Origin of the sequence: Bacillus sp. UNC438CL73TsuS30, from assembly GCF_000482325.1 — a bacterium.
Taxonomy (GTDB): Bacteria; Bacillota; Bacilli; order Bacillales; family Cytobacillaceae; genus Neobacillus.
This window is the reverse complement of record NZ_KI535295.1, coordinates 581,088-696,430: the sequence shown is the minus strand read 5'-3', so window position 1 is coordinate 696,430 and position 115,343 is coordinate 581,088. Positions and strand designations below refer to the sequence as shown.

At 38.9% G+C, this 115,343-nt stretch carries 105 protein-coding genes and 2 pseudogenes (1 of these 107 only partly in view); 4 read left to right on the top strand and 103 right to left on the bottom strand.

Annotated features, from left to right (window positions below; all coding sequences use genetic code 11):
- Window positions 1–65: 65 nt before the first annotated feature.
- From tatC to M028_RS0117080, 18 genes and pseudogenes are all read right to left on the bottom strand, one after another.
- Window positions 66–803 carry a twin-arginine translocase subunit TatC gene (tatC, locus tag M028_RS0117165; RefSeq protein ID WP_026574954.1) on the bottom strand — a complete coding sequence of 246 codons (738 nt, stop codon included), beginning with the start codon at window positions 801–803 and terminating at the stop codon, window positions 66–68.
- 47 nt (window positions 804–850) lie between these two features.
- A complete protein-coding gene (locus M028_RS0117160; RefSeq protein ID WP_026574953.1) occupies window positions 851–2,038 on the bottom strand; it encodes an FtsW/RodA/SpoVE family cell cycle protein in 1,188 nt (395 codons plus the stop codon).
- 37 nt (window positions 2,039–2,075) lie between these two features.
- Complete coding sequence (locus M028_RS0117155; RefSeq protein ID WP_026574952.1) at window positions 2,076–2,726, bottom strand: DUF1232 domain-containing protein; 651 nt, start codon at window positions 2,724–2,726, stop codon at window positions 2,076–2,078.
- 108 nt (window positions 2,727–2,834) lie between these two features.
- The gene (gene ytaF, locus M028_RS0117150; RefSeq protein WP_026574951.1) at window positions 2,835–3,494 is read right to left on the bottom strand and encodes a sporulation membrane protein YtaF; all 660 of its coding nucleotides are present in this window, start codon (window positions 3,492–3,494) and stop codon (window positions 2,835–2,837) included.
- A gap of 231 nt (window positions 3,495–3,725) precedes the next feature.
- The gene (locus M028_RS0117145; protein ID WP_081810834.1) at window positions 3,726–5,120 is read right to left on the bottom strand and encodes an amino acid permease; all 1,395 of its coding nucleotides are present in this window, start codon (window positions 5,118–5,120) and stop codon (window positions 3,726–3,728) included.
- A gap of 226 nt (window positions 5,121–5,346) precedes the next feature.
- Window positions 5,347–7,071 carry a urocanate hydratase gene (gene hutU, locus M028_RS0117140; RefSeq protein ID WP_026574949.1) on the bottom strand — a complete coding sequence of 575 codons (1,725 nt, stop codon included), beginning with the start codon at window positions 7,069–7,071 and terminating at the stop codon, window positions 5,347–5,349.
- Between the two features lie 377 nt (window positions 7,072–7,448).
- Window positions 7,449–7,965: pseudogene (locus M028_RS30305) on the bottom strand (amino acid ABC transporter ATP-binding protein).
- A pseudogene (locus M028_RS30300) lies at window positions 7,962–8,343 on the bottom strand (amino acid ABC transporter permease); the annotation flags it as partial. The pseudogenes M028_RS30305 and M028_RS30300, both read right to left, overlap by 4 nt.
- Before the next feature lie 49 nt (window positions 8,344–8,392).
- Window positions 8,393–9,202: a basic amino acid ABC transporter substrate-binding protein gene (locus tag M028_RS0117125; protein WP_026574948.1), complete on the bottom strand. Its 810-nt coding sequence runs from the start codon at window positions 9,200–9,202 to the stop codon at window positions 8,393–8,395.
- Between the two features lie 329 nt (window positions 9,203–9,531).
- The gene (hutH, locus tag M028_RS0117120) at window positions 9,532–11,052 is read right to left on the bottom strand and encodes a histidine ammonia-lyase (RefSeq protein WP_026574947.1); all 1,521 of its coding nucleotides are present in this window, start codon (window positions 11,050–11,052) and stop codon (window positions 9,532–9,534) included.
- Between the two features lie 130 nt (window positions 11,053–11,182).
- Complete coding sequence (locus M028_RS0117115; protein ID WP_026574946.1) at window positions 11,183–12,349, bottom strand: M20/M25/M40 family metallo-hydrolase; 1,167 nt, start codon at window positions 12,347–12,349, stop codon at window positions 11,183–11,185.
- Between the two features lie 27 nt (window positions 12,350–12,376).
- A complete protein-coding gene (hutI, locus tag M028_RS0117110) occupies window positions 12,377–13,627 on the bottom strand; it encodes an imidazolonepropionase (protein ID WP_026574945.1) in 1,251 nt (416 codons plus the stop codon).
- 133 nt (window positions 13,628–13,760) lie between these two features.
- Complete coding sequence (gene hutU, locus M028_RS0117105) at window positions 13,761–15,482, bottom strand: urocanate hydratase (RefSeq protein WP_026574944.1); 1,722 nt, start codon at window positions 15,480–15,482, stop codon at window positions 13,761–13,763.
- Window positions 15,483–15,822: 340 nt separating this feature from the next.
- Window positions 15,823–16,524, bottom strand: a complete 702-nt coding sequence (locus M028_RS0117100; RefSeq protein WP_026574943.1) for an ABC transporter ATP-binding protein — start codon at window positions 16,522–16,524, stop codon at window positions 15,823–15,825.
- On the bottom strand, window positions 16,508–17,299 hold the full coding sequence (locus M028_RS0117095; RefSeq protein ID WP_026574942.1) for an ABC transporter ATP-binding protein: 792 nt from the start codon (window positions 17,297–17,299) through the stop codon (window positions 16,508–16,510). The genes M028_RS0117100 and M028_RS0117095 overlap by 17 nt, the downstream gene beginning before the upstream one ends.
- Window positions 17,289–18,236, bottom strand: a complete 948-nt coding sequence (locus tag M028_RS30295; protein ID WP_035424182.1) for a branched-chain amino acid ABC transporter permease — start codon at window positions 18,234–18,236, stop codon at window positions 17,289–17,291. The genes M028_RS0117095 and M028_RS30295 overlap by 11 nt, the downstream gene beginning before the upstream one ends.
- A 9-nt stretch (window positions 18,237–18,245) precedes the next feature.
- Window positions 18,246–19,127 carry a branched-chain amino acid ABC transporter permease gene (locus M028_RS0117085; RefSeq protein ID WP_026574941.1) on the bottom strand — a complete coding sequence of 294 codons (882 nt, stop codon included), beginning with the start codon at window positions 19,125–19,127 and terminating at the stop codon, window positions 18,246–18,248.
- Window positions 19,128–19,214: 87 nt separating this feature from the next.
- A complete protein-coding gene (locus tag M028_RS0117080) occupies window positions 19,215–20,366 on the bottom strand; it encodes an ABC transporter substrate-binding protein (RefSeq protein WP_026574940.1) in 1,152 nt (383 codons plus the stop codon).
- A gap of 340 nt (window positions 20,367–20,706) precedes the next feature.
- Between M028_RS0117080 and M028_RS30290 the strand changes: the two genes are divergently transcribed.
- Window positions 20,707–22,422: a sigma-54 interaction domain-containing protein gene (locus tag M028_RS30290; protein WP_051591081.1), complete on the top strand. Its 1,716-nt coding sequence runs from the start codon at window positions 20,707–20,709 to the stop codon at window positions 22,420–22,422.
- 65 nt (window positions 22,423–22,487) lie between these two features.
- On the opposite strand, the gene M028_RS0117070 is transcribed toward M028_RS30290, so the two are convergent.
- From M028_RS0117070 to gntK, 5 genes are all read right to left on the bottom strand, one after another.
- Complete coding sequence (locus M028_RS0117070) at window positions 22,488–23,372, bottom strand: FixH family protein (protein WP_026574939.1); 885 nt, start codon at window positions 23,370–23,372, stop codon at window positions 22,488–22,490.
- Window positions 23,373–23,577: 205 nt separating this feature from the next.
- Window positions 23,578–24,201 (bottom strand): cyclodeaminase/cyclohydrolase family protein, encoded by a 624-nt coding sequence (locus tag M028_RS0117065; RefSeq protein WP_026574938.1) that lies wholly within the window; start codon window positions 24,199–24,201, stop codon window positions 23,578–23,580.
- Window positions 24,202–24,257: 56 nt separating this feature from the next.
- Entirely contained in the window at window positions 24,258–25,112 is an 855-nt protein-coding gene (locus M028_RS0117060; protein WP_026574937.1) for a bifunctional 5,10-methylenetetrahydrofolate dehydrogenase/5,10-methenyltetrahydrofolate cyclohydrolase, read from the bottom strand.
- Between the two features lie 14 nt (window positions 25,113–25,126).
- The gene (locus tag M028_RS0117055) at window positions 25,127–26,797 is read right to left on the bottom strand and encodes a formate--tetrahydrofolate ligase (RefSeq protein WP_026574936.1); all 1,671 of its coding nucleotides are present in this window, start codon (window positions 26,795–26,797) and stop codon (window positions 25,127–25,129) included.
- 239 nt (window positions 26,798–27,036) lie between these two features.
- Window positions 27,037–28,575 carry a gluconokinase gene (gene gntK / locus M028_RS0117050; protein WP_026574935.1) on the bottom strand — a complete coding sequence of 513 codons (1,539 nt, stop codon included), beginning with the start codon at window positions 28,573–28,575 and terminating at the stop codon, window positions 27,037–27,039.
- A 208-nt stretch (window positions 28,576–28,783) separates the two neighbouring features.
- Here gntK and M028_RS30285 point away from each other — a divergent pair, with 208 nt between their 5' ends.
- Window positions 28,784–29,581: a MurR/RpiR family transcriptional regulator gene (locus M028_RS30285; protein ID WP_051591080.1), complete on the top strand. Its 798-nt coding sequence runs from the start codon at window positions 28,784–28,786 to the stop codon at window positions 29,579–29,581.
- 66 nt (window positions 29,582–29,647) lie between these two features.
- Here the strand turns inward: M028_RS30285 and M028_RS0117040 are convergent, their stop codons facing one another.
- Window positions 29,648–30,967, bottom strand: coding sequence for a GntT/GntP/DsdX family permease (locus M028_RS0117040; RefSeq protein WP_026574934.1), 1,320 nt, complete (start codon window positions 30,965–30,967; stop codon window positions 29,648–29,650).
- A gap of 230 nt (window positions 30,968–31,197) precedes the next feature.
- Window positions 31,198–31,782 (bottom strand): HutD/Ves family protein, encoded by a 585-nt coding sequence (locus M028_RS0117035; protein WP_026574933.1) that lies wholly within the window; start codon window positions 31,780–31,782, stop codon window positions 31,198–31,200.
- Window positions 31,783–31,911: 129 nt separating this feature from the next.
- Here M028_RS0117035 and M028_RS30280 point away from each other — a divergent pair, with 129 nt between their 5' ends.
- Window positions 31,912–32,973, top strand: a complete 1,062-nt coding sequence (locus M028_RS30280; RefSeq protein WP_051591079.1) for a potassium channel family protein — start codon at window positions 31,912–31,914, stop codon at window positions 32,971–32,973.
- Window positions 32,974–33,004: 31 nt separating this feature from the next.
- Here M028_RS30280 and M028_RS30275 read toward each other — a convergent pair whose 3' ends face one another.
- From M028_RS30275 to M028_RS0117010, 4 genes are all read right to left on the bottom strand, one after another.
- Window positions 33,005–33,292 carry a hypothetical protein gene (locus M028_RS30275; RefSeq protein ID WP_051591078.1) on the bottom strand — a complete coding sequence of 96 codons (288 nt, stop codon included), beginning with the start codon at window positions 33,290–33,292 and terminating at the stop codon, window positions 33,005–33,007.
- A 24-nt stretch (window positions 33,293–33,316) separates the two neighbouring features.
- Window positions 33,317–34,732, bottom strand: a complete 1,416-nt coding sequence (locus M028_RS0117020; RefSeq protein ID WP_026574932.1) for a radical SAM protein — start codon at window positions 34,730–34,732, stop codon at window positions 33,317–33,319.
- Window positions 34,725–35,468 carry a prolipoprotein diacylglyceryl transferase gene (locus M028_RS0117015; RefSeq protein ID WP_026574931.1) on the bottom strand — a complete coding sequence of 248 codons (744 nt, stop codon included), beginning with the start codon at window positions 35,466–35,468 and terminating at the stop codon, window positions 34,725–34,727. Before M028_RS0117015 ends, M028_RS0117020 begins: the two co-directional genes overlap by 8 nt.
- 111 nt (window positions 35,469–35,579) lie before the next feature.
- Window positions 35,580–36,230: a serine/threonine protein kinase gene (locus tag M028_RS0117010; RefSeq protein WP_026574930.1), complete on the bottom strand. Its 651-nt coding sequence runs from the start codon at window positions 36,228–36,230 to the stop codon at window positions 35,580–35,582.
- A 115-nt stretch (window positions 36,231–36,345) separates the two neighbouring features.
- On the opposite strand from M028_RS0117010, the gene M028_RS0117005 reads away from it, so the two are divergent.
- Complete coding sequence (locus M028_RS0117005; RefSeq protein ID WP_026574929.1) at window positions 36,346–36,903, top strand: GNAT family N-acetyltransferase; 558 nt, start codon at window positions 36,346–36,348, stop codon at window positions 36,901–36,903.
- Window positions 36,904–36,940: 37 nt separating this feature from the next.
- On the opposite strand, the gene M028_RS0117000 is transcribed toward M028_RS0117005, so the two are convergent.
- The 74 genes from M028_RS0117000 to ffh form a co-directional block, all read right to left on the bottom strand.
- The gene (locus tag M028_RS0117000; RefSeq protein WP_026574928.1) at window positions 36,941–37,132 is read right to left on the bottom strand and encodes a hypothetical protein; all 192 of its coding nucleotides are present in this window, start codon (window positions 37,130–37,132) and stop codon (window positions 36,941–36,943) included.
- A 58-nt stretch (window positions 37,133–37,190) separates the two neighbouring features.
- Window positions 37,191–37,559 (bottom strand): VOC family protein, encoded by a 369-nt coding sequence (locus M028_RS33630; protein ID WP_231510865.1) that lies wholly within the window; start codon window positions 37,557–37,559, stop codon window positions 37,191–37,193.
- An 806-nt stretch (window positions 37,560–38,365) separates the two neighbouring features.
- The gene (locus tag M028_RS0116990) at window positions 38,366–38,911 is read right to left on the bottom strand and encodes an outer spore coat protein CotE (protein ID WP_026574926.1); all 546 of its coding nucleotides are present in this window, start codon (window positions 38,909–38,911) and stop codon (window positions 38,366–38,368) included.
- A 246-nt stretch (window positions 38,912–39,157) separates the two neighbouring features.
- Window positions 39,158–39,613 (bottom strand): RicAFT regulatory complex protein RicA family protein, encoded by a 456-nt coding sequence (locus M028_RS0116985; RefSeq protein ID WP_026574925.1) that lies wholly within the window; start codon window positions 39,611–39,613, stop codon window positions 39,158–39,160.
- A gap of 1 nt (window position 39,614) precedes the next feature.
- On the bottom strand, window positions 39,615–41,159 hold the full coding sequence (gene miaB / locus M028_RS0116980) for a tRNA (N6-isopentenyl adenosine(37)-C2)-methylthiotransferase MiaB (protein ID WP_026574924.1): 1,545 nt from the start codon (window positions 41,157–41,159) through the stop codon (window positions 39,615–39,617).
- A gap of 394 nt (window positions 41,160–41,553) precedes the next feature.
- Window positions 41,554–42,420 carry a 2-oxoacid:ferredoxin oxidoreductase subunit beta gene (locus M028_RS0116975; RefSeq protein ID WP_026574923.1) on the bottom strand — a complete coding sequence of 289 codons (867 nt, stop codon included), beginning with the start codon at window positions 42,418–42,420 and terminating at the stop codon, window positions 41,554–41,556.
- A complete protein-coding gene (locus M028_RS0116970; RefSeq protein ID WP_026574922.1) occupies window positions 42,421–44,157 on the bottom strand; it encodes a 2-oxoacid:acceptor oxidoreductase subunit alpha in 1,737 nt (578 codons plus the stop codon). It abuts the gene before it with no gap.
- 444 nt (window positions 44,158–44,601) lie between these two features.
- Window positions 44,602–44,862, bottom strand: coding sequence for a stage V sporulation protein SpoVS (gene spoVS / locus M028_RS0116965; RefSeq protein WP_003211281.1), 261 nt, complete (start codon window positions 44,860–44,862; stop codon window positions 44,602–44,604).
- A gap of 165 nt (window positions 44,863–45,027) precedes the next feature.
- Entirely contained in the window at window positions 45,028–45,825 is a 798-nt protein-coding gene (locus tag M028_RS0116960) for a TIGR00282 family metallophosphoesterase (RefSeq protein ID WP_026574921.1), read from the bottom strand.
- Between the two features lie 103 nt (window positions 45,826–45,928).
- The gene (rny, locus tag M028_RS0116955) at window positions 45,929–47,488 is read right to left on the bottom strand and encodes a ribonuclease Y (RefSeq protein ID WP_026574920.1); all 1,560 of its coding nucleotides are present in this window, start codon (window positions 47,486–47,488) and stop codon (window positions 45,929–45,931) included.
- Window positions 47,489–47,806: 318 nt separating this feature from the next.
- Window positions 47,807–48,847 (bottom strand): recombinase RecA, encoded by a 1,041-nt coding sequence (gene recA, locus M028_RS0116950; RefSeq protein ID WP_026574919.1) that lies wholly within the window; start codon window positions 48,845–48,847, stop codon window positions 47,807–47,809.
- A gap of 521 nt (window positions 48,848–49,368) precedes the next feature.
- Window positions 49,369–50,619 (bottom strand): competence/damage-inducible protein A, encoded by a 1,251-nt coding sequence (locus M028_RS0116940; RefSeq protein ID WP_026574918.1) that lies wholly within the window; start codon window positions 50,617–50,619, stop codon window positions 49,369–49,371.
- A 16-nt stretch (window positions 50,620–50,635) separates the two neighbouring features.
- Window positions 50,636–51,214: a CDP-diacylglycerol--glycerol-3-phosphate 3-phosphatidyltransferase gene (gene pgsA / locus M028_RS0116935; RefSeq protein ID WP_026574917.1), complete on the bottom strand. Its 579-nt coding sequence runs from the start codon at window positions 51,212–51,214 to the stop codon at window positions 50,636–50,638.
- 96 nt (window positions 51,215–51,310) lie between these two features.
- A complete protein-coding gene (locus M028_RS0116930; protein WP_026574916.1) occupies window positions 51,311–52,216 on the bottom strand; it encodes a helix-turn-helix domain-containing protein in 906 nt (301 codons plus the stop codon).
- Between the two features lie 20 nt (window positions 52,217–52,236).
- Window positions 52,237–53,028: a DUF3388 domain-containing protein gene (locus M028_RS0116925; protein ID WP_026574915.1), complete on the bottom strand. Its 792-nt coding sequence runs from the start codon at window positions 53,026–53,028 to the stop codon at window positions 52,237–52,239.
- Between the two features lie 171 nt (window positions 53,029–53,199).
- Entirely contained in the window at window positions 53,200–53,457 is a 258-nt protein-coding gene (locus M028_RS0116920) for a DUF3243 domain-containing protein (RefSeq protein ID WP_026574914.1), read from the bottom strand.
- Window positions 53,458–53,535: 78 nt separating this feature from the next.
- Window positions 53,536–54,258: an elongation factor P 5-aminopentanone reductase gene (ymfI, locus tag M028_RS0116915; RefSeq protein ID WP_026574913.1), complete on the bottom strand. Its 723-nt coding sequence runs from the start codon at window positions 54,256–54,258 to the stop codon at window positions 53,536–53,538.
- Window positions 54,259–54,317: 59 nt separating this feature from the next.
- Entirely contained in the window at window positions 54,318–55,610 is a 1,293-nt protein-coding gene (yfmH, locus tag M028_RS0116910; protein WP_026574912.1) for an EF-P 5-aminopentanol modification-associated protein YfmH, read from the bottom strand.
- Window positions 55,610–56,890 (bottom strand): EF-P 5-aminopentanol modification-associated protein YfmF, encoded by a 1,281-nt coding sequence (gene yfmF, locus M028_RS0116905; RefSeq protein WP_026574911.1) that lies wholly within the window; start codon window positions 56,888–56,890, stop codon window positions 55,610–55,612. The genes yfmH and yfmF overlap by 1 nt, the downstream gene beginning before the upstream one ends.
- Window positions 56,891–57,071: 181 nt before the next feature.
- A complete protein-coding gene (locus tag M028_RS0116900) occupies window positions 57,072–58,031 on the bottom strand; it encodes an ABC transporter permease (protein WP_026574910.1) in 960 nt (319 codons plus the stop codon).
- A complete protein-coding gene (locus M028_RS0116895) occupies window positions 58,032–59,078 on the bottom strand; it encodes an ABC transporter permease (RefSeq protein ID WP_026574909.1) in 1,047 nt (348 codons plus the stop codon).
- Window positions 59,071–60,606, bottom strand: coding sequence for an ABC transporter ATP-binding protein (locus M028_RS0116890; protein WP_026574908.1), 1,536 nt, complete (start codon window positions 60,604–60,606; stop codon window positions 59,071–59,073). Before M028_RS0116890 ends, M028_RS0116895 begins: the two co-directional genes overlap by 8 nt.
- Window positions 60,607–60,810: 204 nt before the next feature.
- Entirely contained in the window at window positions 60,811–61,896 is a 1,086-nt protein-coding gene (locus M028_RS0116885; protein ID WP_026574907.1) for a BMP family lipoprotein, read from the bottom strand.
- 88 nt (window positions 61,897–61,984) lie between these two features.
- Entirely contained in the window at window positions 61,985–62,710 is a 726-nt protein-coding gene (locus tag M028_RS0116880; RefSeq protein ID WP_026574906.1) for a GntR family transcriptional regulator, read from the bottom strand.
- 304 nt (window positions 62,711–63,014) lie between these two features.
- Window positions 63,015–65,366 (bottom strand): FtsK/SpoIIIE family DNA translocase, encoded by a 2,352-nt coding sequence (locus tag M028_RS0116875; protein ID WP_026574905.1) that lies wholly within the window; start codon window positions 65,364–65,366, stop codon window positions 63,015–63,017.
- A gap of 127 nt (window positions 65,367–65,493) precedes the next feature.
- The gene (locus M028_RS0116870; RefSeq protein WP_026574904.1) at window positions 65,494–65,730 is read right to left on the bottom strand and encodes a YlzJ-like family protein; all 237 of its coding nucleotides are present in this window, start codon (window positions 65,728–65,730) and stop codon (window positions 65,494–65,496) included.
- The gene (locus M028_RS0116865; RefSeq protein ID WP_035424180.1) at window positions 65,727–66,488 is read right to left on the bottom strand and encodes a ClpP family protease; all 762 of its coding nucleotides are present in this window, start codon (window positions 66,486–66,488) and stop codon (window positions 65,727–65,729) included. The genes M028_RS0116870 and M028_RS0116865 overlap by 4 nt, the downstream gene beginning before the upstream one ends.
- 106 nt (window positions 66,489–66,594) lie before the next feature.
- Window positions 66,595–68,262 (bottom strand): ribonuclease J, encoded by a 1,668-nt coding sequence (locus tag M028_RS0116860; RefSeq protein ID WP_026574902.1) that lies wholly within the window; start codon window positions 68,260–68,262, stop codon window positions 66,595–66,597.
- 160 nt (window positions 68,263–68,422) lie between these two features.
- Complete coding sequence (gene dapA, locus M028_RS0116855) at window positions 68,423–69,292, bottom strand: 4-hydroxy-tetrahydrodipicolinate synthase (protein ID WP_026574901.1); 870 nt, start codon at window positions 69,290–69,292, stop codon at window positions 68,423–68,425.
- A 78-nt stretch (window positions 69,293–69,370) separates the two neighbouring features.
- Window positions 69,371–70,615 carry an aspartate kinase gene (gene dapG / locus M028_RS0116850; protein ID WP_026574900.1) on the bottom strand — a complete coding sequence of 415 codons (1,245 nt, stop codon included), beginning with the start codon at window positions 70,613–70,615 and terminating at the stop codon, window positions 69,371–69,373.
- 34 nt (window positions 70,616–70,649) lie between these two features.
- Window positions 70,650–71,705: an aspartate-semialdehyde dehydrogenase gene (gene asd, locus M028_RS0116845; RefSeq protein ID WP_026574899.1), complete on the bottom strand. Its 1,056-nt coding sequence runs from the start codon at window positions 71,703–71,705 to the stop codon at window positions 70,650–70,652.
- Window positions 71,706–71,875: 170 nt separating this feature from the next.
- Window positions 71,876–72,475: a dipicolinate synthase subunit B gene (locus tag M028_RS0116840; protein ID WP_026574898.1), complete on the bottom strand. Its 600-nt coding sequence runs from the start codon at window positions 72,473–72,475 to the stop codon at window positions 71,876–71,878.
- On the bottom strand, window positions 72,472–73,374 hold the full coding sequence (dpaA, locus tag M028_RS0116835; RefSeq protein ID WP_026574897.1) for a dipicolinic acid synthetase subunit A: 903 nt from the start codon (window positions 73,372–73,374) through the stop codon (window positions 72,472–72,474). The genes M028_RS0116840 and dpaA overlap by 4 nt, the downstream gene beginning before the upstream one ends.
- Before the next feature lie 170 nt (window positions 73,375–73,544).
- A complete protein-coding gene (locus M028_RS0116830; RefSeq protein ID WP_026574896.1) occupies window positions 73,545–73,793 on the bottom strand; it encodes a YlmC/YmxH family sporulation protein in 249 nt (82 codons plus the stop codon).
- 97 nt (window positions 73,794–73,890) lie between these two features.
- The gene (locus M028_RS0116825) at window positions 73,891–75,129 is read right to left on the bottom strand and encodes a M16 family metallopeptidase (protein ID WP_026574895.1); all 1,239 of its coding nucleotides are present in this window, start codon (window positions 75,127–75,129) and stop codon (window positions 73,891–73,893) included.
- 65 nt (window positions 75,130–75,194) lie between these two features.
- On the bottom strand, window positions 75,195–76,145 hold the full coding sequence (locus M028_RS0116820; protein WP_026574894.1) for a polysaccharide deacetylase family protein: 951 nt from the start codon (window positions 76,143–76,145) through the stop codon (window positions 75,195–75,197).
- A gap of 258 nt (window positions 76,146–76,403) precedes the next feature.
- Window positions 76,404–78,521, bottom strand: a complete 2,118-nt coding sequence (gene pnp, locus M028_RS0116815; RefSeq protein ID WP_026574893.1) for a polyribonucleotide nucleotidyltransferase — start codon at window positions 78,519–78,521, stop codon at window positions 76,404–76,406.
- 275 nt (window positions 78,522–78,796) lie between these two features.
- On the bottom strand, window positions 78,797–79,066 hold the full coding sequence (gene rpsO / locus M028_RS0116810; protein WP_026574892.1) for a 30S ribosomal protein S15: 270 nt from the start codon (window positions 79,064–79,066) through the stop codon (window positions 78,797–78,799).
- A gap of 134 nt (window positions 79,067–79,200) precedes the next feature.
- Window positions 79,201–80,187: a bifunctional riboflavin kinase/FAD synthetase gene (gene ribF / locus M028_RS30265; protein ID WP_051591077.1), complete on the bottom strand. Its 987-nt coding sequence runs from the start codon at window positions 80,185–80,187 to the stop codon at window positions 79,201–79,203.
- A 32-nt stretch (window positions 80,188–80,219) separates the two neighbouring features.
- On the bottom strand, window positions 80,220–81,140 hold the full coding sequence (truB, locus tag M028_RS0116800) for a tRNA pseudouridine(55) synthase TruB (protein ID WP_026574891.1): 921 nt from the start codon (window positions 81,138–81,140) through the stop codon (window positions 80,220–80,222).
- Between the two features lie 52 nt (window positions 81,141–81,192).
- Window positions 81,193–81,564 (bottom strand): 30S ribosome-binding factor RbfA, encoded by a 372-nt coding sequence (gene rbfA / locus M028_RS0116795; RefSeq protein ID WP_026574890.1) that lies wholly within the window; start codon window positions 81,562–81,564, stop codon window positions 81,193–81,195.
- 17 nt (window positions 81,565–81,581) lie between these two features.
- Entirely contained in the window at window positions 81,582–81,863 is a 282-nt protein-coding gene (locus tag M028_RS0116790) for a DUF503 domain-containing protein (protein ID WP_026574889.1), read from the bottom strand.
- The gene (gene infB, locus M028_RS0116785; protein ID WP_026574888.1) at window positions 81,860–84,133 is read right to left on the bottom strand and encodes a translation initiation factor IF-2; all 2,274 of its coding nucleotides are present in this window, start codon (window positions 84,131–84,133) and stop codon (window positions 81,860–81,862) included. Before infB ends, M028_RS0116790 begins: the two co-directional genes overlap by 4 nt.
- A 19-nt stretch (window positions 84,134–84,152) precedes the next feature.
- A complete protein-coding gene (locus M028_RS0116780; RefSeq protein WP_026574887.1) occupies window positions 84,153–84,455 on the bottom strand; it encodes a YlxQ family RNA-binding protein in 303 nt (100 codons plus the stop codon).
- Window positions 84,452–84,736 carry an RNase P modulator RnpM gene (gene rnpM, locus M028_RS0116775; RefSeq protein ID WP_026574886.1) on the bottom strand — a complete coding sequence of 95 codons (285 nt, stop codon included), beginning with the start codon at window positions 84,734–84,736 and terminating at the stop codon, window positions 84,452–84,454. The genes M028_RS0116780 and rnpM overlap by 4 nt, the downstream gene beginning before the upstream one ends.
- 19 nt (window positions 84,737–84,755) lie before the next feature.
- Complete coding sequence (nusA, locus tag M028_RS0116770; RefSeq protein WP_026574885.1) at window positions 84,756–85,880, bottom strand: transcription termination factor NusA; 1,125 nt, start codon at window positions 85,878–85,880, stop codon at window positions 84,756–84,758.
- Between the two features lie 38 nt (window positions 85,881–85,918).
- Entirely contained in the window at window positions 85,919–86,389 is a 471-nt protein-coding gene (rimP, locus tag M028_RS0116765) for a ribosome maturation factor RimP (protein ID WP_026574884.1), read from the bottom strand.
- A gap of 301 nt (window positions 86,390–86,690) precedes the next feature.
- On the bottom strand, window positions 86,691–91,013 hold the full coding sequence (locus M028_RS0116760) for a PolC-type DNA polymerase III (RefSeq protein ID WP_026574883.1): 4,323 nt from the start codon (window positions 91,011–91,013) through the stop codon (window positions 86,691–86,693).
- A gap of 154 nt (window positions 91,014–91,167) precedes the next feature.
- Complete coding sequence (gene rseP / locus M028_RS0116755; RefSeq protein ID WP_026574882.1) at window positions 91,168–92,427, bottom strand: RIP metalloprotease RseP; 1,260 nt, start codon at window positions 92,425–92,427, stop codon at window positions 91,168–91,170.
- A gap of 89 nt (window positions 92,428–92,516) precedes the next feature.
- Window positions 92,517–93,659, bottom strand: a complete 1,143-nt coding sequence (gene dxr / locus M028_RS0116750) for a 1-deoxy-D-xylulose-5-phosphate reductoisomerase (RefSeq protein ID WP_026574881.1) — start codon at window positions 93,657–93,659, stop codon at window positions 92,517–92,519.
- 29 nt (window positions 93,660–93,688) lie between these two features.
- Complete coding sequence (locus tag M028_RS0116745; protein WP_026574880.1) at window positions 93,689–94,486, bottom strand: phosphatidate cytidylyltransferase; 798 nt, start codon at window positions 94,484–94,486, stop codon at window positions 93,689–93,691.
- A gap of 24 nt (window positions 94,487–94,510) precedes the next feature.
- Window positions 94,511–95,287 carry an isoprenyl transferase gene (locus M028_RS0116740; protein WP_026574879.1) on the bottom strand — a complete coding sequence of 259 codons (777 nt, stop codon included), beginning with the start codon at window positions 95,285–95,287 and terminating at the stop codon, window positions 94,511–94,513.
- A gap of 271 nt (window positions 95,288–95,558) precedes the next feature.
- On the bottom strand, window positions 95,559–96,116 hold the full coding sequence (gene frr / locus M028_RS0116735; protein WP_026574878.1) for a ribosome recycling factor: 558 nt from the start codon (window positions 96,114–96,116) through the stop codon (window positions 95,559–95,561).
- Window positions 96,116–96,841 carry a UMP kinase gene (pyrH, locus tag M028_RS0116730; RefSeq protein ID WP_026574877.1) on the bottom strand — a complete coding sequence of 242 codons (726 nt, stop codon included), beginning with the start codon at window positions 96,839–96,841 and terminating at the stop codon, window positions 96,116–96,118. The genes frr and pyrH overlap by 1 nt, the downstream gene beginning before the upstream one ends.
- Before the next feature lie 86 nt (window positions 96,842–96,927).
- Window positions 96,928–97,812: a translation elongation factor Ts gene (tsf, locus tag M028_RS0116725; protein ID WP_026574876.1), complete on the bottom strand. Its 885-nt coding sequence runs from the start codon at window positions 97,810–97,812 to the stop codon at window positions 96,928–96,930.
- Between the two features lie 186 nt (window positions 97,813–97,998).
- A complete protein-coding gene (gene rpsB / locus M028_RS0116720; RefSeq protein WP_026574875.1) occupies window positions 97,999–98,703 on the bottom strand; it encodes a 30S ribosomal protein S2 in 705 nt (234 codons plus the stop codon).
- Window positions 98,704–98,921: 218 nt separating this feature from the next.
- Window positions 98,922–99,701 (bottom strand): GTP-sensing pleiotropic transcriptional regulator CodY, encoded by a 780-nt coding sequence (gene codY / locus M028_RS0116715; RefSeq protein ID WP_026574874.1) that lies wholly within the window; start codon window positions 99,699–99,701, stop codon window positions 98,922–98,924.
- Between the two features lie 115 nt (window positions 99,702–99,816).
- Window positions 99,817–101,223 carry an HslU--HslV peptidase ATPase subunit gene (gene hslU, locus M028_RS0116710; RefSeq protein ID WP_026574873.1) on the bottom strand — a complete coding sequence of 469 codons (1,407 nt, stop codon included), beginning with the start codon at window positions 101,221–101,223 and terminating at the stop codon, window positions 99,817–99,819.
- A 20-nt stretch (window positions 101,224–101,243) separates the two neighbouring features.
- The gene (gene hslV / locus M028_RS0116705) at window positions 101,244–101,786 is read right to left on the bottom strand and encodes an ATP-dependent protease subunit HslV (RefSeq protein WP_026574872.1); all 543 of its coding nucleotides are present in this window, start codon (window positions 101,784–101,786) and stop codon (window positions 101,244–101,246) included.
- A 260-nt stretch (window positions 101,787–102,046) separates the two neighbouring features.
- Complete coding sequence (gene trmFO / locus M028_RS0116700) at window positions 102,047–103,354, bottom strand: FADH(2)-oxidizing methylenetetrahydrofolate--tRNA-(uracil(54)-C(5))-methyltransferase TrmFO (protein ID WP_026574871.1); 1,308 nt, start codon at window positions 103,352–103,354, stop codon at window positions 102,047–102,049.
- Between the two features lie 169 nt (window positions 103,355–103,523).
- Window positions 103,524–105,602: a type I DNA topoisomerase gene (gene topA / locus M028_RS0116695; protein ID WP_026574870.1), complete on the bottom strand. Its 2,079-nt coding sequence runs from the start codon at window positions 105,600–105,602 to the stop codon at window positions 103,524–103,526.
- Between the two features lie 462 nt (window positions 105,603–106,064).
- Window positions 106,065–106,955 (bottom strand): DNA-processing protein DprA, encoded by an 891-nt coding sequence (gene dprA, locus M028_RS0116685; RefSeq protein ID WP_026574869.1) that lies wholly within the window; start codon window positions 106,953–106,955, stop codon window positions 106,065–106,067.
- A 149-nt stretch (window positions 106,956–107,104) separates the two neighbouring features.
- Window positions 107,105–108,007: a succinate--CoA ligase subunit alpha gene (gene sucD, locus M028_RS0116680; RefSeq protein ID WP_026574868.1), complete on the bottom strand. Its 903-nt coding sequence runs from the start codon at window positions 108,005–108,007 to the stop codon at window positions 107,105–107,107.
- Between the two features lie 23 nt (window positions 108,008–108,030).
- Window positions 108,031–109,191, bottom strand: coding sequence for an ADP-forming succinate--CoA ligase subunit beta (sucC, locus tag M028_RS0116675; RefSeq protein WP_026574867.1), 1,161 nt, complete (start codon window positions 109,189–109,191; stop codon window positions 108,031–108,033).
- A gap of 253 nt (window positions 109,192–109,444) precedes the next feature.
- Window positions 109,445–110,221, bottom strand: a complete 777-nt coding sequence (locus M028_RS0116670; RefSeq protein WP_026574866.1) for a ribonuclease HII — start codon at window positions 110,219–110,221, stop codon at window positions 109,445–109,447.
- Window positions 110,222–110,274: 53 nt separating this feature from the next.
- Window positions 110,275–111,147: a ribosome biogenesis GTPase YlqF gene (ylqF, locus tag M028_RS0116665; protein WP_026574865.1), complete on the bottom strand. Its 873-nt coding sequence runs from the start codon at window positions 111,145–111,147 to the stop codon at window positions 110,275–110,277.
- 23 nt (window positions 111,148–111,170) lie between these two features.
- Window positions 111,171–111,731 carry a signal peptidase I gene (gene lepB / locus M028_RS0116660; RefSeq protein WP_026574864.1) on the bottom strand — a complete coding sequence of 187 codons (561 nt, stop codon included), beginning with the start codon at window positions 111,729–111,731 and terminating at the stop codon, window positions 111,171–111,173.
- A gap of 181 nt (window positions 111,732–111,912) precedes the next feature.
- Window positions 111,913–112,257 (bottom strand): 50S ribosomal protein L19, encoded by a 345-nt coding sequence (gene rplS, locus M028_RS0116655; protein ID WP_026574863.1) that lies wholly within the window; start codon window positions 112,255–112,257, stop codon window positions 111,913–111,915.
- A 143-nt stretch (window positions 112,258–112,400) separates the two neighbouring features.
- Window positions 112,401–113,141, bottom strand: a complete 741-nt coding sequence (gene trmD, locus M028_RS0116650) for a tRNA (guanosine(37)-N1)-methyltransferase TrmD (RefSeq protein ID WP_197031445.1) — start codon at window positions 113,139–113,141, stop codon at window positions 112,401–112,403.
- Window positions 113,141–113,659: a ribosome maturation factor RimM gene (gene rimM / locus M028_RS0116645; RefSeq protein WP_026574861.1), complete on the bottom strand. Its 519-nt coding sequence runs from the start codon at window positions 113,657–113,659 to the stop codon at window positions 113,141–113,143. Before rimM ends, trmD begins: the two co-directional genes overlap by 1 nt.
- 14 nt (window positions 113,660–113,673) lie before the next feature.
- Entirely contained in the window at window positions 113,674–114,060 is a 387-nt protein-coding gene (locus M028_RS0116640) for a YlqD family protein (protein ID WP_026574860.1), read from the bottom strand.
- A 93-nt stretch (window positions 114,061–114,153) separates the two neighbouring features.
- Window positions 114,154–114,384: a KH domain-containing protein gene (locus M028_RS0116635; RefSeq protein WP_026574859.1), complete on the bottom strand. Its 231-nt coding sequence runs from the start codon at window positions 114,382–114,384 to the stop codon at window positions 114,154–114,156.
- A 10-nt stretch (window positions 114,385–114,394) separates the two neighbouring features.
- Window positions 114,395–114,667 (bottom strand): 30S ribosomal protein S16, encoded by a 273-nt coding sequence (rpsP, locus tag M028_RS0116630; protein ID WP_026574858.1) that lies wholly within the window; start codon window positions 114,665–114,667, stop codon window positions 114,395–114,397.
- An 88-nt stretch (window positions 114,668–114,755) separates the two neighbouring features.
- A protein-coding gene (gene ffh, locus M028_RS0116625; RefSeq protein ID WP_026574857.1) for a signal recognition particle protein crosses the window boundary here: on the bottom strand, window positions 114,756–115,343 show its final stretch. 765 nt of this gene lie beyond the right edge of the window; only the last 588 of its 1,353 coding nucleotides appear in the window; its start codon lies beyond the right edge, outside the window; it ends in the stop codon at window positions 114,756–114,758.

The window sequence follows — 115,343 nt, the reverse complement described above, 5'->3', positions numbered from 1 at the left end:
AAAACAGTTTAATTTAAGCAGAAAAAAATCACATGGCGTAACCACACCATGTGAATCCATCAAGATTATGAATTTTCAAAGTGCAAACCACTGTAACTTTTTTGCTTACGTTTATAAACCATGATTGATAACAGAATGCTTACCTCATATATAATAATAAGCGGTATTGCTACCGTAAGATGCGAGATAAACTCTGGCGGAGAAATCATAGAAGCAATAATGACTAAGATTAAATACGCATATTTTCTCATTTTTACAATTCTATATGGATTGACAATCCCCAAAGTTGTTAAAAACATTAGGACAAGAGGCAATTCAAAGGCAACACCGAATGGTAAAGTCATATTGATTAAAAAGCTAAAGTATTTTTCTGCTGTAAAAGAGGTAGTCATTAAACCGTTACCCAAACGGATTAGAAACCTCATGACGTTTGGAAAAATGAAAAAGTATCCAAAAGCCAAACCTCCGATAAATAGTAAAAATAAGGATGGAATATAGGCTAAAGCAACCTTTCTTTCTAAAGGTTTTAATGCCGGTTTAACAAATATCCAAATCTGCCATGCTGCAACAGGAATCGTTCCTGCAAATGCAACAACTGTTGCAAGATGAAAATAAATCATAATGATGTCACTTGGGCCTAAAACCATAAGTTTATATCCTATATTCCCCATAAAAAAAACGTAAACCTCTTTGGAATAAATGAGTCCAAACACAAGAAAAATCAGAAAGGCTCCAGCTGATATAATTAGTCTCTTACGTAATTCATCCAAATGCTCTACTAGGTTAAGATCCTTATCTGTCAAAATAAATCGCCTTCCTTAATTTTTTCGAAATAAAAGAACCCTCAAAATTAGGAAAATTCATTTCTCTTTGCAAACATATAAAATCCAAACGTTTTTCGTATTGATAATACAATGCCCATGATCATCATATTAGAGAATAAGGAACTTCCCCCGTAGGTCAAAAAAGGAAGAGAAATACCTTTAACAGGCATTAAACCGACAACCATGCCGATATTCTGAAAAATTTGGACAGCCATACTTAATACGATTCCTGCACAAAAATAAGTGCCAAAAATGTTCTCCGATGAATGCCCAATGATAATAATTTTATAGATTAGTAGAAAAAACAGCGTGATGACAATCGATGCGATAAAAAATCCACCTTCTTCAGCAACTGTAGCAAAAATAAAATCGGTATGTTTTTCAGGTATATATACAGTACCATGCATTATCCCTTTTCCGTAAAACTCCCCGCTTCCTACTGCCAAAAGAGATCTTTTCGTTTGATAAGCCTGATCACTATTTCCGGCCGGATCTAACCAACCAATTATCCTTTCCTGCTGATGGGGCTTTAGCAACGGAATTAATTGTTTATAAATCACATCCGGATAGTAGAGAAACAAATAAATAAGCACACCAATTATAATTACAGGGATAATCACAAAGAAAGCGATCAGCCTCTTATTTAAACCAGATAGATAAAGCATGCTTCCAATGGCAATAAAGTATAAAATAACCATTCCAGTATCCGGCTGTTGGTACACAAATAGTGAGGGCGGAATTGTAACCAACATGACTTTTCCAACAAGAGTAAGATCTGATTTCAATGTTCTGTTTAGAAACTTGGTATTATGTCTAGTGATCAATCTAGCAACTAAAAGGATCAAGGAAATTTTAAAATATTCGGATGGTTGAATAGAACCTAACACGGGGATGGTAAACCATCTTTTTGCCCCAAGGATTGAGTGGGCAATCGAGTTAGGCGAATATCGCAAGAATATGATAACTAAAAATAATGCAATATAGGATGGCCATGCTAATCTTTCAATCTGATCAATATCCAGCTTGGCAACTAGGAGTAATAATGTAAACCCGATAATATAGTTAATCCCCTGTTTTAGGGCAAAATTTTGTGCTCCGTACTGTCCAGTTTGCTGACTACTATATATAAATACTAAGCTCAATATAAAGAAAGCAATTAAGATTAAGAGGATTGTTCCATCTAATCTTTTTAAATAATTTGTATCTGTTTTCATTTTTTCACCATATTTTCTTTTTACAAACACTATTTCGTTATTTTTTCATTGATAGTAAATCCGATACAAGCTGTACGGCGACGGCATCATCTAAATAACCAATTGGAAAGATGTAATCCGGAATAACGTCAACTGGCATGATGAAATATAAAAGGGCACTACCTATAATAGCCAGATGGTGTGAAGAAGCCTTCTTCGTACAAAATTGTTCAAACATTATTTTTAGATAATTAATGAATGGGCCTATTCCCCCTAATTTTTGGAGTTTCTTCTCAAAGTTAGTTAGTATGGTTTCTTTTCCTTCTTCCGTTTGCGAGAAATGTTCGTATTTCTCTAATTGTTTTTCCACACTTTCAATTGTAAATTTTTTATTATACAAGTTGGAAGATTCTAGGATTTTCTCGATATTATTCACAGTTGCATTAAGATCATCTGAATAGCCATTTTCCGTCTTTTGTTCAATTGGATAACCAGCAGCACGAAATAAATCTGCAAACGGAACTCCAAGAGAGACCGCAAATTTATTTAAATGTTCAGGTGTGGGTTTTCGTTTACCATTAACAATACGTGAAATGGTGGCAGTGTCGATTTCCGTAATCTCGCTCAACTTCCTCATGGATAAGGACTGTTGTTTTAATAAATCTTTTAACACCAACCCAATTTTGCTATTTTTTTGATCTTCAGACATGTTCTACTCCCCCATTTTCATTACCCGTTACAGAAATACATAATAAAAATTATCTTTAATTCTATTAATTAATATAGCTAAGCATTGACAATACGTCAATTACAATTATTATTTTTGACAAAACAGAAATCCATTTTTAAAAAAAGCGGTTATCGCAATAATGATAATAATGATTCCGCTAATAATGGTACCAAATTGCCCCAATGTATAGGGACCAATCCGAACGGCGGATAATTTAAAACCTAACTTAACGCCTGCCCAAACACTAATTAAACTGCCAATTGCAGCTGTTAGAGAAATAGCATGGGGCGAAAATCCAAGTAAGCCTGCACCTAAGCCATTCGTAAGTGCGTTAGATGATAAAGCAACACCAAGAAGCATGGCTTCTCCCCAGCCAATTTCGCCCGATTGGTCCACGTCGGCTAATTCTGGATTTTTGATAACCGTTTTTATACTAGTGGATTGACCGTCATATCCTTCATAATCCTTTATTGCCACGTTCTTACGGGGTGCTGCTAACAAAATAATTCTAATTCCAATAATTGAAAGCAATAATCCTCCAATTATCACTGGAAAGATGCCAGGTAGAATACGCGAAACCCAAATTCCAAAAGTAATACCAGCAAGGCTCATAAGATAACAAATAATGGCCATTAAAATATTGGCTCCAATGCCTATTCGGATCTTTCGAACACCGTAAGAAATACCTATACCTAAATTATCTATGCTTGATGCTCCTGCAAATGCCAAAATGATTAGCCAAGACAATGTAAATCACTCCTAATTTTTTTACATTGTATTACGTTCATTGACTAAATTTGTATGTCCGTTTAAAATTCGTTGACAAAAAAACAACAGCTATATTAAACCCGAGGAATCAATGTCTGCAATACGAAAAAACTAAAAGATGGACAAAAATCTTTGCGATTGAAAATAATGAATGATTCCTTAAAAAGAACAAAAATAGGCCACAGTTCCAGGAACTGTGGCCTATTTTTGTTAGCTCTGAAATTCTTTGACATCAATCTTACATTCTTCCAAAGGAATAACCTTTGTTTTCTTAATAAATTTAAAGCCTAACCAAAATATGATAAACACAGGGATGCCTAGATAAGCGGCAATAACACCCAGCCAATCGATATGCCCCGAAGTGAACCCTTGATAGTCCTGAGCAATCAGTATCGCAAAACAAAGAACGAAGGCAAAAATCGGTCCGAAAGGATACCATTTTGCACGATAGGGAAGATCCTTAATCGAATATCCTTGCGCCACAAAGGCTTTCCGGAATCGGTAATGACTGGCTGCAATACCAAGCCAAAAAATAAATGTAGTCACCCCGACTGAGTTCATTAGCCATAGATAAATCGTTCCATCCCCGACAAATGAAGCTAAAAAGGCCAACATTCCGATAATCGTTGTCGCTACCAGCGCCGCAACAGGAACACCATTTTTGTTTACCTTGGCAAAAATACGCGGTGCTTGACCGTCTTGTGCCATCGCATACATGATTCTGCTTGTTACATAGAGGCATCCATTACCGGCTGATAATACAGAAGTCAAAATGACTGCATTCATAACGGAAGCGGCAAGTGCGAGCCCAGCCTTTTTGAAAACAATCGTAAATGGGCTGGCCATAACAGTTGAGTTTTGAAGACTATCATTCGTGTAGGGTACCAGAAACGAGATGATGAGAAGAGCTAAGATATAAAATAAAAGAATTCGCCAGAAAACACTTCGAATGGCTTTCGGAATCGTTTTTACAGGATTTTCACTTTCTCCTGCAGCCACCCCAATACATTCTGTCCCGGAGAAGGAGAATCCTGCAACAAGAAATATTCCTAGTGTTCCGAGGAAACCGCCAACAAATGGTGCATCGCCTGTGGTAAAATTCTTAAACCCAACTGGCTCATGACCGTTCATGATTCCGAAAATCATTAATGTTCCAACCACGATAAAGATAATAATCGTTGCCACTTTAATAAAAGAAAACCAATACTCTCCTTCACCAAAGCCCTTAACAGATAGAACATTTAAAAAGAAGAGAAAGGCTAAAAATAACCCGCTCCATAATAGGGATGGACTATCTGGAAACCAATATTTCATCAACAGTACTGAAGCTGAAAGTTCTGCTGCGAGTGTCATTGCCCAAGAAAGCCAGTAATTCCAGCCAAATGCAAATCCAAGGGCTGGATCGATGAACCTTGTAGCATAGGTACTAATCGATCCGCTTGTCGGCATAAATGTAGCCATTTCCCCCAGGCTGGTCATAATAAAATATACCATAATACCAATAATACCGTAGGCAACTAAAACACCACCCGGTCCAGCTGAGTGGATGGCCGGTCCACTTCCAAGAAAAACACCAGTTCCGATCGTCCCCCCAAGTGCAATCATTGAAATATGGCGTGTCTTTAATTTTTGTTGAAGATTTCCAGATGGTTCGTTTTGTTTGATATCAGAAGAATATTGCAGCTGTTGATTTTCCAAATGAAGGCCCCCTTAATATGAATAGAACATATATGAATAGATTAAAAACAGGACTAATGAGGAAACAGATAATTGATTATTTGAGAAAATGATGGCCGAGACCTGCAAAATTCTCCACCATCATTTAAAGGAATTAAGCCTTTACTTCTTCCTTCTCTAAATCTTTTGGACCAAATGTTGCTTTTGGTGACCACCATAATGGTACCTTGATGCTTTCATCGGTAAGTTTACCTTTTCCGTTGGCCACATCGCGGGCAATTTCATAGCCTGCCTGTGCATGGCGGATAACCCCAATACCAGAGTCAACGGTCATGGCAACTTCAAGTCTCATATCAGACTCTGCTGTTCCATCAGCGATCATTGTTACACCGGTATGAACAGCTTCACCCATAGAGTAGTTCGCTTGAAGAGCAATCAAATCACACATACCTACAGCGTTTAATAGGCCGTTCAATACTGGCCAGTCAGAGATTAAATCCCCGCCGTCTTTCATGTTTTCAGACTCAAATGTTGGGTTCACGATTGAACCAGAATCTAAGTTGTCACGAGAGAACGCAACTGGTCCGGCAAGTTCACCTTTACGAATCATGTCATTTACTTTTAATGCGAATTTCTTACGCTGACCAAAGCCCATGTAACAAATACGAGCTGGTAAGGCTTCGATTGGAATATGTTTCATGGCAAGTTTGATCCAGCGAGTTACAAGTAGGTCATCACTGAACTCTTCAAGAATCATTTCATCGATTTTGCGCAAGTCTTCTGCTTCTCCGGATAGACATACCCAGCGGAAAGGTCCACGACCTTCACAGAATAATGGACGAATGTATTCTGCTACAAAGCCTGGAAGTCGTTTTGCTTCTTTTTCATCCATACCGGCATCGATACACTCTTTACGAATACTAGTACCATATTCGAAAGATTTAACACCAAGGTCTAAGAATCTGATTAATGCTTCCAACTCACGAATCATAGTCGCGCGGGCTTTTTCCAAATAAAGCTCACGGTTTGTATCGCGTAGTTCTTCTGCTTCTGCAACTGTGTATCCAGATGGCAGATAAGAAATAGGGTCATGGGCTGGAGTCATGGATGTAGTAATATCTGGTAACCAGCCTTTTTGAAGTACTTCTTCAAATACATCAGCCGCATTACCAACAACAGCAATCCCTAACGGCTTACCTGCAGCAGCATATTCTTGAGCCAACGCAATCGCTTCATCCAATGAATCTACTAAAACATCAATAAATTGCTTTTCGATCCGGCGGTTAATAATTTCTACGTTAGAATCACAAAGGATTGCCACACCACCGTGCATGGTCATTGCTCTTGTTTGGTTACCACCCATACCACCTGCACCGGCTGTTAATAGAATTTTACCTACAAGGGAATCATTATAATGTAAACGCGCAATCGCAGAAAGTGTTTCAAATGTTCCTTGAATAACACCTTGTGTACCGATGTATTCCCAAGGAGAAGCTGTGTAGTTAGCATAAATAGTTAAGTTTTTATCTTGAAGATCATAGAATGTTGGCCAATCAGCTTTCATAATATTTGTCGTTGCCATAACAACGGTTGGTGCATATTTATGAGTTTTGAAAACGGCAACAGGCATACCAGATTGTACAACCAATGTTTCATCGTCTTCAAGTTCTTTTAAAGATTTGACAATTGCATGGTAGGATTCCCAGTTACGAGCCGCTTTACCGATACCGCCATAGATTACTAACTCTTCCGGCTTCTCAGCATTTTCCATATTATTTTCAAGCATTCTTAGGATTGATTCCTGCCTCCAGCCCTTACAACGTAGTTCAGGTCCTCGTTGTGCTTTAACGGAATATAAAATCTCTGGTCTTGTCATCATTCATTCCTCCAAGTTGTAATTTGTTGTTTACGCTTATATATAATGCAAGTAGCGTGCCAAGTTAGTAAAATTGGGGGGATTTTTGTTTTGTTTTTTAAAAGGGCTATATATAAAGGGAAATCAACGAAAAATTACTTTTCAATTCCCTATACTGGTTCCTAAATGTTTAAACAACTGCAGATGTTTTTTGCATATAAAGGAACTCAAAAATCGACAACCGTTTTACCATTGAAATACCAAGAGCAGATAAAATTTGCACGCAAAATACTCTATGATATTTCTGGTTTTTACCTGCTTTTTTCAGTATTCCACTAACGAAAATACGAAAGGGATGGTTCCTTTACTACCATCCCTGCTGCCTATTCTATTTCAAACATTTACAAAACCTTACTTAAAAACGATTTAGTCCGCTCTTCTTGTGATTTTCAAATAATTCACTTGGAACGTTCTCTTCGACAATGAATCCGCCGTCCATAAAAATTACGTGATCGCCCACTTCCCTAGCAGAACCCATTTCGTGGGTAACAACTACCATAGTCATTCCTTCTTTCGCGAGCTGCTTCATTACCTCTAGAACCTCTCCAACCATCTCCGGATCAATTGCAAAGGTTGGTTCGTCAAATGTGGGAATAAATTAAACTGCTGAAAGACCATTCCCACCTCTGTACGAACCCTATTAATATCGGTTTTTTTGTCAGCCAAATCAATTCCTTCAATATAAATATGTCCGTCCGTAATCGTTTCCAATAAATTGATGCATCGTAAAAAGGTTGATTTCCCTGAACCGGATGGCCCAATGACCACGACAACCTCTTGAGGCTCCACTACTACATTGATATCCTTTAACACTTCGTGATTCCCAAAAGATTTTTTTAAATTTTTCACCGCGATCATGTAGTTGCCAGCCTCCTTTCAATTCTTGATAAAAAGAAGCTTAGGGTTAGTGTTAACACAAGATAAATTGCTGCCACTGTAAGATACGGTTCCCAGACACGATAATACTGCCCCTGCATTGCTTGTCCCCGGTACATCAACTCCGGCGCGGCGATTAATGCTGCCAGGGAAGAATCTTTTATTAAGACAATGAATTCATTTCCTAATGGCGGAATCATCCGTTTGAATGCCTGTGGTAAAATTACATAGCGCATTGCCTGCAAATGATTCATCCCAAGTGAACCTGGCAGCCTCCATCTGCCCCTTATCAATCGACTGAATTCCAGTACGAAAAATTTCAGCGATATATGCAGCTGAATTTAATGAAAGAGCAAAAATTGCGTAACTGTCATAGGTTTATGAGTTACGCAATTTTCTATTGTTTTTGTTATTGTTTTAATGCATTTACATCCGGATCTGATTTAAACCACTCTTGATAAATTTTCGCATATTCGCCATTTTCAAGTACTTTTGTAATCGCCTTGTCAAAGTCCGTTTTAAGCTCACTGCCTTTTGGAAACATTAACCCGTAAAATTCTTTTTCAAACGCGGTATCGTCTTTTATTATGACCAGGTTCTCATTCGGGTTATTTTTTACGTATTCTTCAACAACTGTATTATCTGCGACAACCGCATCTGCCCCGCCGCTTTTTAATTCCATAATCGCTAGATTGTTACTTTTAAATTTTTTAAGGTTCTCATTGTTTTTTCCAATTAAAGCCTCAACCGCTTCTTGACCAGTGGTCCCATTTTGTACGGCCACTTTTTTCCCTTTCAGATCTTGTGCGCTTTTAATTGGGCTGTCTTTCGGTACGAGAATTTCATTTGTTGATAAAAAGTATGGGGTAGAAAAATCATAGGTTTGTTTACGATCATCATTAATTGTGATGGCCGAAATCCCAAAATCAGCTGTTTCTCCTTTTATCTCAACGAATAATGGATCCCATCCGGTATTCACAATATTAATATTATACCCAGCTTCTTTTGCAACAACCTTGATAAAATCAAGGTCAAACCCTTTGATTTCTCCCTTATCCATGAATTCGAAAGGAGCATATTCTGCATTGGTAACAACCTTAAGTGTCTTCTTTGTTTCTTCCTTTTGTTTTTCTCCACTGCTTGTCTTATCACTCGTTCCGCAGGCTGAAAGAATGACCATTAATACTAATACCACAGATAGAAATTTAAGCGCTTTCATAAATTGCCCCCTTGTTGTTTTAAAGAAAATTTCCTATAAAATGAGTACTCTGACTATTTAAGGCATTAAAAACTTAGCATAGCAGAACTCATTCGATAAACTGTTAATTATTGGGTTTTATTACTGCAGTTAATTATGGTCATTCATGGAGTTAGTTATGGTCATTCATGAAGTTAGTTATGGTTGTTCATGGAGTTAATTATGGTCATTCATGGAGTTAGTTATGGTTGTTCATGGAATTAGTTTTTAAAAATGATGTGTTACTAAGTGAAAGGAGGAGGCCGCCCCTCGCAGTTAGATAAGGTTTATGGACAGCCTCCGTGATCTATTTAAACTAATGAATTGTCTTTTAAAATAAATTGAGCAAGTTCTTCCATTTGATCTGAAATAGCTCGGTCAGTTTCAAGCGGCGGACAGATCTCACGGATTTTTTCTAAATAGGCTCTAGTTGCTGGAGCTAATTCCTTTTCTGCTTTTTCCAAGTAGATTGCCTGTGATGCACAGATCATTTCAATTGCAATGACTCTTGCAGAATTGTGAATAATCTCTCTTGCTTGACGAGAAGCAATGGTACCCATACTTACATGGTCCTCTTGGTTGGCTGATGTTGGAATCGAATCAACACTTGCCGGATGGGCAAGAACTTTGTTTTCAGAAACAAGGGAAGCCGCCGCATATTGTGTAACCATTAAGCCGCACTCTAACCCAGGATCTGTTGCTAAGAATGGGGACAAGCCGCTTAATTGCGGATTTACGAGACGTTCTGTTCTACGCTCGGAAATATTCGCCCATTCCGCTGCTGCTACTTTCAAGAAGTCCATTGATAGGGCAATTGGCTGTCCATGGAAATGACCGCCGGAAAGAATTTCGCCACTTTCAAGAACAATCGGATTATCAGTTGTAGAGTTCATTTCCACGCTTAAGCGTTCGTTCACATAGTTAAATGCCTGCCAGGATGCACCATGAACCTGTGGAATACAGCGAATGGAATAGGAATCCTGGATGCGAATTTCACCTTGACGTGTCACGCGTTTACTGCCCTCAAGCCAAGTTCTCATCCGTGATGCAACAAATTCAAGCTCCGGATGTGGACGAACAGCTAATAGATCACTGTCAAAGGCAGAAATAATTCCGTTTAATGCTTCCATCGTTAAGCATGCTGCCATGTCTGCAGCTAAACCAACACGTTCCGCTTCGTTTAAGGCAATTGTACCAACTGCTGACATTGCCTGTGTTCCATTGATAAGAGCCAACCCTTCCTTCGCTTCTAAAGAAACTGGTTTTAGACCGGCACGTTTTAAGGCTTCTCCGCCTGGCAGGATTTCACCCTTGTATTCGGCTTTCCCTTCACCCACTAAACAAATAGCAATATGCGATAGAGGTGCGAGGTCACCGCTTGCTCCAACAGAACCCTTACATGGAACAACCGGATGTACATCGTTATTAATCATATCCAGAAGCAGTTGCAGGGTTTCTTCTCTAATACCTGAGAAACCTTTTGATAATGAGTTAGCTCTTAACGTCATCATCGCTCTTACTACTGGAATTGGGAGTGGTTCTCCAACTCCAACAGCATCGGCTCGCAATAAATTTAACTGTAACTTCGCATTATCTTCAGGATTAATTTCGATATCACTTAGTTTTCCAAAACCAGTATTGACACCGTAAACTACTTTTCCGTCATTAATGGCCTTTTCGACTCGTTTTCGGCTTTCCCTTACCCGTTGCCAGTTTGCTTCTGGGATTGCAACTTTTGCCTCACCCTTAGCAACACTTTCCACTTTATAGCGGTCTAATGAAAAACCATCTAAGTCTACTAATTTTAACTCTACTAATTCTTTGCTGCTCATTGGTCCCATCTCCTATTGTGTTCTGCCAAAATGTTTCGACTTCATTCAATATTATAAATCAATTTCTCGACAAAATCCTTACTATAATACCATTCTATTAAACTGTTAATCTGGAATGTTTTGCATTCCTTTAGGAACTTTTATGGTTCACATACCACTGTTCAATTAATGCTGCTGTTAATTTACCTGTATTAATAAGGTTTTCGATGCTGATACATTCCCTGAAAGAGTGAATATTTTGGAATCCTAATCCAAGTGTGATCGTGGTAAGTCCATTTTCATTTAGCACATTTGTATCGGCACCGCCTAATGTTTCCGTTAAATACGGCTTTACGTTAATATTTTGCGCAGCTTCTAAGGTGTTTTTCACTAAAATATGGTCTTCTGGAATATCAAAACCAAGATATTTTTTCTCGATTGAAACAGCCACTTTTCCGCCCTTTTTCTCTGCCGCCTGTTTCATGACTTCTTCCATATGCTTCAGCTGGGCATCTAATTTTTCTTTAGAAAAACTGCGTACTTCACCTGCAACCGTTACACTACCAGGTATAATCGATGTCAGTTCTCCACCTTTAATGATCCCGATATTTGCTAGCGTTTCTTCATCGATTGCACCGAGTTTCATATTTGTTAACCCTTCTGCTGCTAGAAGGAATGCGCTATTTCCTTCTTCTGCATTTAAGGCAATATGTGCAGCATTTCCTTGAACTTCCATCCAAATCCGGCTGCTATAAGGCCCTTTTAAAATGGTTTGGCCGACATCGCCGCTGCTGTCAAAAATATAGCCCATTTTACTTTTAGCTATGCTATAGTCCATGTAAGTGGCACCAACAAGGCCCGGCTGTTCATTGACGGTCAAAACGAATTCAATTGGTCCGTGTGGCACACCGCTTTCAATGATTGCTCGGATCGCTTCTAAGTAAGCCGCCAACGCTGCTCTGTCATCAGCGCCCAAAATAGTAGTACCATCAGAATAAATCACACCATCTTTAATGACAGGCTTTAAGCCTTCTGTTGGTAAAACCGTATCCATATGCGTCGAGAAAAATAACGGTGGAATAGAAGGGTCTGAACCTTCGCGCCAGGCAACCAGGTTACCGACTTCACCATTAAAGTTTTTATGCGCTTCATCAAATTCCAAGGTAAATCCAAGCTCAGGAAGCGCCTTTTTTAAATATTCAGCCACAAGGCTTTCTTTCCCGCTTGGTGCATTGATTTTTGCCAATTCCAAAAATAACTCTTGTAAACGTTCTTCGTTAACGTATTCAGAAGCTTTGGATACCTGATTGGTTTTCATTAAAGTTCCCTCCATAAATCGTTTATCCTAGCGGCTCAAGACAACTTTTCCATTTTTGATTACTGTTTCAACAACGTTCGTTCCAAGCTCGTAAGCTACATGCTTGTAAGTTGGGACATCCCAAATCTGCAAGTCAGCCAGTTTACCTTCTTGAATTACTCCGCGATCATCAAGATCAAGAGCTCTTGCTCCGCCAAATGTAGCAGCTTTAATTGCTTCCTCAACAGAGAATTGATATAGTCTGCAGGCGAGGTTGATTACAAATTGCATCGATTGGGTATAACTTGCTGGGCAAAGATCGGTTGCCAATGCAATCTCCATCCCTAAATCAAGCATTTTCCGTGCATCGAACGGACGTTTATGACCTACAGCAAAATCCAAAGACGGCATTAAAACTCCCGTAACCTTAGCTGCAGCAAGCTTTTCCATCACTTCAACAGGTGTATAATTCAGATGGTCGACAGAAACCATTTTCATATCGGCTGCAAGGTCGGTACCACCTATATAGGAATAGGCATCCGCATGAATTTTTGGTTTCATCCCATATTTCAATCCTGCTTTAAGGATCAATTCCGATTCCTCTGCCGTAAAATAGCCATCATCACACCAAACATCACAAAATTCTGCCAATTCACGTTCCGCTACTTTTGGAATCATTTCATTGATAATGACATCCAAGTATTCTTCTTTGGTTAGGTTTTCAGGGAAACCATGAGCACCTAAAAAAGTATTTAATACATCAAGAGGTGTTTCTTCATTCAGCCTTTTGCTAACCTCTAGAATTTTGATTTCACTCTCTGTCGTTAATCCATAACCGCTCTTGCTTTCGACCGTAGTAATTCCATATTCCAGCATCGTCATCAGTCGTTTTTTTGATTGTTCAAACAACTCTTCTGAAGGTCTATTCCTCGTTAATTCAACCGTCCGGTTCGGTCCGAATGAAATTCCGAGCTCTTTTAATTTTTCGGGGGTATATCCCGCTACCTTTGCTGCATATTCCTCGACTCTCGTGCCATAGAAAACTAGATGAGTATGGGAATCGATAAATCCAGGAGCTACTACTTTCCCTTTTGCGTCAATAACGTCCGATCCTTCTAGTTCAAAGCTTTCTTTTAATTCCGCTTCAGTACCTACACCGGCAATTTTTTCATCCTTTATAGCAATCCAGGCATTTTCTAAAACACCGATTTCACTCATACCTTCCCCTGCACAGGTAATGACTTCTGCGGCATTAGTAATCAATAAATCTACTTTTGTCTTCACTTTTGTCTCAGACATATACAAACCCCCAAACATATATACTGTCTATCCAATGGCTGCAATGGTTATGGAACACTTTGAAAATAACAAAAGAATAGTAGAGACCCGCAAGAAAAGATGATCCCTACTATCTAGTTTTATTTCATCTTTATTAAGCCTTTACATCTTCTTTTTCTAAATCTTTCGGACCAAATGTTGCTTTTGGTGACCACCATAATGGTACTTTAATGCTTTCATCTGTAAGCTTTCCTTTACCGTTGGCAACATCACGGGCAGTTTCATAGCCCGCCTGTGCGTGGCGAATAACCCCGATTCCGGAGTCAACAGTCATCGCTACTTCAAGTCTCATATCAGATTCTGCAGTTCCGTCGGCAATCATTGTTACACCTGTATGAACGGCTTCACCCATAGAGTAGTTCGCTTGAAGGGCAATCAAATCACACATTCCCACTGCGTTTAATAGACCGTTCAATACTGGCCAGTCGGAGATTAAATCACCGCCGTCTTTCATGTTTTCAGATTCAAATGTAGGGTTAACGATCGAACCAGAGTCAAGGTTATCACGGGAGAAGGCAACTGGTCCAGCAAGTTCACCATTTCGAATCATGTCATTTACTTTTAAAGCGAATTTCTTACGTTGACCAAAACCCATGTAACAAATACGTGCAGGTAATGCTTCAATTGGAATATGTTTCATTGCCAGCTTAATCCAGCGAGTTACCAGTAAATCGTCGCTGAACTCTTCAAGAATCATTTCATCAATTTTACGTAAATCTTCTGCTTCACCGGATAAACATACCCAACGGAATGGTCCACGGCCTTCACAGAATAATGGACGAATGTATTCTGCAACAAAGCCTGGAAGACGTTTTGCTTCTTTTTCATCCATACCGGCATCGATACACTCTTTACGGATACTTGTACCGTATTCAAAGGACTTAACGCCTAGGTCTAAAAATTTAATAAGAGCTTCTAACTCACGTACCATGGTTGCGCGGGCTTTTTCTAAATAAAGCTCACGGTTTGTATCACGTAGTTCATCTGCTTGTGCAACTGTGTATCCAGATGGCAGATATGAAATCGGGTCATGCGCAGGTGTCATGGATGTAGAAATGTCTGGTAACCATCCTGATTTAAGTACCTGCTCAAAAATATCTGCAGCATTACCGACAACACCAATTCCTAGTGGCTTTCCAGCAGCCGCATATTCTTTAGCCATTACAATTGCTTCATCCAATGAATCTACTAAAACATCAATAAATTTCTTTTCAATCCGGCGATTAATGATTTCTACGTTAGAGTCACAAAGGATGGCCACACCACCGTGCATCGTCATGGCTCTTGTTTGGTTACCGCCCATACCACCTGCACCCGCTGTTAGTAGGATTTTTCCAACAAGTGAATCGTTATAGTGTAGACGTGCAATCGCAGAAAGTGTTTCAAAAGTTCCTTGGATAACTCCTTGTGTTCCGATATATTCCCATGGTGCAGCCGTATAGTTTGCATACATCGTTAAGTTTTTGTCTTGAAGATCGTAGAATGTTGGCCAATCGGCTTTCATAATATTTGTTGTTGCCATTACAACCGTCGGAGCATATTTATGAGTTTTAAAGATTGCAACCGGCATCCCAGATTGAACAACCAATGTTTCATCGTCTTCAAGTTCTTTTAATGATTTAACGATTGCGTGGTAGGATTCCCAGTTACGAGCCGCTTTTCCGATACCGCCATAAATTACTAATTCTTCCGGTTTTTCGGCATTTTCCATATTATTTTCAAGCATTCTTAGGATTGATTCCTGTCTCCAGCCCTTACAACGGAGCTCAGGTCCTCTTTGCGCTTTAACGGAATATAAGATTTCTGGTTTAGACATAAATGATTCCTCCTAGATTAAATGTTGTTCTCGACTTTATATATTGCAAGTACCGTGCCAAGTTGGTTGATTTAGGTTAATTTTATTTAAAACCGCTCTATTACCCTGAAAATCCCGTTTAACTTTTGCCTTACAATAGTTAAAAAAATGTATTTCATCCATATAAACCGCAGATGTTTTTTGCATACTTCCTGCGAGGACCTTTTAAAACCTGTTTAATCCTTGTAAACGGTTCCACTCTATCGAATGCAGATAAAATTTGCATGCAAATTTTACTTTACTTACTTTAAGGATGTTTCAGGTATTAAAGCAGATCTATCAAAGTTTTCACACTTCTTGATTACCCTAGATATGCTTTTTTAACTACATCTTTTGCACGTAGATTTTTGGCCGTATCCTGTAAATGAATTTCTCCATTATCCAAGATATATCCACGGTCTGCTACCGATAGGGCCATTGATGCATTCTGTTCAATTAAAAGAATCGTTAATCCTTCTTGCTTAATTTTATTAACCGTTGAAAAAATACTTTTTACAACAATAGGTGCCAAGCCCATCGAAGGTTCATCTAAAATAAGCAGCTTCGGCTTAGCCATTAGTGCGCGGCCGATGGCCAACATTTGCTGTTCCCCGCCGCTCAATGTACCGGCCATTTGCTGGCGCCTCTCTTCCAAACGCGGAAATAATTCATAAATCTTCTCAATTTCCTGATGCAATTCTTTTTTTGATACTTTTCTCGCATACGTTCCCATAATTAGGTTATTAACCACCGATAACTTTGGAAAAATCCGCCTGCCCTCCGGTACCATAATAATTCCTTCTTTTACGACTTTATGTGGAGCCATCCCATTAATTTCTTTCCCCTCATATTGAATCGAACCTTTTGAAGGGATGATACCGGAAATCGCATTAACAGTGGTTGTTTTCCCGGCTCCGTTTGCCCCGATTAGGGCCACTGCCTCTCCTTTTTGTACCTCCAGAGAGAGATTTCTTACTGCATGGATGTTTCCGTAGGACACATTGAGATTATGAATTTGCAGCATATTCGTTCTCCCTTTCCTCATCTTCTTTACCGATATAAGCCTCAATTACCTCAGGATTTGTTATAATCACTTCCGGTACGTCATCGGCAATTTTTTCACCGTGATCAAAAACGGCAATTCGATCACAAAGGCCCATGACCCAGCCAACATTATGTTCAATCAAGATAACCGTTGTACCATTTTCTCTAATTTTTAAAATAAGCTTGCCAATCTCGTCTGTTTCTTCATCGTTCATTCCTGCTGTCGGCTCATCGAGAAGGAGCAGTTTTGGCTTCGAAACCAATGCACGTGCTATTTCGACCCTACGCTGATTTCCATAAGAAAGACTGTTAGCTAGCTCATTTTCAAATCCTTTTAGACCAACAAGCTCTAAAATTTTTCGGCTTTCTTCCCTAACGATCTCTTCTTCATTTTTTGCAGAACGTAAGCCCAAAATGGCAGACCAGAGTCCTGAATGCGTCTTTCCAAACATCCCGACCATAACATTTTCGATTACAGTTTCCTGTTTTAACAAACGGATATTCTGAAAGGTGCGGGAAATTCCTAATTTCGCAATTCGAAATGGCTTTAATCCTTGAACCGGTTGATTTTCAAAAAGAATTTTCCCTTCATTTGGTTTATAGATCCCTGTTAACATGTTAAAAAATGTTGTTTTGCCTGCACCATTCGGTCCGATTAGTCCAAAAATCTCTCCTTGCTTTACTTGAAGACTTACATCGCTTACTGCAACTAAACCACCGAATCGTTTAGTGATTCCTTCTATTTTAAGCAACATGTTCACCGCCCTTTGCCGATTTCCTTTTACGAAGAGATTTGACTATTACCTTTTTCGCACCCTTTTTACCAAAAATTCCATTTGGACGGTAACGCATCATTACAACCATCAGCAAACCATAAAGCATCATTTTATACATATCGAGATATTTCATATCGATTAAAGTGAATTGGAATAGGCGGAACAACTCAGGTAATAAATAAAGTGCACTTACACCAAATAATGTGCCACGAATACTGCCTAGGCCTCCGATTACCACCATGCTCAAGATTGTCGCGGAAACCGAAAAACCGAAGGAGTCCGAGCTAATATAGGTAACTTTATGAGCAAAGAAAGCACCTGCCGCACCGGCATATGCGCCTCCGATTGCAAATACCAATACCTTGTAATAGGTGGTGTTGATTCCCATTGATTGAGCGACAATATCATCTTCACGAATAACCATCCAGGCACGCCCGATTCGAGATTGAGTCATTTTCCTGACTACATAAATCCCTATCAGCATGACAATCAAAAGAAATACCAAATAACTCACATTCTCAAGTTTCATCCCAAACAGGGAGGGAGTAGGTATCATATCGATCCCGAAAGCCCCACCGGTAATGCTGGCATTTTTAAAAAAGGACTGGATAATTAAACCCATTCCCAGCGTGGTGATTGCAAGAAAATCTTCACGAACCCTAAGAGATGGTAATCCTAAAATTGCGCTAATAATAAAAGTGATTACAATAGCCAAGAGAATCGCTAGCCACGGATTTAAATCAGCTTTCGTAGACAGGATTGCTGAGGAATAGGCACCAATTCCAAAAAAGGCAGCGTGTCCAAGTGATACTTGACCTGCGTAACCGGTAATCAGATTCAGTCCTAAACCAAGTACGATATAGATAATTAAGAAAACAATAATGTCAACATAATAAGGATTAAATATTGCATCCATCACCCTCACCTACACTTTCTCGACTTTTTTCCCAAACAATCCGGACGGTTTAATTAATAGGATAAAAATTAAAATAACAAAGGCTATCGCATCTTTATCAATGACCATTCCAGACAAATATCCATCGCTCATCGTTTCTACTAGGCCAAGGATTAATCCACCGATAATCGTGCCGCCGATGGATCCTAATCCTCCAAGAACCACAACACAAAATGCTTTTAGACCAGGAATCGAGCCCATGCTTGGAAATAAAGAATTGTAATTTAATGCAACTAATACACCGGCAGCTGCTGCAAGAGCAGACCCAAGCATAAACGTCACTGAAACAACACGATTGGAATTTACCCCCATTAAAGATGCGGCGCGCATATCCTGTGCAACTGCTTGAATTGCTAAGCCCATTTTCGTAAATTTTAAGAAGGCGAATAGAAGTCCGAGTCCAATGACACCGGCTAGGATTATATAAAATTTATAATTCGTAAGCGAGACTGATTGACTGAGATGATAGATGGTATTGGTTGTCCCTGTTTCTGGAAACGGCTGTGTATCGGAAGAAAAAATAACTTGGAATAAATTCTCGAGAAAGATTGCTACACCTACACCGCTAATTAATGTTGTAATTGGGTGCCCGCCTCTAAGTGGACGATAGGCAAAGCGTTCAATTGCCATCCCGAGAATTGCGGAAACGACCATCGCAAAAATTAAAGCGACCAAAAACGGTAAATGAAGATACATAATTCCAATCATGGCAGCAAAGGCGCCGACCATATAAATAACGCCATGTGCAAAATGCAATAGTTTCAGGACTCCATACACCATCGTCAAGCCAACAGAGACAAGGATGTAGACAAAACCTATTGCAAACCCGTTTACAAGTTGTTGTGCTAACATTTTTACCTCATTCCTTTCGATTTTTCTTATAAAAAAAGCAAAGAGGAGACCCAAGGCCTCCTCCTCCCGCTTAAGTCCAAATGAACCTTAGTAATTCAAAGATTTTACGTATTTGAATTTTCCATCCTTCACTGTCATAAAGATGACCGGTTTTACTACTTCATGGTGGGCATCAAAGGAAATTTTTCCGGAAGTGCCTTCAAAATCCTTTGTTTCGTTAATTGCTTTAGCTAATTTTTCTCGATCTGTTCCAGCCTTTTTCATGGCTTCTAAAATAACTTCCGTTGCATCAAAGCTTTGGGATGAGAGCATGTCTGGTTCACTATCTTTATATTTGTCATGCCATGCCTTAACAAAGTTTTGAACTGCTTCCCTTGTATCCGTTGCAAAGAACGAGGTAGTAAAAGTTGCACCTTGTGTATTTTCCTTACCCAATTCCAGGAATTTAGGGGAATCAAATCCATCTACGCCTAAGAACTGTGCATCAATCCCTAATTCCTTCGATTGTGTAACGATTCCTGCTGCCTCATTATAGTAGCCAACAACATATAAAGCATCTGGTTTCGACTCTTTCACAGCAGTTAAAACAGAGCTAAAATCTTTATCCCCCATTTTAAATGGTTTCTCAATCACAATATTAGCTCCAAGTTTTTTAGCTTCGGCTTTGAATGCATTATAGATGGAGATTCCATAATCAATATCTACATACATAACGGCGATGTTTTTCTTTTTCAGATCATTGACAGCATAGTCAGCCATTGCTTTTCCTTGAACATCTGCCGTGTAAATGACACGATTTACATAATCGCCGCCTTTTGTGATATCCGGATGAACGGCATAGGCCACAACCATCGGAACCTTAGCAGATTGAACCTTAGGCGTAACCGTTTTCATTGGACCGCTGTAACCACCGCCAACGATACCCAAAACTTTATCACTATTAATCAGCTTCTGTACGGCTTTTAACGCTTCCTCCGGTTTTCCTTGATCATCTTCCGCAACAAGCTCGACCTTTTTACCGTCCACACCCCCATCTTTGTTAAACTGTTCAATGGCAAGTTGTGCAGCATTCCGGCTAAGTGTACCATCTGTTGATGTCGGACCTGTCAAAGGACCTACCCAGCCGATTTTTATTGCACCCTTACTTGATGTTGTACCCGACGATTGATTGCTTGCACAGCCTGTTACCAACAATGAAATCCCTAACAAACCGGAAAGAATGAAACTGCGTTTTTTCACTGCACATCACTCACTTTCTTTTATAAAATAAAGTCTAGTAATTTCTCATTCTATTTATTGCAAGAAATATGCCATAGTCCTACTATCTCCTTTACTTTTTCAGAAAAGTGTGAAATTATAGGGGTTGAAATTTTTTTTGATAACCTTTACTTTTTAAAAAAAGTTTAAAAAAACGCAGATATTTTTTGCAATACCCTAATAAAGCGCTAAAGGAATTAAGTTTCCATTCTTGTAAAATCAAACTTTCTATTCTGCAGATGTTTTTTGCATGCAGACTGTTTTAACTTTTCCTATTAAATGATATATTCTGAAATAGGTGTGTATAAAGGAGGGCTTTATAATGAATCCAGCATCAATCGGTTCACTGATTAGAAGTTTTGTTGATGGAGTTATTGTTTTAGACGATCATAACGATATTTTATTTTATGATGTGAAAGATGACCTTCAATTGAATCTCACGGTTGGGAAGGATATCTTTCTTTTTCTACCATGTAACCAGGAACCCTTAGTAGAGAATCAAATCTATCAAGTGACCATAAACGAAAAGAAGTTGGCAATAGAGGTTAAAAAATTCTCAATTGACGAGGAATATTTGATTTTATGTATAAAAGATACAACGAATCTATCGACCAATCAGGACGCTAGGTTATACTGCCTTGAAAAAATAATAGAATCTTTGAACGAAGGCGTAATGATGAGTGATAGGCATGGGAAGATTGTGCTCTATAACAATGCGCAGGAAAAATTAGAAGGTTTGGATAGCAGAGAAATTCTTGGAAAACATCTTTGGGAGGCCTATAATTATAACCCGCAATATTCAGAGCATAAACATACCTTTAAAACCGGTAAACCCATTTTCTCCCGGTATCGAGCACACTCCATGGTTAATGGTGTACCTAAATATGTGAATTATAGTACGTATCCAATCCAACAAGATGGAGAAACTGTTGCTGTTTTTTCAATCAGTACAAATGAATCCCATCTTAAAAATCAGCTCCATCAAACGATTGAAATGAGAAGGCAAATTGTCAACTCTGGCGCTAATGATCGGCCCAATAAAAATGGAACGACTTTTTCCTTTGATGATATTAAAGGAAAAAGCATGGCGCTAAAGAATTTAATTCAGGAAGCGGAGAACATTGCAGTCCATAATACCGATGTGTTAATCGTTGGGGAAACAGGAACTGGTAAAGAACTATTTGCGCAGAGCTTGCATAATCACAGTCCAAGAGCGGAAAGTCCCTTTGTTGCGATAAACTGTGCTGCTATCCCGGAAACGCTATTAGAAAGTACATTATTTGGAACCATCAAGGGAGCCTTTACAGGAGCAACAAACCAAATTGGACTTTTTGAATATGCCAAAAACGGCACACTTTTTCTAGATGAAATTAACTCGATGCCCATGACCCTACAATCTAAATTAATTCGTGTTCTTCAGGAGAGATTAGTCCGCAGGGTAGGGTCCAATGAGGTAACACCTGTAGAATGCACTGTAATAAGTGCCTCCAACGAGGATCCGGAAAAATTAATCGACGACGGCAGGATGCGTCTTGATTTGTTTTACAGGCTTGCACACACAAGTCTCTATATTACTCCACTGCGCGAGCGAACAGAAGATATTCACTTTTTCATTCAGTTTTTCATTGAAAAATATAAGAGAAAATTCAATAAGGATGTGCCTCATCTCTCAAATGCATTGCTTTCGATGTTGCTTCAATATCATTGGCCTGGTAACACAAGGGAATTAGAGCATTTAATCGAAAATTTAATTATACGAGTCAATGAAAATGATAAGGAAATTGGTACCGACCACCTTCCAGCCTATATGAAGAAAAAATTATTAGCGGCACCATCGATAAAAGTAGAAAAGCAAAAAGAGTTAAAAAAGAATCCGTTTAAATCGATTTTTTCGAACTCACAGGAGCATTACATTCAAAAGACACTGGACGAAGTGGATTGGAACATCTCTAAAGCAGCCAAAACACTCGGAATCACGAGACAAAGCTTACAGTATCATATTAAAAAACATGGGCTCGTAAAGCCAAACGGTAAATAAAAAAAGTGCCAAGCGTATGTGAAAACTTCACATATGCTTGGCACTTTTTTATTAAAACCTTTTGTTTATTTATTTTCAGCTACAACTTGAAATAATTCTTCCCTATCTATCATGCTCCCGGTAAATTCGTGCGTTAATTCCCCATTAGGGTTAAAAATAAACGTTTTATTGTCATGCATGACAACATTACCTTGTTTTTCAAAATGCTCACCGAGGGTATTGGCCACTTTTTTGATTTCGCTCATTTTTCCAGTTAGCATTTTAAGATAGGTCATATCAAAATTTATTTCTTTTGCATGTTTATTCATCGCTTGTGGAGTGTCATTTTCCGGGTCAACAGTGACGGATGCGAGCAGAATTTTGTCTGTATCTATCCCCCTTGTTTTAAGGTCTTCTTGTAAATTACGGAAGTTTGCCAATAATACTGGGCAGGCATTAGGATCTGCACATTTGACATACGTAAAGGTCAGTACCACAGCCTTCCCTAAAAAGTCCTTTTTTGTGATTTGGTTTCCGTTTTGGTCTTTTAGATTAAAATCTGGCAGGGAGACCTGTTTTGTTACCCTATGGGCATTTTCCTTTGTAGCGGCCTCGGCTGAAAATTCCTTTTCTTCTTCAACAGATTTTCCGTTTCTCTCCACTTTTATGGTGGCAATCCAATCCCCATTCATGGCTAATTTACTTAGGCCAATATACTTCCCATCCTCGGTTTCTTCAACCGTTACAGGGATTGTTCCATGGTCCATGGTTTTCATATTTAATTCTGCCGTAACATGAGCTCCCTTGACCGGATTTCCCTTTTGATCTGTAATTTTAATTTGCATCGGATAGGTCTTTCCCTCCGTAAAGGTATTAGGCGTTGAAAGCTTAACTTGAAAGTCTTTTGTTCCCCCGCAACCTGCCATGATGATTACCAACAGACTTATCATATAGAACATTAATTTTTTCATGATACCAGACCTTTCAAAAACTATTTTCCCTTTTTATTCTACATTGATTTTTAACCTCAAGATGTTACTAATCATGACAAAATTACGAACTTGACTTTGGTTCCATCAGGCAAGTGGAATGCTATCGACCAAACCGAAAAGTAAACATAAACTTCACTTATACTACAAAATTAAAAAAGAGACCGGAAAATTCCAGTCCCCACTTTCAACCCAACATCTTTTCAACTTCCTGATAGATTTGATCCGCCTTAGCTAATCCAACTCTCTCAATTTCAAAAAGTTCATTTTCAATCTTAGTTTTCAATTCCTGATTCTTCATGATTTTCGTATTAATCAATACATTGAGCTTTGCCCCTTGGAGTGCCGCCTTACAAAATGCAACCCCCACACCAACATCACTAATCGCAATCCTCGTACCTTTTTTTGCATACTCTTCATGTAATCGGATTGCTTCTAAGCAGTTTTTTGCAATCTCAAGCGGTATCCTTGATGCTTCAATGAGAGCTTCCTGCAAAACGGATTCCTTATTGTTCTTTTCTTCTTCTGTTGTTGTGGGTAAGCCATAGGCCTGTGACAACGGGTAAAACACTTCGGCATCCTTCTGGACTAAAGCTTTCAATTGACCGATTATCACTTCTGATTTATTTAAAAGTTCGATGATATCCTCTTCAACATCCTTATATTTCTTTTTCCCAATGGTAAGGTTTCCGACCATACTCCCCAATGCCATTCCAAGTGCTCCTACATATGCTGAAGCACCGCCTCCGCCCGGCACAGGTGATTTTGCTGAAAGCTCTTCGATAAAATCATGGCAGCTTTTTTCTAACAAAGGAATTCCCCCTCATATGTAAAAATCTCCAAAAATAGCAGATACGTTTAAATTATTTAAATACCAGTTAATCTTTCACATGCCTGCACCACATGATCCAATAAAATTGTCGTCGTGATAATTCCGACTCCACCTGTTGCCGGTGTAATCGCTTTGACTTTGTCCAAAACCGAATCAAAATCGACATCCCCGCAAATTTTTCCGGTGCCATCATCATTAACACCTACATCGACAACAATCGAATTTTCACTAAAATATTCTCTAGTCATAAACTTAGCTTTCCCAATGGCCGCAACGACAAGATCTGCCTTTGATGTGAGAGACGGCATCTCCTTTGTCCTCGAATGACAAATGGACACTGTAGCATTTTCATCTAAGAAAAGCATGGCAAGAGGCTTACCGACAACAAGACTTCTGCCTGCTACAACAACATTTGCTCCATTAAGAGGAATATCATAATATTTCAATATTTCCATTACTGCTTTTGAAGTGCATGGCGCAAACCCAGTGGAATTGCCTTCAAAGACCTTTTCAAGGTTAACTGGGGACATGCCATCAATATCTTTGATAGGGTCAATTAAATTACGAATGATATTCAAATCTAGGTGATCCGGAAGAGGTCTAAAAATCATGATTCCATGAATAGAAGGATTGTTATTGGCCTCCACGAAAACCTTCTTAAGTTGATCCATTGATATCGAAGAAGGAAGTTGTTTAACTGTTCCCTTAATTCCTAGAAGTTCACAATTCTTTAAAATGCTTTTTTCATAGAAAATATCATCCTCACGTTCTCCAAGTCGAATCAATAAAAGCGTGGGGAAAATATAGTTCTCTCTTAATTCACCCACACGTGATTTAATATGTTCCCTTAAAAACTGAACGACTGGCTTTCCATCAAGTCTTGTACCCATTAATACTCCTCCATTTAAGAAAGACCAATAATCTCTCCATCTTCTGTAATATCCATTCCGTTCGCTGCCGGAATCTTTGGGAGACCTGGCATTGTCATAATGTCGCCGGTCAGTGCCACAATAAATCCGGCACCTGCAGAAACCTTCACCTCTCTGACTGTTAAAGTAAATCCGGTTGGCGCACCTAATAATCCCGGGTTGTCAGAGAATGAATACTGTGTTTTTGCCATACAAATTGGCATCTTATCTAGACCAAGAGCTGCGATTTCATCAATCTGTTTTTTAGCAGCAGAAGTGAATTCCACTCTTTCAGCACGGTAGATTTCTGTTGCAACCGTAGTGATTTTTTCTTCGATGGTTCCATCAACATCATAAAGGGGCGCATAATGTGCTTCTTTTGTTTCACAAATTTCTACTACTTTATGGGCTAATTCAATTCCGCCTTCGCCGCCCTTTGTAAAGACTTCAGCAAGAACAACTTCTACACCCTTTGTGGCACATTTTTCTCGTAACAGTTCAATCTCTGCATCTGTATCTGTTGGGAATCTATTGATCGCAACAACTGCAGGAACACCAAATTTCTCAACATTTTCAAGATGTCTCTCGAGATTCGCAATACCTGCTTCGAGTCCAGGAAGGTTTTCAAAGCCAAGTTCATTCTTAGGAACACCGCCATTCATCTTAAGCGCACGAATGGTCGCAACAATCACGGCGGCATCCGGTTTTAGACCGGCAAATCTACACTTAATATCAAAAAATTTCTCCGCACCAAGATCTGCTCCAAATCCGGCTTCGGTTACGACATATTCCGCTAGCTTTAAAGCAACGGTTGTCGCCATAACCGAGTTACAGCCATGGGCTATATTTGCGAAAGGTCCCCCATGAATGAACGCAGGAGTATTTTCTAGGGTTTGCACCAGGTTTGGCATAATAGCGTCTTTCAATAATAACGCCATTGCTCCGGTCGCTTGTAGTTCTCCCGCGGTAACAGCTTTTCCTTCTTTGGCATAGGCAACAACCATTTTGGAAAGCCGCTCTTTCAGGTCTGATAAACTGGTAGATAAACATAGTATGGCCATTATTTCTGATGCTACCGTAATATCAAAGCCGCTTTGTCTAACAAAGCCGTCTGCTTTACCGCCAAGACCGATAATGATATTTCTGAGAGCCCGGTCATTCATGTCGAGAACCCTTTTCCAAACTATTCGCTTTGGATCGATGTTAAGCGCGTTTCCTTGATGTATATGGTTATCTAGCAGCGCTGCCAGTAAATTATGAGCAGAAGTAATCGCATGGAAATCTCCGGTAAAGTGGAGATTAATGTCATCCATTGGCACGACTTGAGCATAGCCCCCGCCTGCTGCACCGCCTTTTATGCCGAAGCATGGTCCAAGCGATGGTTCTCTTAATGCGGTGATTGTTTTCTTCCCAATCTTATTTAACGCCATTGAAAGTCCGACATTTATCGTTGTTTTTCCCTCTCCGGCTGGGGTTGGATTAATGGCAGTAACAAGTATAAGCTTGCCATTTGGTTTGTTCTCTAGTCTCTTTAAAACTTCTAATGAAACCTTCGCTTTATATCTTCCGTAAGGTTCTAATTCGTGTTCATGAATTCCAAGGTAATCTGCAATCTCATGAATCTTCTTCATTTGTGCTTCCTGAGCAATCTGAACATCTGTCTTCAAAACAATCTCTCCCTTGAAGTTAGTAACATGAATGAATCTGAAACTCTTTGAATCCGGTTACATTCAAATTTTAACATTGGTGGATACTTTATACATTGTAAAATAACCCACAAAAAATGAACACTTTTTGAATTTATAAAAAAATAAATAATTGTTATCCAACACCAAATCTCTTTCATAACTTAAAAAAATTGTCCTTCATCACTTTGATGAAGGACAATCTGCAGCCAAAAAACCTTTTACACCCATTTCTTCTGGAATGCGGCTATATTTTCATACTCTTCCTGCAAAATCCGCGATAGTCGGATATAGATTGGTGTTAAATCTTCATAGATCGATACATTCTCGCTATTTGGTATGTGATGGTGGGTCGCGCCAACCATACTCGAAACTGCATTTAATGAATCAATTTCACCCATACTGTAAAGCCCCAAAATTGCTGCCCCTAAACAAGAACTTTCAAAGCTCTCCGGAATCGAGACATCCTGGTTAAAGATATCAGCCATCATCTGCCTCCATAGCTCAGATCTGGCGAAACCACCGGTAGCCTGAATCTTTTTCGGCTCTCCCATTAATTCCGACAATGCTAAAAGAACGGTATAAAGGTTAAAAATCACTCCTTCAAGCACGGCGCGGACCAAATGTTCTTTTTTATGGTGCATACCAAGACCAAAGAACGATCCTCTGGCATTTGAGTTCCACAATGGTGCTCTTTCCCCTGCTAAATAGGGATGAAATAATAACCCATCTGCACCTGGTGTTACCCGGTCTGCAATTTCCGTCAACACTTCATAGGGATCTTTTCCCAAACGTTTCGCTGTCGCAACCTCCGCATCGCCCAGTTGGTCGCGGACCCAGCGGAAAATCATTCCGCCATTATTAACAGGACCACCAATCACCCAATGGTTTTCTGTTAAGGCATAACAGAAAATTCTTCCCTTAGGGTCGGTCATCGGCCGGTCCGTTACAGCCCGAATTGCCCCGCTTGTCCCAATCGTTACAGCGACGACTCCAGGATCAATGGCATCGACTCCTAGATTCGATAACGGTCCATCCCCGGCACCAACAACGAATGGCGTCGCCCTTAGCAGGTTCAATTCTTTGGCGTATTCCGCGTCCATCCCGTTTAATTGGTAGGTAGTCGGGACAGGCTCTGAAAGTTTATCTGCTGTTACCCCTGCAACATTAAGCGCTTCCGCATCCCAGGTTAAAGTATAGATGTTAAACAATCCTGTACCTGATGCAATCGAGTAATCGACAACATATTTTCCAAACAGCTTATAAAAAATATATTCTTTAATTGAAATAAATTTTGAACTCTTGGAAAAAAGCTCAGTATAGTCATTACGCAGCCAAACTAACTTCGCAAGTGGGGTCATTGGATGAAGCGGCGTTCCCGTACGAAGATAAATTTCGTGCCCATTCATTTCCGTTTTAATTTTTTCGACCCAGTCAGAGCTTCGATTATCAGCCCATGTTATACATTCTGTTAACGGCTTTCCTTCATGGTCAACTGCAATTAAACTATGCATGGCAGAACTAAAAGAAACACAAAGAATATTCTCAGGGTCAACATGACTTTTCTGCATGATAGTTTTGACCGTATTGATAACGGCCTGAAATATTTCCTCCGGATCCTGAACCGCCGTTTCAGGTGTTGGAGAAAATAAGGGATATTCGATTCCATGATTTGCGATAACTGTTCCATCTACGGCATAAAGAACAGATTTTGCACTTGTTGTTCCAATATCTACTCCGATTACATATTTTGAATTCATTCTACTTACCTCCTAGAAAATCTCTGTTGCAAAAAAAAAATATATTTTTCACTAATCCATGTTTATTTTACATCTCATGAAATTTTTTTTCATACAATTTAATTATACGAAAAAAATTTCACCTAGCAAACGGTTTCATGAAAAAATTTTTTTCATGCATCAATTATGCTATACTCAAAATAGGACCATATTGAAAGGAAAGTTTCATATGACACTGAATTGCTTGGGCTCCATCCGATCTAACTATGCTAAATTTAGCGAAAAAGAAAAAAAAATTGCTGATTATATATTAGAAAAGCCGGAAACCATTATTCACCGTACGATCAATGAAGTTGCGGATGATTTGAATATAGCGGATGCCACTGTGTTTCGATTTTCCAAACGGATTGGATTCAAGGGTTTTCAAGCAATGAAAATTGCTCTTGCCTCAGAAATTATGACTCCGATTCGGACCATTCATGAAGAAGTGACAATGAAGGATAACGAAAAAACACTGACGGAAAAAATTTTCAAATCCAATATAAGAACGTTACAAAATACATTGCAAATCGTTGATCATAATAAGATTAAAACGGCCATCGATTTCATCCTCCAAGCTAAACGGGTTGAAGTTTTTGGTTCAGATGGTTCTGCCATTATTGCAATGGATGCCTTCTTCAAGCTCGCTCGGGCTGGTATTAGAGCTTCCTCCCATATGGAAACCCATTATCAGCTATTGTCAGCTTCCCATTTAACCGAAGAAGACACAGCCATAATCATTTCTCATTCCGGGTCTAACAAAGAGACTATGAATATTTTAAAAACCATTCATGAAACGGGTGCCAAAACAATTGGAATAACAGGATTTCCTAAGTCCCCAATTAGTTTAAACGTAGATCTAGCACTTTATACCAATACCGAGGAAATCGAGTACCTATCAATGGGGTTTGAATCACAAATTGCTCAAATAAGTATGATTGATGCCTTATGTTTAAATATTGCCAACCTAAATAAGACAAAGCAATAAACGAAATAAATCTTCATCTACATAAAAACCTCCTTCACCTGAATTCGATGAAGGAGGTTTTTTTGATTAAATAAACATATTTACAATTAAAGCTACACCAAAAGCTACGAATGACAAAATCGTTTCTAATACTGTCCAAGTTTTAAAGGTTTCCTTAACAGACAAGCCTAGATATTCTTTCACCATCCAAAAGCCTGCATCATTAACATGTGAAAACATTAGTGAACCTGCACCAGTTACGATTACGAGAAGCTCCATATTGACACCTGACATATGTTGAACGATTGGTGCCACAATTCCTGCTGCCGTTGTTAAAGCAACCGTTGCTGAACCAGTTGCAATACGAATTAGTCCTGCGATCATAAATGCTAACACAAGTGGTGATAGGTGGATATTCTGTGACATATCACCGATTGTAGCACCTACTCCGCTATCAATAAGGATTTGTTTAAATCCACCCCCAGCACCAATAATAGCAATGATAGAACCAACAGGAAGGAAGCATTCCTCCGTAAATTTCTTAATCCCATTTTTATCAATGCCTTGACGAATTCCAAGGAAGTAGAAAGCTGCAAAACAAGCGATTAAGAGTGCAATTAGCGGACTACCGATAAAGATGAAGAATTTCGTGATTCCCCCTGGAAGCCCTATATATGGAGCAACAGCTGAGAAAATCATTAAGATTACAGGAAGTAAGATAATAAAGAATGATAATCCTGTGCTAGGCAATTTCTGTGCTGCCATATTGATTTTAATTAATTCAGGTTCGTTCTCTGGAATAACCCGTTTGTGAACCCACTTAGCAAATAAAGGACCTGCAATGACTACAGATGGGATTGCAATAAGCAGGGAATATAGTAGTACCTTTCCCATGTTCGCATTATAAATCGAAATAGCGGCAATTGCCCCTGGATGCGGTGGCACTAACCCATGCACGATCGATAATCCTGCGATGGCTGGAAGCGCAATCAATAAAATATTTTGTTTTGATGTTTTATGGATTGAAATAACCAATGGAAGTACAATTAAGATTCCAACTTCAAAGAATACAGGGATCCCGATAATAAAACCTGCTAACATCATAGCCCATGGAAGTTTTTTTACGCCAAATTTATTAACGAAGAAATTCGCAACCTGAACGCCTGCTCCTGATTCAGCCATCATTTTACCTAAAATTGTACCTAATGCTAAAATACCGACTAAATGACCTAAAGCGCCGCCAACTCCTGTTTCAATCCCGCTAACAATTTTATCCATCGATAAACCAGAAAAAATGGCTAGAAATAGAGTTGCAACTGTTAAACTTATAAATGCATGCCATTTAAACACTGAAACTCCGATTATAACAATAATAATAGCTAATAAGGTAAGCAATAAGCTTGTCATACGATGAATTCACCTTCCCTTTTTTTGTAAGCCCTTTCGAACTTCTATAAAAATTTTTCTCTCTTTTTGTTGAAAAACTTTATATCATTATTTGGCCAATAATTGATGAAAGCACTTTCAAGGCATACTCTGATTATATGAAAGAAATTTTCTTTTATCAATAGTTTTTGAGAAAAAAATTTTTTCGCATTTTTTCCAAAAAAAATCTACCCTAAAAGGTAGATTCTCTCTTAATAAATACTGGCTCTTATAATAGAAGCATCAATGTCCTTATCCCTTTGTAAGGTGATCTTTACTTCTGAGTTGATAATCATTGTATCACCCTTTTCTAACAAGAAAGCTTCATCTTCACTTGCGTCAACATGAACCATTCCATTGACACAATAGAAAATCTCATTTTGTCCATTTAATACCAACCCAACATCAGGGTTCTCTTTTCCAAGATGGATTGCAGAAAGATCTCCTTCAAATCCATCTGCCAACATTAAATTAAAGTCTGTTACCTTCCCTTTACTCCTTGTTGTCCACCCACCATAAAAACGGTCCAGATCAAACGGTCTTAAAAACACTGAACCTTGTCCTTCATGCTCAAGGTACATTTCACCATCAAGAATCATGATGACTCTATTGATTCCTGGTAGGTGCGTAAAAAGGGATTCTGCAACTTCTACTTCAGCAGTACTAATCCGCCAATTAAAATTACGCAAAGAATAGTCCGCATTTTCCGGGTAAATAGCCAACTGGGTTGTTTTCCCACCCGACCAAAGACTCGTTTTCTGTTGATTTTTTTTGATTATTTTTATTGAATGCATCATACAATCACTCCAGTAAATGTTGTTAGATCATAAATGAAAAACAACTGTATTTTCTATGTTTAATTTACCGTTTATTTCGGGAAACATAAAGAAAATTATTTGTTTCGCTTTGAAGATTGGAATGATTTTATGGGCATGAAGTTAATCAAATTCCTCTATTACCTAACCATGGTAAGGGGTAGAATTTTTCTGCCCTTTATTCTTTTTTACATCTTAATCACTTCATTTATTGCTTATTCTCTTGAACCCAAAACCTTTGAGTCCTATCTTACTAGTGTTTATTGGGTTCTTACTACATTGGCAACAGTTGGTTTCGGAGACTATGCGCCTGTCACCAATGCCGGAAAAACCTTTACCATTTTTCTTTATATTACCGGTGTTGGCCTTTTAAGTTTATTCTTTGGGAAAATCTTTGCCTCATTTAGGTTATTTGAAAAGCATAAAGCCGGAGGGAAAATGAAATATACAGGTAAAAATCATTTTATATTAATTGGATGGAGTGAAAAAACGAAATTAGCCATTCAAGAAATTTTTAAAACTGATAAAAAAGTTGATATTGTCGTAATTGATCATGTCGAAACAGCACCAATAATGGAAGAACGTTTGTTTTATGTTCGCGGGGATGCTACAAATGAGGAAACCCTAAAGCAAGCAAATTTGTCAAAGGCAAAAGGGGTTATTATTTTTGCTGATCGATCATCACAAGAAACCTTTCCTAAAAAAGACCCCTTATTAGTCGATGGAAAGACGTTATTAATTGCTACTGCCATCACAACAATGGAGGAAAAATTAAATAAATCAATTCATGTAACGGCAGAAGTCATTAATCAAAACCATTTACCATTATTCAAGCAAGTCAATGTAGATGAATTTATCCCCACGGAAGAAATGATATCACATGCTGCAGTTAGATCACTTTTTTCTCACGGTGTAACACATATGTATTCAGAATTATTGAGCACTGAGACAGGGGAATCTGTCTTCGAAATTCCTAAACAAGCTCATTGGAGAACCTACCGAGATGCTTTTTTGGATCTTCTTAACAAAGGAGCCACTCTTATTGCCGATGGCGGTGATCTTCACATCAATCAAAAATTAGACGAGCCAATTCCCGCAGATGCACAACTATTCATTATTTGTAACAAACAAAGCTTTACCGACATTTGCAAAAAAGTGCCAGATACCTTCTAAAAGGTCTCTGGCACTAATGGGAATGAATTTGTCATCCAAGATTGAATATGATAATACCAAAACATGCAGCAAACAACAAAATATCAAGCCCGATCCCAATCAATAACCCCTGCCCCAATTGTTTTTTCCCTTTAGAAAAGCTGACAACGGTCAAAATAATAAGGGCAATCGGGGCGGCAAAGATATAAAAAAAGGTAATCATCGGAATGGTAAACATGATCAAGAGACCTAATAAATAAATCCCAACTGATATTCCGATCCCTTTCCAAAGGTCTTTTAAGGATCCATTTCCACCTTTCCCATCCTGATTTTGGCTCAAACCACTCAGCTCCTTTAAAATGAACTATTTAACGGTTGTTTTCCCCTCAAGCTCTTCCCTGATTTTCATTAATTCGAGTTCTTTATCATCCCTATAAAATAAATTATAGGTATCAAACGGAATAATTCTTCCATCTGGATGCGCAATGTGTACACAAGATTTTTTAACAGAACGGACATCAAAATTGTAGGCATCCAAAAATTGCATGATAATGACACGAAAAACATTATCATAGCCAATTTCCCCAGGCATCGCCACCTTTGGCAGACAGCATAATAAATCCTTTAACGATAAGGCCGAGGAATCGGGTGAATGATTTAACGAGAATAATTTGAAAATCATATTTTTGATTGTTTCGTCTTGCTCAAAAACAATGGTATTGCGGTCCCCTTCTAACAAAATCTTTGGATCCACTAATCCAGTTAAAGGAGTAACCTCTCCATTTAGTTTGAGAGCATACCCCATTGCAAGGCAATCAGGATGACAGGGGACAGGGATGATATCTTTTGAGCCAAATACATTGGATTGGTCGATAATCATTTGCCGGACTTCACTCAATGTTAAACGGTTGACTGCAGGATCGTAATCTTCTAATCTACCCGCTGCCTGAATCGGCTGGAAGGTCACCCCGCGAACACATTTTTGCTGCAGGCCGTATTGTATGATTTTTCCTACTTCATGATCATTTAACCCTTTTTTCAAAGTAACTACTAGTGTCGTAGAAATATTGCATTCATTTAAGTTTTCAATAGCCTTTTGTCTGATCTCTCTTAAATCTACACCCCTTAATTCTTCAAGCGCATCTTTTTCAAAACTATCAAATTGGAGATATATCTCAAATCCTGGTGAATAGGTGGCGAGCTTCTTCACAAAATCTTTATCATTGGCGATCCGGAGGCCATTTGTATTGACCATTATATGCCGGATTGGCCTAGATTTTGCGAGATCAAGAATTTCAAAAAACTGTGGATGAATCGTTGGTTCCCCGCCGCTTATTTGCACAATATCCGGTTCCCGTTCGTTTTTAATAATTTGATCTAACATAAACTCAATTTTTTCTAAACTACGAAAAGTTCCCTTTTGTGGGGAGGATTCCGCATAGCAAATCGGGCATTTTAAATTGCAGCGCTCAGTAATTTCAAGTAGCGTTAAACAACTGTGCTGTTCATGGTCGGGACACAAACCGCAATCATAGGGACATCCATATTTAATTGGTGTGTTCCAGCGATATGGCATTTCTGAAGGCTTTATAAACTCGCGGCACCATTTGTAATACTCAACATCTGTTGAAATTAAGACCTTTTCCCTGCCATGTTGCAAACAATTCTTCACGAGGTAAACCTTTTCATTTTCAATAATGACCTTTGCTTCGACTTTTCGTAAACAGGTGGAACAAATACTATTGGTCAATTCATAAAACAAATACGGACGATTAGGCATAAAGCGCTCTCCTCTTTTCGGTTTGTTTTTTGTTTATCAGCCATATGTAATACGTAATTCCTAGCAAACAGGCAATTTGGATATTATTAAAACCCCAATAAGGATGCGGTGTTGGTTTAAAAAAATCAATCAAAAGGCGAAACGTTAAATAATTAAGCATGAACAGTTGAAACAAAAACCCCTCCCAGCCGAATTTTTTTCTTTTCATTTGAAATAGACATAATACAAGAATTCCTAGGAAAAAAATTTCATACAGCTGTGTTGGATGCCTTTTTACACCATCGCCAAAGTCCACTCCTGTAAACCATGTTGTTGCAACCCCGTAGGTATGATCATCTAACCCGGTTAAAAAACAGCCAATCCGTCCAATCATCATACCCACTGCGAGAGGAAGGACAAAGTCATCCCCTGTGGACCGAGTCCATCCGATACATTTTTTCGCAATTTCCACCCCAATTAATCCGCCCAATAAACCGCCGACAATGGTTTTTCCTTCCATTAAATATAGGATACTATTCCAATGCTCCAGGGTTTTTTTCGGATCCTCAAACCAATAAAGCAGTTTGGAACCCAAGGCTGCACCTAAGGTGGCACCGACAACGACCCACAGTGCTTTGTCTATTGGAATCCTCTCCTTATTTCTCGTATATAAATAGACACGAAAACCGATAAAATAAGCAAGTGATTCGAATAGTAAATGGGGGTGTATTCCAAAGATATAGAAAGGAAAATGCATTTCATCCTTCCTCCCTTCTTTCTTCTATATTATCAAAATATTATAATTAAATTCTTCCTCTCTTACTATTTTTATAACTATATTTATACGAAAAGCGAAGAGTGATTTTACTCAATCCCTTCGCTTCTTTAATTTCCGATAAAACCGGTATCCTTTTCTAACCCCATCAATGATAAAAAAAGGAATCCTTGGATGAAGTTTTAATAAAAATGGTTGATAAATTTTATAATAGGCTTTTTTCAGATCATCCCATTTACTACAATATCCCACTTTATAGAAATCCGAGACATCTACGATATAGCCTCTTCCCTCATACATCACGACATTTTTCCCGTGAACATCATAGGGGTTTAAACCAACTGATCTGGCATAGTCTAAGCCACGATCAATATCCTTTATTACTGTTTCCGGTATCGGAATCCCCTTTATGATTGCATTAAACAGCGTAATTCCCTCAAGCTTTTTCAGTACTAAATAATTCTCTCCATATGCTATTAAATTCGAAAAGGTTTCATGATTACCTAATCGCTTATACACTTCAATTTCTTTTTTCAGTTCCTCAGGACTTCTTCCGTAAACCTTGACAACACAACCTGGATCAGAATCATGTGAAAAAACACCGGCATAATTTCCATTTCCAATGGTTATCCATGACTTCGACTGATTTCGAACAAAAATGGGGTCAAATGGATTGGGCGAGATTAATTGTATATTTGGCAATAATTCATTTTCTATTAGTTTGATATAATGATCTGTGCTCATTTTCCCCACTCACTTCCTTTTTTCCTTCCTTTTTTATATGCAACGTAATACACTGAGTATACAGTAAAAATGATTGTAAAACCGATTTGAATTGAAAAAGAAGAGAGGGATAAGCATGACATTTCCCATTTTAGGAACAAAAAGACTTAGGCTAATTGAAATTGGCCATCAGCATGTGAACAGTCTATATGAAATTTTATCATTAGACGAAGTAATGAAATACTATGGGACTGACCGTTTTACTTTCCCTGCTGAAGCTTCAAGATTAATAGATATGTTTCAAAGAAATTTCATTGAAAAACGAGGGATTCGCTGGGGGATTGTCCTAAAAGCAAATCAAAAGTTTATTGGCACTATAGGACTAAATGGATTACAGCTAAAAAATAAACGAGCCGAGATTGGATACGAAATACATCCTCATTATTGGCGAAATGGGTATACATCTGAGGCAATTAATGAGGTTTTACGCTTTAGTTTTGAAAAATTAGATTTATATCGGATTGGAGCGGTTGTATATCCTGAAAATGTGGCATCAGTTAACCTTCTTAAAAAGATAGGTTTCATAAAGGAAGGATTACTTCGCGGCTACATCAAACAAAATAATCAATCCCATGACACGTATGTCCTTTCGTTATTAAAGCCTGAATGGGAAAAAGAAAGACGCTTGATTTAGACAACTAAAAAAAGCCAGGAGCAAATACTGGCTTTTTCTATTCGTCAAAAAAATCTTGAAATTCTTTTGTGTTTTCTCCTTGATAATAAGGATTTTCTTCCTTTACATTTTTTGAATCAAGATTGGTCTTAATCACTAACATGGGCTCGGATGGTCTTTCCGCAATGATCCGGTCATTTAATTGGTCAAAATCAGGCAGCTTTTCATTTCCTGGCTGTTTTGGATTCATACACAACGCACCTCCTAGAGATAGGGTGCTTATTTTCCCTTCAAATCATTCAATCCTTTTAAATGCCCACAGAATTCATCAAGACAATTCGCCAGCCATCGGGATCTTCAATAGTAACACCGCCTCTTCCCCAGTAAGGGTTTTCAGGAGTGACTTCACCATACCCCATCGCCGACAGTCTATGTACCATTCGCTCTAACTCAAACTGATTAGGAAGGTAAAAAACAAGTAAATGGTCTTTTGTCGGAATTGGCAATTCCAGCTTTTCCTCTGACTGGGTAAATTCTAAATGGTAACTATTATTAGGCAGACCGAACATCACTCCATCATACCCTTCATGTCTGCGAAACTCGCCAATCTGTTCCAATCCAATGCCATTTCGATAAAATTCAATTATTTTATCGATTTGATTCGTTGGACGTGCCATCCGGAATTGTACTGCTGGAACACTTTCATTCCATTCCTTTCTCACAATGATGGTATAAGGAAGATCAGGATGATTGAACCGCTCAGACTGTACCCCGGATACAATAGCGGTAATAGGATGAATCGTTGCACTTCGGTCTGTTGGATACCAATTTCTTCCGTCCCTTACAATCACAAAAACCCCCTGTTTATCTCCATAAAAAGCAAAGGTTTCACTCTCCTCCTTTTGATCGTCAGACACTTTAGGAAACAAAAGATTTTGCATTTCCTTTACGGAAGGAACGGGCAAACCAATCTCTCCAACATCATACCATGAGGATTTCGGCCGATTATCTCCCCAGTGAAAGGGTCTTTCAAGCATTTCGAGAATATTGCCGTCCGGATCATGAAAATACGCTTGTTTTCCTTGCCAAAACATGCTGTACTGCCCATCTTCATCAGGTAATAATAGCTTTCTTTCAGCAAGTTTCTCATACATTTTGTCATAATATTCCGAGTTTGTCCGGAAGCAAACATGATAATATGGTGTATGATTGTCCAGTTCAAATATTAGTTTGGTTGTCCCCGCCCTTACTGCAAAATAAGTTTCAGCATCACTTATGAGTTCCATATCTAAATCCTCTGTATAAAATCTCTTCATTTCATCCAGTTTAAAGCATTTTAACTGTAACTGATAGATTTTCATTCTCCTCACTCCCTTACCTTTATTATAAGCAGGATGAATACAGAATTTGTTAATCAAAGGTCTGAAAATATCCCCTTCAATGAAAAAAGAAAAAACTAGGAAGTAAAAACTTCCTAGTATCTTTATTCTTCCTCTGAGCCGACTAAGAAATCTGGGTTTAGTTCTTCGAATTCTTCGTCGTCAACATCCATTCCCCATTCTTCATCGTCACAGGAGCATCCTTCAGGGTTAATGACTACACAAACCTTTGTTTCGCCAATTACCTCGACAAGGAATTCCCTTTCAACATGGACGATGATGCGATTACCATTAGGGGAAATGACGGCTTCACAACAATTCGGCTGTTGCAGCACTCGTGCAACAATTTCATTGTCATCAAGACAGTCATGGTCACGATACTTTAACTTTATGACATCACAATATTGAACACGTTCGGTAACTACTTCTGTCTTGGTATTATCATTATATGAATACCAAACGTTGATATCATAGGAGCCGTGTATCTCTACTGTTTTGCCGACTTTTTTCGCGTTATATTTATGGTTGATAATCCAACAGCCAAGAATACTTGTTGGATTATGTGCCGGGCTAATCGTATGATTGGACTGGGTGAATTTACGTCCTTTCGCGACTACGGCTTTCGTAATTATCTCTCTGTATTCTCCCATTTCGCGCGAACCCTCCTCATTCAGTTTCATTTCATCCTATGCTAATATTTAGACTAGTGTGCGATATATTTTGAAGAACACTGGTTAAAAGTTTAGTCATGATTCATTTTATGCGGGATATTTATGTATGTTCCGAAGTAATCAGGATTTTGAGGTCTCTTCCTATTTTTATGAAGGGCGTGCTGGACTTAGAAGGTTTTTAATCATAAGAAAAACCAGGCTTTTTAAAAGCCTGGCTTAAAATTTTTAATGTTCGTGATCGCAATCATCGTGGCCTTCACAAGCGCCGCCGCCATGTTTCAAACTTGCACCCGTTTCACCCATCAATACATCTCCACCGGTTGATGTAATGATTTCATCGGTAACCGTATTGGAAATCGTTGAAGCTATGATCTGTAGTAATTCATTCACTTCAAGCTGGGATTGTTTAAAATCTTGGACAACAGGAATTTCATCCAATTCTTGTTCAATGGATGCAATTTTGTCTTCCACTTTCTTCAAAGCTTCCGGTTTTCCATAATGCTGCAGGTTTACCGCTTGCTTTTGTAACCCTTTAATGTCAGAAATTAATACTTTAACTTTCGGGTTTTCATGAATTTGTGCTTCCGCCCGCTTGAAAAAATCAACTTCCTCTGTTTCCGCAATCATACGCGCTAGCTCTGTTGCACGAGCGACGATATCGTCTTTTGTATACTTCGTCACTTTACTTCACCTCTGCCGGTTCGAATTTCTCCACCATTTCTCCGTTTAATGACCATGTTTTTGCATCTGTAATTTTTACTTTTACAATCTTGCCAATTGCAGTTTTTGGAGCAACAAAGTTAACAAGCTTGTTTTTAGATGTATATCCTGCAAGAACATCTGGATTGTTCTTACTTTCACCTTCGACAAGAACTTCCACAACTTGGCCTACATATTTTTTCATTGCTTCAGCAGAAAGCTCGTTCACAAGATTATTCAAACGCTGTAAACGCTCTTTCTTCACTTCCTTCGGAACATTATCTTGCATTTTGGCAGCAGGAGTACCTTCCCGTGGAGAATAAATAAATGTATAAGCAATTTCAAACCCAACTTCTCGGTAGAGTGATAAGGTTTCTTCAAACTGTTCATCCGTTTCATTTGGATAGCCAACAATGATATCAGTCGATAGTGCAACATTTGGAATCGCAGCTTTTATTTTACGAACAAGCTCTAAATATTGTTCTCTCGTATACTTCCGAGCCATGATTTTTAGTACTTCCGTTGATCCGGATTGAACAGGTAAATGGATATGATCCATTAAATTGCCACCTTTGGCAAGTACTTCAATCAAATAGTCATCAAAATCACGTGGATGGCTTGTGGTAAAACGTATTCTTGGTATATCAATTTTACGTAACTCATCCATTAAGTCACCTAGGCCGTAGTTGATATCCTCTAAGTCTTTCCCGTAGGCATTCACGTTTTGACCAAGAAGTGTAATTTCTTTGTATCCAAGTGCCGCTAAATGACGAACCTCCTGAATAATTTCATCCGGTCTACGGCTGCGCTCTTTTCCACGTGTGTATGGCACAATACAGTACGTACAGAATTTATCACAACCGTACATGATGTTTACCCATGCCTTAATATTTCCGCGGCGGACTTTTGGAAGATTTTCAATTACGTCGCCTTCCTTAGACCAAACTTCGATCACCATTTCTTTCGACATATAGGCTTCATGAAGAATGTTTGGCAGGCGGTGAATATTGTGGGTTCCAAAAATCATATCAACCTGCTGATAGGTTTTTAAAATCTTATTGACGACAGACTCTTCTTGGGACATACAGCCGCAAACGCCTAAAAGCAGGTCAGGTTTTTCCATTTTTAATGCCTTTAAGTGACCCAATTCACCAAAAACCTTGTTCTCTGCATTCTCACGGATGGCACAAGTATTTAAAAGAATAACATTGGCATCCTCCGTGTTATCTGTTGGCTCATAGCCTAAAGCTAAAAAGATTCCTGCCATTACCTCTGTATCATGTTCATTCATTTGGCATCCATAGGTGCGAATATAGAATTTACGCCCTTCACCCATGCCGCGAAATTCTTCCGGAATGGAAAAATCGTTATGATACTTAACTTCTTCTTTTCCACGCTTTTTCGCTTCCTTTAACGAAGGAGCCGTTATCACTTGTTCAAAATACTTACTGTAATCCTTGGCGGATTTTTTGTCCGAAGAATTAGCAGACTTTACTTGTTTACTATCTAAACGTTGTTGTTCATTCATCAGGAAAAATCTCCTTTCTTGATTTTAATCATAAGATGCTTCCTCTATGAAAATTAAATTTGCCAGTCCTTACCATTCATTTACAGTTTGGAAAGGGTGCACAATAATCTGCACATTATTATAGTATAAAGGTTTATAGGAATGAAAACAATAAAAAATCCCTTCCCACACCAGTGATAAAATGGTTGGGCAATCAAAATATACCTATGTAGAATTCTCCGCTCAATGGATAATTGTAGCTTATTTTTCCAACAAAATATGTGACAATCCTCACGTAACATAAAGTGTAGACTAAGTAACTAGAGATTAAACCTTTGAAAGGAGGAATTTGGAATTTCATAGAGTTAATAAAAAAACCCGTGGTTCTCGTAACCACGGGTTTTTACAAATTCTATTACATAAACTCTGATGCAAGTTTATCAAAATGCGCTTGATCAAGGTTAAGATCAGCATTTACTAAAGGCTCCTCAGAGTAGCCTTTAATTAATTCTTGATAAGAAGCACGCTCAGTGTTTTGGTAAATAAGACCAGTTACAAGGCCATTATGCTTCATTAATGTTTGCATAGCCATTTCACGGTTTGATGGATCATAACCTTCAATGTCGCTTAACTTTGTTAAGTTTTCTTTAAACCAGTCATAAGTGTTCACTTTATTGTAAGTAACACAAGGACTGAAAACGTTAATTAAAGAGAAACCTTTATGTTTAATTCCAGCTTCAATTAAAGCTGTTAAATCTTTTAAATCAGTTGAGAAGCTTTGTGCTACAAAAGTACCACCTACTGTTAATGCCATTTCCATTGGAGAAATTGCTTGTTCAATAGACCCACCTGGAGTTGACTTTGTTTTAAAGCCTTCAGCAGAACGTGGTGATGTTTGACCTTTTGTTAAACCATAAATTTGGTTATCCATAACGATATACGTTACGTCTAGATTACGGCGAATCGCATGGATTGTATGTGCCATACCGATAGCATAACCGTCACCGTCACCGCCGGATGCGATTACAGTTAAATCACGGTTTGCCATTTTAACACCTTGAGCAATTGGAAGTGAACGTCCATGAATACCATGGAAGCCGTATGCATTAATATAACCAGAGATACGACCAGAACAGCCAATCCCAGAAATAACCGCAAGATTTTCAGGTTCTAAACCAACATTTGCAGCTGCACGTTGCATTGCAGCTTGTACAGAGAAGTCGCCACAGCCAGGGCACCAGTTCGGTTTTACATCATTTCTAAAATCTTTAAAAGTGGCCACTTAGAACAACTCCTTACATTTTGAATAAACTTCATGTGGTAAAAATGGATTTCCATCATATTTAACAAACTTCGTAATTTTTTCAGCATGACCAACATTCATTTTCATAATATTTGCAAGCTGACCTGTTGCATTATTCTCAACAACAAGTACTTTTTTCGCAGAACGAATAAGTGGAAGAATTTCGTCTGATGGGAACGGATGGATTAAACGAATCTGTGCATGATTCACTTTCAACCCGTCCTTATCTAAGCGACCCATTGCTTCTTCAATCGCACCGCGAGTTGAGTTGAAACCTACAACTAAGAGATCAGCATCTTCATGTGGTGCATTTTTATAAACAGGTGTATCAAAACGAATATTTTCAACCTTACGGAAACGTTTGTCCATTTGAGCAATACGATTTGCTGCTGATTCAGATGGTTTACCAGTCTCAGCGTGTTCAACACCTGTTACGTGGTGAATACCATTTTTCATTCCTGGAATTGAACGCGGTGATACACCATCTTCTGTTACTTCATAACGCTTGAAATAACCTTTGTTTTCAATTTCAGGAAGTTCTTCAGTTACAAGCTTACCGCGTCTAATTTCAACTTTAGAAGCATCAAGTGGTTCCACTGTTTGCTTACCTAATGATAATTGAAGATCAGATAATACAATTACTGGGCACTGATATTCTTCAGCAAGGTTGAACGCTTCTGCTGTATCATAGAAAGCCTCTTCAACTGTACTTGGAGCCATAACAATCTTTGGAATTTCTCCGTGCGTACCATAAATCATGGCCATTAAGTCTGATTGTTCTTGCTTTGTTGGTAATCCTGTTGAAGGACCTCCACGCTGTGTATCAACAATAACAATTGGAGTTTCAGTGATACCTGCAAGGCCAATTGCTTCCATCTTCAATGATAACCCAGGGCCAGAAGATGCAGTTAGGGCACGAACGCCGCCATAGTTTGCACCAATTGTCATTGTACATGCAGCAATTTCATCTTCAGTTTGTATAACTGTTCCGCCAAGAGCAGGTAATTTTTTAATTAAATATTCCATGATATCTGAAGCAGGAGTAATTGGATATGCTGCCATAAAACGACAGCCACCTGCAAGAGCACCAAGAGCAATTGCATCGTTTCCAATCATGTACATCCGTTTTTTACCATCAGCTTTTGCAAGTTCCATTTTTGGAACGTTAGCATCCATTTTTTCTTTCATATACTCAAAGCCGGCTTTGATTGCATCCATGTTCTTCGCAACTACTTGCTCGCCTTTTTTACCAAAAATTTCACGAACTACTTCTTCAAAAACATGAATGTCTAAATCTAATACCGCAGATGTAGCACCAATTGCCACCATGTTTTTCATTAAAGAAGTACCTAATTCAGTAGCCATTTCAGTAAATGGAACCGCATACAACGAGCTTTCCGTATCTTCCGGTTTCTTTGGATTAAACTTTGCATCTGCAAGAATTACGCCGCTACTAGGAAGTTCTTTGTAGTTAACGTCAATCGTTTCTTGGTCAAACGCAACAAGAATATCAAGATCATCAGAAATTGAACGAACATCTGTAGTGCTTACTCTAATCTTGTTGTTTGTATGACCGCCTTTAATACGTGAAGAAAAGTGACGATAACCATACAAGTAATACCCCAGGCGATTCAATGCAATTGCAAAGATTTCCCCAGTACTTTCAATACCTTCCCCTTGTTGTCCTCCAACTTTCCACGAAAGTTGATCGATCATGACTTACACCCCTTTGGATATGTAAAAAATAAGTAAACTAATCATCTAATACTATAGCACATTTCCAAGTAAACCACTAGACTTTTACACTTTAAAGCCAAAAAGCCCTTTAATTAGATACGTACTAAACGCTTACAATAATAGACCTATGAACTAAAAATTGCAACCCTTTAAATAAAAATATTAACTAAAATATGAATATTTTTTTATTATTAAAAAACTGCCTGTTTTGGTAATGTTTTATCGAATTAAATTGTTAAATAAAAAACATGGAATCACGCTGAACTACTACAGTTTTTTCATTGTCCATATCCTATATCCTACTATTATTTTATATATACCAAAATAATAATTTTACTGGAAATTTTACATAAAAATACCTGCTCAGCTTTAAACCGGCAGGTAAAGGATTTGATTAATGTATCCATTCATTTAAGACATTGTTTATCTCGGCTCAACAATGAGCTTTATAGCTGTGCGTTCTTCCCCGTCTATTAAAATATCGGTAAACGCAGGGATGCAAATCAGATCAACTCCGCTAGGTGCTACAAACCCTCGAGCGATCGCTACTGCCTTAACGGCTTGATTTAATGCACCCGCACCAATTGCCTGTATCTCCGCTGCCCCTCTTTCACGAAGAACTCCGGCAAGCGCACCAGCTACAGAATTAGGATTAGACTTTGCTGAAACTTTTAATATTTCCATTCCTAGCTCCTCCTTGTTTAATCCCGATCCCGCATGAGCAGTTCATGAACCAATCAGGTATATATAATACTCCACTGCTACTATATTCGGGCGGCAAAAAACATATTCCGGCTTGGACAAAAAAAGTTCAAGTAGCATAAGAAAAAACCCTCCATATTGAAGGGTTTAAGAATACCATGGATGGTCATCATTTATTAAGATTCGCTCGATCTTTTTACATTTACCGGTTTTCCGATCCAATTCAATCATTACTGCACTAAGCTGTGTTCTGCCTGTTTTTGACACTTCAAAGCGAACCGGGAGACTCATTAGAAACCTCTTGAGAACCGCATCCCTTTCTACACCAAGAATCCCATCATAAGGACCCGTCATCCCAACATCGGTTAGATATCCTGTCCCTTCAGGCAAGATACGATTATCAGCAGTCTGAACATGTGTATGAGTCCCAACAACAGCCGAGACTCGACCGTCAAGATACCAGCCCATCGCTTGCTTTTCACTCGTTACCTCAGCATGAAAATCAACAAAAATAAATGGGGTCCGAGCACGTGCTGTTTCCACCAATTCATCTGCTTTTCTAAAAGGGCAGTCTAATGGAGCCATAAAGGTACGCCCTTGTAAATTTATCACAGCAATTTCAACATCGTTCACTTTAAAAAATCCAATCCCTTTGCCAGGAGTCCCCTCCGGGAAATTTGCAGGACGGACCATATTTTTTGCACTATCGATAAATTCAAAGATTTCTTTATTATCCCAAGCGTGATTCCCAAGTGTGATTGCCTGCGCCCCGAAACTTAAAAATTCACGGTAAATCTTTTCCGTGATTCCTTTTCCTGAAGCTGCATTCTCTCCGTTGATGATTGTAAAATTAGGGCGGAATTTCTCTTTTAATTTAGGTAAATATTCTTTGACCATATCTCGGCCTGGTGACCCTACAACATCACCAATAAATAATATATTCATTTTTTTACCCTTTCTCTCTAAAAATATCTTCTATCTTAAATTGTAACACAATATTAATTCCTTTAATCTTAGGCAAAAAATAAAGCGGTGCGAATGCACCGCTTTATTTTGCGTATTCTACAGCCCGTGTTTCACGGATAACTGTCACTTTAATATGTCCTGGGTAATCAAGTTCTTCTTCAATGCGCTTACGAATATCACGTGCTAAGCGATGTGCAGCCAAATCATCAATTGCATCTGGTCTAACAATAATTCGAACTTCACGACCAGCTTGAATCGCAAATGACTTTTCAACGCCTTCATATGACTCGGAAATTTCTTCGAGCTTTTCTAGTCGGCGGATATAGTTTTCAAGTGTCTCACTGCGTGCGCCTGGTCTAGCTGCAGATAATGCATCAGCAGCAGCCACAAGTACAGCGATAATGGATGTTGGTTCTGTATCCCCATGGTGAGAAGCAATACTGTTAATGACAACAGGGTGTTCTTTATACTTCGTAGCAAGTTCAACCCCGATTTCAACATGGCTTCCTTCCACTTCATGGTCAATCGCTTTTCCGATATCGTGAAGTAATCCTGCTCGGCGTGCTAATGTTTCATCTTCTCCAAGTTCAGCTGCCAGCAGCCCTGAAAGCTGTGCAACCTCCATCGAGTGTTTAAGAACATTTTGCCCGTAGCTTGTGCGGAATTTTAAACGGCCAAGAATTTTGATAAGATCCGGATGTAGACCGTGAACACCGACTTCAAATGTCGTTTGTTCACCAACCTCACGAATATATTCATCAACTTCCCTACGAGATTTTTCTACCATTTCCTCAATACGTGCAGGATGGATCCGACCATCTTGGACTAGTTTTTCCAGAGCAAGTCGTGCAGTTTCACGACGAATTGGGTCAAACCCTGATAAAATGACAGCTTCTGGCGTATCATCGATAATTAAATCAATCCCTGTCAATGTTTCAAGAGTACGGATATTACGTCCCTCACGGCCAATAATACGACCCTTCATTTCATCATTCGGCAGGTTGACTACAGAGACAGTTGTTTCCGCAACATGGTCAGCAGCGCAACGCTGGATTGCCAGCGATAAAATTTCCTTTGCTTTCTTGTCGGCGTCTTCTTTCGCTCGATTTTCACTTTCCTTGATCATTATGGCTGTATCATGAGAAAGTTCCTGCTCAACACGATCTAATATAATCGCTTTTGCTTCTTCGCGCGTCAAGCTCGAAATTCGTTCGAGTTCACTTTGTTGTGTTCTAACCAACTCGTCCACTTTGCTTTCCATCTCTTCAATATGCTGTTGTCTTTGGTTTAGAGAATCATCCTTCTTTTCTAAAAGAGTTTCACGCTTATTTAACGATTCATCTTTTCGATCTAAATTCTCTTCTCTTTGCAGTAAACGGTTTTCTTGTTTTTGCAGTTCATTTCTTCGTTCACGAACCTCACGTTCAGCTTCAGTACGAAGCTTGTGAATTTCATCCTTTGCCTCGAGCAATGCCTCTTTTTTCAATGCATCAGCATCACGCTTTGCATCATCAAGGATTTGCTCTGCAGCACTCTTTGCTCCCGCAATTTTTGTTTCGGCAGAGGATTTACGAATAAAATAGCCAACAACGGCACCGACGATAAGGCCAAGCAAAATGGAGATGAGTGTAATTGGTTCCATCGTTACACCTCCTCTTGCTATGAACTTTTGTTACATTTTTAAGTGTCGGCATGTACATTGTTTAGACTCAACATACAGCAAGCACCATGGCTTTTCAATGTAATATTTCCAAAAATGTAAAATATACATGTTAATTGTAAATGTGCGCAAATTTATTGTCAAGGGTAGATACAGACAGACGTTTGAAATATTTTGAAATTGTTCAATGATTTACAAACTTTAGAGGAATTTCAATATGAATAAATATGCACTTTTATGTATTAAAATTCACGTTTTTTAAAAAAGAGCAAAGCCGATGACCGGATTTGCTCTTTTTTATTAGTCAATTAGTTCAAATTGATCTGGATCGTCTGTCTCAGTAACCGTCTTATCTCCATCTAATCCGTAGTGATCACGAATTTTCTGTTGAATGTCCAGACGAATTTCAGGGTTTTCTTTTAAGAATAGTTTTGCGTTTTCTCGTCCTTGGCCAAGTCTTTCGTCGTTATAAGAATACCAAGAACCACTTTTTTGAACGATATCTAATTCTGAGCCAAGATCGATGATCTCGCCCTCTTTAGAAATCCCTTCACCATACATAATATCCACTTCTGCTGTACGGAATGGAGGTGCAACTTTATTTTTGACGACTTTAATTTTTGTTTTATTACCGACCATGTCATTTCCTTGTTTTAAGGTTTCTGCACGGCGGACTTCAAGACGGATCGTTGAATAGAATTTAAGCGCACGACCGCCTGGTGTTGTTTCGGGGTTTCCGAACATAACTCCAACTTTTTCACGAATTTGGTTGATAAACACTGCGATTGTTTTTGATTTATTGATGGCACCTGATAGTTTACGAAGGGCTTGAGACATTAAACGTGCTTGCAAACCTACGTGAGCGTCACCCATTTCGCCTTCAATCTCCGCTTTTGGAACTAACGCTGCTACTGAGTCGATAACGATAATATCGACTGCACCGCTTCGAACAAGTGCTTCAGCAATTTCAAGGGCTTGTTCACCTGTATCTGGCTGCGATAATAATAACTCATCAATGTTAACACCGAGCTTTTGGGCATAAGTTGGATCGAGTGCATGCTCGGCATCGATAAATGCTGCTTGGCCGCCTTTTGCTTGTACTTCTGCAATTGCATGTAATGCTACTGTGGTTTTACCCGAGCTTTCCGGTCCATAGATTTCGATAATACGTCCTCTTGGATATCCCCCAACACCAAGAGCTGTATCAAGTGCTAATGATCCACTTGGCACTGTTGAAATCCTCGTTTCTGTCTGCTCACCCATTTTCATGATTGAGCCTTTACCAAATTGCTTCTCTATTTGCTTTAGAGCCATTTCTAAAGCCGCTTTACGATCACTCACTAAATCGTTCCTCCTCATATATATAAATATAATGATTAAAGCCACAAACTATTAAATTAAAACCTATTAATAATATAACCTCTTTTCATCTTTTTGTCGAGAAAAAAGACGAACATTCATTCGACTAAATAGCGCGGAATCTATATGTAAAAACAGGTAAATCCGTCAGATAAATGGATCTTTTATATGAATTTGCCCAAGGCAAATAAAGGAATTCATTTAATATCTGATAATTACATTTTAATTTTTTGGCGATTGATTCTACTTACCACATATACCATCTTATTTTCCAATACCCTTAAAAGACCCGAAAATAGACTATTAATCCGACGTACTATCAATATAGATTCAAATTTTTGATGAAAATTAGGTATCTCAAGTCCTTATTTTCCACTTGGAGTATTTTATTTTCCGCTTTCCCAAAATACTTTCCACTTTCCCCGTTTTATTTTCCACATCCACCTCTTTATTCCTTACCACTCAACCCCACCATCAAAACAAAAAAGAATCACAGAACGCCTCTAAGCATTCTGTGATTCTTTTAAATGTTTAAGCAAATAATAACAACCATATTTCACCGCACGGTTCCGGTTTGCTTCCCTTGAACCGGCAAGAATTACTTTTTCCACAACACCCGGCCGTCCCTGAATAGAAAGTCCAATATAAACCGTACCAACCGGCTTTCCTTCCTGTTCATCCGGTCCGGCAACACCTGTAAAACTGATGCCAATATCCGCACCTACAAGACTTGAAACATTTTCAGCTAACTCCAACGCACATTGCTCACTTACAACACCGTACGTATCAATAGTTTCCTGCTTCACCTTTAACACCTGGTGTTTCACTTCATTTGTATAGCAAACCACGCCGCCTTTTAAAATCGAACTTGCACCGGGGACGGAAGTTAACTCCTTCTGAAACATTCCGCCTGTCAGGCTTTCGGCAGCACCAATCGTTACATTCTTCGCTTTTAAAACTTTGCTTAACTCTTCAACTAGAGATGTACTGTTATAGCCATATAAAAATTGTCCGACTCGTGCACTAATCTTTTGCTCAACCTCATCGAGCATTTTAATTGCCGTATCATGGTCCTGATGCTTCGCCGTCAGTCTTAAGGTTACCTCACCATCTCCAGCTAATGGCGCAATCGTAGGATTACTTTGTGAATCAATGAGATCGATAATTTCAGTTTCCAATGCCGCTTCGCCAATCCCGAAAAAGCGCAACACTCTGGATACAATTTTATCATTGCTCTTCACTTGTAATGACAATGCCGAAAGACCGTATTCAACGAACATCGGTTCCATTTCCTTCGGTGGTCCAGGCAAAAGCATATAAACATGCCCCCTACTCTTAACCACCATTCCCGGTGCCATCCCATGATCATTGGACAAAACGTGAGAGCCTTCTACTACAAGTGCTTGTTTCCGATTATTTTCCGTCATCTGACGATTTGTCTTTTTGAAATAAGCCTCAATTGACTCCAAGGCATTTTCGTCAAAAACTAATTCCTTACCGATATGCTTTGCAATCGTTTCTTTCGTCAAATCATCCTTCGTTGGCCCCAGACCGCCTGTAAAAATAATCAAATCAGATCGGTCTTCGGCTATCTTGATAGCTGATTTTAAACGATCAGGGTTATCTCCAACTACGGTATGATAATAGACATTAATGCCTGCACCTGCTAAATGCTGGGAGATAAACCGTGCATTTGTATTGACAATTTGCCCAAGAAGTAACTCTGAGCCAACCGCAATAATTTCTGCATTCACAATCCATCACTTCCTATTATTTAGAATTCTTTAGCACATGGCTGTTCTTCGCAAAATAATCCCAGCCCGACCAGATGGTAAAAATCAATGCTACCCATAAAGCAATATCAGCAAATGGGAATGAGACCATGTCAAATAAAATATTATGTAAAAGAAGTGCAGAAATCGCGATGATCTGCGTCCAAGTTTTAATTTTCCCAAGCATATTTGCTGCTACAACCTCGCCTTCACCGGCAAGCAGCAGGCGTAGTCCGGTAACCGCAAACTCCCTACTAATGATTACAATGACAATCCATGACGCAGCGTACCCCAGCTCAACTAGTACAATCAAAGCTGCGGAAACAAGTAATTTATCAGCAAGGGGATCTAGGAATTTCCCCATATTTGTCACAAGATTATATTTGCGGGCGTAATACCCGTCTACCCAGTCAGTCGTAGAGGCAATAATAAAGATGAGAGCCCCAACAAAATGGGTAACCGGCAGGTCAACTCCAAGCAAATGTAAATTTCCCCATTTAAAGGGGACTAGCATAATGATTAAGAATATTGGAATTAATAATATTCTCGATACCGTTATCCTATTTGGTATATTCATAAAATTTCCTCCTAATTAAAAAACAAAAACGCAATTGAAATAAACTAAACTATTTCAATTTAATAAAAAACTGAAAAATAGTCATCATTTCGATGACTATTTGTTCTTCGGAACATATTGAATCGTAATGTTCTGACGAACCATTTCAGTCGGTGCCACTGCATACTTTAGCTTTTGATCATTTACATAAATCTCCGTATCCAATGTTCTGCCTACAACAATCACGGCTTGATTTTCCTTCGATAAATCTACTGTTTTACTATCTGTACCATTTGTAGTTAGCATCCCCTGGAAGAAAGAATAACCCTTGCCATTTTTAATATTCACCCATGTTTGACCCTTTGAAACCAATTTTACTTTAAACTTATCTGTGTTGCTTAATTTAAATGTAGTATTTGGGCCGCTGCTTTGGACCACTTTTAAATCCTGCTGAGAAACGGTTTCAGCAGAATTATCCCCGTTGTTCTTATTATCATTTGTACTGTTTTTAACATTTGTAGCTTTTGATTTTTTTGTTTCTGTCGCTTTTGCTTCTTCAAGATTTTGAGACTTTTCAATTTTCGCCTGGTCATTCACCTTATTAATGGATTCATTCGAATCACTGCTCGCATGACTTAATAGAAAATAATAGACTAACCCTGCAACCCCAATAACAAAAACACCAATTAGTATTTTTGGGAGCACATCAAAAAATTTCGAATTCCCTTCTGAAATCGCTTTGCGGCTTTTCACCCTCGATAATTGATCCGTTATTTCTTCATTATGAGTGATCGGGATATCACTTTTATAGGTTTCAAAAATTTCATCGGGATTTAGTTGAAGCGCCTCTGCGTACTGCTTTATAAAGGCACGAACATAAAAATTCCCGGGCATACTAGTATAATTTCCTTCTTCAATACCAATTAAGTAACGCTTTTGGATTTTTGTAATGGCCTGTACATCATCCAAACTCAAGTTTTTGGCTAATCGGGCTTCTTTTAGTCGATTACCTAATTCAGTCAACTTTTAACACCTTCCAATTTTCAAAAATCAAAATCTCCAAAATCAGAGCCGGAGAGTAAGTTACTCTGTTCTACTACCTCATATGTAATCTCTTCGTCCGCGTGATTTCTTAGTTCGATAATATAATCAAAATCATCTAGCGTGTACTCTGAATTTTGAACGAAAACGTCTGGATGTTCAATTACCTTCACAGCAGGCATGCGCATTATTTCACGAACAAGCTGCCAGTGGCGTTCACTTGCGCGTTTCGTTGAGACAATCCCATCCAAAATATATAAATTATTTTCATTGTACTCATCTTGAATTAGCTGATTTCGGATTGTTTGTTTTAAAAGAGTGGAAGAAACGAACAACCATCTTTTATTCGCACAAACACTTGCCGCAACAAGAGATTCTGTTTTGCCCACACGAGGCATCCCGCGAATTCCAATTAACTTATGGCCCTCCTGCTTAAACAATTCTGCCATAAAATCAACTAATAATCCAAGTTCATCCCTTACAAAGCGGAATGTTTTTTTATCATCCGCGTCTCTCTGGATATAACGTCCATGTCTGACTGCAAGGCGATCACGCAGCTTTGGTTCTCTCAACTTAATTAATTTTATTGTATCCATTGTATTAAGAATTGACTCTAAACGTTTAATTTGATCATCATCTTTTGCTTTAATTAAAAGGCCGCGTCTGCCTTCATCCACACCATTAATCGTTACAATATTAATAGCAAGCATACCTAATAGTGATGAAATGTCGCCCAACAAACCGGGACGGTTTTTTTGAATCTCATATTCTAAATACCATTCTTTTTTCTCCACAATAAAAACCCCCTAAGTATAGGCGTGAGTGATTCGACAAATTTTCACATTCCGATATCTAAACCTTATAATAAATGATTTTGAGTGAAGATGAAAGAAAAAACAAGGAGAAAGGCTTTAAATCTGGGAGAAAATATAAACAAAGAAAAAAAGAGAGGACCTGCCTCTCTCTTAACGAGTACCATTATTTGAAATAAGTTTAACCATTATATTAGCAATAGCTTGTTGTTCTTGCTTGTCAGCAACAGACCATAGATCTGAAAGGACTCTTTGCTGCTCATTTTTTGGCTCTACCTGGCTTGCCAAATAATCACCAATTTGAAATGCAAGGTTGTTTACAGCTCCCTCACTCATTCCCTCATTTTGCGCATGATGCAGACGATCAGCTAAAAAGTCTTCCCACTGTTTCCAGTTATCTAAAACAGACATATTAAAACCCTCCTTTAGAATAGTACAAGGATATTTTGTGACTTTCCGAAGAGATTTATTCATCTTAGAAATTAATTTTTACGTGTACCAGCCGCCGTTTATGGCAAGAATTTGTCCTGTTATATACGACGATTCTTCGGATAATAAAAAGGCGGTGCCTTTTGCGATTTCTTCCGGTAATCCAAGCCTTCCCATTGGGATTTCCTCATGGATTGATTCCAATTCTTCTTTAGTAAAACCCGTCATCATCGGTGTTGCAACGGCACCTGGAGCAATCGCATTTACGCGAATGCCACTCCGTGCTACTTCTTTACTTAACGCTTTTACAAAGGCAATTTGTGCGCCCTTCGCAGTGGAATAGGCAACTTCACAGGCAGCTCCGGTTTGTCCCCAAATGGAACTGATGACCACGATACTCCCTGAGCCCTTACTATATAATTTCGGCAATAATTCTTTGGTCATCATTAAAGGATTTAGAACATGTATGTTCATTAATGCCGCAGCCTCTTCCTGTGATAAATCCACTAGCAGTCCATAATGACTGTTGCCGCCGCAATGAATAATCGCATCAAGTGAAAAAATTTGTGAACAAATGTGTTTGTATCCATTTGAATCGGCCAGATCCGCGTGAATAGGCATATACTCCCCCCCATACGATTGCAACTTTTCCATTAAATCCGTTATCATTTTTTCATTTCGATTGTAATGTAAATATAAATGGTAGCCTTTTGCAGCTAATGTTAAAGCAATCGCTTGTCCGATTCCTCCACTTGCCCCCGTGATGAGTGCATATTTTTTCAAAAGCCTCACTCTTTCTACTTATAAAATAAAAAAGCGCCGTTCTACGACGCTTTCCTAAACTAATTCTTCTTCGGAATAACCTGACAAACCGAAAATCGCTCTTCAGAAACAATTTCAGATGCCAATTGCTGTACATCCTTTAAGGTTATCTTTTCAAGCATAGGAACAACATCAAATAAATTCATATCATTAAATGCATACCGGGTAAATTGATTGGCAATATATTCAGGAGAGTTGACTGCACGTAAAAACGATCCTATTTTTTTCTTTTTCGTCCGCTCCAGTTTCTCTTCTGTAAAGATGCTGCCATTCTTTGCATCCAACAGCATTTTTTCAAGTCTTTCAGCAAGCTGATCTGCATCCCTTGTATCCCCACCGACCATCGCAAACCCAAACCCCTGCTCTTGGGTATAATCATAAGAAAACGAGTCATCAATCAGCCCCTCTTTATAGAGATGATCAAAATTCTCCGAGCTCTTACCGAATAACAAATCAAGCAAGATATTCGTCGTTAATTCATTTTTCAACAGTTCATCGCCTTTTTGATCCACATGAAAAGCTTTGATTCCTACTAAGCACTTAGGCGTTTGGACATTCATTTCAAGTACCTGTTTCTTTTCTGCAGCCGCAGCTGGCTCTTCGTCAAATTTCCGTTTGATTTCCGGTTGGTCTTTAAATGGTTTTTTCGCCTGGTTTGCTCTTACTTGGTCCATAATGGTTTTTGGGTCAACCGGTCCAACAATAAACAATAGCATATTGCTTGGATGGTAAAAAGTATTGTAGCATTCGTAAAGCCAATCTTTCGTAATATGGGAAATTGACTCAATCGTCCCGGCAATATCAATTTTAACCGGATGGTTTTGATATAAATTTTCAATTAAGCCAAAATAAAGACGCCAGTCGGGATTATCATCGTACATCGTAATTTCCTGTCCAATGATTCCTTTTTCCTTTTCCACTGTTTTTTCCGAAAAATAAGGTTCCTGTACAAAATCGATCAACGTTTCTAAATTTTTTTCTACATCAGAAGTGCTGGAAAATAAATAGGCAGTCCTTGTAAACGAAGTAAAGGCATTGGCGGATGCACCTTGACGGCTAAATTGCTGAAAAACATCGCCATCTTCTTTTTCAAATAACTTATGCTCTAAAAAGTGGGCAATCCCATCAGGCACTTTAACATACTCATCTTTCCCAAGAGGAATGAAGCAATTATCAACAGAACCATATTTGGTCGTAAAGGTAGCATAGGTTTTATTAAAGCCTTTTTTCGGCAAAATATAGACTTGGAGTCCATTGTCCATTTGTTCATGAAAAAGTTCTTCTTGGAGCTGGTCAGACTTAAGTTTCTCCATTATTGGCCCGCCTCCGTTCCGGTTAAGAAATAAATCGTATCAAGCTGAATTTTTTCTGAAACAGCCACGATTTGTTCCTTTGTTACTTTTTGCATTTCTTCAACCCAGGTACTTAAATGAATATCGGTATCAGCGACCACATTATGATATAAAACTTCAATTAGGCCTCTTGAAGTATCTATAGTCTCAAGCATTTGATTTTGAATCACAGCTTTCGTCTGGGTTAATTCTTCGTCCGTGAAATCACCCTTTTTCATCGCTTCCATTTGTTCATGGATAATTCCCACTGCTTGATCATAATTCTTTAAATCAATGCCTGAAACGACAATCATCAATCCTTTATGACTTTCCAAGCGACTTGCGGCATAGTAGGCAAGGCTGGCTTTTTCCCTTACATTAATAAATAGTTTGGAATGAGAAAAACCACCGAAAATTCCATTGAAGACTTGCAGGGCAAAATAATCGGGGTCCCCATAGCGAACATTGGTACGATAGCCGATATTTAATTTCCCTTGCTTGACATCCTGCTTTTCTTTCACTTCATTCACTTGCTCTATCTTCTTTTGATTTGCGCCGTTCGGTTTTTTCGGTGTTCGCGTTTCAAATTTGAGCAATGTATCAGCTATTTTCTTAACCTCTTCCTCTTTTACATCACCAATTACATATAAATCTAACTCATCTTCAGAAAATGCTTTTTTATAAAATTCATATAAGGCCTCTGGTGTGATTTTATCAACATCGTCTAGGTTCCCGTTTACATCGAGAGCATACAACTCCCCTTTGCACATTTCTTCAATCAAACGGACATTGGAGTATCTCATTTTATCATCATAAACAGATTGAATTCGCTGCTTTAATGTTCGTTTTTCTTTCTCGATTGTCTCGGAATCGAAAGCTTTGTCGGAAGCATTCGGTTTCGTTAATATTTCTGCCAATAACTCAAAACCCTTTTTCAATAAAGGACTTGGGTCACTTAGAAATTTTTCATTAGCTATTTCGATCGTAAAACTTATTACATGATTTTCACCTTTTTTAGATAAATCCACAAACAAGGTTGCCCCATACAATTCATCTAAATATGAGCGAAGTGCTGTAGTAGATGGAAATTTTGCCGAACTGCTTTGTAAAACATGGGGAAGCAGCGCCCTTTTGGTTACGTCCTCTTGCGATAATGGTGCTTTCATTTTCCATATAAATGTATTGGTTTTATATTTATCTGTTTCAATGACATGAAGCTTGTATCCTTGCATTTCTGTCATTTTTTCTGCAGCAGCATCCATTTTCATACCTCCTTCAAATTAAAAAAATCCCTTATCTAACCATATGTAAAAAATCATGCAGTTATTTTATCTTTTCCTTAGTTAAACATACGTATACTTTTACTATAATTTGCCACGTTGGTCCAGACAAGTTTCAAACGTAGAAAACCCTTGGACTTATGGTCCAAGGGTTTAAGAAATTTTAACGACTGCCTTTAATATAATGCACCCCATCTGCTTTTGGTGCTTCTGCTCGGCCGATAAAGCCAGCTAGTGCTAAAATCGTTAATACATATGGAGCAATTAATAGGTATACATCCGGAATATTTTTTAAGAAAGGTAAACTTGAGCCGATAATACTGATACTTTGGGCAAAACCAAAGAATAGTGCCGCACCCATCGCACCAAGCGGATGCCATTTACCAAAAATCATTGCAGCTAATGCCATAAAACCTTGACCGCTGATCGTGGAATGGCTGAAGTTTGAAGAAATCGATTCAGCATAAACGCCGCCGCCAATTCCGCCCAGAGCACCGGAAATAATAACTCCTAAATAACGCATTTTGGTTACGTTAATTCCCATTGTATCTGCAGCCATTGGGTGTTCACCCACTGAACGGAGACGCAGTCCGAATGGAGTTTTATAAATAATATACCATGCGATAATTGCAACAATTATCGCTACAAATGAAGTCCAGTAAGTATTTTGGAAAAAGATTTTTCCGATCACAGGAATATCCTTTAAAATTGGAACATCGATTTTACTAAAGCTTTGTTGGATGATGTCCGTTTCACCTTTATTGTAAATTAATTTAACAAGGAATAAGGTAAGCCCTGTTGCTAACAAGTTGATGGCCACCCCTGAAACCGTATGGTCCGCACGGAATGTGATTGCCGCCACGGCATGGAGAATGGAAAAAATCGCTCCGGCTGCCATTGCTACTAATAACGATATCCAAGGAGTTGCAGCACCGAATGTACCGGCAAAAGTTAAGTTGAAGACAACTGCTGCAAAAGCACCTATAACCATTAATCCTTCAAGTCCGATATTAACAACACCGGATCGTTCAGAGAATACACCGCCTAATGCAGTGAAGACAAGTGGAGCTGCCCATAATAAGGTGGAAGGTACTACAATCGTCAAAATTTCCATTAAGCTCACTTACTTCACCCCCTTCTTACTGAATCGGTCAAGAACTATTCTTATGATATAACTTGAAGCAACAAAGAATACAATCAAAGCAATAATGATATCAACTAATTCCTTTGGTACTCCTGCCTCAAGCGGCATGGATAATGCTCCAATTTTTAAAATACCGAATAAAAGGGCTGCGAAAAATACTCCAAGTGCTGTATTGCCGCCCAATAATGCAACTGCGATTCCATTAAAGCCTACGCCTGTAAACCCGCCTTGAACCGCCATATATCCGAAAGTACCAAGACCTTCCATTGCACCGGCTACTCCAGCGAAGCATCCGGAAATCACCATTGAAAGAATGATATTTTTATTTACACTCATCCCTGCATAATGTGCTGCATCTTGGTTGAAACCTACGGCACGCAGCTCATAACCACGGGTTGTTTTCTCTAATAGGAACCACATAATAAAGCAGCAGATGATGGCAATAATGATCCCCCAGTGCATGGTTGAATGAGTGGTTAATTCTTGAAGCCATGGAGAACGTAATGACGCTGAGTCACGAACCATTCCTGTTTTAGATGATCCTTGATTTAATTTATTATTAATAATGTAGTTAACAGTATGCAAAGCAACATAGTTCATCATAATGGTAACAATTACTTCATGCACACGGAAACGTGCTTTCAACAGGCCTGGAATAAAGGCCCAAAGTCCACCGGCTACCATTGCTGCGATGATTGCTAACGGTAAATGAATGATTTTTGGTAAATCAAAAGATACCCCTACCCAAACGGCGGCAAGCCAGCCAACAATAAATTGACCTTCAACACCGATATTAAATAATCCAACTCTAAAGGCAAAGGCAACAGCAAGTCCTGCTAAAATATATGGAGTTACCTGTCTGATAACCTCTCCAACATAGTAAATATCACCAAAAGCACCATCCCACAATGCTGCATAGGCGGCAACAGGGTCATAACCACTTGCTAACATGATGATGGTCCCCACAATAACCCCTAAAATAACAGCAATAATGGGTGTTAAAATATTGCGTAAGCGTTTAGACATGTGTTCCTTCCCCCGCTTCTTTTCGATTCGAACCGGCCATCAGCAAACCCAGTTCTTGTTCCGTGGTTTCTTTTGGGTTTACCACTGCAACAATTTTCCCCTCATAAATAACGGCAATCCGGTCACTGACATTCATAATTTCATCCAGTTCAAAAGATACAAGTAAAACTGCTTTCCCATTATCTCGTTGCTCAATCAAACGTTTGTGAATAAACTCAATTGCCCCGACATCCAAACCGCGTGTAGGTTGTGCAGCAATCAGTAATTCTGGATTTCGGTCTACTTCACGGCCGATAATCGCTTTCTGCTGATTACCACCAGATAATGCACGTGCCAAAGCATATTCACTAGGAGTTCGAACATCGAATTCTGATATTAATTTTCTTGCTTTGTTATATATCTCTTTAAAATTTAATATTCCATTCTTTGAGTATGGTTTTTTATAATAGGTTTGCAGCACCATATTTTCAGCAATTGGATAGTTCAAAACTAGACCATGCTTATGTCTGTCTTGTGGAATATGACCGACCCCGGATTCAGTTACTTTTCTCGGTGAAAGTCCGAAAAGTTCTTTTCCATTTACTTTCACACTTCCGCTATCAGCCTTTCTTAACCCGGTAATGGCCTCGATGAATTCTGATTGGCCATTCCCGTCGACTCCGGCAATTCCAACAATCTCACCCGCACGAACTGTTAAGCTAAGTCCATTTACAACCGTTACACCGCGTGAGTCCTTCACTAGTAAATCCTTGACCTCAAGTACATCTTGTTTCGGATTTGGCGGTTTCTTTTCCGTTTTAAAAACAACCTCACGGCCAACCATTAAATTTGCCAGTTCATTTGGGTTGGTCTCACTGACATTGACTGTACCGATCCCTTTTCCTTTACGAATAACCGTACAGCGGTCAGCAACCTCCATAATTTCTTTCAATTTATGAGTAATGATAATGATGGATTTACCTTCTTTTATCAACGTTTTCATGATTTGAATCAGTTCATGAATTTCCTGAGGCGTTAAAACTGCGGTAGGTTCGTCAAAGATCAAAATTTCCGCACCGCGATAGAGTGTTTTTAAAATTTCTACACGTTGCTGCATCCCTACGCTGATTTCCGAAATTTTAGCCTGTGGATCAACGGCTAACCCATAACGCTCTGAAATTTCACGTACTTCTTTTTCCGCTTTTTTCAGATCAATCCTTCCGGCAGTTGTGATTTCTTTTCCTAAAATGATATTTTCTGTTACCGTAAATTTATCAACAAGCATAAAATGCTGATGCACCATTCCAATTCCAAGGTCATTGGCAATGTTCGGATTTGATATTTTTACAGGTTTACCATGAACCCGAATCTCCCCTTGCTCTGGTTGGTATAAACCAAAAAGGACGTTCATTAATGTAGTTTTCCCGGCTCCATTTTCCCCCAGTAACGCATGGATTTCTCCCTTTTTCAATTGAAGGGTAATGTTATCATTTGCAACAAAGCTGCCAAATTCCTTGCGGATATTAAGCATTTCAATAACATATTCCATCCTATCTCACTTCCTTTTAAAAGGTTTTTGAAATTTTATACATAAGTAGTAAGAGGTCAGACCTTAATTTTTATTAAAAAAATAGGGAATTCTTCCCTCGGTAAACCCTAACTGAAAAGTAGAATTAAAAATATAATTCTACACTTCATTTAAGGTTCAAAAAAAATAAGCGGGCCGGTAATTAAACCCGCTTAATGTGTTATATTATTGAGCTTTAAATGATTTTAATTCTTTAAGTGTTCCAGGAACTTTTATAGCACCAGATTTAATCTTATCTGTCCAATCTTTTACTGCTTTTTCAATTGCAGCCTTGTTAGATGCCTTGCTGTTAATTGGCGCTAAGCCAACTCCATCCTCATGTAAGCCGTAAACCGTTGTTTGGCCTCCAGGGAAGTTGCCTTCTTTCGCTTTTGTAGCAATATCTTTAACTGCTAGGTCAACACGTTTCATTGCAGATGTTAAGACAACATCCGGACCCATAAAGCTTTGGTCTTGGTCTACACCAATTGCCCAGATTTCTTTGTTTGGATCTTTCTTCTTAAGGTCAGAAGCTTCCTTGAATAAACCATTACCAGTCGCACCAGCAGCATGGAATACTACGTCATCACCAGATGAATACATTTTAGAAGCAATAGTTTGACCAAGTTCTGCTTTATCAAATGCACCTGAATACTGTACATCAACTTTTGCTTCAGGTTTAGCAGCTTTTACACCTGCTAAGAACCCAGCCTCAAAACGTTCGATAACAGGGATTTTCATACCACCGATGAAACCGATTTTGTTTGTCTTTGTTTGCAGGGCTGCCGCAACACCAGCTAGGAATGCTGCTTCTTGCTCTTTAAATAGGACGCTGGCAACATTTGGTTCTTTTACTTCATCATCAATGATAGCAAAATTATTTTTAGGTTGTTGTTTAGCAATTTCATCCACAGCATTGTGCATGAGGAAACCAATTCCAAATACTAAATTAAAGCCTTGGCGTGCAAGTGTATTTAAGTTTGTTGAATAGTCAGCATCAGAAGTAGATTGAAGGTAATCGAAACCTTCTTTACCCTTTGTTAATCCATTTTCTTTACCATAATCTTGAAGACCTTGCCAAGCAGATTGGTTAAATGATTTGTCGTCAACACCACCGACATCTGTAACCATTGCTACAGTAAAGGCTTTTTCTTTCTTGCCGCCATCTTTAGCAGTATCGTTTGTGTTGTCATTGCTTTTTCCACATGCACCTAGAAGTGTTCCAGCAGCAAGAACGAGTGATAGCGCCATTCCAATTTTACGCTTTTTCAAGATATTGACCCCCTAAAGATTGTTGTTTTGATTAAGTAGAAATGGAAGAAAGCAGAAATGTTTCCGTTTTCATAATCGCCTAAAAAAATTAAAATCTTTTCCGAAGCACGCGAAAACTAAACTTATCTGCTTTAAAATAGTTTACCGAAAAAAGTATAGGTTCATCCGTTTCATCGAAATGCATTTGCTTTAAAACAAGCAAAGCGGTTTCAGGGTCACATTCTAGAATTGGGGAAATTTTCTCATGGTAACCAATTGGTTCAATCTGGGCAACTGCATATGTAATTTTGCGATTCGCCTCTTCCTCTAAAATCTTGAAGATTGACTCTTTCCCGTGAGAAAAAGTTTCGGGCAAAATATTTTCAGGTACCTTGTCAACACAATAGACAACCGGTTCCCCATTTGCAGTTCTGACCCGTTCCATGACAACCATTTCCTCATTTATAGAACATGAGAAACGGCGAATATCCTCCTCGGTAGGTCTTTGGGTAGATGAACTTAGGAATATTGTCCCCGGTTTCATCCCCGCTTGCTTAATCATGTCAGTGACACTATTAAGTTGTTCAATCCCAGAAGTAAACAATGGCTTCGAATTTACGAAGGTTCCCACTCCGTGGCGCCTTATAATCACATTTTCCTCCTCGAGAATACGAAGCGCCTCTCGAAGAGTAGCCCTGCTTACACCTAGATGTTTTGCAAGATCAAATTCTGAAGGTAATTTTTCTTTTTCTTTATAAACACCTTCTTCAATATCTTGCTTTAACCGATCGATAACTTGTAAATACAAGTGCCGATTATCTGACCTAATAGACATGCAGGTTCCTCCAGCCTTTTCCTAAGACATCAGACATCTGATGTATAATCATTCCTACTAATCGAAAATAATATAACATTTTTTCGGTGATAAATAAATAGAAATTATTCATTTTGTCGAAAAAAGCCACAAATGATGAAATTTGTCGAAATTCCAAGTGTTTTGAACTTATAAATATGATATAATTCCTCTTCCAAATATATCATATAGGTCTTTTGGAATAAGGAGTTTCCCAATATTATATGTTTTCCATAGTGAAATTATATGAAAAAAGAGCCAGAAGCTGGCTCTTTTTTAAACTTATTTAGGAACTAATCTCCTCATTTGGTTTACTTGTTAGCAAAACTACGCGCGGCTTACTTCCTTCATATGGTCCAACTACACCGCGTGCTTCCATTTCATCAATGAGCCGGGCAGCTCTCGTGTATCCAATTCTAAATCTCCGTTGCAGCATCGAAACAGAGGCCGTTTGCATTTCAATAATTAAATTAACGGCTTCGTCATATAGGTCATCGTCCACTGCACCGGTGGTTTCGGGGAGATCGTCTGGAATCATTTCTTCTTGATACTGTGCTTTTTGTTGTCCAATAACAAAGTTTACTATATCCTCAACCTCATCGTCGGAGAGAAAGGCTCCCTGAACCCTAATTGGCTTCGATTCCCCCACCGGGAGGAACAGCATATCCCCTCTGCCCAGCAGTTTTTCCGCACCACCCATATCCAGGATCGTCCTCGAGTCGGTTGAACTTGAAACCGCAAAAGCTATTCTTGATGGAATATTTGCTTTAATAACCCCTGTAATGACATCAACAGATGGACGTTGTGTTGCAATAATTAAGTGAATCCCTGCTGCACGAGCCATTTGTGCCAATCTAGTAATGGAGTCTTCAACATCTGAGGAGGCAACCATCATTAAATCCGCTAACTCATCGACAATAACCACAATATAAGGTAATAATGGCTGTTTTTCACCCGTTTCCAAATTATGGCGTTTCATATGATCATTATAACCTTCTATGTTCCTAGTTCCAGTATAGGAGAATAATTCATAACGTCTTTCCATTTCACTAACAACCTTTTTTAAAGCCTGAGATGCCTTTTTTGCATCGGTCACGACTGGTGCTAATAAATGGGGGATACCATTATAAACATTTAATTCAACCATTTTTGGATCAATCATCATTAATTTTACTTCATGCGGCTTTGCTCGCATTAAAATACTAGTAATAATCCCATTGATACAAACACTCTTTCCGCTTCCTGTAGCACCTGCAACAAGTAGGTGCGGCATTTTATTTAGTTCTGCAAGAACCGCTTCCCCTGTTATATCCCTGCCTAACCCTATTAACAGCTTGGCTTCAGGCTTATCATTTTGCGTTGCTTCAAGAACCTCTCTTAGTGAAACCATTGCTACTTCTGAATTAGGAACTTCGATGCCAATAGCTGATTTTCCGGGAATAGGTGCCTCTATCCGGATATCCTTTGCAGCTAGCGCCAGTGCTAAGTCGTCACTCAGGCTAACGATTTTACTAACCTTTACCCCTACGTCTGGGTGAACCTCATACTTGGTTACTGCTGGCCCTAAATGGACTTGAGTTACACGAGCTTTAACACCAAAACTTTGAAACGTCCGCTCAAGCTTGGCAGCATTTGCATGGATTAATTCATACTCACCACTTTGGTCTGTTTTCCGCGGCATCCGCAGCAATCTAAGCGGTGGCAGTTCATAAGCTGTATTTTCCACCTCAGTAAACGTAATCGGCGGACTTTGATCATCTTCTGCTACGGTTGGTACCATCGCATTTTCCTGCATTCCTTCTTGTTGTTCAGTTTCTGATGGTACATCATCCTGATAAGCCCTGTCAGCAAAACTTGATATGATAGGTTCAGGCATTCTAATCTCTTCCGGCTCCGTCACAGTCGGATCGGCGTTTTCAGGCTGTACTCTAGAACGTCGATTTCCTCGTTGCTCCCGCTGCTGGTTCCTTCTTTCCACTTTCCGCTCTTCCTGTTTTTGTTTCCACTCAGCCATGTCTGCTTTAAACGCGATCCACTGACTTTTTCCAAAGGCAAAAATGGTCATGAGAACTTTTCCAATAAAATCTCCAAAAGATTTTCCTGTTATTAAAATAAAACCAATCAGAACAAAGATAAACGCAACAATTTTGGTCCCGGTTTCCGCAAATAGAAAATGAAATAAAGCAAATAACACAGCACCAATCATCCCGCCACCTAAATCGTGTGTACTGGTTTCTCCCTTTACTTCCATCATAAACAATTCCCAAGTATTATTGATTACACTAGGATTTTTAAATCGTCCGCCGTTTGACAGAAGATCAAACAATGTCACATGGCTTAAAAGAAGAATCGAGGAAATAATAAAATAAGAGCCTACTAATTTAAGATTGAAAAAAAAGGGCACGGTTCTTTTCCACATTAAATATACACTCATCACCACTAATCCAATTAAACAGAGCATATACCATTCTCCCATCCAAAAACGGAAGAATAGGACTGAAGATTTCCCCACTGCCCCAAGCTTCGCCATGGAAATGATGGCTAATGCCAATAACGCTAAGGCTGTTAATTCATATTGAACAGTCTTTTTTAATTGAATGTCTCTTTTTTTGGCTTGCCTTCTCTTTTTTTTCGCCATCAAATCACCTGTAATCGTTTATATTAACTCTTCAACTATTCTGAAATAGCATTTTTAGGATAAAAAGGAAGAAAGCAGCCTGCTTGGCTGCTCTTGTCTTCTTGTCCTAATTATACCATAATGCCTGTTAGAATGCGGACAAACCTTCACTGTACGAAAAAGAAATTTTTGCTCCCGGACAAAATCGATCGTCTAGGAAATGCTGAGGATCACTGCTTAGTACACGGATTACCTGAACATTTTGTGGATCCATCATATCCACCAATAGTGGAACCCCTTGGTAGTTAATCATTTGTTGTTTAGAGAAAGCTTCTGTTTCGCTTGGAAAAATAAGTTCTTGCGGCATCATCGTATAAAGAATCATTGAATCAGCCCTTCTTTTTCTTCTTTTTGTAAATCAATCAATTCATTTAACTTTTTCATCGCAGCGCCAATTCCGCCAACTTCATCAATTAGACCATTTTTTACAGCATCGGCACCAATTACGTTTGTTCCAATATCCCGAGTCAGATTGCCCTTTGCAAACATTAGGTCTTTAAAGGTATCCTCGGTAATTTTTGAGTGTTTTGTAACAAAGTTCACAACCCGCTCCTGCATTTTATCTAAATATTCAAAGGTTGCAGGAACACCAATAACTAGCCCTGTTAAGCGGATTGGATGGATGGTCATCGTTGCGGTTTCTACAATAAAGGAATAATCGCAGGAAACGGCAATAGGTACCCCAATAGAATGCCCTCCTCCCAACACAACAGAAACAGTCGGTTTTGAAATCGTTGCAAGCATTTCTGAAATGGCAAGACCTGCTTCCACGTCCCCGCCTACCGTATTCAAAATAATGAGCACTCCTTCAATTTTGGGATTCTGCTCAATGGCTACTAACTGCGGTATGAGATGTTCATACTTCGTTGTTTTATTCTGCGGCGGCAATGCTAAATGACCTTCTATTTGTCCGACAATCGTTAAACAGTGGATTCTCGAGTCAGATGATAATTGAGGAACATTGGTTTGACCAAGCTGTTGAATTTTTTCTATTAAATTCGAAGATGGTTTTTCCTCTTTTTGAGGCTCCCCTCCATCTGGATTTTCGGATTCATTTCGAAAAATATTATTTAAAATATCCATCCCTAGACTCCCTTCACACATGATGACTTTAGTATTGACGTCTGCTTGAAATTCATGCTATTTTTTCAAATAATAAAGGCACTGAAAATTTCCAGTGCCTTTAAAACTAAATTTCCATGATGATTGGTAAAATCATCGGTCTTCTTTTTGTTTTTTCAAATAAATAGCGGTTTAGTTCATCGCGGATGTCCTGTTTTAGGCTTGACCATTCGAAGGTTTCCTTTGCAATATTTCTTTCCACGATTTCACGAACCAATTTTGTCGAATCATCCATCAACTTTTCTGATTCGCGAACATAAACAAACCCTCGTGATATAATTTCAGGACCGGCTGCAATTTTTTTATCCTGTCTTGTTAAGGTAACAACCACAATCAATATGCCATCCTGGGATAAAAGTTTTCGATCCCGCAATACAATATTTCCAACATCACCGACACCAATCCCATCAATCAGAACATTCCCTGAAGGCACTTTACCGCTAAAACCAATCTTCCCATCTTTTATTTCAACGATTTCTCCACGCTCAGGGATTAGAATCTGTTCGTTCTTGAGGCCAATTTCCAGTGCCAATTTCCGATGTGCTTGAAGCAAGCGGTATTCTCCATGAACGGGTATGAAATACTTAGGCTTCATCAGGTTAATCATAAATTTTAATTCTTCTTGACTTCCATGGCTGGATACGTGAATGGTCCGTTTACCCGAAATGACATTTGCTCCCGCTCTAAACAGCATATCAACTGTTTTCGCTAAAAACACTTCGCTTCCCCTTAATGGTGAAGCAGCAATTAAAACGGTATCACCCGGTTGAATATTGACGAATTTAGCCGTTTGTTTCGCCATTTTCTGCAAGGCTTCAATTGGCTCTCCTTGGTTTCCTGTCATTAAAATGACTACTTCATTGTCTTTATAGTCTTTTAATTCACTAATGGGGATGATTAAATCTTCTTCAACCTCTAAATAACCTAAATCAAGTGCAATATGATAAATTCGTTCAAGGCTTTTCCCAACGACCGCAACCTTTCTACGGTTTTCTATTGCAGAATCAAAAATATGCTGAATCCTGTTAATATCAGATGCAAAACAAGCAGCAATAATCCTTCCAGGTGCATTATAAAATGCATTGGACATTTCTCTTACAACAATTGCCTCTGAGGTGGTATAGCCTGGCTTTTCTGCTTCTGTACTATCCGACAACAGACATAGTACTCCTTTATCTCCAATCGCAGCCATTTTTCCAATTTCAGGCTTATAAAGCTTCGTTGCGGCCTGATCAAATTTAAAATCACCCGTATAAACGATAATACCTTCAGAAGTGTGAATACAAACGCCAACAGAATCCGGAATACTGTGATTCGTTTTAAAGAAACTGATATCTACAGAATTCAAGTTTAAAATGGTATCGGAATCCACTTCAATAAACGTTGGTGTTCCGTTAAATTCTTGTTCTTTAAGTTTCGCGCTTGCAAGAGCTAATGTTAATTTCATGCCATAAACCGGAACATTTACCTGCCTTAATAAATAAGAGAGTGCACCAATATGATCTTCATGACCATGGGTAAGGAAAATGGCTTTTACTCTGTCTCTATTCTCTGTCAAATAGGTCATATCAGGAATTACGATATCGATACCGAGCATTTCTTCCTCGGGGAACATTAAGCCGGCATCAATGACAAATATATCCTTGTCCACTTCGACAAGGTACATATTTTTTCCGATTTCTCCGATACCACCAAGAGAAATTATCTTAATGGAATTATTTTTTTTGCTTGTGATCAATGTTTGAATCCTCCTACGTTATTTATGCCGACCGAAATCAGTTATGATTATTATACTTGAAACACGAAAATCATTACAACCATATTCTGCGATTTGAGGCTATCTACTCCCTTAAACTAAAAAATCCAACCGGAAATCGATTGGATTTTTTGAATTATTACTTTTTTAAGAGCGCCGTCAATCTGGTGCGTTCCTGTTCGGTTAATGGGACCAATGGAAGCCTTACTGAACCTACATCTAACCCATTAAGCTGCAACGCTGTTTTGACCGGACCAGGACTTGGTGCTGCAAATAAGCCTTGCATGATAGGAAGCAATTGCTGATGGAGCTTCGCTGCTTTAGAATTCTCCCCATCAAAATAGGCCTTTACCATTTCTTGCATTTCATTTCCAATTATATGTGACGCAACCGAAATTATACCGGCACCGCCAATCGACAGAACTGGCAATGTTAAACCATCATCACCACTGTATAAAACAAAGTTTTCATCTGTATTAGCAATGATATGGGTCATTGCATTTAAATCACCGCTAGCTTCTTTTACTGCAACTATATTGGGAATTTTAGAAAGTCGAATAATTGTTTCTGGAAGTATATTGACCGAGGATCTTCCTGGAATATTGTAAACCATCACAGGTAGAGATGTTGCTTCAGCTACTGCTTGAAAATGCTGATATAATCCCTCTTGATTTGGTTTATTATAGTATGGTGCCACAACCATTATTGCATCAACGCCAAGTTCTTCTGCTTTTTTGGTGAGTTCAATGGATGCATACGTATTATTGCTGCCAGTCCCGGCTATAACCGGAACTCTCTTGGCAGCAACTTTGACAACATGAGCAAATAAAGCAAGTTTTTCTTCCTTTGATAATGTGGGAGATTCACCTGTTGTGCCAGCCACTACAAGTGAATCAGTTCCATTTTCAATCAAATAATTGACTAATTGAGTGGTCTTTGAAAAATCAACATGCCCCTTCATATCAAAAGGAGTCACCATCGCCGTCGATACTCGACCAAAATGAACCATTTTCAAAGCTCCTTCCATTTGATTGCCGGGTTAGAATGAGTCTCTTATATAGACTCTATACCTCATACAGTTTACACTTTACATTTCATTTCGATATACTTCAATTGCTTCTTCTTCCAATTGAAATGCATCATGCAGTGCATTGACTGATTTGACTAGGTCTTCTTGTTTGACGAGAACCCAAATGGTGGTATGGCTATCAGCTGACTGCAAAATTCGAATTCCATGGTCAGACAACGAAGTAACGATTTTGGAAGTCACCCCAGGGACACCGGCAATTCCAGCACCCACAACGGAAACTTTTGCACAGTTACGTTCAATAACAGGTTCATGACCCAAATCCTGTAAAGTTTTGATTGCCTTATCCGTCATCTCATCCGTCACGGTATAAACGACACCGTTCGGAGAAATATTGATAAAATCAACACTAATATTTTCATTTGCCATTGCCTTAAAAACCTCGGCTTGCAAGTAGTATTGATCTTTTTTGGCAAAAACTTTAATTTGCGTTACATTGGAAACATGAGCGATTCCGGTTACAATCCGTTCTTTAATATCACTGCCGCGATTTTCTTTATTTAAGGTTGTTACGAGTGTCCCGAGACTTTCAGAATAATTCGAGCGGATTCGAATGGGAATTTTCGATTGCATCGCAATTTCTACCGCTCTTGGATGAATCACCTTTGCCCCCTGATAGGCCATATTGCATACTTCGGTATAAGTAACAACCGAAAGCGGCCTAGCATTTTCTGCTATTCTGGGATCAGCGGTCATAACTCCTTCTACATCGGTAAAAATATCAATCCATTCCGCATTCAGGGCAGCACCTAATGCAGCGGCAGAAGTATCACTGCCGCCTCTGCCAATCGTTGTGATATCCCCATTTTTTGCTGCTCCCTGAAACCCTGCCACGACAACCACATCAGCATGTTCCAATTCTCTTAAAAGCCGATCACATTTCATTTCTACGATTTTAGCATTTGTATGTTCGCTATTTGTACGAAAACCCGCCTGGGCGCCGGTTAATCCGACTGCTTTGATTCCTGACTCAAGCAACTTGCTTGTAAAAACAACACTTGAAATGACCTCACCGCAGGACATTAGCAAATCTAATTCGCGTTTACTTAATTTACTGTTATTCCCGCCAATTAGGGAAAGAAGGGTATCCGTTGCATAAGGATCCCCGTTTCTTCCCATTGCTGAAACCACTGCGACTACCTTATAACCGTCTTTTAACGCCTTTTCAATATGAACACTAGCATGTTTCCTGCCCTTTTCATCCCTTACAGATGTACCTCCAAATTTTTGCACGATAATTTTCATGTTGACATTCAAAACCTGCCTTTTTATGAAAACTTTATTTTTCTTTCACTAAACCAAGTTTCACTAAACTTTGTGCAATTTGTACAGAGTTCCAGGCAGCGCCTTTTAGTAAGTTATCAGAGACGACCCACATATGGAAACCTTTGCCTTCATCAAGGTCCTTTCTGACTCTTCCAACAAATACATCATTACTTCCAACACAATTTGCCGGCATTGGGTAAACTTGGTTCTCCGGATCATCCTGTAGAACAACGCCTGGTGCATCTTTTAATAATGCCTTAATTTCTTCTGCACTTACACCTTCTTGGTCAATTTCAAAATAAACTGACTCAGAGTGACCTACTGCAACTGGAAGACGGACACATGTAGCTGATACAGCTAATTCTGGTAAATGCATGATTTTTTTCGTTTCATTGATCATTTTCATTTCTTCGAAGGTAAAACCATTTTCTTGGAATTTATCTATTTGCGGAATGGCATTAAAGGCGATTTGATAGTGGTTTTTATCGCTGCCTACTGGTAAAATTTTTGGTTCCACTGGCTCATTTGCCAAAATAGATTTCGTTTGATCCATTAATTCTTGCACAGCTTTTGCACCTGCACCTGAAACGGCTTGGTAAGTTGAAACAATAACTTTCTTTAGACCGAATGTTTGTCTAATTGGTTCTAGGGCAACGACCATTTGGATAGTTGAACAATTTGGATTGGCAATAATCCCTGTATGTTGGTGTAAATCTGTTTCATTAACTTCCGGCACTACCAATGGTTTATCGGCATCCATTCTAAATGCACTCGTATTATCAACAACAATTGCCCCGCGTTTTACGGCTTCCGGCGCAAGTTCTTTGGAAACACTGCCGCCTGCTGAAAATAAAGCAATATCAATACCTTCAAAGCTCTCAGGCTTCGCTTCTTGAACCGTATATTCTTCACCGTTCACGACAATTTTTTGTCCTGCTGAACGGCTTGAAGATAATAATAGTAATTTCTTGTAAGGGAAATTTTCCTTTACTAAGGTTTGGATCATCTGCTGTCCAACTGCTCCTGTTGCTCCGACTACTGCGACGTTAAATCCGCTTTGCTGACTCATTACTATAAGACCCCTTTCAATCTCTTATCCAGTTATTTCTTTTGGAAATAATCTAATTAGTTAAAACAATTCGCATGAAGAGAATAACCATCTCCAGCATATGAATTATTTATATATTCTAACATATTCCTTTAAAAGAAATAACCATTTTCATACGAAAGAGGGAACAATTAAACATCATCTCGAAATCTTTCAACCAGTACGGGTTGAATCTGTTTTCCTTCAATTGCAGCTTCCACCGTTTCCATTAACATTGTCATTCTTGCTACCATTGAATTTGGTTTTTTAATCGGATCATCCTGTCCGTAAGGAATAAAATAAATGTGTTTGGTAGCCATCAGCCTCATTAAATTTACTCCATTTAAACCTAACGCATCATTCGTAGAAATTCCGAGCACAATCGGCTTAAGATTCCTAAGTGTTGCTTTAGCTGCCATTAAAACAGGACTGTCGTTCATAGCATTTGCGAATTTACTCATGGAAACCCCTGTTAACGGTGCGATGACCATACAATCAAGAGGCATTTTGGGTCCCAGCGGCTCTGCTTTAACAATGGAGTCGATGGCCTTATTACCGGTAAGGTCTTCTATCCTTTTGACCCAATCTTCGCCATTGCCAAAACGGGTGTCAGTACTTTTTACGGTATAGGACACTACCGGAACGACTTCGGCACCTGCTTGCACTAGTTTTTCAATTTCTGGGAATACAGCATCATACGTACAATGTGACCCTGTTAATCCAAAGCCAATTCTTTTTCCTTTTAAACTCATTTTTCTTTCCCCTTTCTATTTAATAGGTCATCCTGAAGTAATTGTGTCAGAACATCTGCGAGAATTAATCCAGCAGTCTTAGGAGCTACAATCCCTGGTAAACTTGGTGCGAGCAATGCCTTTATTCCCCGCTTTTCCGCATATCTAAAATCAGTTCCACCCGGTTTAGAGGCAATATCAATGATGAGTGTATGGGCAGGCAGCTTAGAAATGATTGCAGCACTTACCACTGGGTGCGGAATGGTATTGATTAATATATCGGTATCCGACACTTCTTTTACAAGATTACTTAAATGAAAAGGTGTTACGCCCATTTCTGTAATTCTTGCAAGATGTTCACTTTTTCGAGCACCGACCTTTACTTTCGCCCCTAGGGCATGAAAGGCTCGAGCAGTACTCATACCACATCTTCCTAGGCCCAAAACCGTTACATTTGATCCGTGAATCGTATAATCCGTATGCTGGATGGCCATCATAATCGTTCCTTCAACTGTAGGAATCGAATTATAGATAGCTACATCATCCCTTGAAAAAAGTTGGATAAGTCTTCTCTTCGATTTAGTTGTGATTTCATTTAAAAATGCATTACTTATCCCTGAATAGATCGTACAGTGTTCAGGTGTCTTCAAAAGCATATCTTCTGTCAAAATAACCTTCTCATTTGAAAAGATTGTTTCAACCTGTCCTTCTAAATTCGTACCGGGCACGGGTAAGATGAGGGCGTCTATAGTAGAAAAATCCACCTCATCTAACTTTTCCTTAACAGCACCAGTAAAGGCGTGATCAAGCTGTTCGAAGCCAATGAGCGATAATCTGGCATCTAACTCGGTTAACTTCCGGATAATTTCCAGCTGTCTTGCATCACCACCGATTACGGCTATCTGCATCCCTGTCAGCATGAAAACATTCACCTTCTTTTTAAAAAAATCCAATTCGGAAATCAGTTTCTTCTATTCACTTCAACATCTTATGTAGGAGAACATCAATCTGTGAGTTATTCATGATTAGTTCATAAAAAAAGCCCAAGCAAATATCCATTTGCTTGGGCTTTGAACCTGAGTTTACTTGTTTATTCATCCTCATTTTCAGGAATATCGATGATGATCATGTCTGTTCCAATCTTTTTAATATGATTCCATGGAACTCTAATTTCTTCTCCCTGTTTTCGAAAACCAAACCATTTGAGGGATGGGATGAGAAGAGCTTGAATTTGGCCTGTTCCCTCATTGATTTCAAGATCCGTTTGACCAAGAACTCCAAGTCGCTCCGCTTTTTTCACGTCAACAATTTCTTTTCCACTTAACTCACTCAGTCTCATCAATACGGACTCCCTTCACTGTCTATATTCTATTTTATAAGGGGAAGTCCAAGATTAGACTAAAAAAAAACAGTTCGAGTTCTCGAACTGTTTCTTTTTATTTTAGGCCCTTTGGAAATTCTCCATCAGGACTGATTAAGGAAACGGAATATTGATTAGTGAAAATGGACCTTGCCATTTCATCAGCGCTTTGCTTGGTTACTTGATCTATTTGTTCAATAATTTCATCCAATGAACGATGACGTTTTAACAATAATTCATTTTTCCCGTTACGGCTCATTCTGCTATTGGTGCTTTCCAAACTCAGCATCAAGCTTCCTTTTAATTGTTCCTTAGTATTCGTAATCTCTTTTTCGGTAATTCCATCTTGTTTTAACTTATCCAATGTTTCCTGAATGGTTTCAAATAATAAATCGAGCTGCTTAGCCCCTGTCCCCCCATATACTGTAACAATTCCACTATCTTGATAAGCGGAATGATAAGAGAAAACAGAATACGCTAACCCCCGCTGCTCACGGACTTCCTGAAACAATCTGCTGCTCATACTGCCGCCAAGAACGTTATTTACGATAATTAAACTATAGATGTCCTCGTGACCAATCTTTAATCCTTCAAAACCTAAACATAAATGGGCCTGCTCTGTTTCCTTTTTTCTAGAAATCTGATTCGAATGAAAAACAGGGGTATTTTCACGTGATTCATGGTTGCCGCCAGTGTAAGAGCCAAAATATTTTTCGACTTCACTAATAAACGCATCTGAAACATTACCAGCAATTGAAATGACAACATTTTCCGGAGTATAGCGTTCATGGATATATTCCTTTAGCTTTTCACCCGTAAACGTATTAAGTGTCTCTTCCGTTCCCAGGATTGGATAACCAAGCGAATGATCCTCGTATACGGCACGGCTTAATAAGTCATGAACGATATCATCAGGAGTATCTTCATACATTTTAATTTCCTCTAGGACAACATTTCTTTCTTTATTTAATTCTTCTTCCACGAAAGTTGAATTAAAAAACATGTCAGCTAATACATCTAAAGCAAATTTCGAGTGGGTATCAAGAACTTTGGCGTAATAACAAGTATATTCTTTTGAGGTAAATGCATTCACTTGACCGCCAATACTGTCAAAGGATTCAGCAATATCTTTTGCAGACCGTGTGGTTGTACCTTTAAAAAACATATGCTCTAAAAAGTGGGAAATCCCATTAATTTCAGGATGCTCATTCCTAGATCCGGTACCAATCCATACACCAATGGCTACAGACCTAACGGTAGGAATTTGTTCTAATACAATTCTTACTCCATTTTGACAAGTGTATCTATTTATCATCGAATTCCTCCTGATTATAACAGCTCAAAACCTCATTACTTATATTTTATGCTACTCTTCCGATGTTATTTCATTATTCTTTCCTCGCTCATTAACTCTGAAACAGTACCAATGGTTAGATTCTTTTTCTCAATTAAAGTAATGAGGCGGTCAAGAGATTTAGCAGTTGACTCGGTAGGGTGCATCAAAATCATCGAGCCGTTATCCACTTTACTTATTACACGATTAATAAGGGCATCTGGAGTTGGCTTTTGCCAGTCGACAGTATCGACGGTCCACATAACCGTTTTCATTTTTAACTGATTTGCCACCGTCACAGTCTCATTCCGGTAGCTTCCGCTAGGCGGAGCAAACCATTTGCATACTTCCCCAGTTGCCGCTTCAATGACTTCATTCGTTTTTATCATTTCCGCTCTTGTTTGCGAGGCAGTAAGTCTCTTCATATCCGGGTGGGAATAGGAGTGATTCCCCACTTCGTGACCGGCGTCAACGATCATTTTGGCCAGATCCGGATTCTTCTTCACCCAATTGCCCTCCAGAAAAAAGCTTGTGGTAACATGATGCCTTTTTAAGGTTGCAAGCATATCCGATAAAAATTCATTTCCCCATGCTACATTAATAATAAAGCTAACCATTGGTTTATCCGGATGGCCCTTATATATAGGTGAAGGCGGTAAATCCTTTAAGTGCACTTTCGGTGAAATCTGTGTAAAAACCAATTTCTTTTCATCAAATTGATTTTTACTTTTCATCTTTTTATAGGAGGCTGAAATATCAACCTTTAATCCATTATAACCTGGTATCGCCTTCCAAACTGGGTCAACTCTGGCATTGGAAGGTGGGACCTCATATGTAGGAGCATTTTTAACAATGCTTTCATAAAGAGGATTGGAATGTTGCTTTGAAACCATCATTGCAGAATCCTTCAGGGTATCTACATACGGATTTACAATTGGATTATTTACCGAGACCCATCCAGCCAAACAAATCAGCATAAATATAACCACTTTTTTCATCTTCCCGTTCCCCCTTCCATAAACATTATGAATAAAAGGGACAAGGTAGAACTAAAAGCGTAAGCGCCTTGGTCAGCCCCGACAAGTGCTGGAGGCACTGGCGGTGAAGTCGTTTTTTGACTTCATCGACAGGGCCGAAGCACCTCGAGGGGCTAGGCGCTGAAGCTGGACAATTCTCAAAGATATTTACAAAAGAAAGTCAGGGGGTTCCCCTGACTTTCTAATGTCTGGCAGCTTTGACAAGACCGGGGTTATCCATTATCGCTGCTCTTCAGCCTTTTCTTTCTGTTCCTTTAAAACAGCTTTCCGTGAAAGGTTTACGCGGCCTTGTTTATCAATTTCTGTTACCTTGACAAGTATTTCATCACCAATTTTTACAACATCTTCTACTTTTCCAACCCGCTCTTCTGCAAGTTCAGAAATATGGACTAATCCGTCTTTTCCGGCAAAAATTTCAACAAATGCACCAAATTTTTCAATCCGTTTTACTTTACCAAGGTACATTTGTCCGACCTCTACTTCACGGACAATATCTTCAATAATCTTTTTAGCCTTTTGATTCATTTCCTGATCTGCAGATGCAATAAAGATTGTTCCATCTTGCTCAATATCAATTTTAACGCCAGTTTCTTCAATAATTTTATTAATTTGCTTTCCACTTGGTCCAATAACATCACGGATTTTATCCGGGTTGATTGCCATCGTTAAAATTTTCGGAGCAAATTTTGATAACTCAGCTCTTGGTTCATTAATTGTTGCAAGCATGGAATCTAAAATTTGCATTCTTCCTTTTTTCGCCTGCTGAAGTGCCTCTTCTAAGATTTCACGGGATAGACCTTCAATCTTGATGTCCATTTGAAGAGCAGTTACCCCCTTAGAGGTTCCGGCCACTTTAAAGTCCATATCGCCAAGATGGTCTTCCATTCCTTGAATATCTGTCAAAACAGTGTAATGTTCTCCGGATTTTACTAGTCCCATTGCAATTCCTGCTACTGGTGCTTTAATCGGTACACCGGCATCCATCATCGCAAGAGTACTTGCACAAATACTTGCCTGTGAAGTAGAACCGTTGGATTCCAAAACTTCAGAAACCAGTCGAATCGTATATGGAAAATCCTTTTCATTCGGAACAATTGGTTCAAGTGCCCGTTCTCCCAATGCACCATGACCGATTTCGCGACGACCCGGGCCGCGAATCGGGCCAGTTTCTCCAACGCTAAAGGAAGGGAAATTATAATGATGCATAAAGCGTTTTTCTTCCTCAATACCTAAACCATCAAGTATTTGAACATCTCCCATTGCACCGAGTGTACAGATACTTAATGCCTGCGTCTGACCACGTGTAAATAAACCAGATCCATGCGTACGTGCAAGTAGCCCCACCTGAGAAGATAGTGGACGGATTTCATCAATTTTACGGCCATCTGGGCGAATCTTTTCCACAGTAATTAAGCGGCGAACTTCACCCTTAACAATTTTGTCAAGGATTTGCTTAACTTGTTTTAAATTCTCATCCGTTGCTTCCTGTTCTTCATATTTAGCTAAAACTTGTTTTTTCACTTCAGTTATCGCAGCTTCACGTGCGTGTTTTTCTTGAACTTGAATGGCATTAATCATATCTGCTTCACAGATTGCTCTGACTTCTGCTTCAAGTTCTTTATTAATTTCGTAAAGCGAAATTTGCATTTTTTCCTTGCCAATTTCTGCAGCAATTTTCTCTTGGAATTCAATTAAGCGTTTGATTTCATCATGTCCAAACATAATGGCTTCAAGCATCGTTTCCTCAGGTACTTCATTTGCACCCGCTTCAACCATGTTAATGGCATCCTTTGTACCGGCGACAGTTAAGTGGATGTCGCTCTGTTCAGATTGCTCAACAGTAGGATTAATTACGAATTCTCCATTGACACGGCCAACTACGACTCCCGCAATTGGACCCTCAAATGGAATATCAGATGTACTTAATGCCAATGATGAACCGAACATTGCTGCCATTTCAGTAGAACAGTTTTGATCCACACTCATTACAATACTGATAACTTGTACATCATTACGGAATCCGTCAGCAAATAATGGACGGATTGGACGGTCAATTAAGCGGCTGGCTAGAATCGCTTTCTCACTTGGACGGCCTTCCCTTTTAATAAAGCCCCCAGGAATCTTCCCAACTGCGTATAAACGTTCCTCGTAGTTTACAGTTAACGGAAAAAAGTCAAGGTTTTTTGGTTCCTTTGAAGCAGTTGCTGTACTTAGGACTGCTGTATCACCATAACGGACAAGGACAGCACCATTTGCTTGTTTTGCTAATTGTCCAATTTCGACAGTCAGCTTGCGGCCTGCCCACTCCATGGAATACTCATGTTTCGTATGTTCCATATTGTTACCCCTCTCAGGTCAAAAATCATTTCAGAGGATGATTCGAAAAATATTTTCGCTATAATCATCATTTTCCATATATAAAAAGCCGTAAAAAAGCTTATGTTAGAAATTTCAAATATAAGAATAGTATGCACATAATTTCGCGATTTTAAATATGTATAGAGGATTCTTTATTTTTGTACAATTCTAGAGCTTATCGGGACTGGTTAAGACGTTTCCAATTTTCTTTTAAAAAGCTAACAAAAAAGCGGGAAAAATCCCGCTTCTGTTGATTATCGACGAAGACCAAGCTTATTGATTAGCACACGGTAACGTTGAACATCTTTGTTACGTAGGTAAGATAAAAGATTACGACGCTTACCAACCATTTTCAACAAACCACGACGTGAGTGGTGATCTTTTTTGTGAGTACGTAAGTGCTCATTCAAATTGTTGATTGATTCAGTAAGGACAGCGATTTGAACCTCTGCAGATCCAGTATCGTTTTCATGAGTTTTATACTCAGCGATAATTTCATTTTTACGCTCTTGAGTGATTGCCATCCTAATTCACCTCCTAAAATATGAATCCCCTGTTACTGAGCAAGCGTCGGTGAATCGACTTGCCAAGCAAAGGTTTTTTAATACGTTAATAAGAATACAATGTTTCAGTCTAAAATGCAAGTGAAACCTTGATTTTAATGTAAGAAAGTGGTTGATTCACTACAATCTTCGGGGACTTTGTCGAATTTTTTAAAATAATTCAGTGCAGTTTGTTTATCTCTTTCAATTTGCGCTACCAATTCTTCAATACCCGAAAACTTTTGTTCTTTGCGAATAAATTGATGCCATTCAACCTTTACCTCTTTACCATAAATCATTTGATTAAATTCGAATAAATGAACCTCAACTGAGGGCTTTTTCGCTTCATTATTGAAAGTAGGTTTAATCCCGAGATTACATACCCCGTTGTACCACTTTCCATCTATCTTCATTCTCACCGAATAAACACCAAGCGGAGGTAATAGATATTCCTCCCCAACATCCACGTTCGCGGTAGGAAATCCAATTGTCCTTCCGCGTTTATCACCATGAATAACGGTTCCCGCCGTTGTATAGTTTCTTCCTAATAAATCGGGAAGCTCAGCTGTTCTCCCATCTTTTAATAAATTCCTTATTCGGGTCGAGCTCACCTTTTCTTCCTTTTTGGTTAGCTTTGGAATGACGGAAAAGGTGAATTGTCCTCTTGAATGGAAAGGGATGGTTTCCATTGTCCCTTTTCCCATTTTTCCGTATGTGAAGTCAAAACCCGCCACGACATGTTTAACATTTAAGTTTATTACATATTGGTCAATAAATTCTTGCGGAAGAAGGTTTGCAAATTCTGTAGTAAAATGAATAATAAATACATAATCAATCCCCATCTTTTCGAGGATGTAAATTTTTTCTGATAATGGTGTAATATAGTGGACATGCTGCTCAGATTTCCCCAACACCACGGATGGGTGTGGATCAAAAGTCATGACAGCGCTCTTCAAACCAAGTTCTTTCGCCTGTCTCATGGCTTCTAAAATTACTTGTTGATGGCCAAGGTGAACTCCGTCGAAATACCCGAGAGCCATTGATAATGGCGGTAACCCACTAATGTCTGTAAAATTAGGAAAATTAAGCTTCTTTACTTCCAATTGAAACTCACTCTTTCTATACCGTACCCTGATTAATCGTGATCATTTCTTAACACTTTAACTGGTTTCATAAGTCCGGGCTTGCCTGGATGCTCTGTATAGATAGCAAGTGCCTGTCCCTCCCCAGTTTCAGTGACTATAGGTCCGTTACTATTTTTTAGATGTTCTGGAATCGGTAAAATCGCACCATTCTTTACTTTCTCTGCTACTGTATCATTAATTACGTATTTCGGCAAATGGGAAAGTGCTGATTCCAAAGGCCTTAATATTTCTTTGATCCTTCCAGTTTCCATTAAGTTTCCTATTTCATCAAAAGTTAAACAATCTTCTAACGTATAGGTTGCTGATTGAATTCTTGTTAATTTTGACATATGGGATGGATATCCAAGTTTTTCACCGATTGTTACTGCCAGGGTTCGGATATAGGTTCCTTTGCTGCAACTTACTCGAAATCGAAAGGATATCGTGTCACCCGAAAATATTTCCCTGTCATCAAGAAGTTCAATGGATTTGATGAAAACCTTCCGGGTTGGCCGTTCTACTTCAATCCCTTTTCTGGCATATTCATAAAGGCGGACACCATCGACCTTAACCGCTGAAAACATTGGCGGGGTCTGCTCTATTTCACCAGACAGGGATTGTAGGACTTGAAGTATTTCTTCTCTTGGAATAGAACGGTTGACATTTTTCTCTTCAACTACTTCACCAGATGCATCCTCAGTTGTCGTTGAATACCCGATTGTTACTTCTCCCTCGTACGCTTTGCCGGCATCTGTGATATATTCTGCTACCTTCGTTGCCTTTCCAATACAAATTGGCAGGACTCCGGTTACATCCGGATCAAGCGTGCCTGTATGTCCAACCTTTTTTGTCTTTAATATCTTCCTTAATTTAAATACACAATCATGTGACGTCATTCCGGCTGGTTTAAATAATGGTAAAATACCTTCCAACAAATTCACTCCCTATCAAAAAATGGATAGACAAATGTCTATCCATCGATATCTACTCTTCATCATTTTTTTGAAGTGGTTTATCTTCATGGTGTAATTGATGAAGAAGGTTTTCAATTCGATTTCCGTAATCAATGGATTCATCGAATTCAAAGATGATTTCTGGTGTTTTGCGCAGTCGAATACGGTGGCCGATCTCTGTACGAATAAATCCTTTCGCTTTAGCCAGACCCTTTAATGTATTCTCCTTTTGTTCATCATCGCCTAATACGGATATATATACCTTTGCTTGTTGGAGATCCCCAGTAACCTGGACATCTGTTACCGTCACAAAACCAATCCGTGGATCTTTAATTTTACGTCCGATGATGTCACTCAGTTCTTTCTTCATTTGTTCTCCCACACGATTTGCTCTGTGGCTCATCACATTCACCTCTTAATCTAAAGCCATTCAATCTCGGTGATCGCTCTCTCTATCTCTGGGAACGAATCAACAAATCGTAACGCATTCTGTAGTTCCTGTTCGGTTGAAACTTTTGCCTGGGTAACCACAACAATGGCAATTTTTGTTCTTTGCCATACATCCTGGAAATCTACCTCTGAAACAGAAATATTAAATTTTTGCCTTAACCGAGTTAGGATTCGTTGCAGAACGGAACGTTTATCCTTTAATGAATGGGCATCGTAGATGATGCATTCACATACGGCTGAGCCGATGATCATTTCCGTTCTACTTCTTCCATTATATAGGCTTCAATGATATCTCCCTCTTTAACATCATTAAAGTTTTTAATGGTAATACCGCATTCATATCCTTGTGCAACTTCTTTTGCATCATCTTTAAAGCGTTTTAAGGCATCAATTTGCCCTTCAAAGATGACTACGCCGTTTCGAATTAAGCGAATGCCGCTATCGCGGGTGATTTTTCCATCCGTTACATATGAACCAGCAATCGTTCCTACTTTGGAAACCTTGAAGGTTTGGCGGACCTCAGCTTGACCAATAATCTTTTCTTCAAATTCTGGATCAAGCATTCCCTTCATGGCCGCTTCAATTTCTTCAATTACCTTATAAATAATACGGTGAAGGCGTACGTCAACATCCTCTGCCTCAGCAGCACGCTTTGCATTTGCATCTGGACGAACATTGAAACCAATCACAATCGCATTAGAAGCAGCAGCAAGCGTAATATCCGACTCGTTAATCGCTCCAGCACCACTGTGAATAATTTTGATATTAACGCCTTCTACATCGATTTTCATGAGTGAAGCGGCAACAGCTTCAGCTGAGCCCTGAACGTCGGCTTTGATAATGACATTCAAGTCCTTCATTTCACCCTGTTTTAATTGTTCAAATAAGTTTTCTAAGCTAACACGGGACTTTTCGCCACGATGTGCGGCAAGTGCCTGTTGTGCACGTGCTTCCCCAACCTGACGTGCCGTTTTTTCGTCGTCAAAAACAACAAAGCGATCTCCAGCTTGTGGAACATCGTTAAGCCCAGTAATTTCAACAGGAGTCGATGGGCCTGCCTCTTTGACACGGCGTCCTTTATCATTTACCATGGCCCGAACACGGCCAAAAGTGTTTCCTACAACAATCGGATCCCCGATTTTTAATGAACCGTTTTGAATCAGTAAGGTTGCAACAGATCCGCGGCCTTTATCCAATTGTGCCTCGATAACTGTACCTAAAGCCTTTCGGTTAGGATTCGCTTTATATTCCTCTACTTCACTGACAAGGAGAATCATTTCTAATAGATTATCGATTCCATCCCCTGTTTTTGCAGAAAGTGGTACAAAGATAGTATCCCCACCCCAAGCTTCTGAAACCAATCCGTGCTCTGTTAATTCCTGCATAACACGATCAGCATTCGCTGCTTCTTTATCCATTTTATTAACGGCAACGATAATTGGAACTTCAGCTGCCTTCGCATGGTTAATCGCCTCAACCGTTTGCGGCATTACACCGTCATCTGCAGCAACAACAAGGATTGTAATATCGGTAATTTTTGCACCACGTGCACGCATCGTTGTAAAAGCAGCGTGTCCCGGTGTATCTAAGAAGGTAATCTTCTTACCGTTTTCAACTACTTGATAAGCACCGATATGCTGGGTGATTCCACCTGCTTCTCCCTCGGTTACTTTTGTATTCCGGATAGAATCGAGTAAAGTTGTTTTACCATGGTCAACGTGTCCCATGATCGTAACAACCGCTGGTCTTTCTACAAGTTCTTCCGTTGGATCCTCTGTAAAATAAACCTCTAAATCGGTTGTATCGATTTTGATTTCCTCTTCAACCTCAACTCCATATTCACTTGCAATCAATTCAATCGCATCTTTATCTAATACTTGGTTGATTGTCGCCATAACACCAAGTAAAAAGAGCTTCTTGATGATTTCAGAAGGCTCACGGTATATTTTTTTAGCTAGCTCTCCAACAGTCAAAGATTCGCTAAAAGTAATTTTTGCCGGCAGCTCTTTTTCTTTCTTCTTTTGTGGCTGTGCTTGTTGAACAGGTGTATGGTTCTTTTTACGATTGTTATTATTATTGCGATTTTGATGATTATTAAAAGGTTTTTTATTATTACCTTTTCCTGAATTGAAAACTTTGTTTTCCTTTGATTGGAATTCTTGGTTTTGCTTTTTACCTTCAACCGTTTTTGGAGGAGAGACAACTTTTACCTTACTAGGAGCAGCATTTTTTGAGTCATCATCTTCAAAAGCCTTTGGACTTGTTTTACTCTGCACCTGTGGCTTCGCTCCCTGCTGTTGTGGTCTTTGATTTGAACGATTCTGCTGTTGCGGTTTTGTTTGTTTCTGTTGTGTATTGCTAGTGTTTTTATTAAAGGTTACGTCTAGTTTTACTATATCTGCATCTTCAATTGTTGCCATATGGTTAGAAACCTCTATATTCATTTCTTTTAATTTTGTAATTACATCTTTACTTGAAACATTATGTTTCTTTGCATATTCATAAACACGTATTTTACTCATTTTTTCACCCCCGCTAAAATTAATCGAGCAACGTTACCAGTTTTTTAGCAAATCCATCATCCAAAACAGCTACAACTACGCGGGCTTCTTTGCCAATTGCATGGCCAAGAAGATGACGATTTTCCACTATTTTCAATGGAACTTCATACGATTTACACTTGTCTGAAATTTTTTTGGTTGTATTTCCAGATGCATCTGCTGATAATAAAATGAGCTTTGCGCCTCCGCTCTGAATCTGTTTGACGGTAAGCTCCTCACCCGATGTGATCTTACGTGCTCGATTGGCTAAGCCAAGCAATGACATCCATTGTTGCTGGTTCATTTGGATAGTCTGTTCTCCTTCTCTATCAGCTCTAGTAGTTCTTCATACAATGATTCTTCTATAGAAACTTGTAGGTGGTTAGATAAGATGTTTTTCTTCTTGGCTTGAAGGACAGCTTCCTTGTCCTTTGAAAGATATGCACCTCTGCCTGATTTTTTCCCAGTCAGGTCAATGGAGACATCTCCTTCCTGTGAGCGAACGATGCGAACGAGTTCTTTTTTGGGCTTCATTTCACCTGTTGCCACACATTTACGCATTGGAACTTTTTTACGCGTGTTCACGATCATTCACCTCCACCAATTAATCTAATTCATCTTCGAATTCGAAATGATCGTCGTCAACTTGATCATCAAAAAGTCTGATTGTTTCTTCACGTGGATAAATCCCTAAATCACGTGCTTCGGTTTCTGATTTAATATCAATTTTCCAACCCGTTAACTTCGCTGCCAGTCTTGCGTTTTGACCGCGTTTACCAATTGCAAGGGAAAGTTGATAATCTGGGACAACCACTGTTGTTGCTTTATCCGCTTCATTTACCATTACATCCAAAACTTTAGAAGGACTTAAGGAATTTGCAACAAAGACAACAGGATCATCTGACCATTTCACAATATCAATTTTTTCACCTTTTAACTCATTCACAACTGCTTGAACCCGTGTTCCTTTTGGTCCGACACAAGAACCCACCGGATCAACCTCAGAATTATCGGAATGAACGGAAATTTTGGAACGATCTCCTGCCTCGCGGGCAACGGATTTAATTTCAACCGTTCCATCGTAGATCTCAGGTACTTCGATTTCAAACAAGCGCTTGAGCAATCCCGGATGTGTACGAGATACAAAGATTTGCGGTCCTTTTGTTGTTTTTTCAACCTTTGTAATAAATACCTTGATACGATCATGTGGTTTATAGCGTTCATTTGGCATTTGTTCGTTGACCGGAAGCAATGCTTCAATTTTGCCAAGGCTTACATAGATAAACTTAGAATCCAGTCTTTGAACGATACCTGTCATGATATCTTCTTCACGGTCAATAAATTCAGAATAAATAATACCTCTTTCAGCTTCTCTAACACGCTGTGTCACCACTTGCTTTGCTGTTTGAGCTGCAATTCTTCCAAAATCTTTAGGTGTTACTTCCATTTCAACTACATCTTCTACTTGGTAATTTGGATTAATTCTTCGTGCATCTTCAATTGAAATTTCAAGGCGCGGGTCAAATACTTGATCGACTACCTCTTTTCTAGCAAAAACCCTCATTGATCCTGATTGTAAATTCAAATCAATTCTCACATTTTGTGCCTGATTAAAATTACGGCGATATGCTGAGATAAGTGCCGCTTCAATCGCTTCGATTAAAACATCTCTGGAAATTCCTTTTTCTCTTTCCAGTATGGTAAGAGCATCTAATAGTTCGCTGCTCATTTTCTTGTATCCCCCTAACCTTTATTTAAATTTCTCAATTATGAAAAAGAAACAGCCAGTCGTGCATTTGCAATCTTTTCATAAGGAATTTCAATGTTTTTTTTGCGAGTTTTTATTTTTACCTCTATGATGACGGTCTGCCCATCAAACGCTTGTAATAGACCCTCAAAGCTTTTTTCACCATCAATAGGTTCATATGTTTTTATGAATACATTTTTTCCAATTGCTTTTTCAAAGTCCTTACTTTTTTTCAAAGGACGTTCAGCACCGGGTGAAGATACTTCAAGGAAATAATTATGGGGAATCGGATCCAATTCATCGAGTTTTTCACTAAGACGTTCACTCACTACTCCGCAGTCTTCAATATCGACTCCGAGATCTTTATCAATATATATGCGGAGAAACCAGCTTTTTCCTTCTTTTACATACTCAATCTCGACTAACTCTAAACCAAGTTCTTCCAGGATTGGTTCTGCCAGCTTTTCTACTACTTCAGTTACTTTGCTCATGCTTAACCTCCTTTTACCGACTTTTTTCACCCATATTATATGTAGTTCACGGAAAGTTTTATCAATTTACCCTATTTACAAACAAGAAAGAGTGGGTTGCCCCACTCCTTGATTCGAGAGTATTTCTTAGTATTTCCAATAAAACTATACCATAGTCAAGTTATATATGCAAACACGAAAGGCGGAAGCGCCTTGATCAGCCTCAGGCATAGCATAAGACGAGCCGGCGAGAAGGTCGCCCTTTACCTTCTTGACGGATCGGCTGTAGACCATCGAGGGGCTAGGCGCTGGAGCTAGACATCTAGAAAAGCGACAGCTGGTTTTGTTCTGGCAGGGATTCAAGGGCGCCTTGTTTGTCCAAATATTCAAGAATGGTCTTGGATACTTTACCGCGCTGCTGAAGGTCTTCTTTCGATAAAAATTCGCCTTCTTCCCTTGCCTTTACAATACTTAAAGCAACATTTGTTCCTAGACCAGGGATCGAATTAAACGGTGGAATTAATGAATCTCCCTCTATAATAAACTCTGAGGCGGAAGATTTGTATAAATCAATTTTCTTAAATGAAAATCCTCTTTCCGTCATTTCCAAAGCTAATTCGAGAACAGTCAAAAGGTTTTTCTCTTTATTTGACGCCTCAAGTCCCTTTGCATTGATTTCCTCAATTCTTGCCCGAATAGCTTCTGAACCGCGGGCCATTGCCTCCACATCGAAATCCTCAGCACGGACAGTGAAGTAGGCTGCGTAATAAAGAAGCGGCAGATGTACTTTAAAAAAGGCAATCCTAACGGCCATTAATACATATGCAGCAGCATGGGCTTTCGGGAACATATATTTGATTTTTTTGCAGGAATCAATGTACCATTCTGGCACTTCATTTTTGCGCATTTCTGCTTCCATTTCTTCACTTAAGCCTTTCCCTTTACGAACGGATTCCATAATTTTAAAAGCAAAAGACGGATCAAGTCCTTGGTAAATTAAATAGACCATTATATCATCACGACAGCCGATAACTTCACTAAGTGTACAAGTTCGATTATGAATTAGTTCTTGGGCATTTCCCAACCATACATCTGTTCCGTGGGATAGACCAGAAATTTGAACAAGTTCAGAAAAGGTTGTTGGTTTTGTATCTTCAAGCATTTGCCGAACGAATCTTGTTCCAAATTCCGGGATCCCCAATGTGCCGGTTTTACACATGATTTGCTGCTCGGTTACCCCGAGTGATTCGGTTCCACTAAAAATTTTCATCACTTCCGGATCATCAGTCGGAATCGTTTTTGGGTCGATTCCACTTAGGTCTTGCAGCATCCTGATTACGGTTGGATCGTCGTGTCCGAGTATATCAAGCTTTAGGACATTATCATGGATAGAGTGGAAATCAAAATGGGTCGTTTTCCATTCAGAATTTTTATCATCCGCTGGGAATTGTATCGGCGAAAAATCATACACATCCATATAATCAGGGATAACAATGATCCCCCCCGGGTGCTGTCCCGTTGTTCTTTTGACTCCTGTGCACCCGGAGGCTAATCTTTCTACCTCTGCTCCCCGTATTTGTAGATTATTATCCTGTTGATAAGCTTTTACATAACCAAATGCTGTCTTATCAGCAACCGTTCCGATTGTTCCGGCACGATAAACATACTCTTCACCAAATAAAACCTTTGTATAATTATGGGCACGTGGCTGATATTCCCCTGAGAAGTTCAAGTCAATATCTGGAACCTTATCCCCTTTAAAGCCAAGGAAAGTTTCGAACGGAATATCATGTCCATCCTTGCGATATTTTCCGCCGCATTGCGGACAATCCTTATCAGGTAAATCAAATCCAGAACCAACTGAACCATCATTAAAAAACTCGGAATGCTTACAGGATGGACAAATGTAATGTGGTGGTAATGGATTAACCTCTGTTATTTCCGTCATGGTGGCAACCAATGATGAGCCAACAGAACCACGGGAACCTACAAGATAGCCATCATCGAGCGATTTTTTTACGAGCTTATGAGAAATTAAATAAATGACTGCAAACCCGTGACCAATAATACTTTTTAATTCCTTTTCTAAGCGCGCCTCAACAATCTCCGGAAGTGTATCCCCATAGATTTTTCTAGCCATTGCATAGCTCATCTCTCGCATCTCTTCATCGGCACCCTCGATTTTCGGGGTATATAAATCATCCTTGATTGGTTTAATAACCTCGATCATATCAGCAATTTTATTTGTATTGGTGACAACAATTTCCTTAGCCTTTTCAGCCCCCAAAAATGAAAAAGCATCGAGCATTTCATTGGTTGTCCTAAAGTGAACATCTGGCAGCTGATGGCGGTTGAGCGGATTCGCGCCGCCTTGAGAGTTGATTAATATTTTTCGATAAATTTTATCGTTTTCGTTTAAATAATGAACGTTTCCGGTTGCGACTACTGGAATCCCCAGTTTATCCCCCAGCTTCACAATGTTTCCGATAATTTCTTCAAGGGCCTTTTCATTTTTGATTAATTCCATTTCTAACATCGGAGCATACACCGGTTTTGGCATAACCTCAAGATAATCATAAAAATGAGCAAAGGCTTCAACTTCTTCAGGAGATTTTTGCATCATTCCCTCAAAAACCTCTCCTTTATTGCATGCGGAACCAACTAAAATGCCTTCTCGATATTTTTGAAGTACTGACCGCGGTAATCGAGGAACCCTGTAATAATACTCAATATGCGATATCGAAACTAATTTAAATAAATTCTTTAATCCCACTTCATTTTGAGCGAGTAGGGTGCAGTGATATGGACGTGCTCTTTGATAAGCATTCCCTTTCCCCATGTTGTCATTGAACTGATCATGGTATTCAATACCCTTTTCAAGTGAATCCTTAAGCATTTTTAACAATAAGTAGCCTGTGGCTTCTGCATCATAAATAGCGCGGTGGTGCTGCGTTAATTCAATATCAAACTTTTTAGCAAGCGTATTTAACCGGTGATTTTTTAGTTCAGGATAAAGAAAACGACCAAGTTCAAGCGTGTCAATTACCGGGTTTTTTGCTTTTTCAATGCCAATATTTTTGTAGCCGACATTCAAGAAACCCATATCAAAGGATGCATTATGTGCGACGAGAACAGCATCTCCAACCCAGTCATGGAAACTTCGGATTACTTCTGCCACCTCTGGTGCATTTTCTACCATGTCATCCGTAATACCGGTCAAATTAATTGTAGTAGCTGATAAACGGTGATGGGGATTTGCAAATGACTCAAAGCGGTCAATAATTTCTCCATCTCGTATTTTTACCGCAGCAAGCTCGATAATCGTATCATAAACAGCTGAAAGCCCTGTAGTTTCTACGTCAAAAATTACGTAGGTATCATCAGCCAGAAGCCGATGTGCGCCATTATAAGCAATCGGTACTCCGTCATCAATTAGATTGGCTTCAATTCCATATAGAATTTTAATATCATTTTTTTTACCGGCACCAAATGCTTCCGGAAAAGATTGAGCAACCGCATGATCGGTAACCGCAATTGCTTTGTGCCCCCATTTTTTCGCCTGAGCAATAAGGGTGCTAACAGGAGTAACTGCATCCATTTGGCTCATCGGGGTATGAAGATGGAGTTCTACACGCTTCTCATTCTCCGGAGCAGTGTCTTTACGGCCTGCTGGGTTTATTTCATTTATATCGTTCCCAATCATCACAAGATCCCGGACGAATGTATCATTTTGAATACTTCCTCTAACCTTCACCCACATTCCTTTTTTTACATGCTGAAATAGGGAAGCATCCTCTTTATCTCTTGAGAACATTTTGACCATGATAGAACTTGTATAGTCAGTAATTTTAAAGGTAAGCAGGGTACGGCCGCTCCTAAGTTCTCTCGTTTCGGCATCGAAAATATATCCTTGGACAGTTACTCTTCTTTCTTCGTCCACGATATCAATCATTGTGCGATAATCCTGATCATCCTTAATCGTAAGACCAATTGTAAGCGGGCCTTGCGGAATATCACCGCCAGATTCTTTTTCCGCTTCCTTCTTCTGTAACTCTATGAGTGCTTGAAGACCGCGTTCCTGATCTTCCTTCTGTTTAGCCAGTAAAAATTGTTCATATTCATCATTCTTTTCTGCACTTTGGACTGTTGTGTCAATTGTTAGAACAGGAAAGCCAAAGGATTGATAAATTTTACTGATCACTCCTCCATATTTCCGTGACAGTGCAAGACCCTCTGTTTCATTTCGTACAGAAACTGATACTTTATTCCCATTAATCGTAGGGATTTGTTCATTTAATAGCTTTAATAGAGGCGGAGCAATACCGTCAATCTGCTGGATACAATGGTTCCAGTACTCTAATAATAAGTCCGGTGAAAAAGTTTGCTCGGCAACATTTATCTCATACGAAATACGGGCAATATTTGAAAATGTTCTTTCCAATTGGGTAGTAAAGCGGATATATACATTGTAGGGAAGGATTTTTTCTAATAGAAATTGAAAATGCCACTTACGGGCTTTTTTTTCGACGATTAGTTTTTCAATTTGTGCGTTTGGAAATTGTGCTACCACAGCATCTTCTTGCATTTGCAGCTGTTGGAGCAAGAGTAAGAATCGCTCTTTATTGCCTAAGGCATTTTCGCTCATCATTCTCTCTCCCATCTATCTTTAATCTCTAGTCACTTTAATTCAAATAATAATTATATCATATCAACCAAGTTGATTCGTCTTTATTCGACAGGAAACTTCAGCTAATTTTAGTCAAAAAAGAAAGGTACCCCTAAAAGGTACCTAGAATACTTTATAAGAAAAATCGTTGGATATCGTTCCAAGTTACAACTAGCATTAAAAGCATTAGCAGAGCGAATCCAATAAAGTGAACCATCCCTTCTTTTTGACGGTCGATTGGTTTCCCTCTAAGTGCTTCAACTGCAAAAAACATTAATCTTCCACCGTCAAGTGCCGGTATTGGCAGTAAATTCATTATGCCTAAATTTATACTTAAGATTCCTGCCCATTTCATTAGATAATAGATGCCTGATTTCGCAACCGTATCGGTAGCTTGATAAATACCTACTGGACCAGAAAGCATATTAATTGAAAATTGACCAGTAAGCAATTTTCCAAGCATCGTGATGATTTGCATTGTCCAGGTATACGTATCTTTAACCCCGGCCGAAATGGCTTGAATTGGTGATTTTTCAACAGGGCTATATACACCAATTAATCCCATTTTCTTTCCATCAACCGTTTTTTCAATTGGCGTTACTTGCACATCCATTTCTTTTCCATCGCGGGTAATTGTAAAATCTAATTTTTTATTCGGGCTATTTCGAATGATTTCTACCACATCAGCCCAACTGGTAACCTCTGCACCATTTATACTTTGGACCACATCTCCCTTGTGAAGCCCTGCAGCTTTTGCGGCCCCATCAGTAGTAATTTCACCTAATTTAGGATCATTAGTAGGAACCCCTTGTAATAGGGCAATGACAATAAAAATGATAAAAGCGAGAACAAAATTCATCATTGGCCCTGCAAAAATGGCCATTGTTCTTTGCCATAATGTTTTTGATCCAAATTGGCGATCAAGTGGAGCTATCTGAGATTCGATTCCATTTTCAACAATCATTGCTTTTGGATGAATCATAAAGGTCTTTAGTTGGTCATCCTCATCATCTGGATACCCCTTGATGATCAAATCTTTTTCAATATCAGCATATTCAACTTCAATGATCCGGCAATCAGGAAACTTTTCTTTTTTATTAAAAATAATTTTATTTACTGTTTCATCTTTATCAAACAATAAGCCAATACGGTATCCAGGCTTGATTTCAACCATTTCAGGATCCTCACCTGCCATACGGACAAATCCTCCAATAGGAAGCAAGCGAATGGTATAGGTTGTTTCTCCTTTTTTATGTGAAAAAACCTTCGGGCCGAAGCCAATTGCAAATTCCCGGCAAAGAATACCTGCTCGTTTTGCAAAAATTAAGTGACCCAATTCATGAAAAAAGACAAGTGCGCCAAAGATTACAATAAAGGCTATAACTGTCGTCAATAGTAAAACCACCTTTTATCAGGATAAGGAAGTAACTTTTAACTTCGATAAATGTCGAGCTAAAGCGCCCTTGGCGCTCGGAGCTTTCCTTATAGAAGTGAACGTACATATTGTCTCGTTTCTTTGTCGACCTCTTGGATATCAGTTAAACTTGGTTGTGCCATCGTTTGATGAGCGTGTATTGCTTTTTCAATCAAATCTTCAATTTGCAAGAAACGAATTTTCCCTTCCAAAAACGCTGCAACTGCCACTTCATTCGCAGCGTTCAAGGCAGTTGGCATTGTTCCGCCCTCTTTTCCGGCATGATAGGCGAATCTTAGACAGCGGAAGCGATCTTGATCCATTTCCTGAAAATGCAGTTTGCCAATTTGCGCTAAGTCTAGTCGTTTTGCTGACGGGAGCTGAGCGCGTTCCGGATAGGTAAGAGCATATTGGATAGGCACCCTCATATCCGGCGTTCCCAACTGGGCGATAATGCTGCTATCATGAAATTCAACCATTGAATGAATAATACTCTCTTTGTGAAGCAGAACATCGATTTTCTCATATGGCATATCAAATAGCCAGTGTGCCTCAATTACTTCTAAACCTTTATTCATCATTGTGGCCGAGTCGATGGTAATTTTTGCACCCATTGACCAGTTTGGATGATTTAAAGCATCATTAACCGTAACATTTTCTAATTCCGCACGCGAGCGATCACGGAAACTTCCGCCAGATGCTGTTAAAATTAATCTTTCTATATTTTTATGTTTTTCTCCTTGTAGTGCTTGAAAAATAGCAGAGTGTTCGCTATCGACAGGAAGTAGACTAACATTATTTTTCCTCACAGCATCCATGACTAGATGTCCGGCTGTAACAAGTGTTTCCTTATTGGCAATTGCAATGACCTTCCCAGTTTCAATTGCTTGTAATGTCGGGTTTAGTCCAACGCTCCCGAGCACCGCATTTACAAGAATTTCTGCTTTTTCATAGATAGCAACCTCAATTAAACCTTCGTGCCCAAATGTAAATTTTGTATTTGGAAACTCAGTATTTAAGGTTGCGCAGTCTTGATAATCCTGTACCGAAACAAGCTGTGGCTTGAATTCATGGATGAACTTTCTTGCCAAGTCAATATTCTTTCCAACAGACATTGCACCTAGCTGAAAGGTATCAGGATGCTCGCGAATAATATCTAGAGTCTGGGTGCCAATGGATCCTGTGGCACCCAGTAGGCTAATTATTTTCAACTATATTCAACTCCCAAAAAATAAACCACTTATAAATTTGGCCAAAGGTGGAAGAAATGCAACAATGGCCAGACGAACAATAAGCTGTCAAATCGGTCAAGAATCCCACCGTGACCAGGTAAAATTTTCCCAGAATCCTTTACATTAAAATGACGTTTAAACGCCGATTCAACCAAATCACCGATTTGTCCAAAAATAGATAACACTATGGTAATTCCTAATATTTCAAGTAATGATGCATTAAAATCGGAAAATAAAGCAAATAAAACCCCGACAATAAGAGCACATACTACACCGCCAATGGAACCTTCAATGGTTTTATTTGGACTTATTTCCGGCCATAATTTGTTCTTACCGGCAGCTTTTCCGATGAAATATGCACCAGAATCGGTTGCCCACATGATAAACAAGGAATAAAAAATATAAACAAGGCCGGCATTACGGGCTTCCATGAAAAAATAAAACCCCATTCCAACATAAACGGCAGAAAGAACGGAAAAAGCTCCATCTTCAAAAGTAAATCGGTTTTTCGTTATAACTGTATAGGCCAACAGCAACAACACAAAAGCAATGGCCAATTCAGATTTTGTATAATAAAAAGTATTCATGACGTGGTCATATTGTTTTGGAAATATAATCACCCAAAGAAACAATGTTGCCAGAAAGCCATGTACGGTAAAAATAGAAAGATTTTTCATTTTTAAAAGCTCGTACAAGCCAATAGTTGCCAAGAAATACGATAATAGGACGAATGGCAGTCCTCCATAAAACACAATCGGAACAAAAAGTGCGGCGGCCACGACTGCTGTTATGATTCTTTGCTTCATCTATTAGTTTCACACCTTTATGGACTATATTCCTCCAAACCGGCGCTGACGATTTTGAAATGTTTCAATCGCCTCAAGCAGATGCTCCTCACCGAAGTCCGGCCATAAAACCTCAGTAAACCAGAATTCTGTGTAAGCCAATTGCCAAAGCATGAAATTGCTCAGGCGAATTTCACCACTTGTTCGAATTAATAGATCAGGGTCCGTCATGTTTGCTGTCATCAAATACGAGGAAAAAACCTCTTCATTTAAATCATTTTCATTCATAATATCACTTCTGCAATCACTTACGACTTGTTTGACTGCATCAATGATTTCAGCCCTGCTTCCGTAATTCAGCGCAAAGTTTAAGACTAGTCCATTATTATTTTTTGTTTCTTCAATAGCTTTTTCAATCGCGTGTAATGTATGTACAGGGAGTTTATCTTTGTATCCCATCATTTTCACTTGAACATTTTCTTCAATTAATTCCGGAAGGAACGTACCTAGAAATTCCTCAGGTAATTTCATGATATATTCCACTTCGTTTTTAGGTCGTTTCCAATTTTCAGTTGAAAAGGCATATAAGGTTAAGGTTTTAATTCCAAGCTGATTGGCAAGTCGTGTAGTTTTACGAACGACCTTCATCCCTTCATGGTGTCCTGCTATTCGTGGTAATGCCCTTTTTTTTGCCCATCGTCCATTCCCGTCCATTATAATCGCAACATGCTCAGGAATTGGTAATTTTTTTATCTCTTCTATTTTTTCTCGGAGTGTGGAAGAGTTATTTTGATTCTTCCAAAGCCTTATTTTATTAAACATGACAATGCTCCTCCAAATTAAGTTAATCATATACTCCGATAATAGATTTTTCTCTAATCGAACCAGTAACAAATCCTATGAATGATCATTTAGCATGTTTTTATCATACCAAAAAAACATGAAGATATCTTCTAATAACTAACTTATGTAAAATATAAGGAATTAAGAATAATATTCAGAAAACTTATTTTGATAAATCTCCAAAAAGAATCTGAGCTCAAATAGTGAAAAAACCCCCTAAAATAGAGGGTCACCCTGCCAAGTAAATTGGTTATACTTCCATAATTTCTTTCTCTTTGTCTTTTGTAATTTTATCAATTTTACTGATATTTTCATCTGTCAATTTTTGAATATCGTCAGAATAACCTCGAAGATCATCTTCAGTAATATCGCCTTTTTTCTCTAACTTTTTCAAGTCTTCATTTGCATCACGACGTACATTTCGAATCGCTACTTTTGCTTCTTCTGATTCTTTTTTCACTAATTTAACAAGTTCTTTACGACGTTCTTCCGTTAGTTGTGGAATCGCAATCCGAATGAGCATACCATCATTTGATGGATTCAAACCTAAATCGGATTTTAGAATCGCCTTCTCGATATCACCAAGAATGGATTTGTCGTACGGCTGAATGACCAGAAGTCTTGCCTCAGGAGTTGTAATTCCTGCAACCTGGTTTACTGGAGTTGGCGCTCCGTAATAATCAACGGTAATCCGGTCCAATAGGGATGCACTTGCTCTTCCGGCACGAATGCTTGCAAGCTCACGTGTAAATGCTTGAATCCCTTTTGACATTTTATCTTTTGCGTTGGAGATGACTTGTTTTGGCATTAGTTTTTCCCCCTAACAATTGTTCCAATTTTTTCACCCATTACGGCGCGTTTAATATTCCCTTGTTCCATAATTGAGAAAACAATAAGCGGAATATCATTATCCATACATAATGAAGAGGCAGTGGAATCCATTACGGCCAACCCTTCTTTGATTACATCAAGATAAGAAAGCTCCTCATATTTAGTTGCATTTTTATCTATACGAGGGTCTGCAGAATATACCCCATCTACATTATTTTTTGCCATTAAAATTACTTCTGCATCAATTTCTGCTGCTCTGAGTGCTGCAGTTGTATCCGTTGAGAAATATGGATTTCCAGTACCTGCTGCAAAAATTACTACACGTTTCTTTTCTAGATGTCTTATTGCACGACGTCTTATATAGGGTTCTGCAACCTGACGCATTTCAATTGAAGTTTGCACGCGTGATTCAATCCCTAAATGCTCTAAGCTATCTTGAAGTGCTAAGGAATTCATTACCGTCGCCAACATTCCCATATAATCAGCCGTTGCCCGGTCCATTCCCATCTCACTGCCGATTTTCCCGCGCCAAATATTGCCGCCGCCAACAACAACTGCTACTTCAACTCCAAGTTCAGCAATCTCTTTTACTTGAGCAGCAATGGATTTAATCACAGAAGGTTTAATGCCAAAGCTCGACTCTCCCGCAAGTGCTTCCCCGCTTAATTTTAAAACGACGCGTTTGTACTTAGGACTACCCATATAAACCTCCGAATTTTTGATGATGTATTACCATTTAATTTCTTCATGCTTCAAAAATAGGGAACACAATGTGCTCCCTATTCAAATTATTTTTTATTTACTTGGTTCATAACTTCTTCTGCAAAGTTATCTTCACGTTTTTCAATGCCTTCGCCTACTTCATAGCGAATGAATTCTCGAACAGTAGCACCTTTTGATTCAACGAATTGGCGTACTTTTTGATCAGGGTTTTTAACGAATGCTTGATCAAGAACACAAACATCTTCAAAATATTTTCCTAGGCGGCCTTCAACCATTTTTGCAACGATATTTTCCGGCTTACCTTCGTTAAGGGCTTGCTGTGTTAAGATTTCGCGCTCACGCTCAACTTCTTCTTGTGATACTTGATCACGAGAAACATATTTTGGATTTAACGCAGCGATATGCATGGAAACATCCTTTGCTGCACTTGCATCAGTAGTGCCTTCAAGTACAGATAAAACACCGATACGACCGCCCATGTGAAGGTATGCACCGAATGCATCATTATCGGATTTAGATACAATTACAAAGCGGCGAAGGGAAAGCTTTTCACCAATTTTAGCAATTGCAGCATTGATATGTTCAGAAACTGTTGCACCATTTTCCATTTTTTGCTCAGAAGCTTCTTCTACTGTTGCTGGTTTATTTTTTAGAAGGTGTTCAGCAAGTTCCTTAACAAGTGTTTGGAAACCTTCGTTTTTTGCAACGAAGTCAGTTTCTGAGTTCACTTCTAGGATAACTGCTTCGTTTCCTTCTGTTAAAATGTAAGTTGTTCCTTCAGCAGCAATACGATCTGCTTTCTTTGCAGCTTTTGCAATTCCTTTTTCACGAAGGTAATCAATTGCTTTGTCCATATCACCATTTGTTTCTGTTAATGCTTTTTTACAATCCATCATTCCTGCGCCTGTTTTTTCACGAAGTTCCTTAACCATTTGAGCCGTTACTGCCATAATGTATTTCCTCCTTATATACTATGTATTCATATCTTAGCCAATCAAACCTAAGATAAACCTTTTTGCTTTTAAACTACGCCTTTGTTTGTTCCCCAAGGGGCTAGTCTAGACTTGAATTTTCTTTAAAAAAAGGTGATAAAGGGTCTCCCTCTTATCACCTTTTTGAATGTTGGCACTATAGAATTAAGCTTCTACTGCTACTTCTTCACCTTGTTTTGCTTCAAGGATTGCATCCGCCATTTTGCCAGTTAATAATTTAACCGCACGGATTGCATCGTCGTTCGCAGGAATAACTACATCGATTTCATCCGGATCACAGTTTGTATCAACAATACCTACGATAGGGATGTTTAATTTCTTAGCTTCTGCAACTGCGATACGCTCTTTACGAGGGTCAATGATGAATAATGCATCTGGAAGCTGTTTCATATCTTTAATTCCGCCTAGGAATTTTTCAAGACGTTCTTGTTCTTTCTTTAATTGAACAACTTCTTTTTTAGGTAGTACTTCGAAAGTACCGTCTTCTGACATTCTTTCAATATCTTTTAAGCGGCCAATACGCTTTTGGATTGTTTCGAAGTTTGTTAATGTACCGCCTAACCAGCGTTGGTTCACATAATATTGACCAGAACGGCCTGCTTCTTCTTTAACAGAATCTTGAGCTTGTTTCTTTGTACCAACGAAAAGAACTGTTCCGCCGTTACCAGCAAGTTCCTTTACCCAGTTATAAGCTTCTTCTACCTTCTTAACTGTTTTTTGAAGGTCGATGATATAGATGCCGTTACGCTCAGTGAAGATATATTTCTTCATTTTTGGGTTCCAACGGCGAGTTTGGTGTCCAAAATGTACACCAGCTTCAAGCAATTGCTTCATAGAAATGACTGACATGTTTTTTCCTCCTAATGGTTTGTTTTCCTCCGCTTATCTCATTTTTAAACAGAAACTGTTTGGTTTAACAGCACCGTCTGTTTAAATCAACAAGCGTGTGTATTAACACCATCAAATAATATAGCATAAATATAGAACACAAATCAAGAACTAGTTTCAAAAAATAGAATCCCCTATTTTTTGTAATAGGGGATTCTCCTTTTTAGGTTTACTTTTTATTAATTAGATCTTAATTTATCAAGCTCAACTAAGAACTTGTCGTTTAAGACTTTAATATACGTTCCTTTCATTCCAAGGGAACGAGACTCGATTACGCCTGCACTTTCAAGCTTTCTTAATGCATTGACAATAACCGAGCGGGTAATCCCAACACGATCGGCAATTTTTGATGCAACTAATAAGCCTTCATGACCGTTTAATTCTTCAAAAATATGTTCAATTGCTTCAAGTTCACTATAAGACAGCGAACTAATCGCCATTTGTACAACTGCTTTACTTCTAGCTTCTTCTTCAATTTCCTCTGCTTTTTCCCGTAGGATTTCCATACCTACTACGGTTGCACCGTACTCTGCAAGAATTAAATCATCATCAAGGAATTTTTCCTGTACTCTTGCGAGGATTAATGTTCCTAACCGTTCACCGCCGCCAATAATTGGAACAACAGTCGTTAAGCCTTCAGGGAAAAGTTCTTTGTTTTCAACTGGAAAGGCAGTATATTCACTATTAACATCAAGGTTTGGAGATGTTTCTTGAATATTAAATAAACCTTTCGTATATTCTTCGGGGAATTGACGCTCTTCCAACATTTTTGACATGCGCTCATTTTCAAAATGCTGATTAACTGCAAAGCCTAATAATTTACCACGACGGCTAACAACATAAATATTTGACTCAATCACTTCACTTAGTGTTTCAGCCATTTCTTTAAAGTTTACCGGCTTTCCTGCAGCCTTTTGTAATAACGCATTAATTTTTCTAGTTTTTGAAAGTAAATCCATGTAATTCTTCCTCCTAATGATCTGCAACCAATATTAAATTTTATTTGACAATCATCTTTTGAATATTAGGTGTTTTTACTGTTTCCCCATAAGAAAGGGCTGGTAACACCCTCTTTTAAAGAATAAATTGACTTAAGTCCTTATTTTTTGAGATCGCTCCAAGTTTGTCGTCGACATATTGCGGTGTAATCGTAATTTTCTCCATTGTAATATCAGGTGCTTCGAAGGATAAATCCTCCAAAAGTTTTTCTAATATGGTGTGGAGTCGTCTTGCTCCAATATTATCCGTATTTTGATTCACGTCAAAAGCAACTTCAGCGATTCTACGAATAGCATCGTCAGAAAATTCAATTTGTATACCTTCAGTTTCCAATAATGCTTGATATTGCTTGATAAGGGCATTATCAGGCTCAATAAGAATCCTGAAGAAATCTTCTACATTTAGTTTTGTTAATTCAACCCGAATTGGGAATCGGCCTTGTAATTCCGGAATTAAATCAGAAGGCTTTGCCATATGGAAGGCTCCTGCTGCAATAAACAAGACATGATCCGTTTTAACCGAACCATATTTGGTTACTACCGTTGAACCCTCTACAACAGGTAAAATATCCCTTTGAACCCCTTCACGAGAAACATCTGCTGATGATCCACCGGAATTCTTACTTGCAATTTTATCGATTTCATCAATAAAAATGATGCCATTTTGTTCTGCTCTGTAAACCGCTTCTGAGGTTACTTCATCCATATCAATTAACTTTTGCGCTTCTTCACTCGTTAGAACTTTTCTAGCTTCTCGGACGGTTAATTTTCTTTTTTTCCGTTTCTTTGGCATAAAACTACTCAAGGCATCCTGCATATTCATGCCCATTTGTTCAATTCCGGAGCCTTGAAGCATATCAAACATGGATGGAGCCTGCTCTTCCACTTCAACAGAAACAATTTCATCCTCTAGTTGACCTAATGCTAGCTTTTCCTTAACATTTTTTCGCTTTTCGTTAATCGAATAATCATCGGTTTGCGGTGACTCATGTTCACTTTGGGAGTTTCCACCGCCAAATAACATTTCGAGAGGATTTTTATAACCGGTTGACTTCTTTGCTGACGGTACTAGCAGGTCTACAAGTCTGCTGTTTGCATTTTCCTCTGCCCGTTCCTTAACGTTAAGCATTCTTTCTTCTTTCACCAACCGAACAGAAGTTTCCACTAAATCACGGACCATAGACTCTACATCACGGCCAACATAGCCCACCTCAGTGAATTTGGTTGCCTCAACCTTAACAAAAGGAGCCCCGACTAGCTTAGCAATCCTGCGGGCTATTTCTGTTTTACCAACACCTGTAGGTCCAATCATTAAAATATTTTTCGGAATAATTTCATCCCGTAATTTTTCGGTTAATAAGCCTCTTCTGTATCGATTCCTAAGTGCAACAGCTACAGCTTTCTTCGCATCCTTCTGCCCAATAATATATTGGTCAAGTCTCTCTACGATTTGGCGCGGGGTTAAATTTGTTGTTTTTCCCATTGATCAGGACTCCCTTCCCGTTATAGCTCTTCAACAATAATATTGTGATTCGTATACACACATATTTCAGCAGCTATTTCTAAAGAAGCTTTGGCAATTTCTTTTGCAGATAAATGATCCCCTGCGTATTTCTTTAAAGAGCGGCCCGCAGCTAAGGCATAATTGCCGCCGGAACCAATCGCAAGTATACCATCATCTGGCTCTATGACTTCTCCAGTTCCGGAAACAAGCAGCAAACTTTCTCGATTCATAACAATCAGCATCGCTTCAAGCTTTCGCAACATTTTATCGCTGCGCCATTCCTTAGCAAGTTCCACTGCTGCTCTTTGAAGGTTTCCATTATATTCTTCAAGTTTACCTTCAAATAACTCAAACAATGTAAAAGCATCCGCAACGGATCCAGCAAAACCGGCTAATACTCTACCATTAAAAATCTTTCTGACTTTTCTTGCTGTGTGCTTCATTACAACCGCATTTCCAAATGTGACTTGCCCATCACCTGACATCGAACATTCACCTTTATGGTGAACCGCAAAAATCGTAGTAGCATGAAATTGCTCCATTAATTAAAATCCTCCTCTTTTGGAGTTTTCTATATTCCGATTAACTCAAGAATGAAAAAGCATCGTGAACTCCTTGTTCAAACGTGAACAATAAATGTACTAAAACCATGTTGAAAATGTTCAATTCTATATTTTGAGTAATTCTTCTCTATTTGTAAATAACCGAGATAGAATGTTAATAAAACATTCACATTTATCATGCTTCCAGCAAGCAAGGCCTACTAAATCGTAACATACTTCCATAGCCCATGCAAGGAATTTTACAAAACTTTCATAAAGTTCTGAATTGTTTCCAACGCTCTATTTGCATGCTGTAAATTTCTCTCTTGTTTCCCCTTAATTTTGACTGGTAATTCAGGAAAAAGTCCAAAATTTGCATTCATCGGTTGGAAATTTTTCGCGTTCGTGGTGGTAATATAGTGTGCCATACTTCCAATTGCGGTTTCATCAGGAAACTCCAACGTTTCTTTCCCTTCAACTAAACGGGATGCGTTAATTCCGGCAATTAATCCGCTAGCTGCTGATTCAACATATCCTTCTACTCCGGTCATTTGCCCTGCAAAAAATAAATCCTCCCGCTCACGGAATTGATAGGTTGCTCTCAACACCTTAGGGGAATTAATAAATGTGTTCCGGTGCATAACGCCATAACGGATAATTTCAGCATTTTCAAGCCCCGGTATAAGGCTGAGCACCTCTTTTTGTGCCCCCCATTTTAAGTGAGTTTGAAATCCAACAATATTAAATAATGTTCCTGCCGCATCATCCTGTCTTAACTGAATAACTGCAAAAGGTCTTTTCCCTGTTTTCGGGTCTTCTAAACCAACCGGCTTTAAAGGGCCAAAGAGCATCGTTTTCTTTCCTCTAGCCGCCATTACTTCAATTGGCATACAGCCTTCGAAGAAAATTTCCTTTTCAAATTCTTTTAATGGAACGGTTTCAGCTGAAATTAATGCCTCATAGAATCGGTTAAATTCTTCCTCTGTCATCGGACAATTTAAATATGCTGCTTCTCCCTTATCGTAACGGGATTTTAAATATACCTTGTCCATATCAATACTTTCTTTTTCAATAATTGGTGCTGCAGCATCATAGAAATAAAGATATTCTTCCCCTGTTATATTCTTTAGCTGCGCTGAAAGTTCAGGACTTGTCAGCGGCCCTGTTGCAATAACTGTCGGTCCTTCAGGAATTTTAATTACTTCCTCATTAATGACCGTGACATTTTCATGATTTTTAACCAAGTTTGTTACTTTTGCTGCAAATTCATGCCGATCAACTGCTAAAGCACCACCAGCAGGAACTGAGCAGGCATCCGCTGCCGCGATAATGACGGAATCAAGCTTTCGCATTTCTTCCTTTAACACACCAACAGCATTCGTTAACGTGTTTGCTCTTAAAGAATTACTGCAGACCAATTCTGCAAATTTATCTGTATGATGAGCAGGAGTTTGCTTAACAGGTCGCATTTCATAAAGGCGAACTTTAATCCCACGTTTCGCAATTTGCCAGGCTGCTTCACTGCCCGCAAGTCCTGCTCCAATAACATTAACTGTCATTTCTTTCATGAATGTCCTCCTAGACCACTTTCTTAATTATGTAACCAAACATCTATACTATACTTTTCCCTCAATTTAGTCCATCTTGCATTTTACTATACGTTTCAAAAACAAAAAAGTTTTTTGGTTTAAAATATTTTTAAAATGAAAAAAAAAGAGAGTAGGCATCCGCCCACTCTTAGCTTTGCTGCTCTTCCTTGTAATCGCAATTCGGACACTGTACTTGAACACCTTTTTTTAATTTCTTCTCAACCAGATACGTTTCGCATTTTGGGCAGTTTCTTGGCAGCGGTTTATCCCATGAAATAAAATCGCATTCAGGGAAGCGGTCGCATCCATAGAAAAGGCGTTTTTTCTTACTTTTTCTTTCAATAATGGCGCCCTCTTTACAATTCGGACAAGTAACCCCGATTTCCTTTACGATTGGTTTTGTATTTCGACAATCCGGGAAATTACTGCAGGCCATAAATTTTCCGTATCGTCCCATTTTAAATACCATTGGACTTCCACAGTTTTCGCAATCCTCACCTGCAGGCTCATCTTTTATTTCAACCGATTGCATTTCCTTTTCGGCTTTCTCTAAATGAGTCTCAAAGTCTTTGTAAAATTCATCAATAATTTCCACCCAGCGGATTTTGCCATCTTCTACATTATCTAATCCCTGCTCCATCTTAGCTGTAAATTCAACATCCAAAATATCAGGAAAGAATTCAAGGATCAATTCATGAATAATTTCCCCAAGCTCAGTCGGAATGAATCGTTTATTATCGAGGGCAACATATCCTCTTTTTTGAATCGTATCCAATGTTGGCGCATAGGTAGATGGACGACCAATTCCTAATTCTTCAAGAGTTTTGACGAGCCTTGCTTCTGTATATCTTGGCGGAGGTTGTGTAAAGTGCTGCTTCGGTTCAATATCCTTTTGGAATACTTCATCTCCCTCTTTTAAATCCGGCAGCATATTATCCCTTTCTTCTACTTGATCATCACTACCCTCAACATATACCTTCATAAAACCAGGGAATTTTACCTTTGAACCTGTTGCGCGGAAGATAACTTTCCCGTTTTGTAAATCCACACTCATTGTATCCATTACAGCCTGTGCCATTTGACTTGCTAAAAAGCGTTCCCAAATTAATTTATACAACCGTAACTGGTCTCTCGACAAAAATTCCTTTAAACTGTTTGGATCTCTGAAAGTACTCGTAGGTCGAATGGCTTCATGAGCATCTTGTGCACCCGTTTGTTTTTTGTCTTTTCTTTGTTCTTCTTTTAAATATTCCACACCGTATTGATTTTGAATGTACTCTGCTGCCTCTTTCTGAGCAACCTCCGAAATACGGGTTGAGTCTGTTCTCATATAGGTAATGAGACCGACGGTTCCTTCTTTTCCCAGCTCAATCCCCTCATATAACTGCTGCGCAAGCATCATGGTTTTCTTTGCGCGGAAATTAAGTTTCCTCGCTGCTTCCTGCTGCAAAGATGAGGTAATAAATGGAGGAGCAGGATTTCTTTTCCGCTCCTTCTTTGTGACAGCGGTTACTGTAAATTGATTGCCTTCCATCAGCTTTAGGACATTCTGAACATCTTCTTCCGAGCGTAATTCTTCTTTATTCTCACCTAAAATTGTATGGAACGCTGCACGAAATTGGTTTTTTCCTTTTACTACTTCTCCTTCAATCGTCCAATATTCTTCGGGAACAAAAGCTTGAATTTCTTTTTCTCGGTCAATAATCAGTCGAACGGCAACCGATTGAACCCGGCCTGCGCTTAACCCTTTTTTGACCTTTTTCCAAAGAAGCGGGCTGATATTATAACCAACTAAACGATCAAGAATTCTTCTCGCCTGCTGCGCATCAACAAGATCCATATTAATTGGCCGTGGATGCTTAAAGGACTCCTTTATTGCATCCTTTGTAATTTCATTGAAGACAACGCGGCAGTCAGAATGAATATCAACGTCCAAGCTATGGGCAAGATGCCAGGCAATGGCTTCCCCTTCGCGATCGGGGTCAGCTGCCAGAAAGATTTTTTTTGCTTTTTTAGCAGCTGTTTTTAATTCCTTAAGAACAGGCCCTTTTCCCCGAATTGTAATATATTTCGGTTCAAAACTTTTTTCAACATCTACACCCATTTGGCTTCTTGGAAGGTCGCGGACATGCCCCATTGATGCTTTTACTTTATATTTATTTCCTAGATAACGTTCAATCGTTTTCGCTTTTGCTGGCGATTCTACGATTACAAGATACTCAGACATTTAGGTAATCCTCCTTAAGAGGGATAGAAGAAATGTGGAAGCGCCTTGAAGCGGGCTTTAGCCTGTTTCTAAGATGCTTACAATTTGACAAGCTTTCCTTTTATTCCAATATTAAAAATATGGACTGGAAAAATACTTTACAAAAATGACTTATCCCAAAGTTTTCGATTTATCGACAATATTATTCCTTGATATTCAAATTATGCTTAAAATGAAAATTAAATATCAAAATATCCATTATTATTGAACATATTCCTTGTTCTTGTCAATGAACATGTCATATAAAGAAACCATTTTCACATGATACGACCTCTTTTTCCTATCGAATCATCTGTTGGAAAATGTATAACAGATTAGAAATAATTTCAAGTTATTTAAGCTTATTTCTCCAAAAAATGCGAAAAAACCTTCTATAATTTTTATTTTTTATTCATTATTTGCTTAATTTTTGTAAAATATGATTCATGATTGCAGTTCTTCTAAAATATCCTCTGCACTCGTTACTAACTTTGCCCCTTGCTGGATTAAATCGTTCGTCCCACTTGAAAAGGGATTAAATATGCTTCCCGGAAGTGAAAATACCTCCCGCCCCTCATTTACTGCGTAATTTGCCGTAATAAGCGACCCGCTTTTACGTTTAGCTTCTATTATAAAGGTGCCCTTTGATAGACCGCTGATGATTCGATTCCGTGCCGGAAAATGCCATTTGAGCGGCTTCGTATCCGGTGGATATTCTGAAATAATCAATTGATTTTTCATCATTTCTAATGCCAGGTTCATATTTTCCTTAGGATAGATATGATATATTCCCCCTGCAATCACACCAATTGTCTTTCCACCATTTTTAATAGCAGTGTCGTGGGCCAGTGCATCTATTCCTTTGGCAAGACCACTGACTATGAGTACCCCGTCTTCGATTAATTTTGGAAATATAAGCCTGATTGCATTTTTCCCGTAAGGTGTAGCCTGCCTAGAGCCTACCACAGCAAGCTTTGGCTCCTTATCCAACAACGATATATCTCCTTTTGCAAATAATGCCCAAGGCGGCTGATAAATTTCCTTTAATACAGCTGGATATTCTTTGTCAAAAATCGAAATAACAATAATTTCATTTGTTTTATATTGGCGGATTTGTTCATGAATGATTTCAGATTGGTAAGTTAGAAAGGAAGTTTGACCCGTATCTTGAAAGGTATTTAAGGGTGGAAATGAAGATTTTTGTTGAAGTAATTGTGGATGCAGGCGATAAAGTGAATGGAGTGTGGGATCTTTTTTTAACATTTGATATACGGCATTCCAGGAAATATTGGGGTAATGGAGCAAGTGGATTAATTTTTCTTTAAAATCGTCCAAAATTGGACCCTCCCTATAGAATTTTTAAAACAGTAGAAATAGCCCCTCAAGATATGAGGGACTATCTGTTGGTCTTTGATGACTTCTTATACGTTAACTAGTGTCTAGCTCCAGCGACTAACTCCTCGAGGTCGCTTCGCTTTTCTAGTTTAATGCGTTTTGCACTTTTCGTATAAACCTTGTTCTTTTAATGCTTCGATTAATGTTTCACCCATTACGGATGGAGTGTCAGCAACTTTGATGCCACATTCGTTCATGACACGGATTTTTTCATCAGCAGTACCTTTACCGCCTGAAATGATGGCGCCAGCGTGGCCCATACGCTTTCCTGGAGGTGCAGTACGGCCGCCGATGAAGCCAACAACTGGTTTTGTCATGTTTGCTTTTACCCATTGAGCAGCTTCTTCTTCTGCTGTACCGCCGATTTCACCAATCATGATCACAGCATAAGTTTCAGGGTCTTCATTAAATGCTTTTAATACATCGATAAAGTTTGTTCCATTTACAGGATCTCCACCAATACCAACTGCTGTTGTTTGACCGATACCTGCTTGTGTTAATTGATGAACCGCTTCGTATGTTAATGTTCCGGAGCGGGAAACAACACCAACATGGCCTTTTGTATGGATGTATCCAGGCATGATTCCGATTTTACACTCATCAGCAGTAATAACACCAGGACAGTTAGGTCCAACTAAGCGGGTTTTCTTGCCTTCCATGTAACGTTTAACTTTTACCATATCCAGTACTGGAATATGTTCAGTAATACAAATAGCAAGATCCAATTCGGCATCAACAGCCTCAATAATGGAATCTGCTGCAAATGGCGCAGGAACGTATATTACTGAAGCAGTAGCACCAGTAGCTTCAACAGCTTCTTTTACTGTATTAAAAACAGGTACGCCTTCTACCTCTTGTCCACCTTTACCAGGAGAGGTACCCCCAACGATTTTTGTACCATATTCAAGCATTTGTTTTGTGTGGAAGCGGGCAGTTCCACCTGTAATCCCTTGAACAATTACTTTGGTATCTTTATTAATAAAAACGCTCACGTTAATTCCCCTTTCTTAAGATCCTATTTCACTAATGAAACGATTTTTTGTGCTCCATCTGCCATGGATTCAGCAGCAGTAATGTTAAGGCCAGACTCAGCAAGGATTTTCTTACCTAATTCAACATTTGTTCCTTCTAAGCGAACAACTAGAGGAATAGAAAGTCCAACTTGTTTAGCTGCCTCGACAACACCCTCGGCAATAACATCACACTTCATGATTCCACCAAAGATATTAACAAAAATACCTTTTACGTTTGGATCAGAAAGGATAATTTTGAATGCTTCCGTTACCTTTTCAGCAGTTGCACCGCCGCCAACATCAAGGAAGTTAGCCGGATCTCCGCCATAATGCTTAACGATATCCATTGTTGCCATTGCAAGACCGGCACCGTTAACCATACAGCCGATGTTTCCATCAAGAGCAATATAGCTTAAATCATATTTAGAAGCTTCGATTTCTTTTGGATCTTCCTCTTCAAGATCACGATATTCTAAAACATCTTTCTGGCGGTATAGTGCATTAGAGTCGAAGTTTAATTTAGCATCTAGCGCCATAACTTTTCCGTCACCTGTTACGACTAACGGATTGATTTCAGCAATCGAGCAATCCTTTTCAACAAAAGCATTGTAAAGACCAGTCATAAACTTTACAGCTTGATTGACTAATTCTTTTGGAATATTGATGTTGAATGCGATACGGCGTGCTTGGAAAGGCATTAATCCAATTACCGGGTCGATCACTTCTTTAAAAATTTTCTCAGGAGTTTTTTCTGCAACCTCTTCAATTTCTGTTCCGCCTTCTTCAGATGCCATTAAGACAACACGGGAAGTTGCACGGTCTAATACTAAACCAACATAGTATTCTTTTTTAATGTCACAGCCTTCTTCGATAAGCAAGCGTTTTACTTCCTTACCTTCTGGGCCTGTTTGGTGTGTAACTAAGGTTTTACCAAGAATTTCGTTTGCATATGTACGAACTTCATCAAGGTTTTTTGCCACTTTAACACCGCCAGCTTTACCCCGTCCGCCAGCATGGATTTGCGCTTTTACCACACATACTTGTGTGCCTAGTTCTTTTGCAGCTTCCACCGCTTCTTCAACTGTGAACGCCACTTTACCATTTGGAACTGCTACCCCATATTTTCTGAGGATTTCTTTCCCCTGATACTCATGGATATTCATTTCCCATCCTCCTATCAAACTCTTCAAAAAATTGACTCCGTTTACATTGTATATAATGTCACAAACCTTGTCCACCATAATACATAAAAATTATATTCATCTTAAAAATACAAGTAAAACAAATACTTATTTAGCCATTTTCATCCTATAATTCCTTCCAAATATGGCAGATAATTATTTTTTTACCATAATAAAAAACAGGCCTAAACCTGTTTAATAGCATATACCCTTTATACCTTTTTATGTATTGCCATCAATATTTTGCAATAGAATCTTTAATTGGCGCAAAACTTTTTCGGTGGTAAGGGGTTATCCCATATTTCTCTATAGCTAAAAGATGCTCTTTTGTCCCATAGCCCATGTTATGTTGAAAACCATATTCCGGATATTCATTCGATAATTCTTTCATCATCTTGTCTCTAGCCACCTTGGCAATGATGGAAGCAGCCGCAATGGTGACACTACTGGCATCCCCTTTGATAATTGACTCTGCAGGAAAAGGAGTGTCAAGTTTCATCGCATCAATTAACAAGAAATCCGGTTTAGGCTCCAAACAAACAATGGCAGATTTCATTGCTTTTTTTGTTGCCTCATAAATATTTATTTTATCAATCTCATCAGCATGTACCATAGCGATACTTAGAGCAATAGCTTCTTTCCGAATAATAGTGTCATATTCCTCCCGCTTTTTTTCGGTTAGTTTCTTGGAATCATCAATGCCCGGCAAGTAAAAGTCTTCCGGTAAAATTACAGCAGCACACGCAACCGGACCAGCTAGCGGCCCCCTTCCGACTTCATCCACACCAGCAATAAGCTTAAAACCTTCCGCCCGGTATTTTCGTTCATAATGATTCATTTCAAAAAATTTCGCTTGAAGAACTTGCTCCTGTTCCTGTCTTTTTTTCCATCGACCAATAGCGGTTTGAACCCCCTTACGTTCATCACTTTCAAGCTCAAGAAGGAAGGGATTTGAGTCATCTTCAATGGTCATTAATTGCGCTTCGATTTCAGCAATGGATAGTCTTTTCATTTCGTTCACCTGTTTTCCCAAAAAAATAAAGCTCCCCCTAGGGAGAGCCTGATTTAGTTAGATTCTTCCTCAACGAAGAATTCCCTTGGCCGTTCAAACGTCAGCGGGCCAAATTTTTCTGATCTGATCTCACGAATTACGAGTTCAGCTACTTTATCATAATCAACTAAGCCGCCGCCCATTAAACAGCCTCTTAATTTTCCGATATGGTCAAACAACTCCACCACATCAGCAGGGACTTCATCAAGCTGATACCGCTCTTTTAAGCGGTCAGGGTAGGCTTTTTCCAGAAACCTAATCGAATAGATTGTCAGCTCCTGCAGGTTTAACAGGGTATCCTTAATCGCTCCAGTAATAGCTAGCTTCTTTCCAACCTCTTGGTCTTCGAATTTAGGCCATAATATCCCCGGTGTATCCAGTAATTCCATTTCTTTACCGACTTTAATCCATTGCTGGGATTTTGTTACACCCGGTGTGTTGCCGGTTTTTGCAATATTTTTTTTTGCCAGCCTATTAATTAGTGTGGATTTCCCTGCATTTGGAATTCCAACAATCATCGCCCGAATCGCCCTAGGGTTTACACCCTTTGCTTTTAAGCGTGCAAACTTCTCTTTTAGGATTTCTTGGGCTGCCTGTGAAATTTCCCTCATTCCTACTCCTGCTTGTGAATTAATAGCAATTGCACGGATTCCCTTTTCTGCAAAAAAGGCAATCCATTCCTTTGTTGCCTCTTTATCCGCCATATCTGCTTTATTCAATAAAACAAGTCTTGGTTTATGCTGAATGATTTCGTCGATCATTGGATTCCTGGAAGAATAAGGGATTCTTGCGTCCACTAATTCAAAAATGATATCAACCAGCTTTAATTTCTCCGTGACCTCTCTGCGAGCCTTGGCCATATGGCCGGGAAACCATTGGATCGTCAAATTAGCCACCACCTCTCAGATTTCTATTTTACTTTAATAATATGTGCATCTTTTAACGGCCAATAAACAATGCTTGTCTTGCCGATTACTTTACTTAGAGGGACTGCACCAATATGGCGGCTGTCCTTACTGTACCGCCGATTATCTCCCATTACAAACAATTCGCCCTTTGGAACGGTCTTTTGACCTACAGCCGTTTCTTCGAGTTTAAATGACTCAGTTAATGGTCCATCTGTAACTTGTTTTTTATATTTATCTAAATACGGTTCTTTATACGCTTTCCCATTCACATATAGGGTATCATTTTTATATTCAATCCGGTCGCCCGGAAGTCCAATTACGCGTTTTATGTAATCTTTATGCTCAGGAGCATGGAAGACAATGATATCAAACCGATGCGGCTCCCCTACTTTATAGCTAAACTTATTTACAATCATTCTGTCCTGATCCTTCAGTGTTGGCATCATCGACAATCCATCCACTACAATCGGGGCAAATAAAAAATAACGAATAACTGCCGCTAAGATAACAGCTATTAGAAGCGCCTTTGTCCATTCCCATAGTTCATTTTTCTTTTTTGTCATTAAATTCCCACCAATCTTCCTGCAAAAAAATAAGTTTATAAAGCATATTTTACATAACTTCAAGAGATTTAACACGATGGGACATAGTTTTTTAATGAAACTTTAATATTTACACGCGGAAGTGCCTAATCATAAATCGATAGAAAAAAGAGCTTGCAGAGCAAGCTCTTTTTTTTTCATATTAGCGAATTTCTTTAATTCTTGCTTTTTTACCGCGAAGTTTACGTAAGTAATAAAGCTTAGCACGGCGAACTTTACCGCGACGAATAACTTCTAGCTTCGCAATTTTTGGTGTGTGTACAGGGAAAGTACGCTCAACGCCTACTCCGTAAGAAACTTTACGAACTGTAAAAGTTTCGCTAATTCCACCACCACGACGCTTAATCACAACACCTTCAAATAACTGAATACGCTCACGAGTACCCTCGATAACTTTTACGTGTACACGTACAGTATCCCCAGGACGGAACGCAGGAAGATCAGAGCGAAGTTGTTCTTTTGTGATTTCTTCGATTAATTTATGCATCGTATTCAACTCCTTCCAACAGATGCTCTTGCATATCTATTTAGCTATTACTTGCAGCGGAACATCGTTATAAGACCAAACTGATAAACAACAGCCCAAGTCACAAATAGTATCATAACATAAACAGTAACACTGTGCAATAACTACTTAGATTCTTTTTTTACCTCTTTCAGCCATTTTTCCTGCTCATCGGTCAAATCTATCTTTTCTAATAAATCTGGCCTCCGTAACAGCGTTCGTCTTAAAGCCTCTTTATTCCGCCATTCCTCTATTAATTTATGATTTCCAGACAATAAAACTTCCGGAACCTTTAAACCTCGGAAATCAGCCGGACGTGTATAATGCGGGTGTTCCAAAAGTCCGGTGCTAAACGAGTCTTTCATATGAGACTCTTCATTTCCCAGCACTTCCGGTAATAGGCGGACAATACTATCAATCACAACCATTGCACCAAGTTCCCCGCCCGTTAAAACATAATCTCCGATCGAAATTTCATCTGTAACAATATTTTCGCGTATTCTTTCATCGTACCCCTCATAATGTCCGCAAATAAAAATTAAATGTTCCTCTCGAGCCAATTCTTCCGCTTTTCTCTGGTCATACCTTGACCCCTGAGGGCAGAGTAAAATAACTCTCGTATTCGGGCTGGCCGCTTTTTCTTTTAGGTCCGCCACAGCATCAAAAATCGGCTGCGGTTTAAGTACCATCCCTGCGCCTCCGCCATACGGATAGTCATCTACAGTATTATGTTTGTTATCGGCATATTCACGGAAGTTCACAACATTATATTCAACCGCTGATTTTTCAGCAGCCTTGTGTAATATGGATTGTCCCAATACTCCTGTAAACATTTCTGGAAAAAGAGTAAGGATGTCGATTTTCATCATGAAAGTAATCCTTCCATCGGTTCGATTAAAATGACCTTCTCTTTAACATCTACTTTCTTTACTACATCATGGATATAGGGAATTAATGTCTCCTTACCACCCTTGCCTTTTACGACCCAAACATCGTTAGCACCCGGGGTAAGGATTTCAGTGACTTTGCCAATTTCTTCACCCTTGGTAGTCGCAACCAAGCAGCCAATAATTTCATGAAAATAAAATTCATCTTCCTTCAATTGACCAAGATAGGATTCCGGAACCTTTAAAATTCCATCCCTAAATTTTTCTACTTCATTAATATTTTCCAAACCTTCAAATGTCAGCAAATCAAAATTTTTATGGGAGCGGTGGCTTTTAACCTTTAATTCAATTGGGTCCTTTGCTTTCGGTAAAAATAAGTAAAGAACATTTCCTATTTTGTATCGTTCTTCAGGGAAATCGGTTTTTGATATTACTCTTACCTCTCCTCTAATACCATGTGTATTGACAATCTTCCCGACATTAAACCATTTTTCCATGCCATTGTTCACCTCTATCGTATATCATCAATCATCCCATCTCGGATAATAATCGTAGGTTGTCCGAATTCCTCATCCCATATGTCTCCAACCTTTATCTCGATCAGGGCTTGTACTTCTTTTTCCTTTAGTTCACTGCCGATCGGCAGAATATGTAATTGTTCAATTTGAAAATCAAGAAGCTTCTCCTTTTCGTGACGCATCTGAATTTCTTTTTCAAAATGTTTTTTCAATGCACCCGGTGAAAAATTCTTTGATTTCTCTAAACGTTTTAATTCAAAGAGCAGCTGATCCCGTTCCTTTTGAAGCTGCAGTTTTTGAGCTTGAAATTTTCCAAACAGTTTTTCCTTGCTCTTTTCCGTTAATACCTGCTTAACCACAACAGATTGAATAATTTGCATAGTAGGTCCCCTTTACCCATCTAATAAGTGAGTTAAAAAAGTTAGCAAAAAAGGGAGGATATATATCCCTCCCTTTAATCTAGATGCAAAAAGCTATTCACCAATTTCTAGAAATATTTTCTTCTGTTGTGATGATCCTGCTGCATAGACAACAGTTCTAATGGCCTTTGCAACGCGCCCTTGCTTTCCAATCACCTTACCAATATCCGTCTTGTTGACGGAAAGATGATACGTGATTCGTTGCTCATCTTCCTTCACATCGACGCGAACGTCTTCCGGAAAATCAACCAAAGGCTTAACAATTGTTTCGATCAATTGTTTCATTTGCGAATCCTTATTTGCTTAATTTTGCATTATGGAATTTTTCCATGATGCCTTGGTTAGAGAAAAGGTTACGAACTGTATCAGATGGTTTAGCACCGTCTTGTAACCATTTAAGAGCTAATTCTTCGTTGATTTGAACTTGAGCTGGCTGTGCAACTGGATTGTAAGTTCCAACAACTTCAATGTAACGTCCATCACGAGGAGAACGAGAATCTGCTACTACGATACGATAGAAAGGAGTTTTTTTAGCTCCCATACGTTTTAAACGAATTTTAACTGCCATTTTATATAAGCACCTCCGAATATGTTTCACACAAGAAATAATATTAACAGAAAGAAATTAGCTTGTAAAGGTTTTTCTCTTTACGCATTTAGAAAGGCTTAAACGGAAATTTAAATCCGCCTTTTTTCTTTCCCTTTTGCTGCATCCCTGACATTTGTTTCATCATTTTTTTCATGTCTTCAAATTGCTTAAGCAAGCGATTGACTTCAGGTACTGTTCTACCGCTTCCTTTGGCAATCCTTCTTTTGCGGCCTGAGTTCATGATTTCCGGATGAAGTTTTTCTTCTTTGGTCATCGAGCGTATAATTGCCTCAACATGAGCAATTTGCTTTTCATCGATTTGAAGATTATTCAGTCCTTTAATCTTATTAGCTCCCGGCATCATTTTTAATAATTCATCAAGCGGTCCGAGATTACGAACCTGACCTAATTGTTCCAAAAAATCATCAAGGGTGAAGGATGCTGTTCTCATTTTTTGTTCGAGTTCTTTTGCCTTTTCCTCATCAACATTGGCCTGAGCTTTTTCAATAAGCGTCAGTACATCCCCCATGCCTAGAATTCGCGATGCCATCCGTTCTGGATGAAACGGTTCAAGTGCATCCATTTTTTCACCTAAACCGACGAATTTAATCGGGGTTTGGGTAACTGCACGAATTGAAAGGGCAGCACCACCACG

Excerpts from the sequence above, each read along its gene's own strand:
- M028_RS0117160 (WP_026574953.1), bottom strand. The coding sequence starts at position 2,038 with ATGAAAACAGATACAAATTATTTAAAAAGATTAGATGGAACAATCCTC.
- M028_RS0117155 (WP_026574952.1), bottom strand. The coding sequence starts at position 2,726 with ATGTCTGAAGATCAAAAAAATAGCAAAATTGGGTTGGTGTTAAAAGAT.
- M028_RS0117145 (WP_081810834.1), bottom strand. The coding sequence starts at position 5,120 with ATGATTGCACTTGGGGGGACGATCGGAACTGGTGTTTTTCTTGGAAGT.
- hutU (WP_026574949.1), bottom strand. The coding sequence starts at position 7,071 with ATGATGACAAGACCAGAGATTTTATATTCCGTTAAAGCACAACGAGGA.
- M028_RS0117125 (WP_026574948.1), bottom strand. The coding sequence starts at position 9,202 with ATGAAAGCGCTTAAATTTCTATCTGTGGTATTAGTATTAATGGTCATT.
- hutH (WP_026574947.1), bottom strand. The coding sequence starts at position 11,052 with ATGAGCAGCAAAGAATTAGTAGAGTTAAAATTAGTAGACTTAGATGGT.
- M028_RS0117115 (WP_026574946.1), bottom strand. The coding sequence starts at position 12,349 with ATGAAAACCAATCAGGTATCCAAAGCTTCTGAATACGTTAACGAAGAA.
- hutI (WP_026574945.1), bottom strand. The coding sequence starts at position 13,627 with ATGTCTGAGACAAAAGTGAAGACAAAAGTAGATTTATTGATTACTAAT.
- hutU (WP_026574944.1), bottom strand. The coding sequence starts at position 15,482 with ATGTCTAAACCAGAAATCTTATATTCCGTTAAAGCGCAAAGAGGACCT.
- M028_RS0117100 (WP_026574943.1), bottom strand. The coding sequence starts at position 16,524 with ATGCTGCAAATTCATAATCTCAATGTGTCCTACGGAAACATCCATGCA.
- M028_RS0117095 (WP_026574942.1), bottom strand. The coding sequence starts at position 17,299 with ATGTTGCTTAAAATAGAAGGAATCACTAAACGATTCGGTGGTTTAGTT.
- M028_RS30295 (WP_035424182.1), bottom strand. The coding sequence starts at position 18,236 with ATGGATGCAATATTTAATCCTTATTATGTTGACATTATTGTTTTCTTA.
- M028_RS0117085 (WP_026574941.1), bottom strand. The coding sequence starts at position 19,127 with ATGTTAGCACAACAACTTGTAAACGGGTTTGCAATAGGTTTTGTCTAC.
- M028_RS30290 (WP_051591081.1), top strand. The coding sequence starts at position 20,707 with ATGAATCCAGCATCAATCGGTTCACTGATTAGAAGTTTTGTTGATGGA.
- M028_RS0117070 (WP_026574939.1), bottom strand. The coding sequence starts at position 23,372 with ATGAAAAAATTAATGTTCTATATGATAAGTCTGTTGGTAATCATCATG.
- M028_RS0117060 (WP_026574937.1), bottom strand. The coding sequence starts at position 25,112 with ATGGGTACAAGACTTGATGGAAAGCCAGTCGTTCAGTTTTTAAGGGAA.
- gntK (WP_026574935.1), bottom strand. The coding sequence starts at position 28,575 with ATGAATTCAAAATATGTAATCGGAGTAGATATTGGAACAACAAGTGCA.
- M028_RS30285 (WP_051591080.1), top strand. The coding sequence starts at position 28,784 with ATGACACTGAATTGCTTGGGCTCCATCCGATCTAACTATGCTAAATTT.
- M028_RS0117040 (WP_026574934.1), bottom strand. The coding sequence starts at position 30,967 with ATGACAAGCTTATTGCTTACCTTATTAGCTATTATTATTGTTATAATC.
- M028_RS0117035 (WP_026574933.1), bottom strand. The coding sequence starts at position 31,782 with ATGATGCATTCAATAAAAATAATCAAAAAAAATCAACAGAAAACGAGT.
- M028_RS30280 (WP_051591079.1), top strand. The coding sequence starts at position 31,912 with ATGGGCATGAAGTTAATCAAATTCCTCTATTACCTAACCATGGTAAGG.
- M028_RS0117020 (WP_026574932.1), bottom strand. The coding sequence starts at position 34,732 with ATGCCTAATCGTCCGTATTTGTTTTATGAATTGACCAATAGTATTTGT.
- M028_RS0117015 (WP_026574931.1), bottom strand. The coding sequence starts at position 35,468 with ATGCATTTTCCTTTCTATATCTTTGGAATACACCCCCATTTACTATTC.
- M028_RS0117010 (WP_026574930.1), bottom strand. The coding sequence starts at position 36,230 with ATGAGCACAGATCATTATATCAAACTAATAGAAAATGAATTATTGCCA.
- M028_RS0117005 (WP_026574929.1), top strand. The coding sequence starts at position 36,346 with ATGACATTTCCCATTTTAGGAACAAAAAGACTTAGGCTAATTGAAATT.
- M028_RS0117000 (WP_026574928.1), bottom strand. The coding sequence starts at position 37,132 with ATGAATCCAAAACAGCCAGGAAATGAAAAGCTGCCTGATTTTGACCAA.
- M028_RS33630 (WP_231510865.1), bottom strand. The coding sequence starts at position 37,559 with ATGGCACGTCCAACGAATCAAATCGATAAAATAATTGAATTTTATCGA.
- M028_RS0116990 (WP_026574926.1), bottom strand. The coding sequence starts at position 38,911 with ATGGGAGAATACAGAGAGATAATTACGAAAGCCGTAGTCGCGAAAGGA.
- miaB (WP_026574924.1), bottom strand. The coding sequence starts at position 41,159 with ATGAATGAACAACAACGTTTAGATAGTAAACAAGTAAAGTCTGCTAAT.
- M028_RS0116970 (WP_026574922.1), bottom strand. The coding sequence starts at position 44,157 with ATGATCGATCAACTTTCGTGGAAAGTTGGAGGACAACAAGGGGAAGGT.
- spoVS (WP_003211281.1), bottom strand. The coding sequence starts at position 44,862 with ATGGAAATATTAAAAGTTTCAGCAAAGTCTAATCCTAATTCTGTAGCT.
- M028_RS0116960 (WP_026574921.1), bottom strand. The coding sequence starts at position 45,825 with ATGAATATATTATTTATTGGTGATGTTGTAGGGTCACCAGGCCGAGAT.
- rny (WP_026574920.1), bottom strand. The coding sequence starts at position 47,488 with ATGGAACCAATTACACTCATCTCCATTTTGCTTGGCCTTATCGTCGGT.
- pgsA (WP_026574917.1), bottom strand. The coding sequence starts at position 51,214 with ATGAATATACCAAATAGGATAACGGTATCGAGAATATTATTAATTCCA.
- M028_RS0116920 (WP_026574914.1), bottom strand. The coding sequence starts at position 53,457 with ATGTCTGTTTTAGATAACTGGAAACAGTGGGAAGACTTTTTAGCTGAT.
- yfmH (WP_026574912.1), bottom strand. The coding sequence starts at position 55,610 with ATGGAGAAACTTAAGTCTGACCAGCTCCAAGAAGAACTTTTTCATGAA.
- yfmF (WP_026574911.1), bottom strand. The coding sequence starts at position 56,890 with ATGGATGCTGCTGCAGAAAAAATGACAGAAATGCAAGGATACAAGCTT.
- M028_RS0116895 (WP_026574909.1), bottom strand. The coding sequence starts at position 59,078 with ATGTCTAAACGCTTACGCAATATTTTAACACCCATTATTGCTGTTATT.
- M028_RS0116890 (WP_026574908.1), bottom strand. The coding sequence starts at position 60,606 with ATGGAATATGTTATTGAAATGCTTAATATCCGCAAGGAATTTGGCAGC.
- M028_RS0116880 (WP_026574906.1), bottom strand. The coding sequence starts at position 62,710 with ATGTCTATTAGGTCAGATAATCGGCACTTGTATTTACAAGTTATCGAT.
- M028_RS0116875 (WP_026574905.1), bottom strand. The coding sequence starts at position 65,366 with ATGGCGAAAAAAAAGAGAAGGCAAGCCAAAAAAAGAGACATTCAATTA.
- M028_RS0116870 (WP_026574904.1), bottom strand. The coding sequence starts at position 65,730 with ATGATTCTTTATACGATGATGCCGCAAGAACTTATTTTTCCAAGCGAA.
- M028_RS0116865 (WP_035424180.1), bottom strand. The coding sequence starts at position 66,488 with ATGGATATTTTAAATAATATTTTTCGAAATGAATCCGAAAATCCAGAT.
- dapA (WP_026574901.1), bottom strand. The coding sequence starts at position 69,292 with ATGGTTCATTTTGGTCGAGTATCGACGGCGATGGTGACTCCTTTTGAT.
- dapG (WP_026574900.1), bottom strand. The coding sequence starts at position 70,615 with ATGAAAATTATCGTGCAAAAATTTGGAGGTACATCTGTAAGGGATGAA.
- asd (WP_026574899.1), bottom strand. The coding sequence starts at position 71,705 with ATGAGTCAGCAAAGCGGATTTAACGTCGCAGTAGTCGGAGCAACAGGA.
- M028_RS0116840 (WP_026574898.1), bottom strand. The coding sequence starts at position 72,475 with ATGAGTTTAAAAGGAAAAAGAATTGGCTTTGGATTAACAGGGTCACAT.
- dpaA (WP_026574897.1), bottom strand. The coding sequence starts at position 73,374 with ATGCTGACAGGGATGCAGATAGCCGTAATCGGTGGTGATGCAAGACAG.
- M028_RS0116830 (WP_026574896.1), bottom strand. The coding sequence starts at position 73,793 with ATGAGACTGAGTGAGTTAAGTGGAAAAGAAATTGTTGACGTGAAAAAA.
- M028_RS0116825 (WP_026574895.1), bottom strand. The coding sequence starts at position 75,129 with ATGATAAATAGATACACTTGTCAAAATGGAGTAAGAATTGTATTAGAA.
- M028_RS0116820 (WP_026574894.1), bottom strand. The coding sequence starts at position 76,145 with ATGAAAAAAGTGGTTATATTTATGCTGATTTGTTTGGCTGGATGGGTC.
- pnp (WP_026574893.1), bottom strand. The coding sequence starts at position 78,521 with ATGGAACATACGAAACATGAGTATTCCATGGAGTGGGCAGGCCGCAAG.
- rpsO (WP_026574892.1), bottom strand. The coding sequence starts at position 79,066 with ATGGCAATCACTCAAGAGCGTAAAAATGAAATTATCGCTGAGTATAAA.
- rbfA (WP_026574890.1), bottom strand. The coding sequence starts at position 81,564 with ATGAGCCACAGAGCAAATCGTGTGGGAGAACAAATGAAGAAAGAACTG.
- M028_RS0116790 (WP_026574889.1), bottom strand. The coding sequence starts at position 81,863 with ATGATCATCGGCTCAGCCGTATGTGAATGCATCATCTACGATGCCCAT.
- infB (WP_026574888.1), bottom strand. The coding sequence starts at position 84,133 with ATGAGTAAAATACGTGTTTATGAATATGCAAAGAAACATAATGTTTCA.
- M028_RS0116780 (WP_026574887.1), bottom strand. The coding sequence starts at position 84,455 with ATGAACCAGCAACAATGGATGTCATTGCTTGGCTTAGCCAATCGAGCA.
- nusA (WP_026574885.1), bottom strand. The coding sequence starts at position 85,880 with ATGAGCAGCGAACTATTAGATGCTCTTACCATACTGGAAAGAGAAAAA.
- rimP (WP_026574884.1), bottom strand. The coding sequence starts at position 86,389 with ATGAGCAAAGTAACTGAAGTAGTAGAAAAGCTGGCAGAACCAATCCTG.
- M028_RS0116760 (WP_026574883.1), bottom strand. The coding sequence starts at position 91,013 with ATGAGCGAAAATGCCTTAGGCAATAAAGAGCGATTCTTACTCTTGCTC.
- M028_RS0116745 (WP_026574880.1), bottom strand. The coding sequence starts at position 94,486 with ATGAAGCAAAGAATCATAACAGCAGTCGTGGCCGCCGCACTTTTTGTT.
- M028_RS0116740 (WP_026574879.1), bottom strand. The coding sequence starts at position 95,287 with ATGTTTAATAAAATAAGGCTTTGGAAGAATCAAAATAACTCTTCCACA.
- frr (WP_026574878.1), bottom strand. The coding sequence starts at position 96,116 with ATGCCAAAACAAGTCATCTCCAACGCAAAAGATAAAATGTCAAAAGGG.
- pyrH (WP_026574877.1), bottom strand. The coding sequence starts at position 96,841 with ATGGGTAGTCCTAAGTACAAACGCGTCGTTTTAAAATTAAGCGGGGAA.
- tsf (WP_026574876.1), bottom strand. The coding sequence starts at position 97,812 with ATGGCAGTAACGGCTCAAATGGTTAAGGAACTTCGTGAAAAAACAGGC.
- rpsB (WP_026574875.1), bottom strand. The coding sequence starts at position 98,703 with ATGTCAGTCATTTCTATGAAGCAATTGCTTGAAGCTGGTGTACATTTT.
- codY (WP_026574874.1), bottom strand. The coding sequence starts at position 99,701 with ATGGATTTACTTTCAAAAACTAGAAAAATTAATGCGTTATTACAAAAG.
- hslU (WP_026574873.1), bottom strand. The coding sequence starts at position 101,223 with ATGGGAAAAACAACAAATTTAACCCCGCGCCAAATCGTAGAGAGACTT.
- hslV (WP_026574872.1), bottom strand. The coding sequence starts at position 101,786 with ATGGAGCAATTTCATGCTACTACGATTTTTGCGGTTCACCATAAAGGT.
- trmFO (WP_026574871.1), bottom strand. The coding sequence starts at position 103,354 with ATGAAAGAAATGACAGTTAATGTTATTGGAGCAGGACTTGCGGGCAGT.
- topA (WP_026574870.1), bottom strand. The coding sequence starts at position 105,602 with ATGTCTGAGTATCTTGTAATCGTAGAATCGCCAGCAAAAGCGAAAACG.
- sucC (WP_026574867.1), bottom strand. The coding sequence starts at position 109,191 with ATGAATATCCATGAGTATCAGGGGAAAGAAATCCTCAGAAAATATGGG.
- M028_RS0116670 (WP_026574866.1), bottom strand. The coding sequence starts at position 110,221 with ATGAAAAGACTATCCATTGCTGAAATCGAAGCGCAATTAATGACCATT.
- lepB (WP_026574864.1), bottom strand. The coding sequence starts at position 111,731 with ATGACAAAAAAGAAAAATGAACTATGGGAATGGACAAAGGCGCTTCTA.
- rplS (WP_026574863.1), bottom strand. The coding sequence starts at position 112,257 with ATGCATAAATTAATCGAAGAAATCACAAAAGAACAACTTCGCTCTGAT.
- trmD (WP_197031445.1), bottom strand. The coding sequence starts at position 113,141 with ATGAAAATCGACATCCTTACTCTTTTTCCAGAAATGTTTACAGGAGTA.
- rimM (WP_026574861.1), bottom strand. The coding sequence starts at position 113,659 with ATGGAAAAATGGTTTAATGTCGGGAAGATTGTCAATACACATGGTATT.
- M028_RS0116640 (WP_026574860.1), bottom strand. The coding sequence starts at position 114,060 with ATGCAAATTATTCAATCTGTTGTGGTTAAGCAGGTATTAACGGAAAAG.
- M028_RS0116635 (WP_026574859.1), bottom strand. The coding sequence starts at position 114,384 with ATGAAACAATTGATCGAAACAATTGTTAAGCCTTTGGTTGATTTTCCG.
- rpsP (WP_026574858.1), bottom strand. The coding sequence starts at position 114,667 with ATGGCAGTTAAAATTCGTTTAAAACGTATGGGAGCTAAAAAAACTCCT.